We start from the raw sequence: 112,533 nt of genomic DNA on the forward strand, positions 1-112,533 counted from the left end.
AATGGCTGGCTGCAGGCCATGGCGCCCGACGCGCATTTCGTCGATCCATGGGAGTTCGCGCCGCCGGACGCGGTTTATCCCGACATCCTGCATTTCGACCGGCTGGTCTATTGCCATGCGGCCGCTCACATCGCGGAGTTGATCGAAACCCAGCTCAGCCCCGTATGATCTTGCTCCTGCCGTTACGCTTCATTAAGGGCAACCGCCATGGCACAGCATTATTTCACCGTCACCTGGGACCAGCTACACCGTGACGCCAAGGCGCTTTCCTGGCGTTTGCATGCGGCGGGGCCGTGGAAGGGCATTGTGGCGGTCACGCGCGGCGGGCTGATCCCGGCCGCGATCATCGCCCGCGAACTGGATTGCCGGCTGATCGAATGTATCTGCGTCGTCACCTATGACGACGAGACTCGCGGCGAGCCGCATGTCACCAAGCCGGCCCCGGCGGCGGGCGATGGCGAGGGCTGGCTGATCATCGACGATCTGGTCGATAGCGGCACCACCGCCCGGCATGTGCGCGCGCTGCTGCCCAAGGCGCATTTCGCCACGGTCTATGCCAAGCCCGCCGGCAAGCCGACGGTGGATACGTTCATCACCGAGGTCAGCCAGGATACCTGGATTTTGTTTCCGTGGGATACCGAGCCGCAATTCGTCGCGCCTTTGGCGCGCAAGAGCTAAAGCTAAAGATTGCAAAAGTTTTTTGGGGCCGCTTTTTCAAAAAAGCGGCGAAAATGTTCGGGGTGGGGGCAATGAGGTTGTTACCGCTCCGGACATTTCTCGGCGCCTGTCGCCGCAAACCGTGCTAACGGGCTGGCATGACCGGGCCTGAAAGCCAAGCCGCGCTCTGGCCGGTCCTGCGCGGGGCGATCGGCTGGGAAGCGCGGCTTGGCGATGACATGGCCACGCGCGGGCCAGTTGCCCGGTTCGCGTATGAATTTCTACGCTTTGGCATCAAGCAGGGCTGGGCCTGCCTGTTCGGCGGGCTGCTGCTGGCGCTGGCGATCCTCACCCGGTTTCTGTATCCCACCCACGCGCTGCTTACCCGGCTGGATTTTCTCTTCCTCGCCGCCCTGGCCATCCAGGCCGGAATGCTGCGCTTCCGGCTGGAAAGCTGGGCCGAGGCGCGGGTGATTCTGGTGTTTCACATCACCGGCATGGTCATGGAAATCTTCAAAACCGCCATCGGCGCCTGGACCTATCCCGAGCCGACGCATTTCCACCTGGGCGGCGTGCCGCTGTTCACCGGCTTCATGTATGCCGCCATCGGGTCTTATCTGTTCCGGACCTGGCGGCTGCTCAGCCTTCGTTTCACCCATCACCCGAATCTGCCCGCCTTATGCGCCCTGGCGCTGGCTATCTATGTGAATTTTTTCACCGATCATGATCTGCCGGATGCTCGCTATCTGCTGCTGCTCGCCGCCATTCTGCTGTTCGGCCGCACCCGGGTTTATTACCGGCCCTGGCGGCGTGAGCGCTGGATGCCGCTGCTGCTGGGCTTCTTTCTGGTCGCGTTGTTCATCTGGTTCGCGGAGAATATCGGCACCTTCACCGAGATCTGGCGTTACCCGGACCAGAGGGCGGCCTGGCACATGGTTTCCTTCACGAAGCTGCTCTCCTGGTTCCTGTTGATGCTGGTCTCCTACACGCTGGTGGCACTGGCCCAAAGGCGGGCGGTGAGGGGGCAAGCTAGCCTTGCCGGGTAAAACCGGCTAGACAACCGCAGCCGTGCCATGGTGGCGCGGCGTTTTCTGCGGCCGTTCGGGGCAAAAACGCCATCGGGATGATCCGCGCCGTCGCCGGTTTTGAAACCTTGCGGCGTTTCCGGCCACATGGTCCGTGGTTGCGGGTTTCTTGCCCCAGCCAGACCCATGCCGCCCGAGGCGCCGCCCCGAAAACCCGGCTGTCTGCGTATGATTCCCCTTGGGCTCTGCTCCGCACGCCGCGACGGAGTCCGTGTATGTTCGATAAATTCTTCCGCAAAGAGATGGAGTGGGGTGGCAAGACCCTGATTCTGGAGACCGGCAAGGTTGCCCGCCAGGCTGATGGCGCTGTCGTCGCCTCCTATGGCGACACTGTTGTGCTCGCCACCGTGGTCGGCGCCAAATCCGCCAAGCCGGGGCAGGATTTCTTCCCGCTGACCGTGAACTACCAGGAGAAATTCTACGCTGCCGGCCGCATTCCCGGTGGCTTCTTCAAGCGCGAAGGCCGCCCGACCGAGAAGGAGACGCTGGTCTCCCGCCTGATCGACCGCCCGATCCGCCCGCTCTTCCCCGAAGGCTTCCGCAATGAAGTGCAGGTTGTGGTGAACGTGCTGAGCCATGATCTGGACAATGATCCGGACGTGGTCGGCCTGGTGGCGGCCTCCGCCGCGCTGACCCTCTCCGGCATTCCGTTCTTCGGCCCGGTGGGTGCGGCCCGCGTTGGCTACATCAACGGCGCGTATGTGCTGAACCCGACCACCAGCGAGCGCGAAGAGAGCAAGCTGGACCTGGTGCTCGCCGGCACCACCGAAGGCGTGCTGATGGTCGAGTCCGAGGCCTCCGAGCTCTCCGAAGAGGTGATGCTGGGCGCGGTCACCTTCGGCCATCAGAGCTTCCAGCCGGTGATCCAGGCGATCATCGAGCTGGCCGAATCCGCCGCCAAGGAGCCGTGGGATCTGCCGGAGGAATCCGAGGAGACCAAGACCCTGAAGGCGCGCGTGGATGCGCTGGCCCGCGCCGCCATCACCGAGGCCTACAAGGAGACGCAGAAGCAGGTCCGTTACGAGAAGCTGGCCGCCGCCAAGAAAGAGGCCGCCGCCAAGCTGACCGAGGAAGGGCTGAACGCCGAGGCCGCCAAGGGGCTGTTCAAGGCGCTGGAAGCGGATATCGTCCGTAACGCCATCCTGGATACCGGCCTGCGCATCGATGGCCGCGACACCAAGACCGTCCGCCCGATCCTCTCCGAGGTTGGTGTGCTGCCGCGCACCCATGGTTCGGCGCTGTTCACCCGTGGCGAGACCCAGGCGCTGGTCGTGGCCACGCTGGGCACCGCTCAGGACGAGCAGGTGGTGGATGCCATCGAGGGCGAGTTCAAGGAGCATTTCATGCTCCATTACAACTTCCCTCCGTTCTCCGTCGGTGAGACCGGCCGCATGGGCTCACCCGGCCGCCGCGAAATCGGCCATGGCAAGCTGGCCTGGCGCGCGGTTCACCCGCTGCTGCCGACCAAGGAAGCCTTCCCCTACACGCTGCGCGTTGTCTCCGAGATCACCGAGTCCAACGGCTCCTCCTCCATGGCCACCGTCTGCGGCACCTCGCTGTCGCTGATGGATGCCGGCGTGCCGCTGAAATCCCCGGTGGCGGGCATCGCCATGGGCCTGATCAAGGAAGATAAGGGCTTCGCGGTTCTGTCCGACATTCTGGGCGACGAGGATCACCTCGGCGACATGGATTTCAAGGTGGCCGGCACCGAAGAGGGCATCACCGCCCTGCAGATGGACATCAAGATCACCTCGATCACCCCGGAGATCATGAAGATCGCTCTGGAGCAGGCCAAGGGTGGGCGCCTGCACATCCTCGGCGAGATGGCCAAGGCGATCACCGGCAATCGCGACGGCGTCTCCGCCAACGCGCCGAAGATCGTCACCACCTCCGTGCCGAAGGACAAGATCCGCGACGTGATCGGCACCGGCGGCAAGGTGATCCGCGACATCGTCGAGAAGACCGGCGCCAAGGTGGATATCGGCGATGACGGCACGGTGAAGATCGCCGCTTCCGACGACAAGAAGATCCAGGCGGCCCTCGACATGATCAAGGGCATCGTGGCGGAGCCGGAAGTCGGCGTGATCTATAATGGCAAGGTCGTGAAGACCGCCGATTTCGGCGCCTTCGTGAACTTCCTCGGCGCCAAGGACGGCCTCGTCCATATCTCCGAGCTGGCCCAGGGCCGGGTTGCCAAGACCACCGATGTGGTCAAGCAGGGCGATGCGGTGAAGGTGAAGGTCATCGGCTTCGATGATCGCGGCAAGGTGAAGCTCTCCATGCGCGTGGTCGACCAGGAGACCGGCGCGGACATCTCCGACCAGGTTGGCTCCACCAAGGGCAAGCGCGAGCAGGCCGAAGGTTAAAAAAGTTTTTGGGGTGCAGCCCTTTTTTCAAAAAGGGCTGCAAAACGTTCGGGGCGGTGGCACCGGCGTTGCCAAAACCCCAAACGTTCTTCGCCGCTTTTTTGAAAAAAAGCGGCCCCTCCGGCGGCCTTCCACCGCCGCATAGCGGCGGCGGAACCTTCGCCGCCTTCGCCCAAAAACTTTTGCGCGGCGCCCTCTGGGCGCCGTTTTGCGTTGCGGCGGCGCGCTTGCCATAATCGCCTGAACCAGCAGGGGATGTGGGTGAATGACACAACAAGGGCGCGTGTCGCGGGCCAGACTGATCGCCGCCGCTTCGGCCGGCAATGCGCTCGAATTCTACGATTTCATGGTCTATGGCTATTTCGCCCTGGCGATCGGCCAGAGCTTCTTTCCCGCCCATAGCCAAACCGCCCGGCTGCTGCTCACCTTCGGCACCTTTGGCGTCTCCTTCTTCGCGCGGCCGATCGGCGCCATCATCCTCGGGCGGCTGGCCGATGTGAAAGGCCGCGCCTTCTGCATGATCCTCTGCGTGGCGATGATGAGCCTCGCCTCCTTGTTCATGGCCATTCTGCCCGGCCATGCGCAGATCGGGCTGTGGGCGCCGTTCGGCATCCTGGCCGCGCGCTTGCTGCAGGGGCTCGCCCTGGGCGGCGAATTCGGCAGCTCCACGGCGCTGATGATCGAGCATTCCGAAGGAGCGGAGACGCATGCGGCCAGCTTCCAGGGCATCAGCCAGAACATTTCCGGGCTGCTGGCGGTGGGGGTGGCCTGGCTGCTCTCGCTGCATCCGCAAGGGTTTTTCGGGCTGCAGAATTTCCGCATCGCCTTTTTGCTGGGGGCGATTGGCGGTGTGGTCGTGCTGATCCTGCGCAGGCGGCTGGAGGATGCGCCTTCCTTCAAGCGCCAGCAGGCGGAAAACCCGGGCCGGCACCCGATCCTGCCCGGCGCGATCATCATCGCCGGCGGCCTGGTGGCGATCGGCACGGCGCAGACCTATCTGGGGCTCTACCTGCCCACCTACGCCACCACGCAGCTGCATATGCAGCCGCACAAGGCGCTCTCCGCGATATTCATCCTGTATCTGATCCTGATGCTGATCATCCCGCTGCGGCTATTCCTGGCGCGGCTGTTCGACCGGACCGGCAATGTCGGGCTGATGATCGGCTCCTGCATCGGCATGGCGGTGGTGGCCTATCCGGCTTTCACCCTGCTGCAGCATTATCCCACCGAGGCGGCTTTGTTCTGCATGCCGATCCTCTTCAATCTGGTGGCGCTGCCCTATAACGCGCCGCTGAACGGGTTCATGGGGCTGGTGTTCCCGATCCAGGGCCGCGGGATCGGTCTTTCCACCGGCTATTCCATCGGTATCGCTCTGTTTGGCGGTTCGGCGCCGTTCATCTTCACCTGGCTGATCGCGCAAACCGGCAGCCCGCGCAGCCCGGCCCTGTATCTGGTGGTGACGGCCTTGATCACGCTGGCGGCGATCTGGGCGGCGCAGCGGCGGATGAGATTATATAGATAATCGTTTTTGGGGCCGCTCTTTGTCGCAACGCGCCATCCCAAAAACATTGGGGCTGTCCCAGATAAGTTTCAGGCTTATATCTTCAACGTCTTGAAGGATCAGCATTATTTCGATCATTGCAGGGTTTCGCCTTTTGCCCGTGGCGTCAAGGGCAAAAGGCGAAGAGACTCGGGATCGACATAATGGCCAGATGAATGAAGATCTGGAACAGAACCAAAACATTTATGGTTTAGGCGAGATAGGTTTACACCCACTCACTCTATTGATGTTTTGGCGAGCCATTTCACGTGTTTAAGATGACGCTGGCGCGTCAACCTGAACCCATATTGCGCTAATTTTCCAAACTCAGCGTCGCGGTCAGCCGCGCCGCCAGCAGCTGCGCCGGCCCGGCATCCGGCGGCAGACGTGAATCAATCGCCAGGCTCGCCAGCCCATGCACCAGGCACCAGCACGCCATCGTCTTGTCGGTCGCGCGGCCCGGTGCCGCCTGCTTGGCCACCCGCGCCGCCAGCACCCCATAGGCCGCCGCCAGCGCACTCTCCAGCTCCGGATAATGGCTGAGCCGCTCCGGCCCGAAAATCAGCCGGTACAAAGCCGGATTGGCCACCGCGAAACGTATATAGGCACAAGCCTGGTCCTGGAGCTTGTCCACCCCAAGCCTGTCGGCGGCTTCGAGATCCGCTGTGAGTTCCCATACCCCCGAAGTCGCAATCGCCGCGAGCAAATGCTCCCGGTCCGCGAAATATCGGTAGGCGGCGGTGGGGACACCCCGGCCTGGCGTGTCACCGCCCGCAGCGACAGCCCGGCCAGCCCCGCCTCTGCCAGCAGTTGCCGGCCGGCGGTGATCAACGCTGCCCGCAATTCGCGTTTCTCCGGAGAATTGGTTGACACTGATAACTCCATCATGGAAAAACAGTTGACACTGTCAACATAATCGAGGTCGCTATGGCTTCCAAGCGCGTTTCGGTTGATTTATCGACGATTCCTGAGCTGGTGGTGGTGTATCTCGGCATGCGGGTGAGAAGCCTGCGCGGGGTTGCCACGCTGGCGCGGCTCGGTCCGCAAATCCAGCGCGCCGTCGCCGCCCAGCCGGATGGGCTGCTGGCGCATGAATTCATGCTGTTCGGGGCGCTGCATGTCGGCATGCGGCAATATTGGCGGGATATGGACAGTCTGGAAGCCTTCACCCGCACCGGCGCGCATGCCGGATGGTGGCGCGATTTCATCAAGGACCCCGCCGGCACCGGCTTCTGGCACGAGGCCTATCGCAAGAGCGGCGGCATGGAGGGGATCTATCTGGATATGCCGGCCCCGCTGGGCTTGCAGAAAATCGCCCCGCCGCAGGCTGTTGAAGGCGCCTATAAGAGCAGCCGTGGCCGGATGGGGTGATCAGCCCAGCATCTGCACCAGCAGCACGATATTCAGCCCCAATATGAACGCCGCCCCGGCGACGGCCAGCCCGTTCAGCAGCCGGGAATTGGCGAAGCGGCCCATGATATCCACCCGGCGGGTGAAGGCGACGAGGGCGATCATCGGCACCGGCAGCGCGAAGGAGAGCACCACCTGGCTCAGCACCAGCGCGCGCGTCGCATCCACCCCCAGCCCGACCACGGCGAAGGCCGGCAGCATGGTGATCAGCCGGCGCAGCCAGAGCGGGATGGAGAAGGTGACAAAGCCCTGCATGATCGACTGCCCGGCCATCGTCGCCACCGCCGAGGAGGAGAGGCCCGAGGCCATCAGCGCCACCAGGAACACGCCGGCCGCGGCGGGGCCGAGCAGCGGGGTGAGGGTGTGGTAGGCGGTTTCGATATCCGCCACATCCGGATGCCCGGCATGGAAGGCGGCGGCGGCGGTCACCACCATCGCCATATTCACCAGCCCCGCCAGGCTCAGCGCGATCACCACCTCGCGGTTGGAAAAGCGCAGCAGCGTCCGGCGCTCGCTATCGTCGCGCGGGGTGACGCGGTGCTGGGTGAGGCTGGAATGCAGATAGAGCGCGTGCGGCATCACGGTGGCGCCGATGATCCCCACCGCGATGGTCAGCGCATTCGCATCCGGCAGCATCGGCAGCACAGCGCCGCGCGCCGCCTGCCCCATTGCACCGGGGAGATGAATAATTCCGCCAGATAGCAGGCCGCGATCACCAGGATCAGCCCGCCGATCATCAGCTCCATCGGCCGGAAGCCGCGCCCGCCGAGAACCAGAAACACGTAAGTGAGCACCGCCGTGATCCCCATGCCCGCGAGCAGCGGCAGATGGCACAGCAATGCCAGCCCGATGGCGCCGCCGAGGAACTCGGCGAGGTCGGTCGCCATCGCCGCCACCTCGCTGACCACCCACATGAAATAGATCAGCTTGCGCGGCAGATGCTCGCGGCAGGTCTCGGCAAGATTGCGCCCGGTCACCAGCCCCAGCTTGGCGGAGAGTGCCTGAAACAGCATGGCGATGACATTGGCCAGCAGCACCACCCAGAGCAGCCGGTAGCCATAGAAGGAGCCGGCCTGGATGTTGGTGGCGATATTGCCTGGGTCCATATAGGCGATGGAGGCGATCAGCGCCGGGCCGGCGAACAGCAAGGCGGTGCGCAGCCCAAGCCGGCGCCCCGCCAGAACGGCGTGGATCTCGGCCTCGGTCCGGCGGCTCAGCCCGGTATCTGTCTCGGCATCCATTCTGCCTGGTCACTCCTAGCGCATGAAATTGCGCGCTGAATTTAAAGCTGGATACTCATGCTTGAGGATCCAGCGCGCCGCGATGCACGCGTGAAAAATGTAACCTTGGCTACAAATTTTACAAGGGCATGTCTGCGCCGCTGTCTTTTGGGATTCGGAGGCTAATCCATTGAAAAGGCGCGCCGTTCATTGCTGAACGCCGCGCCTTGCCGATCATTATGAAATTTTCAGATCAGCCTGATCGGTTTCAGACCATCTGCAGATGCCCGGTCTCGACATTGAAATGCAGCCCGGCCAGGGTCAGGCGGCCATCCAGCACCCGTTCCTTGATCCAGGGGAAGCTCAGCAGATTGGCCAGCGAGACGCGGATCGCCTCATGCTCGCAGGCGGCGCACTGGCTGTCGAAATCCGCGCCCTGGCTTTCCGGCGCATCGCAGACGCGCTGGCGCGCGGTGGTGGCGATCTGCATCCAGCTATCCACGAAGTCCCGGCTGCCTTCACCCGAGCCCTGCATCAGCGCGCGAATGCCGCCGCAGCGGCTATGGCCGAGCACGACGATGGAACGCACATTCAGCGAGTTCACCGCGAATTCCAGGGCGGCGGAGGTGCCGTGCTGCTTGTCATCCGGCGCGTAGGGCGGTACCAGGGCGCTGACATTGCGCACCACGAAAATCTCGCCCGGGGCGCAGTCGAAAATCGCTTCCGGGGCCACGCGGCTATCCGAACAGGCGATCACCATCGCCGGCGGGGACTGCCCATCGCGCGCCAGGGTGGTGTAGCGGTCCTTGTGCTCCTGCCAATAATTGCTGCGGAACCGGTCATACCCTTCGAGCAGTGTCTTCATAACCCTCCTGTTTCGCCGTGACCCAAAATCTCTCCATCTCCTCCAACGTCGAGTCGCGCGGGGTTTTGCCGGACTGTGCCAGCAATGTTTCGACCCGCGAAAACCGCCGGATGAATTTCTCATTCGCCCCTTCCAGACAAGCCTCGGCATCCTGGCCGAGCTTGCGGGCGAGATTGACCAGCACGAACAGCAGATCCCCCAGCTCATCGGCAATGCGCGCGGGCTTGGCCTCGGCCAGCTCCGCCTTCAGCTCGGCGATCTCCTCGTCCAGCTTCTCCAGCACGGCGTTCGCATCCGGCCAGTCGAACTTCACCCGCGCGGCGCGGCTGGTGAGCTTCTGGGCACGTTTGAGCGCGGGCAGGGCCGTCGCCACCCCGTCCAGCGCGCCATGCTGGGCGACGCTGGCGCGCTCGGCTTCTTTCTGGCTCTCCCAGGCGGCGGTCTGCGCGGCGGCGGAGCGGCTGGCCTCCTCGCCGAACACATGCGGATGGCGGCGGATCATTTTCGCGGTGATCCCGGCGGCGACATCGTCGAAACTGAACCAGCCGCGCTCGGCCGCCATTTGCGCGTGATAGACCACCTGGAACAGCAGATCCCCCAGCTCATCCTGCAGCTGTGCGGGGTCGCCCGCCGCGATGGCGGCGCGGACCTCGTAGGCTTCCTCGATCGTATAGGGCGCGATGGTGGCGAAATCCTGCTCCTTGTCCCAGGGACAGCCGGTCTCGGGATCGCGCAGCGCCGCCATCACGTTGATGAGGGCCTGAATCGGTGCTTCATTCGACATGACCGGGTTTTTAGATAGCAGGACGCAAAATGGCCAGCGCTCATGAGTTTTCATTCAGCACGCTGAGGGGCGAACCCTATCCGCTGGCGGCCTTGAAGGGGCGCGTGGTGCTGGTGGCCAACACCGCCAGCAAATGCGGTTTCACCCCTCAATATGAGGGCTTGCAGGCGCTCTGGGCGGAATATGGGCTGCGCGGGCTGACGGTGATCGGCGTGCCCTGCAATGATTTCGGCGGCCAGGAGCCGGGCGCGGCGGAGGAAATTGGCCAGTTCTGCCAGGCCAATTACGGCGTGGATTTCCCGATGATGGCGAAAGAGCATGCCATCGGGGAGGCGGCGCATCCCTTCTTCAGCTGGGTGGTGGCGCAGAAAGGCTTCCTGGCGAAACCGCGCTGGAATTTCTACAAATATCTGATCGGCCCGGATGGGCAGCTGCTGGATTTCTTCATCTCCGCCACCAAGCCCGACGCACCGAAGGTGAAACGCGCCATCGCCCGCGCGCTCTTGCCCGGATAAATCGCCACGGCCTATGGTCCGCGCGATCAAGAAAGGGTCTGAGCATGAGTTCTGCGCGTTTTGCCTTCATCAAGGCCTCCTGGCATGCCGATATTGTCGATCAGGCGCTGAAGGGCTTTCAGGAGCTGATCCCGGCCGCGCAGGTGGATGTGTTCAGCGTGCCCGGCGCCTTCGAGATGCCGCTGCTGGCGCGCGATCTGGCACAGACCGGCCGCTACGCGGCGGTGGTGGCGGCGGCCTTCGTGGTGGATGGCGGCATCTACCGGCATGATTTCGTCGCCCAGGCGGTGGTGGATGGGCTGATGCGCGCCGGGCTGGATAGCGGCGTGCCGGTGCTCTCGGTCTCGCTCACCCCGCATCACTACCAGGAAACCGACCACCATAACGCGATCTACCGGGCGCATTTCGTCACCAAGGGCCAGGAAGCCGCGAAAGCGGCGTTGGCGATCACCGAGACGCGGGCAAGCCTAAAGTCCTAAACGTTTTTGAGGGCGGAGGCGCCCAAGCTTCCATCGTCGTGCAGCGGCGATGGAAAGGCGCCGCAGGGTCGGGAACTTTTTTCAAAAAGTTTCCGAAAACGTTGGGGGTGTTCGCAACACCGTTAAACCAACCTTAACGCCGCCTCAATGATCCGCCGCGCCTCGCTCCAAAGCCCGTAACGGTCAAACTCATCGCGCGTCGCCCAGGCGACTTCCAGCACATCATCCTGCGCCTTCGCCTCGCCGCCCGCATAGCGGGCCGCGAAATCCAAAATCGTATAGTGAAACTCAATCGCTCCCGCCGCGTCACGATGGATCGAATCCACATGCCCGGCCAGCACCAGAGTCCCACAGCGCAGGCCGGTTTCCTCGAACAGCTCGCGCCGCGCCGTCTGCTCCGCCGTCTCGCCCAGCTCCTGCTTGCCGCCGGGCAGGGACCAGAGCCCGGCCCCTGGCGGTTTACCGCGTTTGACGAGCAGCACCTCATCGCCTTTGATGAGAACGATGCCGATGCCGATTTTCGGCGCGCTGGGATATTGGCTCATATTCTAGATCATCTAGGGCCATTGCGGCATCCAGCCAAATGCGAGGAGTTTTAAGATGACCCGACCCGCTTGCATCCGCCATTGGCGTGACCTGGAAGATGCGGATGATGCCGCCTATCCGGGCGATACGGAGCTGATGAGCATTGGCGCGCCGCTTGCCCGCAAAATGGGGCTGACGCGGATCGCCATTCACCATGAAAGGCTGCCGCCCGGGCGGCGCACCTCCTACCCGCATGCGGAAAGTGCGCAGGAAGAATTCGTGTATGTGCTGGAGGGCACGCCGGATGTGTGGCTTGACGGGCATCTGCACCGACTCGCCCCCGGCGATGCCGTGTCCTTCCCGCCCGGCACCGGCATCTGCCACAGTTTTCTCAATAATACCGGCGAGGAGGTGCGGCTCCTGGTGATCGGCGAGCCGAACTTCCCGCAAAACCGCATCGCCTACCCAAAAAACCCAGCTTACCAAGCCTCGATCGGCGAGCGTGGCTGGACGGACTGGCCGGCGCGCGAGATGGGGCCGCATGACGGGAAGGCGAGGTGAGCAGAACAGGCTCTCGCTTTTTGTTTGAGCGAGCAAGTTTATCCGATCAAACGAATCCGTTTGATCGGATGTTGTTCTAACCCGCCTTCACCGTCTCGATCGCCTCGCGCTGATCGAACAGATTGAGCAAAATCCGCAAGGCCTGCCCGCGTTCGCTCTCCAGCCTTGGGTCGCGCTGCAGGGTCATCACCGCATCCTGCCGGGCCATGGTCAGCAGATCGCCATTCTCCTCCGGGTCCGCCAGCAGATAGCCGGGCAGGCCGGACTGGCGGGTGCCGAGATACTCGCCGGCCCCGCGCAGGCGGAAATCCTCATCCGAAATCAGAAATCCATCCTCGGTGTCGCGCAGGATGGAGAGCCGCTTGCGGGCCGTTTGGCCGATCTTGTTGTCATGCAGCAGCAGGCAGAAACTCTTCGCCGCGCCGCGCCCGACCCGCCCGCGCAGCTGATGCAGCTGCGCCAGCCCGAAGCGCTCCGCATGCTCGATCACCATCACATTCGCCTCCGGCACATCCACCCCGACCTCGATGACCGTGGTGGCGACCAGGATGGTCTTCCGCCCGGCGGCGAAATCCGCGAGTGCGGCGTCGCGCTGCTCGGCCGGCATCTGCCCATGCGCCATCGCCACCGCCGCGCCGAACACGCTCTGCAGTTCGGCGAAGCGGATTTCGGTGGCGGTGATGTCCAGCGCCTCGGATTCCGAGACCAGCGGGCAGACCCAATAGACCCGCCCACCCGCGCCGATTGCCCTGGCGATGGCGTCGCGCAGCTTCGGCAGCTCCGAGAGCCGGTGCATGGTGGTGGTGATCGGCGCCCGGCCCTTGGGTTTTTCGGTGATGCGCGAAACATCCATCTCCGCCCAATGGGTCAGCAGCAGCGTGCGCGGGATCGGGGTGGCGGTCATCACCAGCAGATCCGCCGCTTCGCCCTTGGCGCCCAGCGCCAGGCGTTGATCCACGCCGAAGCGATGCTGCTCGTCGATCACCGCCAGGCCGAGATCGTGAAATTCCACGCTCTTCTGGAAAATCGCATGGGTGCCGATGATGATCTTCAGCGTGCCATCCGCCAGATCCTGCAAAATCGCCCGGCGTGCCGCCGCCTTCACGCTGCCGGTGAGCAGCGCCACCGGCACCGGGGAGAGGCGCTTGAAGGTCGCGAAATGCTGCTTGGCCAAAATCTCCGTCGGCGCCATCAACGCCGCCTGCGCCCCGGCCTCCACCGCCCCCAGGCAGGCCAGCAGCGCCACCAGCGTCTTGCCGGAGCCGACATCGCCCTGCAGCAGCCTTCGCATCCGGTGCGGGGCCGCCATGTCCGCGTCGATCTCGCGCAGCGCCTGCAACTGCCCGGCGGTGGGAGGAAAGCCGAATTTCGCCAAGGCGGCCGCCCGCAGCCGGTTATCGCCAGCCAGCACGCGCCCGCTCTCGCGCCGCCGGCGGGCCCGCACCAGCGCAAAGGCGATCTGGCGGGCCAGCAGCTCGTCATAGGCCAGGCGCTCACGCGGCGCCTTGCCGGGCACTTCCGCCGGCGCATGCAGTGCGCGCAACGCCGCGCCAAAACCTGGCCAGCCGCGCCTGGCCAGAATGCTCGGATCGTGCCATTCGGGAAACTCCGGAAGCATTTCCAGCGCCCCCAGCACCGCCCGGCGCATCGTGCGCGGTGTAATTCCCGCCGCGAGTGGCCAGACCGGCTCGATCCAGGGAAACTCCGCCTCGCGGAACTGATGCGTCACCTGGTCCGGATGCGCCATCACCAGCCGGTCCTGAAACCGCTCCAGCTTGCCAGCGACAATCAGCTTCGCCCCCACCGGAAATTGCGACAGCCGGGCAGCATGAAACAGCACGATCTCGCCAAAACCGGTGCCATCGCCCATCACCACCCGCCAGGGCTGGCCCTTGCGCCCGGCGGCTCGTGGCTGACGATCTCCACCCGCAGCGTCGCCACCTGCCCAGGCTGGGCCTGCGCCAGGCTCGGCGTCGCCCGCCGGTCCACATACTCCACCGGCAGATGGAACAGCACATCGCGCACGCTCTCCCCGCCCACTAGCTTCGCCATCAATCCAGAAAGCCGGGCGCCCAGACCCGGCAGCGTGGCCAGCGAAGCGCGCAGAGGCAGCAAAAATTCCATCGTCACGGGCTTAACTCTTGGCCAAACCAACCCTATACCGCAAGCTGTCATGACCGAAGATGAACACGCGTCCCTGGACACACGCCGCAAACGGCTGCTCTACCGCGCCAATCACCGCGGCACCTATGAGAACGACCTGATGATCGGCGGCTTCGTGAAAGCCCGAATCGCCGGCATGTCCGAGTCCGAACTCGACGAAATTGAAGCCGTCATGGAATTCCCCGACGCCGAACTCGCCGACTGGCTCACCGGCCGCAAACCCATCCCCGCCCACGCCGACAGCCCCATGCTCCGGCGCATCCGCGAAGCCGCCCTGAACGGGATATGAGGGGTATTGTCTCGGTCAGTGCAGGGGGGCGCCGCCCCCTGCACCCCCGCTAAGGACTCAGTCCCTTAGGATCCCATCAATTCGGGTCTGTGGAAGGGAGGGCCCGGCTGGTGCCTTTCCACCCGCTGTTGCGTGAATGGCCCTCCCTTCCACAGACCCGGACGGGTTCCAAGGGCGAGCCCTTGGCGGGGGCCCAGGGGCGGAGCCCCCTGGGCTGACGGAGACATTACCCTCATGATCCCGGTTTACGGCGCCCCGGAGGGCGTGGATGCGTTGGTGCTGGTGCGTCGGCTGGGCGAGCATGACGGGCCGGTTTTGCATGTGGCGCGCGATGATGCGCGCTTGGCGGCGCTGGCGGAGGAGATCGGGTTTTTCGGGCCTGAGATCGAGGTGATATCGCTGCCGGCCTGGGATTGTCTGCCCTATGACCGGGTTTCACCGAATGGCGGGATTGTCGCGGAGCGGATTTCGGCGTTGAGCCGGTTGCAGGCGGAACCGGGCAAGAAGCGGATTGTGCTGACGACGGTGAACGCCGCCTTGCAGAAGGTGGCGCCGCGCAGCGCGCTGGCGGGGGCGGGGCTGAGCCTGGCCAAGGGCGAGCAGGTTTCGCTGAGCGATGTGGCGAGCTTCCTGGAGGCTGACGGCTATCGGCGCACCGGGATGGTGATGGAGGCCGGCGAGTTCAGCCTGCGCGGCGGCATTCTGGATGTGTTTCCGGCCGGGGCTTCGCAGCCGGTGCGGATCGACATGTTCGGAGACGAGATCGAGAGCCTGCGGCATTTCGATACCGAGACCCAGCGCTCGGGTGAATCGCTGCTGCGGCTGGATTTCCACCCGGCCTCGGAATTGCCGCTGGATAGCGCCTCGGTGGCGCGGTTTCGCACCAATTGGCGGGAGCTGTTTGGGCCGAAGGCGGTGGAGGATGCGCTTTACGTCTCCATCTCTGAGGGGCGGCGCCATCCTGGGGCGGAGCATTATCTGCCGTTGTTTACCGAGGCGATGGAGACGATCTTTGATTATCTCCCGAACGCCTCCGTCAGCCTGGACCATCAGGCCGAGGCGGCGGTGGCGGCGCGGTTTGAGCTGATCGCCGACCATTATGCCGAGCGCCGGCTGCCACCGCGCCCGGGCGAGCCAATTTTCCGGCCGATCCCGCCAGGGATGCTGTATCTTGACCGTGAGGCCTGGGAGGCAGCGCTCGGCAAAGGCCCGTGCTTCGCCTTCTCGCCCTTCACCAAGCCGGATGGCGGGGCGGCGGGCATCGAGATCGGCGGCCGCCCGGCGCCGATTCTCACCGGCCAGCAGGTTCCGGCCTTCGAGGCGCTGGGTGAGCTGAAAACCAAATGGGCGGAGAGCGGGCGGACCATTCTGCTCGCCGCCTGGAGTTTCGGCTCGCGCGAGCGCCTCACGCTGATGCTCAAGGAGCACGGGGTTGGTCCCGTGCGGCCTGTGGTTTCGGCGGACGAGGCCCGCGCTTTGCCGCCGGGGACCATCGCGCTCGCCGTGCTGCCGCTGGAGCGTGGCTTTCTCACGGATCGTCTGGCGGTGGTGGCGGAGCAGGATCTGCTCGGCAGCCGCATCGCCCGCCCGCCAAAGCGCAAGCGCCGGGCGGATCAGTTCATCGCCGATGCGACCGAGATCGAGGCCGGGGATCTGGTGGTGCATCAGGATCACGGCATTGGCCGCTATGAGGGGCTGGAGACCGTCACCGTCAACGGCGCGGCGCATGACTGCCTGAAGCTGATCTATGATGGCGGGGACAAGCTGTTCCTGCCGGTTGAGAATATCGATCTGCTCTCGCGCTTCGGCCAGGAAGGTGACGGTGTCACGCTGGACAAATTGGGTGGGGCCTCCTGGCAGGCGCGCAAGGCGAAGGCGAAGAACCGCATCCAGGATATGGCGGCCGGGCTGATCCGGCTCGCGGCGGAGCGCAAGATGCGCGAGGCGCCGTTGCTGGCCGCCGATGACGGCGCCTTCGCGGAATTCTGTGCGCGTTTCCCTTATACCGAGACCGAGGACCAGGCGAAGGCGATCGCCGATGTGATGGAGGATTTCGCCACCGGCCGGCCGATGGACCGGCTGATCTGCGGCGATGTCGGCTTCGGCAAGACCGAGGTGGCGCTGCGGGCCGCCTTCATCGCGGCGATGGCGGGCTCCCAGGTGGCGGTGGTGGTGCCGACCACGCTGCTGGCGCGCCAGCATTTCCGCTCCTTCTCCGCGCGTTTCGAGGGCTTGCCGATCAAGGTGGCGCAGCTCTCAAGGCTGGTGACGGCCAAGGAAGCGGCGCAGGTGAAAGCCGGGCTGGCTTCGGGCGAGATTTCCATTGTCGTCGGCACCCATGCGGTGATGGCGCAGGGGATTTCCTTCTCGGATCTCGGCCTGCTGATCGTCGATGAGGAGCAGCATTTCGGGGTGAAGCACAAAGAACGGCTGAAGGAGCTGAAGGCCGATGTGCATGTGCTGACGCTGACCGCCACGCCGATCCCGCGCACGCTGCAGCTGGCGCTGACCGGGGTGCGCGACCTATCTCTGATCACCACCCCGCCGGTGGACCGGCTGGCGGTGCGCACTTTCATCATGCCCTTTGATTCACTGGTGATCAAAGAAGCCATCGCCCGCGAGAAATTCCGCGGCGGGCAGATTTTCTGCGTGGTGCCTCGGATCGAGGACCTGGAGCCGATGGCGGCGCGGCTGCGCGAGATCGTGCCGGATCTGCGCACGGTGATGGCGCATGGAAGGCTGGCGCCGACCGAGCTGGAACGGGTGATGACCGAGTTCGGTGAAGGCAAGTACGATGTGCTGCTGGCCACCAACATCGTGGAATCCGGCCTCGACATGCCGGCGGTGAACACGCTGATCATTTACCGGGCGGATATGTTCGGGCTGGCCGGGCTGTATCAGCTGCGCGGCCGCGTCGGGCGTGGCAAGCAGCGTGGCTATGCCTATCTCACCTGGCCGCCGCATCACCGGCTCTCGGCCGCCTCCGAGAAGCGGCTGGAGGTGATGCAGACGCTGGACACGCTGGGGGCGGGCTTCACCCTGGCGTCGCATGACCTGGATCTGCGCGGGGCGGGCAATCTGCTCGGCAATGAGCAATCCGGCCATATCCGCGAGGTCGGTATTGAGCTGTATCAGCAGATGCTGGAGGATGCGGTGAATGATCTGCGCGCCCAGCATAAGGATGCGCAGAAGATCGAGCGGGATTGGACGCCGAACATCAATCTCGGCCTGCCGGTGCTGATCCCGGAAACCTATGTGGCGGATCTGCCGATCCGGCTCGGGCTGTACCGGCGCATTGGCGGGCTTGCCTCGGATGCCGAGAGTGAGGCGCTGGCGGCGGAGCTGGTGGACCGGTTCGGGCCGATCCCGGCGGAGGTGGAAAACCTACTCTCGGTGGTGGCGCTGAAGCGCGCCTGCCGTGAGGCGAATGTGGAGAAGCTGGATGCCGGGCCGAAAGGCATGGTGGTCAGCTTCCGCAAGAATGATTTTTCCAACCCCGCCGGGCTGATCCGCTGGATCGGCACCAAAGGCGGTCTGGTGAAGCTGCGCCCGGACCAGAAGCTGGCGATGGTGCGCGATATGGATGTAACGGCCCGCATGGCCTACGCCCGCGATTTGCTGACCAATCTGGTCAAGCTGGTGAAAACCCCCGAGGCCTGAAATCGCGAAAGTTTTTAGGGGTTTGGGGGATTTTTTCAAAAATCCCCCAAGAGTCTTCGCTTACAGCGTCTTCCAATAGGCGGCCGCACAGCTCACCACGCTCGGCGTATTCGGATGCTCCGCCGCCTGCTTCTGCTGCTCACCCTCGCCGGTGGCGAAGCTCTGGCCAACGGAATTGATGATATTATGCACCGGCCCGTTGGACGTGCCGGTGATGTTCTGGGCCGTCTGGCTGACATTATGCTTCTCCAGCGCCTGACAGACATTGGTGCTGCCGCCGGCGGCCATCGGCACGCCGAAGAAAATCACCAATAAAACCACGATGACCCCGATAATCCCAATCCCTGCTTTCACGTATCATTCTCCTGAATATTTAAGAAGATGCGCCAAGTCTTTGACGCGCCTTAAGCTTCAGGGATTTGGGGAGCAGGGCGGAGGAGGCAATTAAAAATGTTCTGACAATGGTGTTAACCAGGGGCGTTAACCAGGGGGCGTTGGCTGTGTTCAGCGCACCGCCATCTTCGAGAACAGATTGATCACCAGCACGCCCGCCATGATCAGCGCCATGCCAGCCACACCCGGCCAGTCCACCGGCTGGCGGTAATAGAAAAACCCCACCCCGGCGATGAGGATGATGCCGAAGCCGCACCAGAGCGCGTAGGCGTAGCCGAGCGGGATCACCTTCACCACCTGCGAGAGCATGAAGAAGCTGATGCAATAGCCGACCAGCACGAGGACGGATGGCCCCAGCCGGGTAAAACCGGCACAGGCTTTCAGCGCCGAGGTGGCGGTGACCTCAGAGAGGATGGCAATCGTCAGAAAGAGATAGGCCAAGGCTCAGAAATCCGAGCAGCGGCCATTCTTCTCCCAGTCGCCATAACGGGTCGGCTCCGGCCCGGTGGGGCCGCCGATCTCTTTCGGCAGTTTCGGAGCCTCGGGCTTTTTCGGGGGCTGCGCCGCGGGGGCGGGTTTGGTGTCTTCCATGCCCAGTAATTTAGGCGATCCGCCGGGGAAGGGAAGGGTATTGCGGCTACTGGCCGGGTTGCACCCCGGCCTGCATGATCCGCTGCTGATCGAGCTGGCGCCAGGTGGCGTTGGCCGGGGCGCTGGCGAGCGATTGCTTGAACAGCCCCAAGGCTTCCGGGGTGATGGCGCCGGCCTGCTCGCTCAGCGCCTCCGCAAGATAAGCCTCGCCCTGGCTGGCATCCGCGGTGCCGGGCTGCACGCTGGCCAGATGCGCGCGTAGCAGCGCGATCAGCTGGGCCAGCTTCGCCTGCGCCGATTCCTGCTGGGCGAGCCACTTCGCATGCGGCTCGGAGGGCACATTCCAGGTGGCGTCTGGCAGATAGAGCGAGAACGCCCCCAGCGGCAGCGCCAGCGTGGCGACAATCAGCAGCATTTTGGCGCTGCCGCCTTTCGCGGTGGCGGGAAGGCATCCGCCGCCAGCACCCGGCGTTCGATTTCCAGCCGCGCGCCATCATGCTCGGCACGGCTGATGCGGCCATCGGCCAGGTCGCGCTCAAGCTCGACCAGCTGGGCACGGTGCAGCGCCAGGGCCGCGTCGCGCCGCTCCGGCAGATTGCGCGGGGCGCGCAGGCACAGCAGCAGCGGCAAGGAGAAAGCCAGCGCCAGCAGCGCCATATAGATCAGGATCATTTCAGCAATTCATCCAGCCTGGCCTGCTCGGCCTGGCTCAGCGGGGCGGTGGCGGGCTGGCGGGCGCGCCGGCCGAACCAGACCGCGAAAAAACCCAGAATCAGCGCGATAAAGGGCGAGGCGTAGAGCAGCCAGGTCAGCGGCGAGATCGGCGGTTTCAGCAGCACGAAAATGCCGTAGCGCTGGACCATGTAGTTCATGATCTGCTTGTTCGGCACGCCCTGCACGACCTGCTGGCGGATGATCACCCGCAGCTGATGCGCCAGCTTGGCGGAGGAGGCCTCGATGCTCTCATTCTGGCAGACCAGGCAGCGCAGCTGGTCGCCCACCGCCTCGGCCCGCTTTTCCTGGGCCGGGGTGAGGGTGACGCCGTCGCGCACCACCATATCCTGCCCCAGCGCCAGACCGGGCAGCAGCAGCAAGGCCAGAAGCAGCCGGCGCGCGCTCATGAATATTTCCGGAACAGCGGCATCAGCTGGCTGTCCACCACCTGCTGGGTCAACGCGCCGGGATAGCGCCAGCGCACGATGCCGGTCTTGTCGATGAAATAGGTCTCCGGCACGCCGTAAACCCCCCAGTTGATCGCGGTGAGCCCGGAGGCGTCGGCGGCGATGCGCTGATACGGATTGCCGAACCGGGCCAGATAATCGGCGGTGGCGTCCGGGTGGTCCTGATAGGCGATGCCCCAGATGGTGATGCCGCTGGCCGCGAGCTTCGCCAGCATCGGCGTCTCTTGCTGGCAGGGCAGGCACCAGCTGGCGAACCAGTTGACCAGCATCGGCTTGGCCGGGGCCTCGATATCCGTGTTGGCAAAGCCCTGGGCGCCATCGGTGCCGGGCAGGGTGAAAGCCGGGGGGCGCTTGCCGATCAAGGGTGAGGGCAGGGCGTGCGGGTCGTAATCATCCTGCTTCATGCGGCGCAGGATGGTGTAGAACCCGGCCCCGCCCGCCACCACGACGGCAAGCGGCACCCCGAACAGCAGACGCCGACGCAAAGGCGACATCAGGCCGCCGCCCCTTTCGGCAGGCGCTTGCGGTTGGGCGCGCCGACGCGCAGCCGCCGGTCAGAGAGCGAGCAGAACCCGCCAAGCGCCATGATCAACCCGCCAAACCAGATCAGCGGCGCGCCGGGATGCCAGTTCAGCCGCAGCTCCGCGCCGCCATTCTGCTCATCGGCGAACACCACGTAGATATCCTGCAGCCCGTTGGTGTGGATGGCGGCATCGTTGGTGGTCGTGCCCTGGGCGGTGAAGATGCGCCGCGCCGGATGCAGGGTGAGGAAGGTGTGGCCGCCTTCGCCGATGCTGACATCCGCGACGCGCTGGGAATAATTCGGCCCCGGCGCATCATGAATATCATTTAGCGTCCAGCTGTACCCGCCAAGCTCGGTCGATTGGCCGGGCTTGAGCACGACGACGCTCTGCTGGGCCAGCGTCATACCGGCGATGCCAAGCACGGACACGCCAAAGCCTATATGCCCCAAAGCGGCGCCGATGGCCGCGCGCGGCAGGCTGAACAGCCGCCCCAGCGCCTGGCCCAGCGGGACGCGGAACAGCCGGATGCGGTCCGCGAGGTCGGTCAGCCCGGCCATCACCACCCAGGCCCCGCCCGCCAACCCGAGGGCGGCGATCAGATGCTTGGTCGCGGTGAGGATGATCAGCACCAGCAGCGCGATGCCGCCGGCCAGCCAGAGCCGCTGCAGCACCGGCAGCATGTCCGCGCGTTTCCAGCGCAAAAGCGGCCCCACCCCCATCGCCAGAATGATCGGCCCGGCCAAGGGCAGCACCGTCTGGTTGAAGAACGGCGCGCCGACGGAGAGCTGAATGCCGAACAGCAGATTGGCGAACGGCGGGTAGAGCGTGCCGGTGAACACCACCGCCGCGATCGCGCAGAGGAAGATATTGTTGAGCACCAGCGCGCTCTCCCGGCTGATCGGCGCATAGATGCCGGCCCCGGCCAGAATGGGCGCGCGGATGGCAAAGAGCAACAGCGAACCGCCAATGGTGATGCCGAGCAAAGCCAGGATGAACAGCCCCTGATCAGGTGCCGCCGCGAAGCTGTGCACGGAATTCAGAATGCCCGAGCGCACCAGGAAGGTGCCGGAGAGCGAGAGCGAGAAAGTGGCGATGGCCAGCAGCACCGTCCAGGCCTTCAGCGCCTCGCGCTTTTCCACCACGATGGCGCAATGCAGCAACGCCGTGCCGGTGAGCCAGGGCAGCAGCGCCGCGTTTTCCACCGGGTCCCAGAACCAGTAACCGCCCCAGCCCAGCGTGTAATAGGACCACCAGCTGCCCAGCGTGATGCCGGCGGTGAGGAAACACCAGGAGATCAGCGCCCAGGGGCGCACCCAGCGGCCCCAGGCGGCGTCGATGCGTCCTTCCAGCAGCGCCCCGATGGCAAAGGCGAAGGCGACCGAAAAGCCGACATAGCCGGTATAGAGAACTGGCGGATGGAAGGCCAAGCCGGGGTCTTGCAGGATCGGGTTCATGCCTGCCCCCTCCAGCGGCGGCGGCCAGATGCGGGTGAACGGGTCCGAGACCGACAAGGTGAAGAGCAGGAAACCGCAGGAGACCAGACCCAGCACGCCGAGCACGCGGGCGCGCAAGGTGGCGGGTAGCTGCCGCCCGCCCAGTGCCACGGCGGCACCGCAGAGCGACAGGATCAGGCACCAGAGCAGGATCGAGCCGTCATGATTCCCCCAGACCCCGGTGATGCGATACATCAGCGGCACGATCGAGGAGGAGAAATCCGCGATATTCTCGACCGTGAAATCCGAGACCACGCCGGCCCAGACCAAGGCGAGGAAAGATAAGGCGATGGCGGTGAAATGCAGCAGCGTCAGCAGCGGCGCCGCCGCCAGGGCGCGCGGGTCCTTCAGCGTCGGGCCGATGATGCCGATGATGCCCTGCACGCAGGCCAGCACCACCGCCATCGCCAGGAGAAAATGGCCGAGTTCGGGGATCATGTGCCGCTGCCTTTCACTTTCATGTCGTTCCAGGCGCTGGCATTGGGCGGCGGGCCGAAGCGCGGGTCCCATTCGCCGCTCTTTTTCAGCTCCTCCTCGACATCCTTGGGCATGTAATCGGCGCCGTGCTTGGCCAGCACCTCATCGGCGACGAAAACACCGTGCGGGCCCATGGCGCCGATCGTCACCACCCCCTGGCCCTCGCGGAACAGGTCCGGCAGCACCCCGGTGAAGGTCACGGGCACTGCGGCGCGGCCATCGGTGATGGCGAAGCTGGTGGTCGGCTTGTCGCCGGAGAGGGTGGTCTTCACGCTGCCCATCTCGACGATGCCGCCCAGCCTGAAATTCTGCCCCGGCGCCGGGGCCTTGGCCACCACCTGGCGGGGCGAGAGGAAATAGGTGAGGGAGGAGGAGAAGGCCGCCAAGCTCAACGCCATCGCGCCGCCCAGGCAGACAAGACTGGCCAAGACGAGATAAAGCCGCCGCTTTTTCGGAGCCCGCATGGTTAGAGCTGTTCAGCCTGGGCCAGACGCGCCCGCGCCCGGCGCAGCCGCGCCAGCGTCAGCCAGGCGGCGCCGATCAGGAACAGCACCGTAACCCCATAGGCCCCGTTGATGAAGGGCCAGACATTGATGCTTTGAATTGCGGCCGGGTTCATGGCGTGCGCTCCGCGGCGGCGCGCAGCAGGGCGGTGGTCTTGCGTTCCGAGATCGCCGCCGACATCCGCGCCACCACCATGGTGATGAAAGTAAGATAGAATCCCACCGAGGCGATCAGCAGCGGGTAGAGCATGGTGATATAGATCTTCGAGCCACCGGAGATGGAAATGGTGTTGCCCTGGTGCAGCGTGTTCCACCATTGCACCGAGAACACGATGATCGGCAGGTTGACCGCCCCGGCCAGCGCCAGAATGGCGGCGGCGCGATAGGCATGGGCCTTGTTATCGAAGGCGCGGATCAGCGCGATATGGCCGAGATACAGGAAGAACAGGATCAGCACTGAGGTCAGCCGCGCATCCCAGACCCAGTAGGCCCCCCACATCGGCTTGCCCCAGAGCGAGCCGGACACCAGGCAGACAGCGGTAAATCCCGCCCCCACCGGGCCGATCTCCTCCGCCGCGATATCCGCCAGCGGATGCCGCCAGACCAGCGAGAGGAAGGAGCAGAAAGCCAGCGCCGCATAGCCCGCCATCGCCACCCAGGCGGCGGGAACATGCACATACATGATCCGCGCCGCATCGCCCTGCTGCCAGTCCGCCGGGGCGAACTGATAGCCCCAGACGATGCCGGTGACGGTCAGGATCAATGAAAAAACCGCAAGCCACGGCAAGGTCGGCCGCGCAATGCGCTGAAAGCGCCCAGGATTGGCGAGATAGTGAAACCAGCCGCCGCTGCGGGCGGGGCTGGCCGTCGAGAGGGCGCTTTCCTTCATGTGGAAGTACTTACGACTTGTTCAGGTGAATTTGAAGCGTTGTGAAAATTGGTTACACTCGCGCCCATGCAGTATTGGCTTGTGAAATCTGAACCGGACGCGTTTTCCTGGGCGCAGCAGGTGGAAAACGGCATCGAACCCTGGACCGGGGTGCGCAACCACCTGGCCAAACGGCATCTGAAAGAGATGCGCAAGGGCGATCTCGCCTTCTTCTACCATTCCAATATCGGCCGCGAGATCGTCGGCATCGTGAAAGTCGCGCGCGAGGCCTATCCGGATCCGAGCGCTGAGAGCGGCGACTGGGTCTGTGTCGATATGCAGGCGGTGAAGCCCCTGAAAACCCCCGTCACCCTTGCGGCGATCAAGGCCGACCCCAGATTCCATGATCTGGCTCTGCTGAAATATTCGCGGCTGTCGGTCGCCCCGGTGGGGCCGAACATTGGGCCATGCTGTGTGAGATGGGAGGGGTGAAATGAGTGCTTACGCGGTTCTGGCCGGTGGCTGTTTCTGGTGCCTGGAAGCGGCCTATGATTCGCTGGCGGGGTGGGCAAGGTGCAGTCCGGCTATGCCGGCGGGCATGTGGAGCATCCAAGTTACAAGCAGGTCTGCAGCGGCACCACCGGCCATGCCGAGGTGGTGCGGGTGGAATATGATCCTTCGGTGATTTCCTATGAGGATCTGCTGCGGGTGTTTTTCACCATCCACGACCCGACGACGCTGAACCGTCAGGGCAACGATATCGGCACGCAATATCGCTCGGCGATCTATTATGTGGATGCCGCACAGAAGGCCGCAGCGGAGGCGGCGATCGCGGAATTCACCCCGGTCTGGGGCAGGATTGTCACCGAGGTGACGGAGCTTGGCAAATTCTGGCCCGCCGAGGCGGAGCATGAGGATTATTTCGAGCGTAATCCCGGTTCGGGCTATTGCCAGGCGGTGGTGGCGCCGAAGATCGCCAAGCTGCGCAAAAGCTTCCGCGACCGCCTGAAGAAACCAGACTAAGCCGCAAAAAAATTCAGGGGTGGGGAGCAGGAGCCCCCCACCCTTTTGCAATCAGAGCTGCGCCGCGGCGTATTCGTAATTCGCCAGCTTGTTCAGATAATTGGTGATGTAGTCCGGACGGCGGTTGCGGAAGTCCAGATAGTAGGAGTGCTCCCACACATCCAGGCCCAGCAGCACCTTGCCTTCGCCGGTGGCGAGCGGGTTGGAGCCGTTCGGGGTCTTGGTGACCTTCAGCTTGCCGTCGGAGGCCAGCACCAGCCAGGCCCAGCCGGAGCCGAACTGGCCGACACCGGCGGCCTTGAAGGCCTCCTTGAAGGCGTCGACGGAGCCGAAATCCTCGACCAGCTTGGTCTCCAGCTTGCCGGGATCTTGCCGCCATTCGGCGCCAGATTTTCCCAGAACAGGATATGGTTCCAGTGCTGGCCGGCATTGTTGAAGACCGGCGCCATGTCCGGCTTGTTGTAGGAGAGCTTGACGATCTCTTCCAGGGACTTGCCCTGCAGGTCGGCGTTCTTCTCGACGAAGCCGTTCAGCGCCGTCACATAGGCCTGGTGATGCTTGCCGTGATGCAGCTCCAGGGTTTCCTGGCACATGCCGGCTTCGGCCAGCGCATTGGTGGAATAAGGGAGGGAAGGCAGTTCAAACGCCATTGTGGATTACTCCAATTTGTTTCGCCGCGTCGATTAGCTATGGAGTGATCATGCCTGCGTCAAGCGATGAAAGCCTTTTATCCCGCCTGCGCCGGGCCGATCCGGACCGGCATTTCGCAACCCTCTTTGCCCCGCCTGAGATGCGGAGAGGCTTTGTCTTTTATATCTTTTCAACCATGAGCTGGCCCGCGCCAGGGAGGTGGCCAGCAATGCGATGCTGGCGCTGATCCGGCTGCAATGGTGGCGGGAGGTAGTGGAGGGCAGTGCCAAGAAACATGAGCTGGCGACACCGCTGCTCGCGGCGGTCGAGGCCGGGCTGCTGCCCCGAGACGGGTTGCTGGCGCTGGTGAGCGCGCGCGAGAGCGATGCGGATGACGAAATCCCGGATCTGCCGGCGTTTCTGGCCTATGCGCGCAACACGGGCGGGCGGCTGGCGCGGGGGGCGGGGCAAGTTCTGGGGCAGGATAGTGCCGCGATCGAGGATCTCGGCACCGCCTATGCGATTTCGGGGATTTTGCGGGCGGCGCCGTTTCTGGCCCGCCAGGAGCGTTCGCTGCTGCCGGCGGATGGCACGCCGGTTGCGCGTCTGCGTCAGGAGGCGCTGGGGCTGCTGGCGGCACGGCCGCCACGGGGGGCGTTCGCGGCCTGGGCGCCGGCGGCCTTTGTAAGGCGGGATCTCGGGCGCGATTATGCGCCGCGCGATATCTGGGACCGGCTGGCGGTGCTGCAGGCGCGGGTACGGGGCGCTGCCTGAAGTTTGCAAAAGTTTTTTGGTGTCGCTTTTTTTCAAAAAAGCGGCGAAAGACGTGGGGAGTTTTGGAAAAAAGCCCCACACCCCAAAAAACTTCTGTTTTTTAAGACGCGGGGCGCAGCGCCTCGCCGGTCAGCCTCTCGGCAATCTCCCAGAGCCGGCGGCCGGCTTCCGGGTCCAACGCCTGCGGCTCGGATTTCGCCGGGCCGGGCGGGCCCTTGCATTCAAACAGATGGCGCGGCCCATAATAATTCCCCTCACGGGCATAGGGGTCGATGCAGGCCAGGATCAGCGGCCAGGCCCCGGCCTCGCCGGATTGCTGGATGAAGGGGGCGGCGAGTTTCTGCAGCCAGGCGATGCGGCTGCCCGGGCCCGGCCCGTTGGCGACCAGCTCCGTCGCCGCGATACCCGGATGGGCCGCGAGCGAGAGCGCCCCCCAACCCCGGCGGCGGCGCGCCGGCCCAGCTCATGCGCGAAGATCAGGCAGGCGAGCTTGCTCTGCCGGTAGGCGTTCCAGGGATGGTAGTTGGTTTCGGATTGCAGATCGTCCCAGGCCATCCTGCCCTGGCGATGGGCGATGGAGGACACCTGGATGATGCGCGGGGCGCGCGCCGCCAAAATCGGCTCCAGCAGCAAGGCTGTGAGCAGATAATGGCCGAGGAAATTCACCCCGAATTGCAGCTCGAACCCTTGCGCGGTGGTCTGGCGGGTGGGCGGGGCCATCACCCCGGCATTATTGAGCAGGATATCCAGGCTGCCATGGCGTTCCTTCACCCGCGCGGCGAAATCCCGCACCGCGGCGAAATCCGAGAGGTCCAGCAGCTCCAGCCGGGCGCGGCCGGGGGCGATGGCCTCGATTTGCGCCAGCGCCGCCGCCCCGCGCGCAGGGCTGCGGCAGGCGAGGATCACATTCGCCCCGGCCCCGGCCAGCTCAAGGGCGGCATAATAGCCGATGCCGCTATTCGCCCCGGTGACGATGGCCAACCGGTCGTTCAGCTTCGGCATATGGGCGCCGGGCCACAGGCTCATTGATCCCTCCGTTCGGTTAGCCGTGCAGGAGCTTCGCCGCCTGCACCGCATGGTAGGTGAGGATACCGGAACAGCCGGCGCGCTTGAAGCACATCAGCGCCTCCATCATCGCCTTGTCATGGTCGATCCAGCCATTGCGGGCGGCGGCCTCGATCATCGCGTACTCGCCGGAGACCTGATAGGCGAACACCGGCACGCCGAACGCGTCCTTCACCCGGCGGATGATGTCGAGATACGGCATGCCGGGCTTGACCATCACCATATCCGCCCCCTCGGCGATGTCCATCGCCACTTCGCGCAGCGCCTCGTCCGAATTGGCGGGTTCATCTGGTAGGTTTTCTTGTCGCCCTGCAGCGCGCCCTGGTTGCCCAGCGCGTCGCGGAACGGGCCGTAGAAGGCCGAGGCGTATTTGGCGGCGTAGCTCATGATCCGGGTATGGATGTGGCCGGCGCCATCCAGCGCCTCGCGCAGCGCCTTGATGCGGCCATCCATCATGTCCGAGGGGGCGATGAAATCGATCCCGGCATTGGCCTGGTTCACCGCCTGTTTGGCGAGGATTTCCACGCTCTCGTCATTCACCACATAGCCATCGCGCAGCAGCCCGTCATGGGCGTGGTCGGTATAGGGGTCGAGCGCGACATCGCCGACCAGGGCGAAATCCGGAAACTCCTTTTTCAATAGCATGGCGGCCCGGCAGATCAGGTTTTCCGGGTTCAGCGCCTCGCGGCCCTCGGGGGTTTTCAGCTCAGCCGGGGTGACGGGGAACAGTGCAAGGGCGGGGATGCCCAGCTTCGCCGCCTGCTCCACATGCCTGGCCAGGCCATCCAGCCCGACGCGGAACTGCCCCGGCATCGCCTGCACCTCGACCGGATCGCCGCCGCCCTCGCGGATGAAGATCGGCCAGATCAGATCATCGACGCTGAGACTGTGCTCGGCCACCAGCCGGCGGGTGGCGGCATCGAAACGGTTGCGGCGCAGCCGCGTCAGGGGGAAATTTTGTCCAAGCATGACAGGTTTGTAGCCCAAAGCGGCGCGGCAGGCGACGGCTGATCGCGCTCATGGCTGGGCTGCGGGCGATGCCAGCACACAAGGCGATCTGTGGAAAAACGGAGATGCGAAACGGTTTGTTAAAGTTTATGATACGAGTCGTCAGATAAAGCGGATTGTACGGTTCGCGTAAGGGTTGAGTCGACGAGGGTTTGGCGGGCGGGGGTTGGCGAAGGCGGAATGTCGGACAGCATGATGCAGTATCGCGGGCCGGAGGAGGTGCTGGCCGCTTTGTTCGCCCAGGCCTTCGCAGGCGGCGCCGCGAAATTGCCGGCCGGGCTGAGCCGCGCGGATCTGCGCGCGGCATTGGCGCTGGAACCCGCCGCCCAGGCGCGGATTTACGAACAGATCAGGCAGCATTTCCGCACCGCGCCGGCGCCTCGGGCGGCGGTTGTGGCGAGGCCGCGCGGCGCCTTCGGGCAGAGGCTGGCGGGCCTGGGCGCGGCGTTGGTCACCGCCTGTCTGGTGCTGGCGACGATCGCGCATCGCCAGCCTGTGACTGCGCCGGTGCTGCACCCCGCGCCGGTGGTGGCGGTGATGCCGACGCGGCTCGCCCCGTTGCCGCCCCCGCCGCCCGTGGCGGTGCCGGTTGAATCCGTGGCCAGTCTGCTGGCGCAGGCGGGGCAGAATGGCGCGGCGCTGGCGCTTCTGCAAAGCCGGGCGGCGACCGGCGAGCAGGACGCCGCCTTCGCGCTGGCCAGCTTGCTGGACCAACGCAAGACCCAGGACGAGATCACCTTGCCGAAGGACGATAAGGCCGCCTTTGGCCTCTATTTACAGGCGGCGCAGGCGGGCAATGTCCAGGCCGAATATGACGCGGGGCGCTTCTATGAAAGCGGGCGCGGCGGCGTGCGGGATGCGGTTTTGGCCACCGCCTGGTACCGCGCCGCGGCGCTGAGCGGCTACGCCCCGGCGCAAACCAGCCTCGGCCTCGCTTACCAGACCGGCCTTGGCATCGCGCGGGACAATGCCCAGGCGGCACACTGGTTCGCCCAGGCCGCGGCGAAGAATGACCCAGCGGCGCAGACCGATCTCGGTTATCTTTACCTGTACGGCCAGGGTGTGGCGAAGGATCCGCAACGGGCGGTAAACTTGTTCGGCCAGGCGGCGAGCGCGCAATATGGCCCGGCGTTTCTGGCGCTGGGTTACTGCGCCGCGCAGGGGCTGGGCATGGCCCAGGATGTGCCGCAGGCGGCGCGGGATTTCCTGCTCGCCGAGCAGGAGGGCGTGCCCCAGGCCAAGGCCGCCATCGCCATGATCACGCCGTCCAGAAATTGAACCGCCGGGCCGTTGCGGCAGGCATGAAAAAGCAACGGTTTCAACAGCGCGGCGCGCATGGTAAGGGGGCGCCATGACTCGGTCTTTGACAGTGGCGCTCGGCGCCGATCATGGTGGGGTAACCCTGAAGAACCGTCTTGCCGCCGTGCTGATCGAAGCCGGGCACGAGGTGCAGGATTATGGCACGGACGGCCCGGCCTCCGTCGATTATCCGGATTTCGCCCAGGCGGTCTGCGGCGCGGTTACCGAAAAACGTGCCGATTTCGGCATTCTGGTCTGCGGCACCGGCATCGGCATGTCGATCGCGGCCAACCGCTATGCCGGCATTCGCTGCGGGCTGGTGCATGATGTCACCACCGCCCGCCTGACCCGCGCCCATAACGACGCCAATGTGCTGGCGCTGGGCGCGCGCATCATTGGCGAGGAAGTGGCGCTGGATATTCTCGGCGCCTTCCTCTCCACCCCTTATGAAGGCGGGCGGCACCAGCGCCGGCTCGACAAACTCAACCAGACGACGGAATCCACGCCATGAACGATCAGAGCCTCGCCCCGCGTTTGCAGCGCTTCTTCAATGCCCCGCTTGCCGAAGTCGACCCGGATGTGGCGGCGATCATCGGCCGCGAGCTGGCGCGTGAGCAGGATGGCATCGAGCTGATCGCCTCCGAGAATATCGTGTCCGCCGCGGTGCTGGCCGCCCAGGGCTCGGTCTTCACCAACAAATATGCCGAAGGCTACCCCGGCAAGCGCTATTATGGTGGCTGCGGCCCCTCCGATGAGGTCGAGACGCTGGCGATCGAGCGCGCCAAGAAGCTGTTCGGCTGCGGCTTTGCCAATGTGCAGGCCAATTCCGGCAGCCAGGCCAACCAGTCCGTGCTGCTGGCGCTGGTGAAGCCGGGTGACACCATTCTGGGCATGTCCCTGGCCGCCGGCGGGCATCTCACCCATGGCGCCGCCCCCAACCTGTCGGGCAAATGGTTCAACGCCGTGCAGTACGGCGTGCGCCGCGAGGACGGGCTGCTGGATTATGAGGAGCTGGAGCGCCTGGCCCGCGAGCATAAGCCCAAGCTGATCATTGCCGGCGGCTCCGCCTATCCGCGTTTCATCGATTTCGCCCGCATCCGCGCCGTGGCGGATGAGGTCGGCGCCTTCTTCATGGTCGATATGGCGCATTTCGCCGGCCTGGTCGCCGCCGGGATCTATCCGAGCCCGATCCCGCACGCCCATGTCGTCACCACCACCACCCACAAGACCCTGCGCGGTCCGCGTGGCGGCATGGTGCTGACCAATGACGAGGATATCTCCAAGAAGATCAATTCCGCGACCTTCCCCGGCCTGCAGGGCGGCCCGCTGATGCATGTGATCGCCGCCAAGGCGGTGGCTTTCGGCGAGGCGCTGACCCCGGATTTCGTTGCCTACCAGAAGCAGGTTGCGGCGAATGCCAAGGTTCTGGCGGAAACGCTGGTGGAGCAGGGGCTGGCGATCGTCTCCGGCGGCACGGACAGCCATTTGCTGCTGGTCGATCTGCGGCCGAAGAACACCACCGGCAAGGCGGCCGAGGCGAGCCTGGAGCGCGCCCATATCACCGCCAACAAGAACGCCATCCCGTTCGACCCGGCGAAGCCTGCCATCACCTCCGGCATTCGCCTCGGCACCCCGGCGGCGACCACGCGCGGCTTCGGCACCGAGGAGTTCAAGCAGATCGGCATCATGATCGGCGAGGTGCTGGATGGTCTGGCGAAGTCCAATGACGGCAGCAACGACGCGGCGGAAGCGGCGGTGGGCGCGCGGGTGAAGGCGCTCTGCGCGCGCTTCCCGATCTATCGCTAAGCCGCCGCGATGCGCTGCCCGTTCTGCGGCGATGCCGACACCCAGGTGAAGGATAGCCGCCCGACAGATGATAACAGCGCCATCCGGCGCCGGCGTTTCTGTGCGGGATGCGGGCAGCGTTTCACCACCGTGGAGCGCGTGCAGCTGCGCGAGCTCACCGTGGTGAAGGCCGATGGCAAGCGCGTCGCCTTCGACCGCGACAAGCTCGCCCGTTCCATCCGCGTGGCGTTGAACAAGCGCCCGGTGGATGAGGAGCGCCAGGAGCGTATCGTCAACGGCATCGTCCGCAAGCTGGAAGCCAGCGGCGAGGGCGAGGTGAAGAGCGAGGCGATTGGCGAGGCGGTGATGGAAGCGCTGAAGGCGATCGACGCGGTGGCCTATGTGCGCTTCGCGTCGGTTTACAGAGATTTCCGCGAAGCCCGTGATTTTGAAGCATTTCTAGGCGGTATGGACGGTGCGCCTTTGGCTCAGCCGGACCAGGAATGAGCGACCAGGATTTCATGCGTGCCGCGCTGGCCATGGCCCGGCGCGGATTGGGGCAGACCGCGCCCAACCCGTCGGTTGGTTGCATCATCGTCAATCAGGACCGGGTGGTCGGGCGGGGCTTTACCTCAGCTGGCGGGCGGCCGCATGCCGAGGTGAACGCGCTGGCCCAGGCCGGCAATGCGGCCCGTGGCGGCACCGCCTATGTCACGCTGGAACCTTGCAACTTTACCGGAAAATCAGGTCCTTGCACGGAGGCGTTGATCCAAGCTGGGATCTCCCGCGTGGTGCTCGGCGCGCAGGATCCGCATCCGAAGGTGAACGGCGCTGGCATCGTCCGGCTGCGCGCGGCTGGCATCAGCGTCTCCGAGGGCGTGCTGGCGGCGGAATGCGAGGCCTCGATCGCCGGTTTCGCCATGGTGCAGCGCCAGGGGCGGCCGCTGCTGCGCCTCAAGCTGGCCAGCTCGCTGGACGGGCGCATCGCCACCGCCAAGGGGGAGTCGAAATGGATCACCGGCGAGCCGGCCCGGCAGGCGGCGCATATGCTGCGCGGCACCCATGACGCGATCATGGTCGGCGTCGGCACCGTGCTGGAGGATGATCCCGAGCTGACCTGCAGGATTGAGGGCTATCGCTGCACGGATCTGGTCCGGGTGGTGGTGGACAGCCATTTGCGCACCCCCTTGCTCTCCAAACTGGTGCGCGGCGCGGCGCGGCATCCGCTCTGGATCTTGCACCGGAACGGCGCGGATAAATTGCGCGCCAAGGCGCTGGTCCAGGCCGGGGTGAAGCTGATCGAATTGCCGGCGGCCAGCATCGGGGTCGATCTGGTCGCGGCGATGAAGGCGCTGGCGCAGAACGGCCTTACCAGCGTGCTGGCCGAGGGCGGCGGCACCTTGGCGGCGGCCTTGCTGCGGGCCAATCTGGTCGATCGTCTCTCCTGGTTTCACGCCCCTTGCGTCATCGGCGGCGACGGGCTGCCCGCCGCCCAGGCCTTCGGCATCGCCAGCCTTGCGCAGATGCCGCGCTTCACCCAGATCTCATCGCGCCGCCTCGGCGCGGATATGCTGACGGATTTCATCCGCCAGCCCGTTTAAGGACCAGATTATGTTCACCGGATTGATCACTGGCGTCGGGCGCATCCGCGCCGTCAGCGCCATCGGCAACGGGCAGGATGCCCGCTTCACCATCGAAACCCCGCCAACGAGGTCTGGAGCGGGGCGCAGAAGAAGCTCGGCGCCTCCATCGCCTGTTCCGGCGTCTGCCTGACCGTGATCGAGGCCGGGGATGACTGGTTCAGCGTCGAGGTCTCGGCCGAGACGCTCTCCAAGACCAATCTCGCCGGCTGGCGCGAAGGCACCTTGGTCAATCTCGAAGGCTCGCTGCGGTTGGGCGATGAGCTGGGCGGGCATCTGGTCTCCGGCCATGTCGACGGGCTGGCCGAGGTGATCTCCGCCACCCCGGAAAACGGCTCGGTGCGCTGGCTGTTCGAGCTGCCGGCGGCGCTGGGGCCGTTCGTCGCGGCCAAGGGCAGCATCGCCATCAATGGCGTTTCGCTGACCGTTAACGAGGTCGAGGGACTGCGCTTTGGCGTCAACATCATCCCGCACACCGCCGCGCACACGAATTTCTCTGCCCTGCGCCCTGGTGATAAGGTGAATGTGGAAATCGACATGCTGGCGCGCTATCTCGCCCGTCAGCTAAGCTTTAAGACGAACTAGGCTATATCCGCCGGCCCGCGGACCGGTGCGAAAGGATTGCGTATCATGGACGGCTTGAAGACCCTCTCCAGCTCCGGGCTGCATGACTATATCTCCCCGCCGGCGGAGATCATCGAGGAAGCCCGCGCCGGGCGCATCTTCATCCTGGTCGATGACGAGGACCGCGAGAATGAGGGCGATCTGGTCATCCCCGCACAGTTCGCCACCCCGGATGCGATCAATTTCATGATCAAGCATGCGCGCGGCCTGGTCTGCCTGGCGATGACCAAGTCGCGCTGCGACACGCTGGGCCTGCCCTTGATGACACAGGCCAATGGCAGCCGGCACGAGACCGCCTTCACCATCTCGATCGAGGCGCGCGAAGGCATTTCCACCGGCATTTCCGCCGCCGACCGTGCGCGCACCGTGGCGGTAGCGATCAACCCGGAGCTGGGCCGCGAGGACATCGTCTCGCCCGGCCATATCTTCCCGCTGATGGCCCGCGATGGCGGCACGCTGGTGCGCGCCGGCCATACCGAGGCGGCGGTGGATATCGCCCGCCTCGCCGGGCTGATCCCGGCCGGGGTGATCTGCGAGATCATCAATGATGACGGCACCATGGCCCGGCTGCCGGAGCTCGTGGCCTTCGCCCAGCGCCACAACATCAAGCTCGGCACCATCGCCGACCTGATCGCTTACCGGCGTACCAATGAGCGTCTGGTCAAGCGCGTCGAGCAGGGCAATGTCACTGCCCGCGATGGCGGCGCCTGGAAGATGATCGCCTTCGAGAGCAAGGTGGATGGGGTGGAGCATCTGGCACTGGTGAAGGGTGATCTCTCCGGCGAAGATCCGGTGCTGGTGCGCATGCACGGCATGGAGCTGATCGGCGATGTGCTGGGCAACGGCCATATGGCGGCCTTGCATGAATCGATGCAGGAGATCGGCAAGGCAGGGCGCGGCGTCGTCGTCATCGTCCGCGATGCGCGGCAGAAGGCGATGTCCACCGGCCTGCGGGCGCTGATCGAGGGCACGCATGGCGGGCGCGATCTGCGCGATTACGGCATCGGCGCGCAGATCCTGCTGGATCTCGGGGTCAAGAACATGATCCTGCTCTCCAACCATAAGCGCAACATCATCGGGTTGGAGGGGTACGGGCTCAACGTGGTTGAGCAGCGCGGCCTCGCCGATTGCGATAACAAGTAATATTTTCAAAGAGTTCAAAGTAGAAATTCATGAGCACAGCCGACGCACCCTTGCCGGTGGCCCCGCAGATTGGCGGCCCGGCACCCCGCATCCTCGTCATCAGCGCGCCTTATTATCGCGATGTGGTGGAGGGCATGCTGCACGCCGCCCAGGAGATTTTCGCCCAGGTGAAGGCCGAAGTGGAAATCATCGAAATCGCCGGCGCCTATGAGCTGCCGCAGGCACTCGCCATCGCCGCCGGCGGCAAGGATGGATTTGACGGCTATGTCACGCTCGGCTGCGTGGTGCGTGGCGAGACCGACCATTATGAGTTCGTCTGCGATGCCGCGATGACCGGGATGATCAACGTCGCGGTGAGCCAGCGCCTGGCGCTGGGCACCGGGCTGCTGACGGTGGATACGCTGGCCCAGGCCCATGCCCGCTCGCGCGAGACCGGCGCCAATAAGGGCGCCGAAGCCGCCGTGGCCTGCCTGAAGCAGATCGCGCTGAAGCGCCGGTTCGCCGCATGAGCCGCCCCCGCACCCTCTCGCGCGTCGCCGCCGTGCAGGCGTTGTATCAGTCCGAACATGCCCAGGTGAGTTCGGAGACGGTGATCGACCAGTTCGTGCGCCATCGCCTCGGCAGCCTGCCCTGGCAGGGCGGGCTGGAGGATGGCAAGATGCCGGAGGCGGATGTGCCGCTCTTCACCCGCATCGTGCGCACGGCCACCGAGCAGCAGGATGTGGTGGACGGCATGATCACCCAGGCGCTGCCGGAGAGCTGGCCGATGACCCGGCTGGACCCGGTGCTGCGCGCCGCGCTGCGCGCCGGTGGCGCGGAATTGTGGATGAGCGACGGGCCGCCGGCGAAAGTGGTGATGAACGAATATCTCGACGTCGCCCACGGCTTCTTCTCCGGCGATGAGCCGCGCATGCTCAACGGCGTGCTGGACCGCCTGGCGCATCTGCTGCGCCCGGCCGAGTTCAAGTCCAACGCTGGCTGATGGACGAATTCAGCCGGATCGAGACCTTCTTTGCCCCGCTCGCCGCCGAGGCGGGGCTGAACCTGAAAGATGACGCCGCCGTTCTCGCCCCGCCGCCGGGGCGGGAATTGGTGTTCACCGTCGACCAGATGCTGGAGGCGGTGCATTTCTTCTCCGATGACGATCCGGCTTTGATCGCCCGCAAGCTGTTGCGGCGGAATTTGTCCGATCTGGCGGCGATGGGCGCGGTGCCTTTGGGCTATCTGCTGACCACCGCCCTGCCGAAGCGGGTAGATGAAGCCTGGCTGGAAGCCTTCGCCAAAGGGCTGGGGCAGGATCAGGCGGAATTCGGCATCGGGCTGCTGGGGGGCGATTCCTCCTCCGCACGCACCGATATCGCGCTGAGCGCTACCTTGATCGGCCATGTCGCGCCCGGCCAGGCGCTGCGGCGCAGCGGGGCCAGGGCTGGGGACGGGATCTTCGTCACCGGCACCATTGGCGATGCCGTGCTCGGGCTGGAGGTCCGGCGCGGCAAGCTGGCGGACCCGACCGGGTTTCTGCGCCGGCGCTCGGAATTGCCGGCGCCGCGCGTGGGGCTGGCGCTGGCGGGGATCGTGAATGCCGCCATCGATATATCGGACGGTCTGGTGCAGGATCTCGGGCATCTCTGCCGGGCGGCCGGGCTCCAGGCGACGATCAATGCGCAGCAGGTGCCGGCCTCGGCTGAGGCGGCGGCTTTGGGCGATGCGGTTCTGGAGCAGCGGCTGACCGGCGGCGATGATTATGAGCTGCTGCTGGCGGTGGCACCGGAGAATGAGGCGGCGCTGCGTGCGGCGTGCGGCGCTGTGCCGGTCACGCGCATCGGCAGCTTCCAGCCGGGTGAGGGCGTGGTGGTGCTGGATGCCGATGGTGAGCCCATGGCCTTGTCCGGGGCCGGCTGGAAACATTTCTAAAAGTTTTTGGGGGTGTGGGGACTTTTTTCAAAAAGTCCCCACAAACGTCTGGGGTGGTGGCGCCGGCGTTGCAAAAGCCCCAACGTTTTGCAGCCCTTTTTGAAAAAAGGGCTGCACCCCAAAAACTTTTTAAACCATTCCCACATTGAGCGGCGGCGTCACCGGCACATGCGGCGGTGGCATCGGCGGTGCGTCGGCAGGGGGCTCGTCCACCGGCGGCGGCTCGTCACCATCGGGCGGCGGCTCGTCCCGCTCGGGTGGCGTCTGCGGCAGGATGATCCCCGCCGGCATCGGCCCGGCCGCCGTGGCGCTGCCGCCCACATGCCCATGCACCAGCTCATGGATGAAGCCGAGCTTGCGGATCACCGCTTCGGAAATCACAAACGGGTAGAGATCCTGCTGCCCCATCGAGCGGTTCAGCGAATTCATCGCGAAGGTCAGCGGCAGCCAGGCCTCGATCAGCTGCTCGACGCTCTCCGCCCGGTGCGGGTCGAAATCAATATCCGCATGCAGCAGCTCATTCTCCGTCCGGCGCGGATGGATGCGCAGCCCGAAAGCGGTGGCGGTCTCCAGCGTGTCGACGATATGCAGGTAATGCGCCCAGCTCTCCGCGAAATCCTCCCAGGGATGCATGGTGGCGTAGGCGGAGATGTAGCTCTGCGCCCAGTTGGCGGGCGCGCCCTGTTCGTAATGGGCCTGCAGCGCCTGGCCGTAATCGATGCTGTCATCGCCGAACACCGCGCGGCATTCATTTAAGCGCCCGGCATCGCGCACCAGTACGTTCCAGTAATAATGCCCGATTTCATGGCGGAAATGGCCGAGCAAAGTGCGGTAGGGCTCGCCCATCTCGGCACGGAATCTCTCGCGCATCGCGTCATCCGCCTCTTTCAGGTTGATGGTGATCAAGCCTTCATCATGGCCGGTGAGGATGCGCGGGCCGCTCGGCGGGTCGGCCAGGAAATCGAACGCCAAGCCGCTTTGCGGGGCCTCGGCGATGCTCTGCAGGGGCAGGCCCAGGCGCATCAACGTGTAGAACAGCCGGTGCTTGGCGATTTCCATCTTCCGCCAGTCGGCCAGATTTTCCGGCACGGAGAGGTCGGGGATGGTGCGGTTATGCCGGCAGGCGGCGCAGAGGCCATCCTCGGCGTTGTCGCGCACCAGCCAGTTGCAGGCGCGGTACTGGGCATTCTCGCAATAGCGATAGCGAGTCCGGTGGCCCAGCGGGCGCAGCGCGTCATCGTCTGGCGCCAATGTCAGCAGGGTCAGGGTCTCTGAATCGAATCCCAACTGGTGCGCGCAACGCTCGCAGGAGATGTTCTCGAAGAACACCGTCTGGGCGCAGGATTTGCAGGAAAATAGACGCACGAAAATACCCCTCTAACCTTGTTGGGTTCGAAGGGTATTTAGGTGAAGCGGGCGGGATTTCGTGTGAAATCTCCGCCATATCCAAATTATCTGGCAGCCGCGTGGGCTAAGCCAACCCCGGGCGATCGCCTGGGGCGAAGATCACTTGATCTTCGCTTCCTTGAACTTCACGTGCTTACGCCCGCGAAGATTACTTAATCTTCGCTTCCTTGAACTTCACGTGCTTACGCACGACGGGGTCATACTTGTTCATCTCAAGCTTCTGAGTCTGCGCACGGGCATTCTTCTTCGTCACGTAGAAGTAGCCGGTGTCGGCGGTGGAAACGAGCTTGATTTGAACGACGTTTGATTTGGCCATGTTAAGAATCTCCAGAGCGGGCCGTATGGCCCAGCTTTGCACGCGTCGTCAAGCGCTTCCGTTCAATGCAGCAGTGCGGCCTGGTACATTTCCGGGTTGCTGAGCAGGGCGATGGCCGCCTGCTCGTCCAGCCCGCCGCCAATATCGGCCGGGCAGGCGCTGCGCAGGGCCAGAATCCGGTCGATGCTGACCGGGGCGCGCACCGCACGTGCTTGCGCCAGCACCGGCGATTGCAGGTTGCGGCCCTGCGCCAGCGCCGCGAGCTGCTGGTTCAGCGCCTGCGGGCCGTTGCTGGTGCAGATCTGCGGCATCACCCCCATGCCCTGCAGCGGCCAGCCGCGCGGCGCCAGCACCCGGCTCCAGGTCACGTACAGCTCGCCGCCATCCGGCAGGGCGGTCACGGTCTGCACCAGCCCCTTGCCCAGCGTTTCGGAGCCGATCACCACCGCCCGGCCATCATCGGCCAAGGCGGAGGAGAGGATTTCGGCGGCACTCGCGGTCTGCCCATCGACCAGCACGGCCAGACGGGCGCCGTCGGTGAGGTCCGCCCCCTCGGCCTTGAAAGCCTGGTCGGCATCCGGGTCGCGCCCGTTGGTCTCGGCGATCGGGCCGGATTGCAGCAGCGAATCGGCGACCAGCACCGCCTGGCGCAGCACCCCGCCGCGATTGCCGCGCAAATCCAGCACCAGGGCCGAGGGCGGCGGCGTCTGCGCCATCACCCCGGCCAGCGCCTGGGCGAACTGGTCGCCCGTGCCCTTGTTGAAGCCGCTGATTTTCAGCATCGCGATGCCCGGGCCAGATCCGGTTCGGTGAACACCGTCTGCGGCGGGATGAAGCCGCGGGTGAGGGTGAGGGCTTGCGCCTCCTGGCCGGACTCGGCCACCGAGAGGCTGAGCTTGCTGCCGGGCAGGCCCGGCATGGCGTTGTTCAGCGCCTCGACCATCGAGGGATAGGCGGCGCGACCGTTCACCTGTGTCACCAGCATGCCCGGCTGCAGCCCGATATCCGCCGCCGGGCTGTCGGCGGCCACCGCGCCGATCACCACCCGGCCGCCCTTCGCCGCCAGGGTCAGGCCGGTGCCGCCCAGCCCGGTGATCATCAGCTGGTCCTGCGCCGCCTGCACCGGGCTTTCATAGCGCGAATAAGGGTCGAAATGGTTGAACAGCTCGTCGAAGAAATTGCCGATGATGCCTTGTGTGCCGGCCATGCGCAGGGCCGGGGAGGCGTTATAGGCGGCCAGCGCCACCTGGGCCGCCACCCGGCCCCAGCCGGCGGCGTCGGTCGGTTGCGGGGCGGGCAGGGCGGCCAGCAGCCGGTCTGGCCCGTACAGGCGGACCTCGCCATCCTGCAGGGCGGTATTCAGATTGGGGTCCAGCGCCGCCAGCCCGTTCAGCCCCCACATGGTCATTTGCGGGATGGTGACGGGGTTGAGCGCGCGCGGGGCAATGTAAGTGAGGGCGGCGGACCACACGCTGGCGGCCGCGGCGCTGTCGAACGTCGCGGTGGCGGCGGCAGCGTCAGCCGTGCGGCACCACAGCCCCGGCGGCAGCAGCAGGCAAATCAGCAAGAACAGCCCAGCGCGCTTCACTTGCGCCGCTTCTGCTTCGCTTTTGTGGGTTTCATCGGGGTCACGCGCCCGCCGGCACGCCGGCGCACTGGCCCGGCCGCCCCTTCCGGCAGCCCGGCCAGCCCCAGCAGCAAGCCGCCAGTCACGGGCTTTGCCTCGTTCAGCCTCACCTCGATCTCCTGCGCCAGGGAAAACACCGCCCGGCTGCGGCGGCCGGACAGGGTTTGGGTGCGCTCGTCGAACATCCAGAAATCGTCCGGCAGACTAGCCATACTCAAGAACCCGCTCGCACCACTTTCCGTTAAAGTGGCGAAGAGACCGAACTTCGTCACCCCCGAAATCCGGGCGGCGAACAACTCTCCGACGCGGTGTTGCAAATACAGCGCAAGATAACGGTCGGAGGAATCGCGCTCGGCCATGGTGGCGCGGCGTTCGGTCGCGGTGATGTGCTCGGCGATGTCGGCAAAGCCTGCGATTTCATCGTCTTGCAACCCATCGCGGCCGAGCTTCAGCCCCTTGATGAGGGCGCGGTGCACCAGCAGATCCGCATAGCGGCGGATCGGCGATGTGAAATGCGCATAACGGCCCAGGGCGAGGCCGAAATGGCCGATATTGTCCGGCGCGTATTCCGCCTGGCTCTGGGCGCGCAGCATGGTCTCATTCACCATGGTGGCGGCGGGCGTGCCGGCGACGAGGCGCAGAATCCCGTCCAGGTCGCGCGGATGCAGCTGGTCACCGGGTTTCAGCGAAATATCCAGCGTGGAAAGGAAGCTGCGCAGATTATCCAGCTTCTCCGGGCTCGGCGGGGCGTGCACGCGGTACATGCAGGGCAGTTTCAGCCGTTCCAGCTCCTCCGCCGCGCAGACATTGGCGAGGATCATGAATTCCTCGATCAGTCTGTGGCTGGCCAGGCGCGGGCGCGGCGCCACGCTCTGCACCTGCCCATCCGCGCCCAAACTCACCTTGCGCTCCGGCAGATCGAGATCCAGCGTGCCGCGCCGCTCCCGCGCCTCGCTCAGCGCGTGATAGGCGGCGTAGAGATGGGCGTGGTTTTCGGGATTATCCTCGAACTCCTCTTGCACCTGCTCATAGGTCTTGCGCGCCGCCGAGCGCATCAGCCCGCGCCCGAAGGCGTGGCGGATCTTGTTGCCATGCACGTCGATATGCATCTCGACGAACAGGCAGCCCCGCTCCTCGTCGGGCTTCAGCGAACAGAGCCCGTTGGAGAGCGCCTCGGGCAGCATCGGCACCACGCGGTCGGGGAAATAGCAGCTATTGCCGCGCTCTTTGGCATCCTTGTCCAGCGCGCTGCCGGGCTTCACATAATGCGCGACATCAGCGATGGCGACGATCAGCCGGTAGCCATGCGGCTCCGGGGCGGCGAACACGGCATCGTCGAAATCCCTTGCATCGGCGCCGTCGATGGTGATCAGCGGCAGGTCGCGCAGATCCGTGCGCTTGCCCAGCGCCACGTTCTTCGCCCGCTTCGCCTCCTTCAGCGCGGCTTCGGAAAATTCCATCGGGATGCCGTGCTGGGCGATGGCGATGAGGCTGACATTGCGGGCATCGCTGGCATTGCCCAGCCGCTCGGTAATGCGCGCCGGCTTCGGGCCGAAGGGCTTGCCGGGCAGCGGCTCGGCGCGGACGATCTCGCCTTCCTCCGCCTCCATCGTCTCCCCGCCGGGGACCACCCATTCGCCCTTCTGGCGTTTCTCAGTGGGCTCAATACGCCCGCCATAAGGGGTTTTATGGAACAGCCCGACAATGCTGCCGCTCTGGCCCTCGACACGCTTGAGCGTGCGGCCCTCATATTTGTCGGGGCCGATCTGGCGCAGCCTGGCCATCACCTTCGCACCCGGCGCCAGAGCGGCGGCGCCGGCGCGCTCGGGCTGCATGAAAATCACCGGCGGGCGGCCCGGCCCGTCCCAGAGCACCGGCTTGGCGATGGCCTCGCCATCGCGGTCGATGCCGGTGACCTCGACCATCGCGTTTTCCGGCAGCCGGCCCGCCTCGGTGAAGCGCTTGCGCCCGGCGCGCTCGGCATGGCCCTCGACCTCCAGCGATTTCAGGATGCCGCGCAGCCCTTTGCGGTTCTCCGGGGTGACGGAAAAGGCGCGCACCACGTCGCGAAAATGCGGCGGGCTGGCGGCCTCGGCCAGGAAGCGCTTCACCGAGTCGCGGCTGGGCAGCGCGGTTTGCGGCTTGTCCCGTTGCGGTTTGGGGGCTTTCGGCTCGGTCTGCTTCGTCCTGGTCTTCATGACTCCTAGTATGGGGCCGGGAGCGGTTTCCGGCCATGTCTGTTTGCGGGCAAATTGAGGGTTGATTGCGATACCGAATCATGTAACCTGGAGTTGTGAGCGGCATCATCAGCATCAAGGTTCCCGCGACGATCACGGCCATCGAGGGACAGCCCACGCTCTCCTCCCTGGCCGGGCTGCCCTATGGCCTGGCGGTGAACGATCCCAATGCGGGCGCGAATATCACGCTCAAGCTGGTCGCGGCGAACGCGGCGGCGGCGATGAGTGCCAGCGCCACCAGCGGCGCCACGGTGTCGGCCAACAGCAACACGCTGGTGATTTCAGGCGCGCAGGCGCAGGTGAATGCGGCCCTCTCCAGCCTGCAGATCAGCGAGGCGGCCGGGACAAGCTCTGACCTGATCTCGCTGCTCGCCGCCGATAATTATGGCAGCCTGGCCAGCAGCACGCTGGCGCTGACGCTGGTGCCGCAGAGCCCTCCGGCCTTTGTCGACCCGACCTTGCTGGTGACGATCGCGCCCAACCAGCCGCAGCTCCTGCCCGATCTGCTGCTCGCCGACCCCGCCGCCAGCGCCCTGGCGGCGATGGGGCTGGGGGCGCAGGAGACGCTGCAGCTCACTTTGTCCGTGTCCGAGGGCGTGCTGATGCTGCCCGGCTATTCCACCCTCTCGGGGATCGAGGCCAGCGGCATCGGCAGCGGCACCATCGAGCTGACCCTGGCGGCGAACGAGATCGGCGCGCTCAACACGCTGCTGACTTCGCTGGAATTCGCCGGGCCGACCATCTCCGGCGGTCAGCATCTTGAGTATGAGCTGTGGAACCTCAGCGGCGTGCTGCCGCAGGAGGTCACCTACGGCAATCTATTCCTGTATAATGTCGGCCTCGCCCCGGCGAGTGCGAGCTATACGCTGGGTGGGCAAACGCTGGTGACCGGGGGGGAAAGCCTGGCCGGCACGCTGGCCGTCACCGGGCTGACCGCGCTGATGGGCAATCTCACCGCCGGCGGGCTGTCGATCGCCGCCGGGGGCGTGCTGGAGGTGGCGGCCAATTCGCTGCTGCTCAGCGGCACCGCCTATGATTTCGGGGGGCTGGCGGCGCAATCGGTGATCGAGAGCGGGCAGCTGCTCATCGGCAATGCGGCAAGCTTGCAGGGCGAGCTGGTGCTGGGGACCAACGCGGTGGCGAATTTCGCCAACGGGCTGGTGGTAGGCGCCGGGGCGGCAAATGACTATCAGGAAGGGATCAGCCTGGCCGCCGGGGCGATCCTGGAGGGCAGCGGCACGCTCAGCGTCGGGGATTTTTCCCAGTCTGGGATGATCGATGGCAGCGGCACGCTGCTGGCGCTGGGCGGCAGCACGCTGGAAATCGATGCCGGGCTGGTCGCGACGGGCGTGCATCTGGATGTCGCCGGTGGCGGGGTCATGGTGCTCGGCCCGCAAACCCCGCTCTTCGGAATTTTCAACACCACCCCGCTGACCATCGCCAGCGGGGTGACGCTAGAGTTTGGCGGGCCGGGTGTGGCGACGATCGGCGGCGGCTTTGCCGGCACGCTGGGCGGCAGCGGCGGCGCCTTCGTAATCACCGGGCCGCAGGATTTCTCTGGCACCGTCACCGGCTTCGCGGTGGGCGACGCCTTGATCTTCCCTGGCCTCACCGGGCTGACGGTGAAGGATGTGAACACCCTCGCCGGCACCTCCAGCTTCGTCGTCACCGGGGTGGACAGCAACGGCGTCACCGACAGCTATACGATTGCCGCCAATATCCCCGCCGGGCTGTTCCCCGCCACCAGCTTCGATTCCGCCGGGGACCCGGAGGTGGTGCTGCATTCCAGCCTGGCGACGATCAGCAATGGCGGGCTGTTCGCCGCCAGCGCCGGGGTGAGCCAGCCATTGCTCGGGCTCAGCCTGGCCTTGGCGGCACCGACGACCCAGGCGCTCTCCCTGACCCTGACCACCGCCCATGGCAGCCTCAGCGTCGGGGACAGCGTGGGCAGCGCGCTGACGCTGAGCGCGATCAATCTGGCGCTGATGAACGCGCAGCTGGCCTCCCTGCTTTATACCGGCACCGGGGCGTTGGATGTGCTTACCATCAGCAGCGGGTCGGGCATCCTCTCCGGGCTGATCGATTATGAAGGGATTGGCAAAGGCAGCACCGGCACCGTGGATGGCTATTCCGGCCTGGGGCTGACCACCGGCGAATTCGTCTCCTTCGGCAATAGTGGCGGGCTCTATACCGATCATGTGGCGCACGCGCTGGGCGGGGCGCTGATCACCGGCGCGGTGGATTTCGAGGACCCGTTCCAGGCCAGCGGCTATTCCGGCACCGCGCTGGAGATCGACCATAACGGCCTGGCCATATTCGGCGCCGCCGCGCAGGTGGCGATGGCCGGCAATGCCACGCTCGGCGATGCCGGCGGGGCAGGGGCGCTGGAGGTGCTGAGCCAGGCGGTCAGCCTGGCCGGCACGCTGACCATGGCCGCCTCCGGCGCCGGGGCAGGCAGCGTGGCCGTGCTGGGGACGATGAGCATTGGCGGCGCGGCGCTGGTGGGCGTCGCGGGCAACGCCACTCTCTACGCCTCCGGCGATCTGGCGGCGGGCAGCCTGACTCTGGGCAGCGGCGGCGTGCTGGAGGCCACCGGTGCGGCGACCTTGTCCCTGGGCAGCCTCAGCAATCGCGGCGGTGTCACCCTGGCCGGCGGCGCGCTGCTGGATGCGGCGAATTATGCCGGTGCGGGCGGGCTGACACTGGGCGGCACGGCGGTAATGAATATCGCCGGCACCGCCAGTCTCAGCGGCGGCCTTGTCAGCCTGGGGGTGGGCACCAGCCTGCAGGCGGCCAGCCTGGTGGAAAGCGCCGGCCAGCTCAGCCTCGCCGGGACGCTTGCCGCCACCGGGGCGATGAGCCTGTCCAATGCGCAGCTCAATGATGGCTGGGTGCAGGCGGGCACGCTCAGCCTCGCCGGCACGCTGGCGGGTTATGGCATCATCGATGCCGGCACCCTCATCGATACCGGCACGCTCGCTGTCCAGGGCGGCGACCTGCTGCTGGCCGGGGCAGCCTGATCGGCGGCGGCGTGGTCGAGATCGGCAGCCAGGCAACGCTGGAGCTGAACAGCACCGATCTCTCCACTACGCCAATCAGCTTCACCGGCACCTCCAGCCTGCTTGTCCTGGATAATGTCGCCGCCGGGATGCCGGGCATCGCCAACATGTCCAGCTTCGATGCGGTGGATCTGGTCGGCGTCGCCCCGTCTCTGGTCGGGCTGGCGGGCAACACCATCGATGTCCGCAACGCCCAAGGCAGCCTCACTGCCGCCTTCACGCTGGGCACCGCCGCCGGGGCGCTGCCGGCGGTGAGCGTGATCGCGGATGGCAGCGGCGGGGCGTTGCTTACGCTGGGCGGCGAGCTGCCCTGCTTCGCCCGCGGCACCGGCATCCTCACCCCGCACGGCTATCGCCCGATCGAGGCGCTGCGTCCTGGCGATCCGGTGATCACCGCCCGTGGCGAGCGAAGGCCGGTGCGCTGGCTGGGCTGGAGCGTGCTGGACCTGAATTATGGCCCCGGCCAGGAGGCGCGCCCGGTGCTGATCCGCCCCGGCGCCTTCGGCCCTGGCAAGCCGGCCCGGCCGGTGCGGCTCTCGCCCTCGCATGGCGTCCATGTCGAGGGGGTGCTGGTGCCGGCCGCATGTCTGGTCAACGGCGCCACCATCCTGCGCGATACGGCGATGCCGGCCATCACCTATTACCATCTGGAGCTGGACCGCCATGACGCGCTGCTGGCCGAGGGGCTGCCCTGCGAATCCTATTTCTGCGACGGCAACCGGGACTGGCTGAGCCATGAGCTGGGGCGGCGCAGCCCGGCGCGCCGCCCCTTCGCCGCCACCGTGAGCGGCGGGCCGCGTCTGGCCGCCATCCGCCGGATGCTGCACGAGCAGGCGCTGCATTCCGGCTTCACCCCCGGCTTCCTGCCCCGGCTGCGCGCCATGGCGGCGGGGCAGGATGTGCTGCCCCGCTTCTCCGGCCCCGATGGCTGGCGCCAGGCCCGGTTCAGCCTGGCGCAGCCGGCGCGCGAGCTGATCCTGCTCGCCCCCGCCTGCGCCGCGGCGGAGACCGACCCGGATTCGGAGGATCGGCGCGCGCTCGGGCTTTGCTTGGGGGATACGCCAGGGCTGCGGCTGGGCGCGGGCTGGCTGGCGCGCGCGCCGGGTGATATCGGGGACTGGATGGGTAGCCGCGCCACCTTGCTCAGCCCCCGGCCGCGCCGGCACTGGGCGCTGGCTATCGCCGCGTTGCCGCAAAGCTGGCAGCGCGCGCAGGGCAGCCCTCCAGGATTTTGGCCGTCCCCAGCCATTGACGCCCCCGGCGCAACAGGATAGACGCGCGCCTCGTTGCCGGGAACGTGGACGAGCGGTGGTCGCTCGCGCCCGCTCTCTGTTTTGCCCACAGGATATTGTGGCTGAACGGAAGAGACTACTGGCGGTTTTAACAAGAAGGGTACCTGCGCCATGACCAAGCGCACTGAAAGCAAATATAAAATCAATCGCCGTCTCGGCGTGAATCTGTGGGGCCGTGCGAAGTCCCCGGTGAACAAGCGCGAATACGGCCCGGGCCAGCATGGCCAGCGCCGCAAGAAGCCGTCCGATTTCGGCGTGCAGCTGATGGCCAAGCAGAAGCTCAAGGGCTATTACGGCAACATCTCCGAGAAGACCTTCTACAAGTACTATGAAGAGGCCGTGCGCCGTAAGGGCGACACCTCCGAGAACCTGATCGAGCTGCTGGAGCGCCGCCTGGATGCGGTCATCTACCGCCTCAAATTCGCGATCACCCCGTTCGCGGCCCGTCAGTTCGTCTCCCATGGTCACGTCACCGTCAATGGCCAGCGCGTCAACATCCCCTCCTACCAGGTGAAGGATGAGGACGTGATCGAGGTCCGCGAAAAGTCCAAGCAGCTGGCCGTGGTGCTCGATGCCGCGCAGAGCGGCGAGCGCGACGTGCCGGAATATGTCGAGGTGGATCACCGCGCCATGAAGGGCCGCTTCCTGCGCGCCCCGAAGCTGGCCGATGTGCCCTTCCCGGTGCAGATGGAACCGCATCTGGTGGTCGAGTTCTACTCCCGCTAAGATCTGGATATTCCAGGAAAACGGCGCCTTCGGGCGCCGTTTTTTTTGGTCACAAGGACGAGATGCGGCTGTTACACGCTGGCCTTAGAAAGAGCGCATCGACAGTTTTCCATGGAGTATCCGATGCGTCGTATTCTTTTTGCCTCTTTGCTGGCGCTGGCACCTGGCCTCGCTTTCGCGCAAGCCGCCGATAACGGCGCCAACCCGCCGCCGCCCCGCCGGGGATGGGGATGGGATGGGGGTATGGGCCCCGGCCCGATGGGCCCGCATAACGGCCCCTGGCACCATCACGGGATGGGCCCGCAGCGTTTCCTGACGGATTTCTATGCGGCCAATACCAGCCATGACGGCCATCTGACCCTGGCCCAGGCCAAGGCCGCCAATTTCAAGCCGGTGGTCGATCATTTCAGCCAGATCGACACCGCCAAGCGCGGCTATGTCACCTTCTACGACATCGAAGCCTGGCACATGGATGAGATGGCCAAGCATCTGCAGGACGACGCGGCCAAGCTGCGCGCCCGGGATAGCTAGAGGTAATTTGAAGGTAAGTATCTGAAAAAGTTATAAAAATTTTTTTGGATGTGGGGGCTTTTTACAAAAAGCCCCCACATCGCTTCGCCGTCTTTTTAAAAGAGCTGCCCCCAAAACATTTTTCTCAACAGCAAGGAATTGCGGGCCGAGACAAAAGCCCGATGCTCTATTGGTTCAGCTGGCCGGCATGCTGCCCGGCGCGTCCGGTGGCAAAGCGCGGCTCTGCTTCCTGCGCCGGATCGCCAGTGACGAACATTTCGTGCGCGATCTGGCCCCATGTCGGTTCTGGCCGCGCCTGCGAAACGGGTGCCGCCTCCGGGCCGCCGCCGACGGGTTTTGCGCCGCCCGTCTTGGTGCTGCCATCCGGCAGGATTTGAGAGCCGATGGAACCCGGGCCGAACAGATGCACGGTGATTCCCGAAGGTGGTGGGTTGGGCAGCGGGCGCGCCAGGGCCGGGCAGGCGGCGAGGCAGGCCAGAAGGGCGGTGGGCAGAATTTTCAACTGAGCGGGCTCCGTGGTCGTAGCCCCATCATCGCGCCAGGCTTGCAGGGCGGCAAGCCGATTTGCGCGCAGCTGGAACGCGCGCCAGTCTTGTTGCCAGTCTTGTTGCCAGTCTTGGTGCCCACCCTGTTGCCTGTCCGCGGCTCGTCCTGCCTGGGCGTTCGGTCTGGGTAGGCGCCTAATCGCTCTGCCAGACCCGCCAGAGCGGCGGGCTGGGAGCGCCGGGCGCGGGGGCGTCTTCATTCTGCAGCTGGCGCAGCATCATGGCCGCATGTTCCATCACGGTTTCCGCATCCTCGCCTCTGCCGGGCCAGCGCGGCACCACCCCCACATTCAGCAACGTCCGCTCCGGCAGCAAAGCCGGCAAGGTCGTGCAGAATTTCGCCGCCCGTTCGCCGCCGGTGAGATGGTCCATCCCATCGCACCACAGCCCGATGACCAGGTCCTCCACCCGGCCCAGCAGGTCTGTCGGGCGCATGATGTCGCGCAGCTCCTCGGCGAGACGCAACGCCACCGCCGGCCGCAGCTTCGCATTCAACGGGCCGAAGCCGATATAAAGCAGCGTGCCCGGTTGCTCCTCGACATCGAGCCGGTCCAGCCGCCGGGTGATTTCGGTGGCGAAGGTGGCGCGGCTCCACAGCCCGGTTTCCACATCCAGCATCGTGCCCGGACTGAAGCCGGGGCGCGCGGCGCGTTCGGCATGGCGGTCCGGCAACACCAGGTCGGGCGTTTCCAGATCGAACAGCAGCCCGTAAGTGCCGGCGATCTCGCTGCCCTCCCGGCGCGGCGCCAGCGAGAGCCGGTAGAGCCGCAGGGCGCCGTCCGGTCCGGCCAGGCGCAGCCGCCCATGCCAGGCGACACATTCCACGCAGATGGTGGTGATGATCGAGCGTAGCTCGTTGGCGCTCACCGCCGCCTCTTCCTGGTTGCCGCCAGCCAGCAATATGGTGAATTCCTGCCCCATCAGCGCCGCCGTGGGGCGGCCCAAGGCGCGGCCGGGGCCAAAGGCGGTGAAGCGGCCCAGCGGATCTGTCTCGAAGGCGAAATCCGCGAGCGTGGCGCCGACGGCAAGCCAGGAGGTCGGCGCCAGACGCGCGCCGGCGGGAGGAAAAAACGGCGAACGGGTCATAAGAAGCTCTTAAGACCCGACGCTTAACAGCGTTTTAAGCTCACCCGCCGGGCGGTTTAGAGCAACATGACCCTGACTGGCATCAGTCAGGGTCATAAAGTTGCGCGCCAAAACAAAGAGCTAGAGCAACATCCGATCAAACGGACTCGTTTGATCGGATAAAGTTGCTCGCTCGAACAAAAAGCTAGAGCGTATTCCGTACACCAACGTGAACGGAATACGCGCTAGATCGGGCTGACCGTCTACGGTCAGTGCGCTCTAGCGTCCCGTCTGGCCGCGATGGCGCAGCAGATGGTCGGCCAGCACGCAGGCCAGCATCGCCTCACCCACCGGTACGGCGCGGATGCCCACGCAGGGGTCGTGCCGGCCCTTGGTCATCACCTCCACCTCCTCGCCATCGGCACTCACCGAGCGCTTGGGGATCAGGATGGAGCTGGTCGGCTTCACCGCGAATCGGGCGAGAATCGGCTGCCCGGTGGCGATGCCGCCGAGGATGCCGCCGGCATGGTTGGAGAGGAACTCAATCTCCCCCTCCTTCATCCGCATCTCATCGGCATTCTCTTCGCCGCGCAGGGCGGCGGCGGCGAAGCCATCGCCGATCTCCACCCCCTTCACCGCGTTGATGCTCATCAGCGCCGCGGCGATGTCCGCATCCAGCTTGCCGTAAAGCGGCGCGCCCAGGCCCGGCTTCACGCCCTCGGCGACAATCTCCAGCACCGCGCCGATGGAGGAACCGGCCTTGCGCACCGCATCCAGCTCGGCTTCCCAGGCCTGCGCGGCGGTCGCATCCGGGCAGAAGAACGGGTTCTGCTCCACCTGCGCCCAATCCCAGTTGGCGCGGTTGATGCCATGCGCGCCCATCGCCACCATCGCGCCGCGGATCACCACGCCCGCGCCCAGCACCTTGCGGGCAATGGCGCCGGCGGCCACCCGCATCGCGGTTTCGCGGGCGGAGGAGCGGCCGCCGCCGCGCGGGTCGCGATGGCCGTATTTCATGTCATAGGCCACATCCGCATGGCCGGGCCGGTAGCGCGCCGTGATATTCGCGTAATCCTTCGAGCGTTGATCGGTATTCTCGATCACCAGCGAAATCGGCGTGCCGGTGGTTTTGCCCTCATGCACGCCGGAGAGGATTTTCACCTGGTCCGGCTCCTGGCGCTGGGTGGTGAAGCGCGAGGTGCCGGGGCGGCGGCGATCCAGAAAAGGCTGGATATCCGCTTCCGAAAGCTCGATCCCCGGCGGGCAGCCATCCACCACCGCGCCGATCGACGGCCCATGGCTCTCGCCCCAGGTGGTGACGCGAAACAGCTGCCCGAATGTGTTGAAGGACATGGTTACTCGCTGGCGATGGTGAAGTCCGGCGCGTCCGGGTGCTTCATGCCGACGACATGATAGCCGCAATCGACATGATGGGTCTCGCCGGTCACGCCGCGCCCGAGATCAGAGAGCAGATACAGGCCGGACATGCCAACCTCCTCCAACTCCACATTACGCTGCAGCGGCGCGTTATATTTGTTCCATTTCAGAATATAGCTGAAATCGCCGATGCCCGACGCCGCCAGCGTCTTGATCGGCCCGGCGGAGATGGCGTTGACGCGGATCTTATCCTTGCCGAGATCCGCCGCCATGTAGCGCACGGAGGCCTCAAGGGCGGCCTTGGCCACGCCCATCACGTTGTAATGCGGCATCCAGCGCTCACCGCCGAGATAGGTGAGGGTGAGCAGCGAACCGCCATCGGGCATCATCGCGGCGGCGCGCTGGGAGACGGCGGCGAAGGAATAGGCGGAGATATCGAGCGCCTGCTGGAACACCGCGCGGGGGTGTCCACATAGCGCCCGCGCAGAAAATTCTTGTCCGCGAAGCCGATGGCATGCACCAGGAAGTCGATCTTGCCCCATTTCGTCTTCAAGGTCTCGAAGGCGGCATCGATGGCGGCATCGTCACCGACATCGCAGGGGATCAGGATATCGGAGCCGACGGAGGCGGCCAGCGGGCGCACCCGCTTCTCCAGCGCCTCGCCCATATAGGTGAAAGCCAGCTCGCCGCCCTGGGCGGCAACAGCGCGGGCGATGGCCCAGGCGATGGAGCGGTTATTCGCCACGCCCATGATCAGGCCGCGCTTGCCCTGCATCAACGTGCCCTGGGGCAGGGCGGATTCGGTATCGGTGTCGGCCATCGCGGCTCATCTCCGTGCTGCTATCGTCTGAGGGTCCGGTTGGTGGCATAGAGGACAGCGCCAATCAAGGCTCACAAGACGCGCAGGAGCATAAGTGACGATGAGCGAGGATCCTTTCCGCCAGTTCGGTCTCTGGTTCGCGGAGGCGCAACGCACCGAACCGAACGATCCGAACGCGATGACCGTGGCGACGGTCTCCCCCGAAGGCCGCCCGGCGGCGCGGATTCTGCTGCTGAAAGCCTGGGATGAGCGCGGCTTCGTGTTCTATGGCAATCTCGGGTCACGCAAGGCCCAGCATATGGCGGGCAATCCGCATGTGGCGCTGCTGTTCCATTGGAAGAGCCTGCAGCGGCAGATCCGCATAGAAGGTGCGATCGCGCCGGTCGAGCCGGCCCAGGCCGATGAGTATTTCGCCACCCGCCCGCGCGGCTCGCAGCTGGGCGCCTGGGCCTCCGAGCAATCCCGCCCGCTGGCCTCGCGCAGCCTGTTCGAAAGCCGCTTGCAGGAGATGGAAGCGCGCTTCGCCGGCCAGAGCGTGCCGCGCCCGGACTTCTGGTCCGGCTGGCGGCTGAGCCCGGATTATTTCGAGTTCTGGCAAGGGATCGATTTCCGCCTGCATGACCGGCTGATCTTCAGCAAGGCGGAAGATGGCTGGAGCAGCGGCCGGCTCTACCCGTAAGAGCAACGCGCAGGGGGGCTAATCCTCCCCCTGCGCCATCTCCAGAGCACGCTTATAGACCTGTTTTTTCGGCAGCCCGGTGGCGGCGGCCACGGCGGCGGCGGCGTCCTTCACGCTGAGGCTCTTTAGCGCCGCGCGCAGCGCCTGATCCAACGACTCCGCCCCGGTCTCCTCCGCTGGCGCCGGGCCGACCACCACGACGATCTCGCCGCGCGCCGCGTGCTCGGCGTAATGCGCCGCCAGGGCCGGCAGCGTGTCGCGGCGCACCTCCTCATAATGTTTGGTCAGCTCCCGGCACACCGCGGCCGGGCGCTCCCCGAATGCAGAGGCGGCATCGGCCAGGAATTCCGCCAGCCGGTGCGGCGCCTCGTAGAAAATATGGGTGGCGCTGAGCCCGGCCAGCTCGGCGCCGCGCAGCCCGGCGAAGGCGGCCCGGCGCGGCCCGGCCTTGGGCGGCAGGAAGCCGGTGAACAGAAAAGGCTGCGGCGGCAGTCCGGAGAGGGTGAGGGCCAGCACCGCCGCATTCGCGCCCGGCACGCCGGAGACCGGCAGCCCCGCCTCGATGACCGCGCGCACCAGCCGGTAGCCGGGGTCCGAGACCAAAGGCGTGCCGGCATCCGAGATCAAGGCGTAACGCTCGCCCTGTTGCATCGCCGCCACAAGCCGGGGAATCGCGGCGGATTCATTATGTTCGTGCAAGGCGATGCATTTGGCGCTGATTCCGTGGGCGCGCAGCAGCACCGCGCTGGTTCTCGTATCTTCACACAGGATCGTGTTCACCCCAGATAAAGTCGACCTGGCCCTGTCCGATAAATCTTGAAGGTTGCCGATTGGCGTCGAAACCATCACAAGAGCGGGCAGGGACGCCCCGGCCATCGCCGTGGGCGGGGCTTGCGTTGGAGGATCAATCATTGCGCCTGGTGCCGTCTCTTCGCTCATCTCTACTCCTTGGCGGCATGCTGGCGCTTGCCAGCTGCGCGGGGCAAGCCCCTCAGATCAACGGCAGCGGGCCTTTGCCCGCGGCGCTGACGCCGAATGCCGGCACCCCGAATAACACAGGCAAGACATCCGGCAATGTCATGCTGCTGGTGCCGCTGAGCGGGCCGTTGGCCCCGGTGGGCCAGGCCCTGGCCAATGCCGCCAAGATCGCCTTCCCCGCCGGCAGCACCCCGGCCCTGGATATTCGCGACACCGGCGGCACCGCCGCCGGGGCGGTGAGCGCCGCGCAGGCCGGGCTCGCGGCGGGGATGGCATCATCCTCGGGCCGCTGACCGCCGCCGAGACCCAGGCGGTCGCCCCCATCGCCAAGCAGGCCGGGGTGAATGTCCTGGCCTTCACTAATGATGGCACGGTGGCGCAGCCGGGCGTGTGGCCGCTGGGCATCTCGCCCGGGCAGCAGGTCCGCCGCGTCGTGCAGGCCGCCTCCGATGCCGGCCATACCCAGCTCGCCGGGCTGCTGCCGGATACGGATTTCGGCCATCGCCTCGGCCAAGCGCTGCAGCAGGAAGCCGCCAAGCTGAGCGAGCCGGCGCCGCAGATCCAGTTCTACGAGCCAGGCTTTTCCAGCCTGAACAACGCCGTGCGCACGCTGTCGGACTGGAGCGGCCGCGGTGAGGCGCTGATGGCGCAGATCAAGGCGGCGAAGGACAGCAACACGCCGGAGGGGTTGGCCAAGGCCCGCGAGCTGCGCCGCCAGCAGGTGGCGCCGCCCAGCTTCAACGCCCTCTTCATCGGCGCCACCGATGGCAATACCCTGGCCGAGCTGGCGAATTTCCTGCCTTATTACGATGTTTCGGCGCCGCAGGTGCTGCTGATGGGCCCCTCGCTCTGGGCGCCCTTGGCCAGCGCCATGGCCGGGCAGAGCGCGCTGCGCGGCGCCATCTATGCCGCGCCGGACCCCGCCGCCGCCGCGTCCTTCGATGCCAAATACACCGCCGCCTATGGCAGCGCGCCGCCGGCGATCGCGGATGTCGCCTTCGATGCCGCCGCCCTGGCCAAGCTGGCCGCGTCCAATGGCGGCTATACGGTACAGACGCTGAGCGCCCCCGCCGGCTTCACCGGCACTGACGGGCTGCTGGTGCTGGAGCCGGATGGCACGGTGAAGCGTGGCCTGGCGGTGTTCTCGATCACGCCGGGGCAGCCGACCATCACCTCCCCAGCCCCCGCCAGCCTCAACAACCCCTGACCCCGCCGATGGCTCCCCCCGAAGGCACCAGCTGGGACAAGGCCGGCCCCGCCGCGCTCGCCTTGTTTTTCGGGCTGGGGCTGACGCCCAGCCTGGTCTTTGCCTTGCTCGCGGCGCTGGGGATCTGCGGCCGCTGCTGGCTTTCGCCGCCTGGGCGGTCTGCACGCTGGTGGCGTTGCTGTTCGCGCTGTTGCTGGGGCGGGATGTGGTGGCGATGACGCGGCTGGTGCGCGCCTTGCGCACCGCCCCGGAATCGCTGCCGACCGACCGGCATCTGCTGATGCCCGGGATGAGCGATCTCGGGGCCGAGGCGCTGCGGCTGATCCATGCGGAGCGGCTGCTGCGCAGCCGCCACGTGGCCAGCGCGGCGGAAGACCGCGCCCTGGTTGAACGCCTGCCAGACCCGCTGCTGAAACTCGACGCGGACGGCGCCATGCTCTGGCGCAATGACAGCGCGATCACCGCCTTCGGCACCGAGACCGCGGCCCTGCTGCGCCACCCGGATGTGCGCGACGCCCTGGCCGAAGTGCTGGCCAGCGCCGCGCCGGTGCGCCGCGAGGTCGTGCTGGCCGCGCCGGTGAAGCGGGATCTGGAAGTGACGATGATCCCGGTCGGCGGGCCGGTCTATATGCTGGTCAGCGACCGCACCCGCGAGCGCGCGCTGGAGAAGATGCGCGCCGATTTCGTCGCCAATTCCAGCCATGAGCTGCGCACGCCTCTGGCCAGCCTGATCGGCTTCATCGAAACGCTGCGCGGCCCGGCCGCCGATGACCGCGAGGCGCAGGAAACCTTCCTCGGCATCATGGCCGAACAGGCGGCGCGGATGCAGCGCGTGATCGGCGATCTGCTCTCCCTCTCCAAGATCGAGATTTCCGAACATTCGCCACCGAAGGAGCTGCTGCATCTGCCGCCACTGCTGGAGCGCATCGTCGCCGGGCTGGAGCCGATGGTCAGGGCACAGGCAATCACCCTGGTGGTGGAGGTGCCGGCGGATCTGCCACGGGTGGCCGCCGATGCCGATCAGCTCACCCAGGTTTTCACCAATCTGCTTGAAAACGCCTTGAAATACGGCAAGCCGGGCGGGCGGGTGACGCTCTCGGCCGGCATCGCCCAGGATGAGCGTTTTCCGGCGGGCGGGGTGCTGGTTTCGGTGGCCGATGAAGGTGCGGGATCCCGCGCGAGCATATTCCGCGGCTGACCGAGCGTTTCTACCGCGTCGATAAAGGCCGGTCGCGCCATATTGGCGGCACCGGGCTGGGGCTGGCCATCGTCAAACATGTGGTCTCGCGCCATCGCGGCCGGCTGGTGATCGAAAGCGAGCTTGGCCAGGGCAGCTGCTTCTCCGTCTGGCTCCCCGGCCCCGCGCGCTAAAAAATTTGCAAAAGTTTTTGGGGGTGTGGGGACTTTTTTCAAAAAATCCCCACCTCTTTCTTCACTTCGCTCCCCAAGACATTGCCCGCCTTCTCCGTTAATGAAACCAACAGCAGGAGAGGGGACCCCCGCATGACCATCTTGGCCGTCATCGTCGTTTTGATCAGTCTCGGTCTGGTCGCGCTATATATCCATGACAAGCTTCAGACCCGGCACACGGTGCTGCGCAATTTCCCCATCATCGGGCATTTCCGTTATTTCGCGGAAACCTGGGGTACCTATATGCGCCAGTACCAATATCTGTCGGACTGGGTGGAGCGGCCGTTCAACCGGCTGGAGCGCAGCTGGGTCTATCGCTCCGCCAAGGGGGTTTCCAATTTCATCAGCTTCGGCTCTGAGGCTGTGCCCAGCTTCGTGTTCCGCAACGCGGCTTTTCCGGTGCTGGATGAGGATAAGCGGGCTTACAGCGGCAAGCTGATCGGCATCGCCAACGGCCCCGGCGCCTGTGAGCAGCCTTATCCGGCGGCGAGCTTCTTCAATATCTCCGGCATGTCCTATGGCGCGCTCAGCAACAACGCCGTCACCGCGCTCTCGCGCGGGGCGAAGCTGGCGGGGATCTGGATGAGCACCGGGGAGGGCGGTCTCAGCCGCTATCATCTGGAGGGCGGGGCGGACATCGTCATGCAGATCGGCACCGCGAAATATGGCGTGCGTGATGCGCAGGGCAATCTCTCCGAAGCCCGGCTGCGCGAGCTGGCGGCACACCCGCAGGTGAAGATGTTCGAGGTGAAGCTGGCGCAAGGGGCCAAGCCCGGCAAAGGCGGCATTCTGCCCGGCGCGAAAGTGACGCAGGAGATCGCCGAGATCCGCGGCATCACCCCGGGGCAGGACAGCATCTCCCCCAACCGCCACCGCGATATCGGCAGCGTCACCGAGCTGGGCGAATTCGTGCATCGGGTGCGCAGCATCACCGGCAAGCCGGTGGGGGTGAAATTCGTGCTGGGCGACCCGGCCTTCCTGGATGAATGGTTCGGCGATTGCGCCGACAACCCGGAGCATTGCCCGGATTATATCCAGATCGATGGCGGCGAGGGCGGCACCGGCGCGGCGCCGGAATCGCTGGCCGATTATGTCGGCCTGCCGATCACCCAGGCGCTGCCTTATGTCGCGGCGCTGCGTTACGAGCATGGGCTGCAGCACCGCATCCGCATCGTCGCCTCGGGCAAGCTGATCACCCCGGACAAGGTGGCCTGGGCGTTGTGCATGGGGGCGGATTTCGTCTCCTCCGCGCGCGGCTTCATGTTCGCGCTGGGCTGCATCCAGGCGATGAAATGCGGCTCCGGCCATTGCCCTACCGGGGTCACCGCCGCCGACAAAAGGCTGATCGCCGGGCTGGATCCGACCGACAAGGCGGTGCGCGTCTCGCGCTATGCGCTGAAGATGCGCGATGAGGTCGAGATCATCGCCCATAGCTGCGGCGTCACCGATGCCAGCAAATTCGCGCCCAAGCATGTCACCGCGCTGGAGAGCGGCGTGGCGGGGTTCCGGGCGCAGTCCAATTGATCTACGGCCTGCTGTTTCTGCTCAGCGCCGGGCTGAATATCCTGCTCGGCCTGCATCAATGGCCGAGCGTGCTGGCGGGCAGCCTGCAGGACCCGGATTCCTATATGCGGCTGCTGCGAATCGAGCAGGGTGTGCATCTCGGCCATCTGGTCACGACTGTCGCGCGCGATGATTCCGGCGCCGGGGTGATGGTGGAATGGTCGCGGCTGCTGGATATCATCTTGTGGCTGATGGCCGCCCCGCTGAGTCTGGTGATCGGCTGGCATAAGGCGCTGTTCGCCGCCGGGGTGGCGCTGGGGCCGCTGGGGGTGGGGGCGCTGGGGCGGCCTGCGCCTGGGCGGTGGAGCCGCTGGCGCTGCGCCGGCATCTCTGGGCCGCCGCCGCTGCCGCCGCCGTCCTGCCCGCTTTGGCCGCGATCGCGCTGCCCGGCGTGGTGCATTATCACATCGCCCTGCTGGTCTTTATCGCGCTCACCGTTGGCTTCGTGCTGCGCGCCCTGCGCGGGGATGTCGGGCTCGGCTTCATGGCCGGTCTGGCCGGGGGCTTTGGCATCTGGATGACGCCGGAGACGATGCCCTTCGTGCTGATGGCCTATGCCGGGCTGGCTCTGCGCTGGCTCTATGCACGCAACGCCACCACCATCCTGGCCACCGCGGCCGGGTGTTTCGACGTGATCGGCATCGCCTTCTTCATCGACCCGCCGGCCGGCGGCTATGGCGATCCGGAGATCGACCGGCTGTCCATCGTCTATTTCAGCATGGCTTTGGTGCTGCTGGTGAGCGCGGCGGTACTGACACGGGTGCAGGCCCGTGCCCCGGCACGGCTGCGCGGGCCGCTCGGGCTGGCGGTGCTGGGAGTGCCGCTGGCGGCCTGGATCGCGACCTATCCCGTCGTCATCGAAGGCCCGTCCGGGCTGTTGCCGCCGGATCAGCTGAAGGCGATGTTCGGGGTAATCACCGAACAGCTGCCCCCGCGCGGGCGTGAACTGATCGTGTTCCTGCTCCCTGGCCTCTGGGCCGTGCTCTATGCGGCGCAGCGCGCCTGGGCGGAGCGGCGCCCGGGGCTGGCGGACCTCGCCGCGCCGGAGCTGCTGGGCGCGCCGCGCCGCGCGCCTTTGGGCTGGGCTTATGTCGCGCTCTGCGCGCTGGTGGCGCTGGGGCTGGGGTATTTCTATCTGCTCTTCACCTGTTTCTCGGCTCTGTTCGCCGCCTGCCTGCTGCCGGTGGCGTTGAGCGGGATGGAGGGGGCGCTGGCCGGGGTGAAGCGGATCGGCCTGCTGGCGTTGATCCTGCTGGTGCCGTTCCTGGCGGCGCGGGCCGGTGCGGCGCCGAAGCCGGTGCCGGGCGGGCGGTCCTATCCCTCCTGCAGCCTGCGCCATATCGGCCCGCTGCTGGCCCCGGCGGCCGGGCAGGTGGTGCTGGCCCGCGCCGAGGACACGCCCGAGCTGCTCTATCGCAGCCAGATCGAAACCGTCGGCTCGCTCTATGAACATGGCGTGCCCGCCTTCATGCGTGACCGCGCGGCCTGGCGCGCGGTCCCCGGCACCAGCGAACCGCAAGCTGTGGTGGATACCGGCGCCAAATATGTGCTGTTCTGCCCGATGCCCGGCCGCTATCTGCTGGTCGCCGACCTGCCGCCGGACACGCTCTGGGATGCGCTGAACAAAGGCGCGGTGCCGCCCTGGCTGCGCGCCGTCGGCAGCGATGCGGCGGGCTGGACGCTCTACAAGATCGTCCCGTAAATCTGGCCGCCGGTCTGCGGGGCGCGCACTCCGGTGGTGCTGGGGAGCGAAAGCGGCAGGCCGCGCAGCGTGCGCACCGCGAGGAAGCCGAAACATTGCGCCTCCAGCGCATCGCCATTCCAGCCCACCGCCTCCACCGGGCGCACCGGCACCGCGAAGCGCGCGGCGAGGCCCGCCATCAGCGTGGCATTATGCCGGCCGCCGCCGGTGATCAGCACCTGTTGCGGCGGGGCGGGAAATTTGGTTTCGGCGATCGCGGCGCAGATGAAGGCGGCCAGCGTGGCGGCGGCGTCGGCCGGGTCGAGGCCCTGGGTGGCCTGGGCGATGAGGCTGGAGAAACTCAGCCGGTCGAGCGATTTCGGTGCCGGTTGCGCGAAGAAAGGATGCGCGAGCAGCTGTTGCAGCCGCTGATGGTCGACCTGCCCGCCAGCGGCCAGCGCGCCGTCCTTGTCATAGGGTTGGCCGAGATGAGCCTGCGCCAGATCATCCAGCGGCCCATTCCCGGGCCCGGTATCGCAGGCGATGATCTCGCCCGAAGCGCCCAGCCAGGTGGCATTTGCCACCCCGCCGATATTCACGATCAGCAACGGCTTTGCCAGCTCCCGCGCCAGCGCCGCATGAAACAGCGGCACCAAAGGCGCGCCCTCGCCGCCGGCGGCGACATCGGCGGCGCGGAAATCAAACGCCACCGGCAGCCTGGTGATGTGGGAGAGCAGCGCCGCATCGCCGATCTGCCAGGTCCGCCCGGCTTTCGGGGCGTGCAGGATGGTCTGGCCGTGAAACCCGACAATATCGGCCGAGCGCCCCAGCAACGCCACCGCCAGCGCATGCTCGCGGGTCAGCCGGGCGGTGGCGTCCAGCACGGCCGGAGCATCCGCTGAGAGGCCCGGCGCCCGGTCGAGCAGGCCGCGCAGCTGCGCGCGCAGCGCCTCATCATACAACAACGTCGCCGCCGGCCCGAAGCCGCTGACATGCTCGCCATCGGTCTCGATCCAGGCGGCATCCACCCCATCCAGCGAGGTGCCGGACATCAGCCCGATGGCGCGGTAGGTACGGGCGGCGGCATTGGCTGTCATGAGGTTTGTGCTAAGCGAGAGAGGCGGAGCAGGGCAAGAGGCGGCATGGATGTGAGACGGGGCCTGACGTGGTTCGGAAAAAGTTGGACCGCGCTGCTATGGGTCGTTTTGGGCTATTTCTGGTTATTGTGGACGAAAGTCGCCCTTGACCACATGCTGCCGCGACTGGCTTATTTGTTTGGCAAATCGGTGAATATCGATCCACCGTGCCAGACGCCAGAATGTGATTTCACCGCCTTCTGGCCGGCTGGGCTTCTCGCCCGGCATGGCGCTTTCAACCAGATTTACGATCCCGCGCGATTTCACGCATTCCAGCAGCATCTATTCAATCTTCAGCTTGGTGTCGATGCATTCTTCTACCCGCCCCCCATGCTGCTTCCCAGCGCGCTGGCGGCTTATTTGCCGTTCGAGGCAAGCTTTTTTGCCTGGAGCGCGGCGCTGTTGCTTTCGGCCATTCTTTTGTTGCGCTGGGCTGGGCTTTCATGGCTGGTGATTCTGGCTGGTTGCCTGAGCCCTGCAGCAGTTTGGTGTCTTGAGCTTGGCCAGATCGGCATCGTCGGAGGTGCCATTTTCGTGGCCGGACTGATGCGCGCCCTCGACCAACCGGGGATGGCGGGGGTGTTGCTGGGATTTTTGTCGCTCAAGCCACAGCTTGGGCTATTGGCGCCTTCTGTTGCCTTCGCACGGCGAAATCTGCGCAGTGCCCTGGGCTTTATTGTTTGCGTGATTGCCTTGGTCGGGTTGACGACGCTGTTTTTCGGCAAATCTGTCTGGGGCGCATATTTCACCTATGGAGTTCAGGAAACCAGAGCCGTCCTCAACCGACCTTTCAACCCGCATATCTATATGGGCGGTGGGATTTCGGTTTTTTGGATGCTGCGCAGTTTCCATGTTGGCTTCGCTTTTGCCAATTGGGTGCAGATTGTGGTGACGGGTTTCGCCGCGCTGACGGCGATCTGGATATGGCGGTGGTCCGACGCACCAACCCTTGACCGCACCGCCGCCACCGTTTTGCTGACGCTGCTGGCAACGCCTTACGGTTATATTAGCGATATGGTGGCGGGCGCTTGGGTCTTGGCGGCCCTGGCCGCGCGCCGCGGTTGGAAGATCGGCATCACAGATTTGCTGTTCTGGCTGTGGCCGCCCTTTTGCCCACTTATTGCAATCCAAACCGGCCATCTGTTTTCACCGCTAATCATTATGGCGAGCCTGCTGCGTCTTATGTTTGAGACCGCCCAGAGGAAGCGCCAATATCCATGACCAAGCGCCTCCGTGCCTATCTCCGCTTCATCGACCGCTTCGGCGGGATCGCGCTGTTGCTGGCCTTCTGGGCCATCCTGGTGGTGACCTTCATCAAGCGTGTGGCGCCGCGGCTGAGCTATTTCACCGGCCGGCCGATCGCGGTGGACCCGCCCTGCCAGGCCCCGCAATGTGACTTTGCCGTATTCTGGTCCGCCGGGCGGCTGGCGCGGCAGGGATCGTTCGATCTGCTGTACGATCATCAACGCTTCAACATCGCCGCCCAGGCGCTGCTCGGCGTGCATGGCTATATCGAGCATTTTCTCTATCCCCCGCCGTTTTTGCCGGTCCTCGGACATTGTCCTTTCTGCCCTTCGAATGCGCTGCCCTGGTCTGGGCGGTCGGGTTCTGGGCTCTGGCCGCTTGGATGCTGCGCCGGGCCGGCTATAGCTGGCTGGTGATCCTGATCACGCTGCTCAGCCCGGCGGCCTTGTTCAGCCTACAGATCGGTCAGGTCGGCATCATCGGCGATGCGCTGCTGGTCTCAGGCCTGACCCTCGCCGCAACAGCGCCGGCCCGGGGCGGCGCGCTGCTGGGCATTCTGGCGGTGAAACCTCAGGTCGGGATTTTGGTGCCCTTCGCCTTGCTGGCGCAAAAACGCTGGCGCGCGCTGGTCGCCTTCGCGGTCGTGGTGGTGGCGCTGTCGCTGCTCTCCCTTGCCTGGTTCGGGACCGGGCCATGGTACAGCTTCCTGGCGCAAGACCCGCGGGAAGCGCGCTCGATGATCGCCCCGGCGTTTGATCCGCACAGCTTTCCCGGGCTTGGCGTGTCGCTGTTCTGGATGGCGCGCAGTTTTGGCGCCGGGTTCGGCTTGGCCCAGGCAATGCAGGCGCTGCTGGCGGTTGCCTGCGTCCTCGCCCTCTTCCTTTGGCGCCGGCGGCTCGATTTTGTCGGCCGCGTGGTCCTGCTCTCGCTGCTCGCCTCGCCTTATGATTTCGTCTACGGCATGGTCGGCTACTCGCTGATCCTCGCCCAATCCGCGCAAAACCGTCACTGGCGCATCGGCATCCTGGACGCGCTGCTCTTTCTCTGGCCCGGCCTGTGCCTGGTCATCTCCATCGCCACCGGGCATGAACTCACCCCGCTCATCGTCCTCGCTGCCTTGTGGCGCACGGCTTTGCCCCGGCCTGCGCCTGTGCTACCCGCGCCGGCACAGGAGTAGAACCATGGCGAACAGCGCATTTCTGGCCGAGGCGAAAGCCCGCGGCTTCATCTTCCAATGCACCGACGAGGCGGCCCTCGACGCGGCCTGCGCGAACGGTTCCATCGCCGGCTATGCCGGGTTCGACCTCACCGCCGACAGCCTGCATGTCGGCCACATGATCCCGATCATGCTGCTGCGCCTGTTCCAGCGCCATGGCCACCGCCCGGTGGCGCTGATGGGGGCGGCACCACCCGCATCGGTGATCCGTCTTTCCGCGAGGAAGCCCGCCAGCTGCTGGGTGATGAGCAGATCGCCACCAACCTCATCGGCATCCGCAGAAACCTGGAAGCCTTCATCAATTTCGGCGACGGCCCGAACGACGCCATTCTGGTCAACAATGCCGACTGGCTGGACAAGCTCTCTTACATCGGGCTGCTGCGCGAGGTCGGCGTGCATTTCTCTGTCAACCGCATGCTCTCCTTTGATTCCGTGAAGAGCCGGCTGGACCGCGAGCAGGGCCTCACCTTCCTGGAATTCAACTACTCCATCCTGCAGAGCTATGATTTCCGCGAGCTCAACCGCCGCAATAACGTCGTGCTGCAGATGGGCGGCTCCGACCAATGGGGCAATATCGTCTCCGGCATCGAGCTGGTGCGCCGCACCGACCAGAAGAGCGTCTTCGGCCTCACCACCCCGCTGATCACCACGGCGTCGGGCCAGAAGATGGGCAAGAGCGCGGCGGGCGCGGTCTGGCTCTCGGCCGAAAAGCTGAGCCCCTACCAATACTGGCAATTCTGGCGCAACACCGAGGACGCCGATGTCGGCCGCTTCCTGCGCCTGTTCACCGATCTGCCGCTGGACGAAATCGCCCGCCTCGAAGCCCTGGGCGGGGCCGAGATCAACAGCGCCAAGATCATCCTGGCGACCGAGGCGACGACGCTGGCCCATGGCCGCACCGCCGCGGAGGACGCCGCCGAGACCGCGCGCAAGCTCTTCACCGAAGGTGTTGCCGCCGGCAGCCTGCCGTCGATCTCCCTCACCGCCGCCGAATTTGGCGCGGGTCTGCCGGCCTTCGCGCTGCTGGTGAAGGCCGGGTTGGCCGCTTCCAATGGCGAGGCGCGGCGGCTCATTCGCGGTGGCGGGGCGAAGCTGGATGATGTTGCCATCACCGATGAGGCGCAGATGATCGCGCCCAAGGCTGAGCAGAAGCTTTCTGTGGGTAAGAAGCAGCACGTTCTCATCAAACGAGAAGGGTGAACCTCAAGGGGGATTTTTGAAAAAATCCCCCTTGGACCCCTAAAAACTTTTGCGCCTTCAGGTCAGTGCCGCTTTCCATGCGGCTGCCTCTTCCGAGCTTAAATCCACGTAGCTTTTGGCGCCTTCGGCGAAGCCGGCGCGCACGTCGCGCCACAGCCTCGGCGCCAGCCCGATGAAATTTTCCATATGCCCTGCCAGCGCCGCCTCCGGCACATGCCGCGTCGCCTTGGCCGCCGCCGTCGCCGCGCGTTTGCGCCAGGGCAGGGCCGATACCAGCCCCTGATGCACGAACCCTGGCCAGGGTGAACCCGCAAACGCCGCGCCAAACACCTTCACATCCGCCTTACCGTACAATGTCGCCCATTCAGGATCCCGCCAGGGTTTCAGCACGTTCAGATAATGCCGCACCCTTGGTGCTACCACGCCCTCCAGCCCCAACCCCATATAATGCGTGCAAAAATTCCAGCGCGGTGAAAGCTCCAGGATTCGCCCACCCAGCACATTCAGCGCATCCTGGTCCATGAACCGCAATTGCGCCCCCCGCGCCGCGATGAAGGTCGCCGCCTGCGCCCACAGCGCCTCCGCCCGCCAGCGCGCCGCATTCATCAAAATCACCCCGCTGTTGAAATAAGGGGCGTCGAGCCGCAAGCCGGTGCGGGTCCGGTACTCATCCCAATCTTCCCGCCCGCCGGCAGCGCCCAGATAGCGCCCGCAATCCTCCACCATCGCCGCCAGCGCCTCGCCCATCTCCAGGGCGAACAAAGGCGAAAGATCGCCGCTCACCCTGATATCCGAATCCAGATAAAGCAGCTTGTCATAATCGCTGAGCCAGATGGCAGGGGCGGCCAGCCTGGCATAGGCGAAGGGCGACATATGCGCCGGCCCCGCCACATGCGCCAACACCTCCGGCAGGCGCACCCGCAACACCCGCACACCCGGCGGCGGCGTGGCCGCGACATCCTCGGGCAAGAGCAGGCAGACATCGAAATCCCGGCCGGGTTGCGCCGCCACATCCCGCGCCGCCACCCAGGCCAGCGGCAGATAGGCCGCATCCGCCGCGAAAAACACTGCCTTGCGCTCGCCCATACCCGTGCGCCCCCACACGCCTTTTGCCGCCAAAATCAGCAGCTTGCCCGATTCATGTTCGCACCCCGCCCGGCTGCTGACAAACACGCCACTGTCATGCGTGCTTTCCCCTCTGGTTGCTATTGCGTTGCGAAACAGCCCTGCGCATGCTGGGCTGAAAGCGTATCCAAGGAGCCTGCATGTCGATCCACGCCGCCATCACTCATCGCACCTCCTATAAATACGACCGCCCGGTGTCGCTGGGGCCGCAGACCATCCGGCTGCGTCCCGCCCCTTATGCGCGTACCCCGATCATCTCCTATTCGCTGCGGATCGCGCCGAAGCCGCATTTCCTCAACTGGCAGCAGGACCCGCAAGGCAATTTCCTCGCCCGTGTCGTCTTCCCCGAGCGCGTCACCAGCTTCGAGGTGATCGTCGATCTCGTCGCTGACATGGCGACGATCAACCCGTTCGATTTCTTCCTGGAACCGGACGCAGAAACCTTCCCCTTCGCCTATGACCCCGTGCTGGCCGAGGAGCTGGCGCCTTTCCGGCTGCTGAGCAAGCCCGGCCCGCTGCTGGCGGCGCTGATCGCCGAGGTGAAGGCGAAATTCAAGGACCAGGAGCCGCGCACCACCGACATGCTGGTCGAGATCAACCGCATGGTGAGTGAGCGCATCTCCTACGTGGTGCGCATGGAACCGGGCGTGTTCACGCCCGAGGAAACGCTGAAACTCTGCAAGGGCTCCTGCCGGGATTCAGGCTGGCTGCTGGTCAATCTGCTCCGCCATCTCGGCTTCGCCGCGCGCTTCGTCTCCGGCTATCTGATCCAGCTCACCGCCGACCAGAAGCCTGTGGATGGCGGTGCCGCCGGCCCGGAGGCGGATTTCACCGATCTGCACGCCTGGGCCGAGGTCTATCTGCCCGGTGCCGGCTGGGTGGGGCTGGACGCCACCTCCGGCCTGCTCACCGGTGAGGGCCATATCCCGCTCGCCGCCACCCCATCCCCGCAATCCGCCGCCGCCATCTCCGGCGGCTTCATCGCCGAGGATGGCACCGAGACGGAGTTCGACTTCCACATGGAGGTGAAGCGGGTGAAGGAAACCCCGCGCGTCACCAAGCCTTATACTGACAAGCAATGGCAGGACATTCTCGCCCGTGGCGCGCGCGTCGACCATGCGCTGCTGCGCAACGATGTGCGCCTGACCATGGGCGGCGAGCCCACCTTCGTCTCCGCCACCGACCATGAGGGCGCGGAATGGAATATCGACGCGCTGGGGCCGACCAAGCGCGCTTATGCCGGCCGGCTGATCCGCAAGCTCACCCCGCTCTGGGGCAAGGGGGCGGCGCTGACCTACAATATGGGCAAGCATTATCCCGGCGAGCAGCTGCCGCGCTGGGCCATCCACGCCCATTGGCGCGCGGATGGCGAGCCGGTCTGGAAAGACCCGTCCCTGCTCGCTTCCGATGACGATACCGACAACGCCAATGCCGACGACACGGCGATCTTCGCCCGCGCGCTGGCGGAGCGCCTGCAAGTCGATCCCGATTTGGTCAACGCCGCCCATGAGGACATTCATTACTATCTCTGGCGCGAAAAACGCCTGCCGGCGAATGTCGTCACCGAGGATGCCAAGCTGCGCGACCCGCTGGAACGCGCGCGTCTGGCCAAGGTCTTTGGCCAAGGGCTGGCCTCGAATGTCGGCTCGGTGCTGCCTTTGCGCCGGGTGATCATGGATGGCCAGCGCCGCTGGCAATCCGGCCCTTGGTTCTTCAAGGACGATGTGATGTTCCTGATCCCCGGCGACAGCCCGATCGGCTTGCGTCTGCCGCTGGACAGCCTGCCCTGGGCGGATGATGCGAGCATCGAGCAGGAATACGAAACCGACCCGTTCGCCCCGAAAGCTCCGCTGCCGAGCCGCGATGCCTTGCAGTTCGCCCGCTACCGGCCGCGCGCCGCCGAAGGGCAGGGGGCCATCGAGAATTTCCGCCCGGTGCCGCAAAGCCTGCCGGTGGTGGGGCGCGAGGAGCCGGGCGTGGTGCGCACCGCGCTATGCGTCGAGGCGCGGGACGGCAAGCTCCACATCTTCTACCCGCCGCTTTACGATGTCGAGGATTGGCTGGAACTCACCGCGGCCATCGAGGCCACCGCCGCCGAATTCGGCCGCAAGGTGGTGCTGGAAGGCTATCTGCCGCCCGAGGATGAGCGCGTGGTGAATTTCTCCGTCACCCCGGACCCCGGCGTGATCGAGGCCAACATCCCCGCCTCCACCAGCTGGGCCGAGCTGACCACCCGCAACGCCCAGCTTTATGAGGCGGCGCGCGAGGTCGGGCTGGCAGCGGAGAAATTCATGCTGGATGGCCGCCATGTCGGCACCGGCGGCGGCAATCATGTGGTGATGGGGGCGAAATCCCCCACTGACAGCCCCTTTCTGCGCCGGCCGGATCTGCTGAAATCCATGCTCGGCTTCTGGCACAACCATCCCAGCCTCAGCTTCCTGTTCTCCGGCCTGTTCATCGGCCCCTCCTCGCAGCATCCGCGTATCGACGAGGCGCGGGAGGACAGCATCAACGAGCTGGAAATTGCCTTCCGCCAGGTCGGACGGCAGAGCCAGACCCCGCCCTGGCTGGTGGACCGGCTGTTCCGCAACATCCTCTGCGACATGACCGGCAATGGCCACCGCACGGAATTCTGCATCGACAAGATGTATTCGCCGGACGGCGCCTCCGGCCGGCGCGGGCTGGTGGAATTCCGCGCCTTCGAGATGCCGCCGCATGAGCAGATGTCCGCGGCGCAGATTTTGCTGATGCGCTCCGCCGTCGCCGCCTTCTGGGAGCGGCCTTATGAGCGCCGGCTGGTGCGCTGGGGCACGCGCCTGCACGATGAATTCCTGCTTCCCCACTATGCCGAGCAGGATTTCAAGGACGCTCTGGAAGAGTTGGCCGGGCTCGGCTTCCCGCTCGATCCGGACTGGTTCGCCCCGCATCTGGAATTCCGCTTTCCCAAGCTGGGCGATGTGACGGTGCGCGACATGCAGCTGGAGCTGCGCCACGCGCTGGAGCCCTGGCACGTGCTGGGCGAGGAGCAGAGCAGCGGCGGCACCGCGCGCTATGTGGACAGCTCCGCCGAACGGCTGCAGGTGAAGGTGAATGGCTGGGTGGATGAGCGCTATATCCTCTCCTGCAATGGCGCGGCGATGCCGATGCAGCGGACCCAGACACAGGGCGAATATGTCGCCGGGGTGCGCTTCAAGGCCTGGGCGCCGTACTCGGCCTTGCACCCGACCATCGGCGTGCAGACGCCCTTGGTGTTCGACGTGTATGACAGCTGGTCCGGCCGCTCGATCGGCGGGATGACGCATCACGCCGTGCATCCGGGCGGGCGCGCTTATGAGGATTTCCCGATCAACTCCAACGCGGCCGAGGCCAGGCGGCGCTCGCGCTTCTGGGCCTTTGGCCATACGCCGGGGCCAGCGCCGTTGCCGCTGCCGGCGGAGGGGCCGGAATTCCCCCGCTGCCTGGATCTGCGCCGCCATGCTTAAGGCCCAGCTTAAGCGCCTGCGTCAGTTCATGGCCGCCGACGTGACGGCGGCGCAGGACCGCATGGCGGCGGAGTTGGCGGTGCTGCGCGAGGAGCTGGCGGCGCTGCGGGCCGAGCTGGCGGCGGCGCAGGCGAAGGATAACGAGCTGGCGAAGCAGATGGAGGGCGCCTTGCTCACCATCGCATTGGCCAACCGCGAGCCGGCCTAGAGCAATAGGTCTTTAGGTTGACGCGCCAGTGTCAATCTAAACACATGAAATTGCTCGCTAAAACAAAATTTAGAGCATCAAGCTAAAAGCTTGACGCTCTAGACAAAGCGGGGAAACGCCGGGGCGGTTTCCAAAATCGCCGCTCCTGCCTTGAGGGATCACCATGTTTCGATCACAGAGAAAATACGAGGAGACTCGGGATCGAAACATTTGACGGGTCCATGTTGATCCCGGTTTGTTGGGTGTTGCAGCTAGGTCGCTCAGAGAATCATCTCCAGCAACCGCACCGCATAAGCCTGCATGTCATGCGCGGCGCAGTAAGCGGCCCGCATCACCTCATCGGGCCCAGGCGCCGCCAAGGCCCGCGCCAGCGCCCCGGCAATCTCCGCCGGGTCAGGCATATCCGCCACCCGCAGCACGTAATCGGGTGCATTGATCGTCTCCGCCAGATCCCGGCTCGCCACCATGTTCAGCCCGGCGCCGATGCCATCCTGCAACGCCGCCGAAACTCCGCCCGCCTGGCCGATGCGCAGCTGCAGCCCCGCATCCGCCGCCGCCGCCCAGGCGCGATACGCCTCCGGGCTGACAAAGCCGGTGCCCAGCGTCACCCCCAACGAAGCCGCCTCGTCGCGCAGCGCGGCGAGATCCATCGCCACCTCGCCGACAAAGACCAGCCGCGCCGCCGGGCGCTCGCGTTTCAGCACAGCGAAAGCCGCCAGCGCCGCGCCGATGGCTTTCGCCGGCACCAGAAACCCGAAAGAGACGATGAGCTGTTCCGCCGGACCGATGCCCAGACCCGCCCGTGCCGCCTCGCGCTCTTCGGGCGTAACAGGCGCGTGCGGGCGCATCATCGGGAAGGGCAGGGCCTGCGCCTGCACGTCGAAGCGTTCCTGGCAAAGCCGCACCGGCTGCGGTGCGTGGAAGATCAGCGGTCGCGCCGCGCGCGCCAGCCTCCCCAGAAAACTCGCCTCGCGTTGGCGCTCATCGGCCGCCCAGGCGGCGATCTCGTCCTCGCTGACCACCCGCCCCAGCTCCTCGCTAGCCAGCACGGCGGCGGGGGCGAGGCCGTTTGTGGTCGCCAACCCCAGCAGCCGCGCATCATGGCACAGGCAGGCAGCGCCATAACGCAGGCAGAGCTGATAAATCTCCTCATGCAGCGGCGCATTGCCGAGCACGCAGAGCACCGCGTCATAGCCCCCATCCTGCACCGCCAGCCGCGAATAGGGGCCGCAAAACGCATCGACTTGCGCCAGCTTGCGCAAGGCGGCGAGCAAGGCCGCGGAATGGTCCGCCACGCCGCTGCGGGTCGGCGGCAGCGGCGAGAGCAAGGCGATGCGTGGCCGCCGCGATGCTGGTGGCACGGGGCGGGCAGGGCGGCAAACAGCTTTGCCGCCACCGCGTCTTCGGCAAAGGGCGCCGCCAGCCCGGCTTGCGCGGCGATCACCGCCTCGCGGGCCCGCAGCGTCTCCTCCAGCAGCACGGCCAGCCCCTCCACGTCATCCGGCCCGAACAGGAAGCGCGTCGGCAGCAGCGCCCGGTGCGCGGGAATGTCCGAGGCGAGGGAGGGCACGCCCATCCGGCACGCCTCCACCACCGGCATCGAAAACCCTTCGGCCCTGGACGGCGTGACCACCACCAGAGCCCCGGCATAGAGCTGAGCCAGCGTGGGGTCGCTCACCCGCCCCGGCAACGCCACCGGCGGATCGCGCGCAGCCGGGCGGCGGTGGCCTCGTCATATCCGCCGGTGATCACCAGCTCGACCTCGCTCAGGCGGAGCCTGGACGCCATAGCGCGCAGCAGCAGCTCCGGGTTCTTGCGCGGATCATCCCCGCCCACCATCAGCACATGGCGCGGCACCGCCGGCGACAGCGCCTGCAGAAAAGGCGGCAGCCCGACGCCGGTGACCACGCTTTCCACCGCGCCGAACAGCTCACGCAACCGCGCCTCGGTGGGCACCGAAATGGGAAAATACAGATCATATCGCCGCAGCCAGGCCAGCGCGGCGTAATAGTCCAGCCGCGCCCCAGCCGTGCGCAGATAGCGGCCCGGCTCGTCGAACGGGATGAAATCATACACGCAAACCGCCTTGCGCACCCGCGCATCGGTCAGCAGCCTGGCGCAGAATTCCTGGTTCGGCGTAAAGGGCGAGGGGTTGAGGAACAAAGTCGCCCCCGGCACGTAGCCATGCGGCGAGAGCCGCCCCGCCTGCGCCGCCACCGCCTCCGGCAAGGCGGGCAGTACCGGATCATACACCCCCACCCAGCCCGGCGGCGCATGGCGGATGAGATTGCGGGCATGATTGCCAATGCCCCGCTCCCGGTAGGCCGGGTCCTGCAGGCAGCGCAGATCGATGACCAGGCTCACCCCCGCCCGCCCACGCAAAGCCCAAGCTCTGGCCAGTGAAATTTTGTCATGCGGCCTCCGGATTATTGCCTATCCGAAACCCAGATCCGCATCCCGGTCAACCATCGCGGCGCCAAACCGTGCCGGTCTCTGCCCAGCACCCGCGCTTTGCGCTTCATCCACACGCTTCTCCACAGGCTTATCAAGAGCGCTGTGGATAAAATCCGCGCCGGGACGATTGGCGGATGCGCCGCGCCGGGTTAGACGCCACATCTGCCATGGCCCCGACATCCTTCCCCTCCCGCCGCCTCACCGAATTACGCCTGCCGATCGACCATGAGCCGCACGCGCTCATCGCCGCCATCGCTGAAGGGTTCGGCGTGCCGGAGAGTGCCATTCTCTCCTGGCAGGTGCACAGGCGGGCCTGGGATGCCCGCAAAAAATCCCAGGTGATGCTGGTCTATACGGTCGATGCCGTGCTGGACCGGGCGGTTGAAACCGGCATGCCGACCCCGGATATGGGCTATCAATTCCCCGCCATCGCCCAGGCGCGCCCGGCGAAACGCCCGGTGATCATCGGCACCGGCCCTTGCGGCATCCTGGCGGCGCTGATCCTCGCCGAGGCCGGATTCTGCCCGCTGGTGCTGGAGCGCGGCAAGCTGGTCCGCCAGCGCACCAAGGATACCTGGGGCCTGTGGCGGCGCGGCGAGCTCAACGTCGCCTCCAACGTGCAGTTCGGCGAGGGCGGGGCCGGCACCTTCTCGGACGGCAAGCTCTATTCCCAGATCAAGGACCCCCGCTTCCTCGGCCGCAAGGTGATGGAGGAATTCGTCGAGGCCGGGGCGCCGGAGGAAATCCTCTATATCGCCAAGCCGCATATCGGCACCTTCCGGCTGGTCTCCATGGTCGAGGCGATCCGCGCGAAAGTCACCGCCCTGGGCGGCGAATACCGGTTCGACACGCGGGTGGATGATTTCGAGATCCAGGACGGCCAGATCCGCGCCGTGCTGCTGGAGAGCGGCGAGCGGATCGAGACCGACCATGTCATCCTCGCCATCGGCCATTCAGCGCGCGACACCTTCGCCCGGCTGCATCAGCGCGGCGTGTTCATGGAGGCCAAGCCCTTCTCCATCGGCTTTCGCATCGAGCATCCGCAAGGCATGATCGACCGCCACCGCTTCGGCCCCTTCGCTGGCCACCCGATCCTGGGCGCGGCTGACTACAAGCTGGTGCACCACGCCAGGAATGGCCGCGCGGTCTATAGTTTCTGCATGTGTCCGGGTGGCACAGTGGTCGCCGCCACCTCCGAGGCCGGGCAGGTGGTGACCAACGGCATGAGCCAATACTCCCGCGCCGAGCGCAACGCCAATGCCGGCATCGTCGTCGGCATCAGCCCGGCGGATTATCCGGGGATGTGCTCGCCGGGGTGGAATTCCAGCGGGTCTGGGAGCGCGCCGCCTATGTCGCGGGCGGCGGCGCCTACCAGGCGCCGGGCCAACTGGTGGGCGACTTCATCGCCGGCACGCCTTCCAAATCGTTCGGCGAGGTGCTGCCCAGCTACAAGCCCGGCGTGCACCTCACCGATCTGGCGCCGACCTTGCCGGATTACGCCATCGAAGCCATCCGCGAGGCGCTGCCGGCCTTCGGCAAGCAGATCAAAGGCTTCGACCGTCCGGACGCGGTGCTGACCGGGGTGGAAACCCGCACCTCCTCGCCGCTGCGCATCACCCGGGCAAGGATTTCTGCTCGCTCAACACGCGCGGGCTGTATCCGGCCGGGGAAGGGGCCGGCTATGCGGGTGGCATTCTCTCCGCCGGGGTGGATGGCATCAAGGTCGCGGAAGCGGTGATCAAGAGCCTGGCCGGTCTCTGACGCCTACCGAATTCCTTGTTTTTCTATCGGAAATTCCGCAATATGTTCGCTGGGATATTTTCTACGCGCCCTATGTCTTGTAGATGAATATGTCAGATCAAAAGGAGCCGGGAGAAGGGTCATGCTGTCGCAGAAATGCAAATATGCCTTGCAGGCCCTGATGGTGCTGGCGCGTGAGAAGGACGACAAGCTGTTGCTGGTCTCCGAAATCGCCGAGCGCGAGAATCTGCCGAAGAAATTCCTCGAAGCCATCCTGCTGGAGCTGAACCGCAACGGGCTGGTGCGCTCGCGCCGGGGCCGTGGCGGCGGCTACGCTTTGGCCAAGCCCGCGGATCTGATCACCTTCGGCCAGGTGGTGCGCATCATGGATGGCCCGCTGGCGCCGCTCGCCTGCGTCTCGGTGAATTATTACCGCCGCTGCGACGAATGCCGCGACGAGCAGGCCTGCGAGATCCGCAAGGTGATGCGCCGGGTGCGCGATGCCATCGCCAATGAGCTGGACGGCACCTCGCTGGCCAAGGCGCTGGCGGACGGTAAACTGCCCGCCGACCTCACCGCCTGAGCCTCAGGCCGCACTCGCCCCCGGATAGGAAAAGAAATTCGCCCGCGGCGAGGTGCGGGCGATGAAAGCGCGCAGCGGCGGATGCTGCCAGCCCTCCGGCCCGATGATCGCCTCCATCGGCGCGAAAAACTCATGCGCATGCGGAATCTGGCTGGTGACGAAGCCGGTATATTGGCGCGGGCGCAGCGCATACATCACCCGCATATCGCGCACCGGCAGCACCAGCGGCCCGGTCGGCGTGCGCCGCAGCAAGCCGGTATAGCGCCAGCGCGGCATCGGGTTGTTGGGCGAGACCGGCTGCATCAGCCATTCCTCCGAACACACCGCCAGCCAGGAATGCATCGAGGGGGCAAAGCGCGAGCGCTTATCCAGCAAATTCTGGTAGCAGCCGCAGGCCTCGATGGCGAAAAGATCGACATACGGGTCCGCCTCGGTGCCGCCGAAACACAGCCACAACCCATCCGGATGGGTGCGCAGCCGGTTGGCGCCGGGCAGCTTCAGGAAAGGCTGGTCGCGTTCCTGCGGCGGCCCCGGCCTCGCCCGCAGCCATGACCCGGACGCCCCCATATCGTGATCCGCGAGACCCGGCGGATGCTGCGGCCATGTCCGCAGCTTGTCACGAACGATCACGTCCAAAGAAGTGAAACCAGCCATTTCGTTATCTCCCTTTTTGGGCACTTCAACCTTAAGTGGATTTAACCTGCAAAAACGACTCGGACGCAAGGGTTTTTTTCGATATTTTAACGATCTTAGCGATTTTGATGAGAACCGCGTTGCGCAAGCTCAATCAAAGATTTGGCTTTTCAACAGTTTCGCTGCGATGGCGGCGGCGCCACCCGGCACAATTCCCCTGTTTTTCAAGATGTGCGCGGGTTTTCCGCCGTATAGCTGCCAGCTTGGTTTAAGAGTGGTATGAAACCTGTCCTATGTGCAACAAGACGGCAATTTCATCGGCCGGTTGATTCTGCCCAGGGCGAGGCTTGCCCGGACAGGCCCGGCCATGGTTGTTTTGGCGACCGCCGCGGGCGCGGCACAGGGAGTTTGAAGATCGTGACATCCATGCATTTGCGCCGTGGCCTTACCGGCTCCGCCCTGTCGCTCGGGCTGCTGGCCGCCTTGTCGGGCTGCATGCTCGGGCCGAATTACCAGGCGCCCCACGCCAACGCGCCCACCGCCTTCCTCAACGATGCCCCGGCCAGCAGCGCCCCTTACGTCTCCGGCGGCGCGGTGGACCCGCAATGGTGGAACAGTTTCAACGACCCGGTGCTGACCGCGCTGGAAACCCGCGCCGTGCAGCAGAATCTGGATCTGCAGATCGCCACCCAGCGCCTGTTCGAAGCGCAGGCCCAGGCGCAGATCCAGGGCGCCGCGCTCTATCCCAATCTCGGCGCCAACGCCTCCTATAGCCGCAACGTGGTCAGCCCGAACAGCCCGCTCGGCCAGTTCAGCCAGTTCGGCAAAGACTTCGCCGCCGTCACCCAGCCCTATAATCTCTACCAGTACGGGCTGCAGACGATGTTCGACCTCGATCTCTGGGGCAAGAACAAGCGCCTGGTCGAAGCCGCCGTGGCCAAGGCCCGCGCCTCCGAGGAAGCCCGCCGCGCCGCCCTGCTGAATGTGGAAGCGCAGGTGGCCAGCAATTATATCCAACTGCGCGGCACCGAGGCGGTGCTCGGCATCACCCAGAAGAACCTGGACTTCGCCAACCAGCTGGTGAAACTCACCGCCGAGCGCCAGCAGGCGGGGCTGACCACCTCGCTCGATGTCGCCAATGCCCGCGCCACCGCGGCGCAGATTTCCGCGCAGATCCCGACCTTGATCGCCCAGCGCGACGGGCTGATCAACCAGATCGGCCTGTTGCTGGGCCAGACCCCGGACGGGCTGCCGCAGGATCTGCTCACCCCCGCCCCTGTGCCGCTCACCCCGCCCAGCGTGCCGGTGGGCCTGCCGGCCGAGCTGCTGACCCGCCGGCCGGATATGCGCGAAGCCGCCGATACGCTGCACGCCGCCACCGCCCAGATCGGCGCCGCCAAGGCCGCCTTCTTCCCCGACATTTCGCTCACCGCCTCCGCCTCGTTGGAAGGGATGACGCTGAATGCCATGGATAGCTGGAAATCGCTCACCTACGGCTTCGGCCCGACGGTGACGCTGCCGCTGTTCGAGGGCGGCCAGCTGCGCGGCGCGCTGAAGCTGAGCGAGGCCAAGCAGAAGGAAGCCGCCATCGCCTACGCCAAAACCGCGCTCACCGCCTTCACCCAGGTGAATACCGCCCTGGTGAATTACGAACAGGAACACGCCACCCAGCAGGCGCTGCAGGAAGACGTGCACCAGAGCCAGATCGCGCTCAGCCTGGCGGAAGAGCAGTACAAGGAAGGGCTGGTGGACTACCTGACCGTGCTGACCACCCAGCAAACCAACCTCGCCGCCCAGCAGAACCAGGCCGTGTCACTGCAGAAGCTGGGCACGGATCTGGTGACGCTGTATCAGGCGCTTGGCGGGGGCTGGGAGGGGATGTATCCTGCGGCGTCCGGATCATAATGTGGCTGACGTTTGACCGAAGATCGTAGGGGTTGAGGAATGGAGCTGAACAGAAACGTTCTTTGTGGTTACAACTGGCATTTCGGGCCCGAGAATCACTCAGTTACGTCTCGTCACTTCAGGTTCAACCCTGATGGTAGCATCAGCGGTTACGAACATTTCAATGAAGCGTTTTGGGCGATCACAGACCAACGGCTGAAAATATTCAACGCCAATCGTGAATTGACCTGGATATTTGAACATCTTCCGTCCGAACTGGAAGTATTATTTATCGGCGTTTATCAGCCTGACCCAAGTCACCCGACAAGGCAGATACTGAGCCGCCCGGCCCAAGCTCCGAAAATCTTCCGTGTCGCTAATCTTGCCGAAATCGCGTCTCATTTAGGTGAGGATCGAGTGCGCTGTGTCGAGAACGGCGCTGCCACACGTTATGTTTCCAAGTCTTGTTTAAACGATCTGAAATTGAGGAAGACGCACGACATTCCTGCGGATCAAAGAAACATAAACGATCTCTTGGAATTGCCTGGGCATCAAGTTTGGTGCCTGAAAGACGCGGTCGTCTTTACTAGGCACGGCTTGGTTTTGGTTGATGATTTTCTTGTTAGTGAATCCACCAATCAGTTTCCGTTTCATTTGTATGAAAATTTGCTTTTTGATGGCGAGACACTTTCAGTATACGAGGAAGGTGCTTCGGCGAGTATTTCCGTAGCCTATCATTTGACAAACGGAAATCTTGAGAATTATTTTCATTATTTAGTAGAAACAATAGCAAAGCTGTCGTTGCAATTTTTCATGAATATAAACTCCCAAAGCGGTGTTCATGTCATCTTGCCGACGTTAAAAGAAACTTACCAGCTTCAAATTCTAGAGCTAGTTATAAGCGATTTAGCTAATTTCAATCCCATGACCCTATCCGCTCAGGAAAAGGTACGATGCGACAATTTGTACTATGCTCACTTATATCCTGCTGGTAGCCTCTATCCTAATGAGGTAATTTTATCTTTTTCAAAAATGTTGAAGGCTGCTTGGAAAAAGCATCCGTTCAATTCAGGCACATTTGAAAGCAATCGGAAAATCTATATCTCGAGGCGAGATTCGACCAATCGTATCCTCGAAAATGAGCGCCTTGTTGAGGAAGCCTTGAAGGGTAGGGGCTTTGAAATTTTCACGCTGACTGAATTAACTGTCGCTGAGCAAATATCGCTCTTCCAGTCGGCAGAAACTATTGTAGCACCACATGGCGCTGGTTTGACAAACATTATTTTTTGCAACGAAGGCACAAAAATATTAGAAATTCATATGGAGGGGAATACAAACTGGGTATATCGACGGCTGGCAGATACACTTGGCCTCAAATACCAGTTTGTTCTGGGACAGGTTAGTAAGAATGAGGCAGAGAGTGTAGATGCTCGAAACTACTGCATTCATGCGGCTGACTTAATGCACTCGCTTGATAGTCTGGAATAATACTAGCCGCTTAGTTCCTGTTTTTTGATCTGACCACGACAGATTTGGTGTCATAAATTGTCGCATTCAATAAGTCTGTCTAGCATCGCTCGCAAATGACCCGGCTCGATATATAAGTCTCTGTCCCAAGGCAGGGGGCCCCGATTAGGTCCAACTTCCTGTGTCCGAATCTCGTGATAGTTTATCTTCTTGCCTTCTGCTATCTGCCAAAAAAAATACTCATGGGCGGTAGCTGGCATGAATAACAGCCAGCTAGTGTCGGGCTGGCAAAAAATAGCATTTGTAAATGCAGCGCCCATAGGACCGGCAATCCGCCGTGCAGCTTTGAAAGCACTTACCTGTTCAGAGAAAGACAGGTTCGCACAAACTACTTCCCTATAACCGTAATTCGTAAATAGTGCTTGGATTTCGGCTTCATTTTCAAAACAGCGGTTTGTCGAGGGGCGGCGGCTTATATATAGGCGCTCTAATGAACCGGCAGGAACACTACCCGAAATTGTTTCCATGCATTCGAACACTGGCGTTGACATGAATACGGAGTGTACTGTCAAGCCGTCGATCAATATCAATTCTTTAAAGTGGCAAGGCTCTGAATTGGTGAAGATGATATTGTTCGTCGGATAGTTTATGAGTTCAAGCGATTCGCGAACAACAGCGTTCATCTTCTCGCTAGAGGAGTGAACAATAGCCGGCCAGGCCTCACCTAGCGCAAGCTGACGCTGAGCGAGAAACGCCTTAGGTAACATCTCGACAAGCCAGTGGCCGTAATTCTCAGCGCCACGCTTCTTGCACAATATGCCACGCTCGTGCGCTTGAACACTTTCCTGTGTTGTCGCCAAAAGTCGAAGCTTCTCCGCGGCTCGGACGATTTCTTCCTGGCCATGATTCGTAATAGATTGAACAATGACCTTTCCATCTTCGGTGAAAACAAGTCCCTGCTCAGAAACGTAAACATTTTTGAGAAGATAAGATCGTATCGGAGGAAGAACGAAACGTTTCTGGTCCCAGCGAAGTCGGCATTGGGCCAATAATTCTGCTGGAACCAAATGCTCCTGATGCAGCTTCGGCTTTGCCATATAAATAGGAGATGGAACGAACTCGCCGACTTTCTCAAATATTTCTACTGAACAAGTTTCGTAAGGCGGCATGACCACTCCAGGCTTCGACGTAAAGAAGAGAAGGGAGCGCAACAAAGTTGCGCTCCCAGAAGCAACCTTACTTCATCGCCACTTTCAAATTCGCATCCAGCTTATCCAGGAAATCCTGGGTCGTCAGCCAGGGCGCGTTCTTGTCGATCAGCAGCGCAAGATCCTTCGTCATGTGCCCGGCTTCCACCGTCTCGATGCACACGCGCTCCAGGGTCTCGGCGAAATCCACCACATCCTGGGTGCCATCGAAGCGGCCGCGATAGATCAGCCCGCGGGTCCAGGCGAAGATGCTGGCGATCGGGTTGGTCGAGGTCGGGCGGCCCTTCTGGTGCTCGCGGAAATGCCGGGTCACGGTGCCGTGCGCGGCCTCGGACTCAACCACCGTCCCATCCGGATTCAGCAGCACCGAGGTCATCAGCCCCAGCGAGCCAAAGCCCTGCGCCACGATGTCGGACTGCACGTCGCCGTCATAGTTCTTGCAGGCCCACACATAGCCGCCGCTCCATTTCAGGGCGCAGGCCACCATGTCGTCGATCAGCCGGTGCTCATAGGTCAGCCCGGCCTTCTCGAACTGCGCCTTGAACTCGGCTTCGAAGATGCGCTCGAACGTGTCCTTGAAGAAGCCGTCATAGCCCTTCAGGATGGTGTTCTTGGTGGAGAGATAAACCGGGTAGTTGCGGGCCAGGCCGTAATTGAAGCTGGCGCGGGCGAAACCCTCGATGGATTTCAGCGTGTTGAACATGCCCATGGCCACACCGGGGCCGGTGAAGTCGTGCACATCCATCACCACCGGCTCGCCGCCCTCCGGGGTGAAGCTCAGCTGCAGCTTGCCGGGGCCGGGCACCTTATAGTCGGTGGCGCGGTAGATATCGCCATAGGCATGGCGCCCCACCACGATCGGCTGCGTCCAGTGCGGCACCAGCCGGGGGACGTTCTTGCAGATGATCGGCTCACGGAAAATGGTGCCGTCCACGATGTTGCGGATGGTGCCGTTCGGGCTCTTCCACATCTTCTTGAGGTTGAATTCCTTCACCCGCGCCTCGTCCGGGTGATGGTGGCGCATTTCACCGCCACGCCATACTGCTTGGTGGCATTGGCCGCGTCCACGGTCACCTGATCATCGGTCTGGTCGCGATACTCGATGCCCAGATCGTAATATTTCAGGTCGATGTCGAGATAGGGCAGGATCAGCTTCTCTTTGATGAAGCCCCAGATGATCCGGGTCATCTCGTCGCCGTCCATCTCCACGACCGGGGTTTTTACCTTGATTTTGGCCATTTCTACTCTCTCTACTCCATGCTGGCATCATCAAATACCACTCCCGCCGCGCCGCACAACCCTGGCCCCGCCCCGCCAAAACGCATGGACGGGCTGCAAGCGAGCGGCTAGGAGGGGGCGGTTTGACCGCGTTGAACGGAGTTTAAGGATATGAGTGGGCGGATTGCCGCGAAAATCGACTGGGCGAGCGACTGGGACCGGGATGCTGCCCTGACCACGGCGAAGCTGCTGCTGGAGATCAAGGCGGTGAATTTCCGCCCCGAGGAGCCCTATACCCTCACCTCCGGCTGGAAATCCCCGGTCTATATCGATTGCCGCAAGATCATCTATTTCCCCGCGCCCGCGCCAAAATCTGCGATCTGGCGGTGGAGAAGATCTACCGCCATGTCGGCCATGAGACCATCCAGGCCGTGGCCGGCGGCGAGACCGCGGGCATTCCCTTCGCCGCCTGGATCTCCGAGCGCATGCACGCGCCGATGGCCTATGTCCGCAAGAAGCCGAAGGGCTTTGGCAAGAACGCGCTGATCGAGGGCGACGTGCCGGAAGGGCTGAACACGCTGCTGGTCGAGGATCTGACCACCGATGGCGGCTCCAAGATCCAGTTCGCCAACGCGCTGCGCGAAGCCGGGCGCTCTGCAACCATACGTTCGTGGTGTTCTTCTACGGCGTCTTCCCCGGCTCCTTCGAGACGCTGGAGAGCATGGACATCAAGCTGCATCATCTCTGCACCTGGTGGGATGTGCTGGAAGCCGCCAAGAGCCACGCTTATTTCTCGGATGCCGCCCTGGCCGGGGTGCGCAAATTCCTGGAAAACCCGATGGCCTGGTCGGCCGCGCATGGCGGTGTCGCCACGGCGGAAGAGGCGTTGGAATATAAGCTGGGCAAGAAGGGCTAAAGTAACTCTTTGAATAAGTTATAAAAGTTTTTTGGTGCCGCTTTTTTTCAAAAAAGCGGCGAAGACGTTCGGGGTGGTGGCACCGCAGTTGCCACCACCCCGAACCTTCGTGGGACTTTTTGAAAAAAGTCCCCACACCCCAAAAACTTTTGCTAATTTTTCCAGGCTTTTAACGGGGCCGGGTTGATGCCAGAAAGGCGGGGATGACAGTCTCGTCCCCGCATCTTCTCATTTTCGGCCTCGGCTATGCCGGCCGCGCCATCGCCAAAGAGGCGGTGGCGGCGGGCTGGCAGGTGAGCGCCACCTATCGCAGCGAGGCCAGGCCGGAGCCCGGCGTCACGCTGCTGCCCTTCGCGCAGGCGCAGCCGGCCATCGCCCAGGCCAGCCACATCCTCACCAGCGCCGCGCCGGATGAGCAGGGTGACCCCGTCCTGGCCCGCTACGGCACCGCCTTGGGCGCCGCCCCAGCGATCTGGCTGGGCTATCTTTCCACCACCGGCATCTATGGCGACGCGCAAGGCGGCTGGGTGGATGAAACCACCCCGCCCAATCCCGGTTCCGCCCGCGCCCGCCGGCGCATCGCCGCCGAGCAGGGCTGGGCGGATTTGGGCAAGCCCCTGGCCATCTTCCGCCTCGCCGGCATTTACGGCCCCGGCCGCTCCATGCTGGACGATCTGCGGGCCGGGCAGGGGCGGCATGTGATCAAGCCCGGCCATATGTTCGGGCGCATCCACCGGGAGGATATCGGGCTGGGCGTTGCCGCCGCCATCCGCCAGGGCGCCACCGGCATTTTCAACTTCGCCGATGACGAGCCCGCCGCGCCGACGGACGTGGTCCAGGAAGCGGCCCGCCTGCTCGGCATCGCCCCGCCGCCGCCCGTGCCGTTTGAGGAGGCGGTGAAAACCATGTCCCCATGGCGCGCAGCTTCTGGCGGAGAACCGCAAGGTGCGGGCCGAAGCCACCAAATCCGGCCTCAACCTCGCCTGGCGCTACCCTACCTACCGCGAGGGCCTAGCCGCCATCCTGGCCGAGGAGCGCGCCCACGGTCTGCTCTAGCAACGCCAGATCTTCCGGCGTGGAAAGCCGATGGTCGCCGGCCTTGATGAAGCTCGCCCGCACATCCGAGCCGGTCAGATTTTGCACGAGCTTCAGCGACAATTCCCAGGGCACCGCGTCATCGCGCATCCCGTGCAAAATCCGCACCGGCGCGGTGATGGCGATGGGCTTGGTCATCACATAATGCGCCGCGCTGCGCTCGATCAGCGCCAGCGAGAAGGGCATCGGGTCGCCATACTCGGAAGGCTTATAGATCACGCCTTGCTTGCGGATCGCCTCTTGCTGTTCGGGCGGCAGCTCCACCTCCAGCATCCGGGCGGTGAAATCCGGGGCAGGGGCCAGCAGCACCAGCCCCGCCAGCCGCGCGCCCAAAGCCTGCCCCAGGATCAGCGAAATCCAGCCGCCCATCGAGGAGCCGACCAGCAGCACCTCGCGCCCCTGCGCCACCTGCTCCAGCACATAGGCCGCATCCGCCGCCCAGTCGCCGATGCCGTTTTCCAGAAACACCCCGCCGGAGGCGCCATGCCCGGCATAGTCGAAGCGCAGCATCGCCCGGCCCCGCGCCTTGCACCAGGCTTCCAGCGCCAGCGCCTTGGTGCCCTGCATGTCCGAGGCATAGCCGGGGCAGAACATCACCAGCGGCCCGCGCCCATCCAGAACCTCATAGGCCAGGTCGATTCCCGGCAGGCGTGACACAAACGGCATAGTCATAACCCTCCAACCCTGGTAGCGCGCAGCCATGATTGACCGCCCGCGCACGATTCTCCAGCTGCTCCCCAAGCTCGATGCCGGCGGCGCGGAGCGGGTGGCCATCGAAATCGCCCAGGCGGTGCATCTCTGCGGCCATCGCTCGATCATTGTGGCCGAGGATGGGCCGCTTTCCAACCTCGCCCTGCGCGCCGGTGCGGAGCTGATCCATCTGCCGGTCGCGTCCAAAAATCCTTTAAAGATATGGCGCAACGGGCGAAAGCTGCGCGCCGTGATGCGGGAAAACCATGTCGATCTCGTGCATGCCCATTCCCGCGCCCCGGCCTGGGCGGCCTTCCGCGCGGCGCGGGCGCTCGATATCCCCTTCGTCACCACCTATCACGGCTCCTATGGCGAAAAGAGCAAGCTGAAGAAGCGCTACAACCAGGTGATGGCGTCCGGGGCCCGGGTGGTGGCGGTGAGTGAGTTCATCTCGGATCTCATTAAATCCCGCTACAAGATTGATCCTGCAAAACTCCGTGTCATCCATAACGGTGTCGATCTGCAGAAATTCGACCCCGCCGCGGTGCGTGGGGACCGCGCCGTCCGCCTCGCCAAGGAATGGCGGATCGAGAACGGCCAGCCCGCCATCTTGCTCCCCGGCCGGCTCACCGGCTGGAAGGGCCAGCGTCTGTTCATCCGCGCCCTGGCGAAGATGCAGCACCAGGAGGCGGTGGGCATTCTCATCGGCTCGGATCAGGGCCGGCATAAATACACCCAGGAGCTGCTGGATCTCGCCAACCGGCTCGGCGTCGGCGGCCGGCTGCGTTTGGCCGGGCATGTGGAAGACATGCCCGCCGCGCTGAAACTGGCCGATATCGTGGTGAATTGCTCCACCGAGCCGGAAGCCTTCGGCCGCACCATCATCGAGGCGCAGGCGATGGGCAAAATCGTCGTCGCCGCCGGCCATGGCGGCGCGCATGAGACGATCGAGCCCGATGTCACCGGCTTCCTCTTCCCGCCCGGCGACGACACCGCCCTGGCCGCCTTGTTCGACGCGATCCTGGAGGGCGATGCGGAGCTGCGCCTCGCCTTCGGCCAGCGCGCCCGCGAGGCGGTGGGGCAGCGTTTCTCGCTGGAAGCGATGCAGACGCGCTATCTCCATCTCTATGCCGAGCTGCTGGGATGAGCCGCATCCTCGTCATCCGCCATGGCGCCTTTGGCGATATCGTGCTGAGTTTCGCCGCCTTCGCCGCCATCCGTGCCCGCCATGCGGGCGATGAGATCACCCTGCTCACCACCAGGCCCTATGCCGGGCTGCTCGGCGCCAGCCCCTGGTTCGACAAGATCGAGATCGACGCCAAGCCGGATTGGTGGCAGCTCCCCGCCTTGCTGCGGCTCAAACGCCAGCTCGCCGGGTTCGACATGGTCTATGACCTGCAAACCTCCGGCCGCTCCACCCGTTATTTCGCCCTGGCCGGCCGCCCTTCCTGGTCCGGCATCGCACGCGGCTGCGCTTTTCCGGATGCCGCCAACCGTGAAACCCTGCATAGCCGCGAGCGGCTGGAGCAGCAGCTCGGCCTGGCCGGCATCCCGCCCCCTTTGCCGGCCCCGGATTTGTCATGGCTGACCGGTGACATCTCTGGCTTCGATCTGCCGCCGGACTACGTGGTGCTGGTGCCGGGCGCCGCCCCGCACCGCCCGGAAAAACGCTTCCCGGCGGAGAAATTCCGCGAGCTCGCCGCCGCTTTGCCGTCCCCGTGCGTCATCGTCGGCACCGCCGGCGAAAAACCCCTGGCCCAGACCATTGGCGGCATCGACCTCACCGGCCGCACGGATTTCTTCCAGCTCGCTGCGGTGTTCCGGCGCGCCAGCTTGGCCATCGGCAACGATACCGGGCCGATGCATCTCGCCGCCGCGCTCGGCACGCCGTGCCTCTCGCTCTTCTCCGCCGCCTCCGCGCCCGCCCGCACCGCGCCGCGCTATCCTGATGGCGGCTGGCCCGCCATTGCCCGCGCCCCCTCCCTGCAAGAGCTGCCGGTTGCGCAAGTGCTGGCCCTGCTGCCATAACCCGCCGCGACGTTTCATTATATTTAGGAAGACGCCTATGCCTGCCATCACCCTGCCCGACGGTTCCGTTCGTTCCTTCGACGGCGCGGTGACCGGCACCAATATCGCCGCCGCCATCGGCCCGGGCCTGGCCCGCGCTGCGCTGGCGATGGAGGTGAACGGCAAGCAGATGGACCTCTCCCGCGAGATCGCCGAGGACAGCGCGGTGAAATTCATCACCCGCAAGGATGAGGCGGCTTTGGAGATGATCCGCCACGATGCCGCCCATGTGCTGGCCGAAGCGGTGCAGGAGCTGTTTCCTGGCACCCAGGTCACCATCGGCCCCTCCATCGAAAACGGCTTCTATTACGATTTCTACCGCAACGAGCCCTTCACCCCGGCCGATTTGCCGGCGATCGAGGCCAAGATGCGCGAGATCATCGGCCGCAATGCTGGCTTTGTGCGCGAGGAATGGGACCGCGACGAGGCGATCAAATTCTTCGAGGCCCGTGGCGAGCGCTTCAAGGCCGAGCTGATCCGCGACCTGCCGGAGAGCGAGACCATCACGATCTACCGCCAGGGCGAATGGCTGGACCTTTGCCGTGGTCCGCATATGCGCTCCACCGGCGATATCGGCAGCGGCTTCAAGCTGATGAAGACCGCCGGCGCCTATTGGCGCGGTGATTCCAAAAACCCGATGCTGAGCCGCATCTACGGCACCGCCTGGCGCGACAATAAGGAGCTGGACGCCTACCTCACCCAGCTCGAAGAGGCGGAAAAGCGCGACCACCGCAAGATCGGCCGCGAGATGGATCTGTTCCATATCCAGGAAGAGGCCACCGGCTCCATCTTCTGGCACCCGAAAGGCTGGAAGCTCTACCGCACGGTGGAGGCCTATATCCGCCGCCGCCAGGAAGCGGGGGCTATGAGGAAGTGCGAACGCCGCAGCTGGTCGACCGCAAGCTGTGGGAGCTTTCCGGCCATTGGGACAAATACCGCAAGAACATGTTCATCGCGGAAGTGGCGGAGGAGGACACCACCCTCGCGCTGAAGCCGATGAACTGCCCCTGCCATGTGCAGATCTTCAACCAGGGCCTGCGCTCTTACAAGGAGCTGCCGATCCGCATGGCCGAATTCGGCGCCTGCCATCGCTACGAGCCCTCGGGCGCGCTGCACGGCATCATGCGCGTGCGCGCCTTCACCCAGGACGATGCGCATATCTTCTGCATGGAAGACCAGATCGCCGACGAGACGGTGAAATTCGTCGCCCTGCTGGAGAGCGTCTACAAGGATTTCGGCTTCGAGAGCTTCACGGTCAAATTCTCCGACCGCCCGGAGGTTCGCGCCGGCGCCGACGATGTCTGGGACCGTGCCGAAGGCGCGCTGAAGGCCGCCTGCGAAAAGGCCGGGGTGGAATACACGCTGAACCCCGGCGAGGGCGCCTTCTACGGGCCGAAGCTGGAATTCGTGCTGCGCGATGCGATCGGGCGGGACTGGCAATGCGGCACCATCCAGGTGGATTTCGTGCTGCCCGAGCGGCTGGACGCGGAATATGTCACCTCCGAGAGCAGCCGCGCCCGCCCGGTGATGCTGCATCGCGCGATCATCGGCAGCTTTGAGCGGTTTCTCGGCATCCTGATCGAGCAATATGCCGGGCGCTTCCCGCTCTGGCTGGCCCCGACCCAGGCCGTCGTCGCCACCATCGTCTCCGATGCGGATGACTATGCCGCCGAAGTCGCGCAGGCGCTGCGCGCCGCTGGGCTTTCGGTGGAGCTGGATACCAGCAACCAGAAGATCCAGGCGAAAATCCGCGACCATTCGCTGCACCATGTGCCCAACATTCTGGTGGTCGGGCGCAAGGAGGCGGAGGAGCGCAAGGTGGCGCTGCGCCGCCTCGGCGGTGCCGCGCAGGAAATCCTGGGGCTCGATGAAGCGGTGGCCCTGTTGAAAGCCGAAGCCACCGCCCCGGATCTTCGCTCATGAGCTTCAAAATCGGTATCATCCCCGTCACCGCCTTTCAGCAGAATTGCGCCCTGGCCTGGGATGACGAAACCAAGATCGGCGCGGTGATCGACCCGGGCGGGATGTGCCCTACATCACCGAACAGATCACCAAGCTCGGCCTCTCCATCACCGAGATTTTCCTCACCCATGGCCATATCGACCATGCGGGCGGGGCGATGGAGCTGGCGGAAAAGCTGGATGTGCGCATCATCGGCCCCGGCATCGAGGATAAATTCCTGCTCGATGGCCTGGCCGAGCAGGGGGCGCGCTACGGCATCAAGGCGCGGGACTGCACGCCGGATCGCTGGCTGCGGGCGGGGGATGTGATCAAGCTCGGCGGCGCGGATTTCGAGGTCCGTCACTGCCCCGGCCATACGCCCGGCCATATGGTGTTCCTGAACAAGGCGCTGCAATTCGGCATTCTCGGCGATGTGTTGTTCAAGGGCTCGGTCGGGCGCACGGATTTCGGTGATTACGGCGACCATGCGCAGCTGATCGCCTCGATCAAGCGCGAGCTTTTGGTGCTGCCGGACAGTTTCGGGTTTCTGTGCGGCCACGGCCCTGGTTCGACGATTGGCGCCGAACGTGAAACCAATCCCTACTTAAACGAATAAAAGTTTTTGGGTTTGGCCCTTTTTTCAAAAAGGGCCAAGAGACGTTTGGGTGTTGGCACCAGCGGTGCATACACCCCGGCGTTTTTCGCCGCTTTTTTGAGTTGCGCTGGGCGGGCCGATTCAGAGACAGCAGCAAAGCTGCTTCCTCATCGGCGCGCCGGCGGCACCAAAAAACTCTTATTTTTTTGCGATCGTGCTGATCTGGCCGTTGCGCTCCAGCATCGCCGTTTCCAGCGCCCCCAACCCCTCATGCCCGGCACAACGCGCCGCCTCCTCGATATCATGCGGCGTCACCGCGCTGGCCCGCATATTCCCACCGCGCATCCTGCCATTCTCGATCAGCGGGATCGGCCTGCCTTTCACCACCCGGCCCAAAACCGGCCAACGCGCCGCCAGATGGTCCAACGCCCAGTAGAGCAGCAGAAACACCGTCGTCGCCACCAGCGTGTCGATCAGCTTGGCATTGCCGGTTAGGGCGCGGCTGAGGCTGGAGCCGATGACGATGGCGATGACGATATCCAGCGGACTCTGCCGCCCAAAGGCGCGCCGCCCCAGCAGCCGGATCGCCGCCAGCCCATAGACCAGCACGATCACCGCGCGCAAACTCATCTGCCACCAGAGAATCCGCGTCGCCCCGTCACCCACCAGCGCGTGCCATGCCTGCATCCGCCCGCATCCTTTCGGTGAAGATGTCGGGCGCGGCGCCAGCGGTTCAAGCCCGCCTCTGCGCCGCCGAGGGCCGGCTCAGGGCAGGGGGTCGATATCCATCCAGGAGAGATGCCCGCCTTTGCCCGCCCCGGTATCCAGAAACACCGCCATGCCGCCCTTGCGCCCGTGGCGGATATAAGGCCGCCCGTCGGTCGAGCGCTGGTCGTGCCCGACATAGGCGGTGATGCCCGCGGGCAGATCATCCACCCAGCGCAGCAGCCGCTCCGGCTTGCCGCCGCTGCTCACCCGGCCGCTGGTCTGGCCATAGAGAGCGCGCGCCCAGAGCGGCTCCGGCCGGCCGGGCGGGAAGGGGCCGGGGGCTGCTCCAGCATCGCCGGATGAAACCCGCCATGCACGAAAAACAGCTTTCCCGATTGCAGCCAGACCGGCGCGCGCAAAATCTCCTCGCGCGTGCGCTCCCGCAGCTCGTCCGGCAGAATGGCCATGGTCTTTGCCGTCGGCTCGCCGCGCACCCGATCCCCCCGCAGCGCCCGCCCGAGCTTGAAATCATGATTGCCGAGCAGGAACAGCCCACGCTTCTCGTCCAAAATCTCGAACATGATCCGCAGCGCGCCGGGGGTATCCGGCCCGTCATCGACGAGATCGCCGAGCTGGATGATGAACCGATCCGTCTGCGCCGCCGCCGCGAAGGCGCGGGAATCGCCATGCACATCGCCGACAATGCGCAGTCCGCGTCCGTTGGGGATCATCGCATGGACCAGCAACGCGTTGAAATAAAAGGTAACATTACAACTCAAAGATGGGTTGTTCCGCGACCTCTGGCAAGGGCTTACGCTGGCCTCCCGCCTTTCAACCTCGCATAGGCGGCCAGCGCCTTATCCCGCCCCTCCGCCGGCTTCACCAGCGGCTGCGGATAATTACTCCCCAGCTTCACCCCGCACGCCGCCAAAATCTCAGGCGGCGCCTCCCAGGGGGCGTGGATATATTTGTCCGGCAACCGCTTCAGCGCCGGCAGGAAGCGGCGCACATAGGCGCCGTCGCCATCGAATTTCTGCCCCTGCAGCACCGGGTTGAAGACCCGGAAATAAGGCGCGGCATCCGCCCCGCACCCCGCCACCCATTGCCAGGAGGCGCCATTCGCCGCCTCATCCGCCTCGCATAGCGTATCCCAGAACCAGGCCTCGCCGGCCTGCCAGGGGATCAGCAGATGCTTCACCAGATAGGAGGCGCAGATCATCCGCACCCGGTTATGCATCCAGCCGGTGATCCAGAGCTCGCGCATCCCGGCATCGACGATGGGAATCCCGGTCTTGCCCGTCTGCCAGGCGGTCAGCCTGTCGCGGTTGGTCTCCCAGGGGAAATCCTTGAACTCCCTGCGGATCGGCTCGCGGCGCAGGTCCGGATGCTGCCAGAGCAGATTGATCGAGAATTCCCGCCAGAGCAGCTCCTTCAGGAAGGTCTCCACCCCCTCGCCAGCACCCGCCGCGCGCGCCCGGTGCCAGACATAACGTGGCGAGATCTCGCCAAAATGCGCATGCGGGGAGAGTTTCGAGGTGCCATGGCGGCCGGGTATGTCGCGGGCGGTGGCGTAATCCTGCACCGGCCCGGCCAGAAACGCCTCCAGCCGCGCCTTCGCCCCCGCTTCGCCGGGCGTCCATTCCGCCCGCATCCCGCCAGCCCAGTCCGGCCTGATCGGCAGCAGCCCCCAATCGGCCAGATCCTCGCTTTCGATCTTCGGCCCGAGCAGGGCGCTGGGCACCGGCAGCAGCGTCTCCGGCACCCCGGCCTCCTGGCAGGCTTTCGAGAAAGGCGTGTAGACGCCGTACATCCCGCCGGCCTTGGTGGTGATCCGCTCCGGGTGAAACAGCGAGGTGGAAAGATGCCGGTGCAGCCCGCAATCCAGCCTTTTCAGCGCCGCATCCAGCGCCCGGTCCGCTTCGCGCCAAGCCGGCTCATAGGCGCGCGCCACATGCACCGCCGCAACCTTGTGCGCCTTCACCAGCCCCGTGATGATCTCCGTTGCATCGCCCCGGCGCAGCACCAGCCGCCCGCCGCGCGCGGCGATCTCCGCCCCCAGCGCGCTCAGTGAATGATGCAGCCACCAGCGGCTCGCCCCGCCGGCGCGCTCATCGAGGATATAGAGCAGAATGACATCGCCGGCCGCGGCGGCGGCGTGCAGGGCCGGGTTATCGGCAAGGCGCAGATCGTTACGGAACCAGACAAGATTGGTCATGCGGGTGAATATAGGCGCGTGAGGCGTTTACGCCACCTCGGCGAGCCGCCCCAGCTGCTCCAGCGCGAAAGAATAAAGCTGCTCCTGGCCCAGCATGAACACCCGCAAGCCGCGCGGGAACAGCCGGGCAATCGGCGCCTCGCGCACATCCAGCCCGCCGGTGAGCGCACCGAAGGCCGGCAGGATCAGCCTGGTGCTGCCATCGGAGACGAAGCAGGGCCGCGAGACCCGCTTGGCCCGCGACTCGATGCTGGCTTTCGGGTGGAAATGCCCGGAAAGCTCGATCTCCCGCAACCCCAGCAGGGGCTGCGCCTGGTGGCGGAACACGAACGGGCCTTCCCGATGCTCGGCCACGCATTGCCCCGGCAGATCATGCGGGGTGGCATCGTGATTACCGGCGATCCAGATGATCTGCGCCTCCCGGCCGATCGCCTCCAGCCGCGTGCGGTCATCCTTGGAGAGCCGGGCATGGCCCTGCGTGTCATGGAAGCTGTCCCCCAGCGCGATCAGCCGGGAGGGGCGGTAGAGCCGCACCAGCCTGGTCAGCCGCTCCAATGTGGCGCGCGTATCGAAAGGCGGCAGCAGCGCCCCGCGGGCGGCCAGCGAGGAGGATTTCTCGAAATGCAGGTCGGCGACGATCAGCACCCGCTTGGCGGGCCAGAAAGCGGCACCGGAGGGGTCGAGCATCAAACGTTCGTTGCGGAAATGAATCGGTGCGGCGGTCATGTATGGTCAAAGAGCATATTCTGTCCTTTCGGACCATGGATAAAATTTCCATGAACATTCTCATCCTCACCAGCTTCGGCGATCAGCGCCTGCGCCTCGGCCAGCAGCAGTTCCTCGGCCTCGCCCTGCACATGTTCGCGGCCAATCTCCAGCAGCACCGGCACCGCCAAGGGCGAGACTCGGGAGAGCGCCATATGGGTGATCCGCCCCTTCGCCCGCGCCAGCAGGGCGGCGATGCGGGAGAGATCGATCAGCCCATGCGCCGCATCCGCCCGGGTGGCGCGCAGCAGAATATGGTCAGGCTGGTGGCGGCGCAGCACGTCATAGATCAGGTCTGAATTCACCGTCACCTGGCGGCGGTTCTTCTCAACCCCTGGGAGCTGGCGCGGGATCAACCCGGCAATCACCGCCACTTGCCGGAAGGCGCGGCGCAGCAGCGAGCTGGTCTCCATCCATTCCTCCAGATCATCGCCCAGCAGATCCTCATGAAACAGCTGCTCGATCTTTTCCGGGCGATAAGCGGACCAGATCGCCAGCACATAATCGGACGCGACAAAGCCGATCGGCGCGAAGCCGGCGCGCTCCATCCGCTTGGTCAGCAACAGGCCCAAAGTCTGGTGCGCGTTGCGCCCCTCGAAGGCATAGACCACCATGAACCAGCGCCCGGCGCGCGGGAATGTCTCCACCAGCAACCCGTTCGGCCCGGGCAGGCGGGAGCGGCGCCTCTGCAGCGCCAGCCAGTCCCGCACCTGTTCCGGAAAGGCACCCCAGCAGCCCGGGTCATGCAGCATCGCCCTTACCCGCGCCGCGAGATTGGTGGTGAGCGGCAGCCTGGCCCCGGCATAAGCCGGCACTTTCGGCTCCTTGCCAGGGGCTTCCACCACCTCCGCCGCGTTTTCCCGCAGGCGGATGAATTTCAACACCCGCCCGGCAAACATGAAGCTGTCGCCAGGGACGAGCTGATTGACGAAATATTCCTCCACCTCGCCCAAGGCCGCGCCAAAGCCCCCGCCACGCCGCCCCAGCAGCCGGATCTTGATCAGCGGCGCCTCGACGATGGTGCCGATATTCATCCGGAATTGCTGCACCACTTTGGCGTTGGCCGGATAGACAAACCCCTCTGAATCCCGGAACAATTTGCGATAGCGCTCATAGGCGGCGAGCGCGTAGCCGCCATCCTCGACGAAGCCCAGCACCGCATCGAAGTCCGGCCGGGATAAATCCTCATAGGGCGCGGCAGAGACCACCTCGCGATAGAGATCATCCGGGTGAAATTTCCCCGCGCAGGCCATGCCCAGAACATGCTGGGCCAGCACATCCAGCCCGCCAGGGCGGGCGGATCGCCATCCAGAGCCGCTTCGGCCACGCCGGCCATCGCCGCCTCGCATTCCAGCACCTCGAACCGGTTGGCCGGCACCAGCACGGCGCGGGAGGGTTCGTCCAGCCGGTGATTGGCCCGGCCCAGGCGCTGCAGCAGCCGCGATACCCCCTTCGGCGCGCCGATCTGCAGCACCTGATCCACCCCGCCCCAATCGATGCCGAGATCCAGCGAGGAGGTGGCGATGACACCGCGCAACTTCCCCTCCGCCATCGCCGCCTCCACCTTGCGGCGCTGGGCGATGTCCAGACTGCCATGATGGATGGCGATCGGCAGGTTTTCCTCATTATGCCGCCAGATTTCCGCAAACAGCAGCTCCGCCTGGGCGCGGGTATTGACGAAGACGATGCTCATCTTCGCCTGGGCGATTTTCCGCAGCACCAGCTCTGCCGATTTCAGCCCCATATGGCCCGACCAGGGGATTTCGGTCTCGGGCAGCGCTAACGTGATCTCGGGCGCCGCCCCCTCCTTGGCCTGTACCAGCCGCGCTTCCGGCCCACGAACCGGCGCATCGCCTCAGGATGCGCCACCGTGGCCGAAAGCCCGACGATTCGCGTGGCCGAGAGGGCGCGCAGCCGTGAGAGACACAAAGCCAGCTGATCCCCCCGCTTGGTCCCGGCCAGGGCATGGATCTCATCTACCACCACGCAGGCCAGACCCTTGAAATACACCCCGCTATTTTCCTGCGAGAGCAGCAGCAGCAGCGATTCCGGGGTGGTCAGCAGAATATTCGGCGCCATCTCCTTCTGCCGGGCGCGGCGATTGGCCGGGGTGTCGCCGCTGCGGGTCTCGATGGAGACGGACAAGCCCATCTCCGCCACCGGGATTTGCAGATTGCGGGCAATATCCGTGCCCAGCGCCTTCAGCGGGCTGACATAGAGCGTGTGCAGCCCCTCACGCGGCCGCGCCGCCAGCGCAACCAGGCTGGGCAGAAACCCGGCCAGCGTCTTGCCAGCCCCGGTGGGGGCGATCAGCAGCGCATCCGCGCCCTCCTGGGCCGCGTCCAGCATCTCGGCCTGGTGGGCGCGCAGGCGCCAGCCCTTGGCGGCGAACCATTTTTCAAATCGCTCTGGCAGAGAGGCCATAAGCCACCATATGGTGTTTTCATGCTTTGTTCCAACACCCCACATCCGGAACGCTGGCTGAAGCCGACCCCGGCCGGGCTCTATTGCCTGCCGGGCGATTTTTATATCGACCCGCTACGGGCGGTGCCGCGGGCCATCGTCACCCATGGCCATTCGGACCATGCCCGCCCCGGCCACGACCATGTACTGGCCACGCCCGAGACACTCGCCATCATGCGCACCCGGATGGGCGCGGAGCGGGCAGGAGCCACGCAACAGGCTCTGCCCTATGGCGAGACGCTCCAAATTAACGATGTTAACATAAAACTGGTTCCGGCGGGACATGTGTTAGGCTCGGCGCAGATCGTGCTCGACCATGCCGGTAGCCGCGCCGTCGTCTCCGGCGATTATAAGCGCCAGCCGGACCCGACCTGCGCGCCCTTCGAGCCGGTGCGCTGCGATGTCTTCGTCACCGAAGCCACGTTCGGCCTGCCGGTCTTCCGCCATCCGGACCCGGCCAAGGAGATCGAGAAACTCCTGCGCTCGCATGCGCTTTTCCCTGATCGCACGCATGTCATCGGCGCTTATTCGCTCGGCAAATCCCAGCGCCTGATCGCCATGCTGCGCCAGCAGGGGTTCGATGCGCCGATCTATCTGCACGGGGCGCATGCCAATCTCTGCGCGCTTTATGAGAGCCTCGGCGTACCGTTGGGCGATCTGCGCCCGGCGACAATGGCGCAAAAGGCGCAGCTGAAAGGCGCGATGGTGCTGGCCCCGCCCTCGGCGGTCGGCGAGCGCTGGGGGCGGCGGCTGGAAGACCCGGTGGTGGCCCAGGCCTCGGGCTGGATGCGGGTGCGCCAGCGCGCCAAGGCGTCCGGCATCGAACTGCCGCTGATCATCTCCGACCATGCCGATTGGGACGATCTGCTGGCCACCATCGCCGAGGTGCAGGCCCCGGAAATCTGGGTGACCCATGGCGCCGAGGAGGCGCTGATCCGCGCCTGCGCCCTGCGCCAGATCCGCGCCCGGGCGCTGTCGCTGGTGGGCTATGGGGAAGAAGAGGGCGAATGAAGGCGTTTGCCGAGCTGCTGGAGCGGCTGCTCTTCGCCCCCGGCCGCAACACCAAGATCGCCCTGCTGCGCGCCTATTTCGCCAGCCGGCCGGACCCGGAGCGCGGCTATGCGCTCGCCGCCATCGCCGGCGCGCTGGATTTCCCCGGTGCGAAATCCGCGACGCTGAAGGAGCTGGCCGCCACCCGCACCGATGCCGAGCTGTTTTCGCTATCCTACGATTTCGTCGGCGATCTGGCCGAGACCATCGCGCTGATCTGGCCCGCCCAGGGCGACGACGCGCCCGATCTGCCCGCTGTTATCGAAGCGCTACGAAACGCCAAGCGCACTGAAATCCCCGGCCTCATCGAAGGCTGGCTGGACCGCTGCGATCCCTCCACACGGCTGGCCCTCATCAAACTGCTCACCGGCGGGCTGCGCGTCGGCGCCTCCTTGCGGCTGGCCAAGCTCGCCTTGGCGGAGATGGGGCTGGTGGATGTGAATGAGATCGAGGAGATCTGGCACGGCCTCGCCCCGCCATATACCAGCCTGTTCGCCTGGCTGGAGGGCAGGGGCCGCGCCCCACGCCCGGTGAGGCCCCGGTCTTCCGCCCGGTGATGCTGGCGCATCCGGTGGAGGCAGAGGACATCGCCCGCACCGACTGGCGGGAATTCCGCGCCGAGCAGAAATATGACGGCATCCGGGTGCAGATCGTCGCCACCCCGACCGGCAAGCGGCTCTATTCGCGCGCCGCCGAGGATATTTCGGCGTCCTTCCCGGAACTGCTGGAGGCGCTTGATTTCCATGCGGTGCTGGATGGCGAGCTGCTGGTGATCCGGGACGGCGAAATCGCGCCCTTCTCAGACCTGCAGCAACGCCTCAACCGCAAAACCACCACACCCGCCTTGCAGCAAAAATTCCCGGTCGGGATCATGCTCTATGATCTGCTGTTCGAGGCCACCGAGGATCTGCGCGCGCTGCCCTTCGATGCCCGCCGCGCCCGGCTGGAGGCCTGGTTCGCCGCCACCAGACCCGCCGCGATGCGGCTCTCACCCTTGATCCCCTTCACCAGCATCGACGAGCTGGCGACACTGCGCGACGCCGCCCGGGACGAGGCCAGCGAGGGGCTGATGCTCAAGCGCGGCGATGCGCCCTACCTCGCCGGGCGGCCCAAGGGGCTGTGGTGGAAATGGAAGCGCGCCCCGCTGAGCCTGGATGCGGTGCTGATGTATGCCCAGCGCGGCCACGGCAAACGCTCCTCTTTCTATTCGGACTACACATTCGGTGTCTGGACCGAGGCGGGCGAGCTGGTGCCGGTGGCGAAAGCCTATTCCGGCTATACGGACGAGGAGCTGAATTTCATCGATAAATGGATCCGCGCCCATACCATCGCCCGCTTCGGCCCGGTGCGGGAGGTGGAGAAAAAGCTGGTCTTCGAGCTGGGGTTCGACGCCGCCCAGCTCTCCACCCGGCATAAATCCGGCATCGCGCTGCGCTTCCCGCGCATATTGCGCCTGCGCACGGACAAGCCGGCCGAGGAGGCGGACCGGCTGGAGAGCCTGCGCAAGCTGATCTAGAGCGTATTCCGTTCCCGTTGGTGCACGGAACACGCTCTAGCTTTTTTTTCGAGCGAGCAACTTTATCCGATCAAACGAGTCCGTTTGATCGGATGTTGCTCTAGCCATTTGGCGGGCTCATATATTGTCATCAGCCCAGCCCGCGCCCAGATCCGTAAGGCTCTACTCGACCGCCAGCGGGATGTGATGATAAATCCGGGGAATAAGACAAACCGCGTGCGGTTGGAAATTTGGCCGCTACAGGCTCTGAATTTCTTCATGGCCGACATGCAGGCCGGAATCGGGCCATTCCTGAGCGTGTTCCTGCTCGCGCATCATTGGACAAGCGGGCCGATCGGCACGGTGATGACATTTGGCGGTCTCGCGGGGATGGTGATGACGGCGCCGGCTGGTGCGTTGGTCGATGCGACGCACCGCAAGAGACTCTTGATCGTCCTCACCGGCATCTGCACCGTTGCCGCTTCCAGCCTCATCCTTCTCTCGCAGGAATTTTGGATGATTGCCGCCTCGCAGGTGGCAACGGCGATCGCCGGGGCGGCGATTGGCCCGGCGGTCACCGGGCTCACCCTCGGCATCGTGCACCAAACCGGCTTTCCTCACCAAAATGCCCGCAACCAGGCATTCAATCATGCGGGGAACATGGTCGGCGCGGGCCTGTCTGGTTTGCTGGGCTGGCTCTATGGGTTTCCCGCCGTTCTCGCTTTGGCGGGCGCATTTGGCGTATTGTCGATCATTTCGGTGTTGATGATTCCCGCCAGGGCGATCGACCATGAGGCCGCCCGGGGGCTGACCAGCGCAACAGGCCACGACGGCCACGCAAGTGGTCTGCAAGTTCTGTTGCGGACGAAGCCGCTCTTGATCCTGGCGGCCTCGCTCGCCTGCTTCCATTTGGGCAACGCCGCGATGTTGCCGCTTTACGGGCTTGCGGTGGTGGGCGCCAGGCAGGGAAACCCGACGATCTTCGTGGCGCAGACGGTTGTCGTCGCCCAGGCTGTGATGATCCTCGCGTCGATTTTCGCCATGCGGCTGGTGGATAAACGCGGCTATTGGCTTTTGCTGCTTCTCTCATTTGTCTCTTTGCCCATCCGGGGGATCGTCGCCGCGCACCTCATCGTCGCCTGGGGCGTTTATCCGGTGCAGATGCTGGATGGCATCGGCGCCGGCTTGCAAAGCGTCGCGGTCCCTGGCCTGGTGGCGCGCATCCTCAATGGCACCGGCCGGGTGAATGTCGGCCAGGGGGCGGTGATGACGGTTCAAGGCATCGGCGCCGCCTTAAGCCCGGCGATCGGCGGATGGATCGCCGAGGCTCTGGGATATCCCACGATGTTTACAATATTAGGGGGGTTCGCGTTGGTCTCGCTGGCGCTCTGGATCGGCTTCGCCCGCCAGCTAAGGCCTGCTTGCGACCACAGCTTTGACCCCTGAGCGCGAGGCCTCCTCCATAATCGCGACCGACGATCGCCCATTTTTCGCCATTTGCTGGTTTGATTGTGAGGTGGCGTCGGAGTGGTCCGGCGCGAATTCACGGAGTCTGTCTTGAAGCGTCTCATTTTCGTAGTCCCCCTTCTCGCCATCATCGGGTCCTCACCGGCCTTCGCCGCCGGATGCGTGTCCGGCGCGGCCGTGGGGGCCGTTGCCGGGCATTATGCCGGCCATCATGCCGTGCTTGGGGCTGTCGGCGGCTGCATCGCGGGTCATGAGCTGAAAAAGCGCCAGAAGAGGCAGGCGCACGAGCAGCAAATGCAGCGCCAGCAGCAAGGCAATTTTTGAACGGCGCCGCAGTGGCGGCACCTGAATTTGGAGCCGCCCGCGGGCGATTATGATGTGACGATTATGATGTGACCAGGGGCCTGAAAACATATAAGCTGGAGCCAAAGCCTGGAGGACACCATGCAAGGCGCGCCCACGCACGAGGTGCTGAACCAGCCCCCGCCCTTGGAGGATTTCAACGCCTGGACAAATGATGAGGCGCTGCGCGACGCCGTGAAAACCTATGGCGGCGGCTGGGCGGCGCCACGGCTTTGCGCCTGCGGCTGGCATGTGGGGGCGGCCCGGGTGCTGGAGCTGGCCCGGCAGGCCAACCGCTTCACGCCGGAATTGCGGACCCATGACCGTTACGGGCACCGGATTGACCAGGTGGCCTTCCACCCGGCCTGGCATGAGCTGATGGGCATGGTCCGCGCGGATGAGGTGCATGCGCTGGGCTGGACCGACCAGCGCCCCGGCGCCCATGTGGCGCGCGCGGCGCTGTCTTATCTCTGGGCGCAGGGCGAGGCCGGGGTCGGGTGCCCGGCGGCGATGACATTCGCCTCCCTGGCTGCCTTGCGCCATGCCCCGGCGCTGCTGGCGCGGTTCCAGCCGGGCATCTTGTCTCCCGGCTACGATCCCCGCCCCCTGCCGCCGGCGCAGAAGGCGGCGCTGACCGTGGCCATGGCGATGACGGAGAAACAAGGCGGCTCCGATCTGCGCCAGGTGCAGACCCAGGCCACCCATCAGGGCGGGGATATGTACGAGCTCACCGGGCATAAATGGTTCTTCTCCGTGCCGGTGGCGGATCTGTTCCTCACCCTGGCGCGCACCCCGGCCGGGCCGACCTGCTTTCTGGCCCAAGGCTGGCGCGATGCGGGCGGGCGCAATTTCCTGGCCTTGCAAAGATTGAAGGATAAATGCGGCAACCGCTCCAACGCCTCGGCGGAGGTCGAGTTCCGGGGGCTGGAGGCCAGGATTGTCGGGGTGGAGGGGCGCGGCATCGCGACCATTCTGGAGATGGCGCATCTGACCCGGCTGGAATGCGCGCTGGGCAGCGCCGGGCAGATGCGCCAGGCGGTGCGGCTGGCGGCGCACCACGCCGCGCATCGCAGCGCCTTTGGGGCTGATCTCGCCGCCCAGCCGGCGATGGCGAATGTGCTGGCGGATCTGGCGCTGGAGGCCGAGGCGGCAATGTGGCTGGCGATGCGGGCGGCGGCGGCTCTGGATGCCGCCAGCCGGGACGAAAGCGAGCAGATATTGGTCCGGTGCCTGGCGCCGATCGCCAAATATTTTATCTGTAAACGCGCCCCCATGGTGGTGGCCGAGGCGCTGGAATGCCATGGCGGCAATGGCTTTATCGAAGAGCATGACATCGCCCGGCTCTACCGGGACGCGCCGCTGAACGGGCTGTGGGAGGGCTCCGGCAATGTCATCTGCCTGGATGTGTTGCGCGCGCTCTCCCGCCAACCGGAGGGGCTGGCGCTGCTGCGCGACGAAATCGGCAAGGCCAAGGGCGCCAACAAGGCGCTGGATGCCTGGCTCGCCACCCCGCTGCCGGCCTTTGAGGCGCGCCACGCCCGGCGCTTGACCGAGCAGCTTGCCCTGGCCCTGGCCGCCAGCCTGCTGCTGCGCCACGCCCCCGGCTTCGTGGCCGACGCCTATTGCGCGACGAGGCTGGGCGGGGATGGCGGGCAGGCGCTCGGCACCTTGCCGGCCGGGGTCGATTTCACCCCGATCATGCGGCGCATGTCGGGGTGAGGGGAGCCTTCAGGTCACGTCCGCGAGGGCGAAGCTGCCGCCCTGGAAGCGCCAGCCCGGATCATGTCCGCGCAAAATCGCCTCGGCATAATCCTCGGCATTCTGCTTCGGCGCATAGCCCAGCGCGGCGGCTTCGGCATTGTCCCACCAGGACCGGGTATTGGCGGAAACACCCCAGACCGTGAGGCAGCCGACATCCGGCACCGTGGCGGCGCGCCAGACCAGATCCTCCAGATCGTCATAGCCCAGCCAGGTGGAGAGATGGCGCGGCTCGATCGGCCGCTCGATGGCGCTGCCGATCCGCAGCGAGACCGTCTCGATCCCGAACTTGTCGAAATAAAGCTGCCCCATCGCCTCGCCCCAGACCTTGGAGAGGCCATAATTGCCGTCCGGGCGGACCTTGTCGGCCAGGGTCAAGCGCTGCCCGGCCGGGTACATGCCGATCGTATGGTTGGAGGAGGCGAAGACGATCCGCTTCACCTGGTGCCGCCGCGCCCCCTCATAGAGGCGCTGCAGCGCGACCAGATTATTCTGGATGATCTCCGCCAGCGGCTTCTCGACCGAGCTGCCGGCGAGATGGATCACCGCGTCAGCCCCGGCCAGCGCCGCATCCACCACCGCATCCTCGCGCAGATCGCCACCCAGCACCCGCTCCTCGGGCGAGACAGGGGCCGGCAGGCGATGCCCGGCGGCGGTGAGCACCGCCCCCGGGCGATCAGGCGCGGGCGCAGCACCAGGCCCAGCGCGCCGCCGGCCCCGGTGAGGGTGAGTTTGGGCCCGGCCATCAATGCGCCGCCGATTTCTTGGAGCGCCCGACGATCTGGGTGGGATCGACGAAGCGCAGCGCGATGATCAGGCAGACCAGGCTGGTGACCATATAGATCACCGCCATCGCGTCGATCGTCTGGTTGGCGCGCATGCCGGCCGCGAACACCGAGTAATAGAGCGCCACAACCAGCGTCTGGTTGCCCGGCCCGGCGGTGAGGAAGGTGAGCTCGAACAGGCCGATGGTGCGCACCAGCACCAGCACCAGGGCCGCCAGGATGCCGGGCAGCAGCAGCGGCACCATCACCGTGCGGAACAAGGCCCAGGTGCCGGCGCCGAAGACCCGCGCCGCCGCCTCCACCCTGGGGTCGATCTGCTCGATGAACGGCACCAGGATGAAGATCACGAAGGGCACGCTCGGCATCAGGTTGGCGAGAATGACGCCGGTGAGGGTGCCGCCGAGGCCGAACTGATACAGCACCGAGGCGAGCGGAATGCCGTAGGTGAAGGGCGGGATGATCAGCGGCAGCACGAACAGCAGCATCACCAGCTTCTTGCCGGGGAAATCCCGCCGCGCCAGCGCGTAGGCCGCCGGCACGCCGAGCAGGGCGGAGCCGATCAGCACCGCGCCGGCCACTTCCAGCGTCACCACCAGCACGCCGCCGAGCTGGAAGCTGCTCCAGGATTCGCTGTACCAGCTGGTGGTGAAGCCGTTTGGCAGCCAGGTGGCGAACCAGGAGGTGCCGAGACTATCCACCACCACGCTGAGAATGATGCCGGTCAGGTTGATGATGAAGAAGCCCACCAGCGCCCAGATGGCGATGCGCCAGAGCTTGCCCGCGATTTCGCTTTCGATTTTCATGTGTTTCACCCTTTGCCGCCCGCTGCCGGGCCGCGATAGAGGGCCGCACTGGCCTTCATCACGATGGCGACGACGATGATCTGCACCAGTCCCATGATGATGGCGATGGCCGAGCCCATCGAATAATCATATTGTTCATAGGCCGCGTGATAGGCGGCGATGGCGATGACGCGGGTGGGGCCGGAGGGCGAGCCCACCAGCACCGCCGAGGGAAACACCGAGAAGGCCTGCACGAAGGCAAGGCAGAAGGTGATCGCCAGCCCAGCCCCAGCAGCGGCAGCAGAATATGCCGGAAGCGCGCCGCCGGCCCGGCGCCGAGCATCGACGCCGCCTGTTCCAGCGACGGATCGATGCCGCTGACATAAGACAGGATCAGCATGAAGCAGAAGGGAAAGCCGCTGACGATCTGCGAGAGGAACACGCCGGTGAAATTATGCACCAGCCGCACCGGCGCATCGATGACATGCAGGGTCATCAGAATCCGGTTGAACCAGCCGAGCGGCCCGTAGAAATTCAGCATCCCCTGCGCGGTGAGCACCGTGCCCAGCGTCACCGGAATGATGAGGATGGTGGTCAGCAGCCGCTGCTTGCGCAGATGCCGCACCCGCAAGGCGATCGGCACGGAAAGCGCGATATTCACCAGCGTCACCGGCACCGCCAGCTCCAGCGTGGTGAAGATGGTGCCATAGACGTAACGGTCGCTGAAAAAGACGATGTAGTTGCCAAAGCCGAACACGCCATTGGCGTTCATCGGGTGCAGGGAGAGCCAGAAACCATAGAGCGCCGGATAGACGAACAGCGCCAGCACGAACAAAAGCGCTGGCATCAGCAGCAGCGTCGTCACATCCAGTCCGCGGCGGGCCAGACGCTGGGACAGGCTCACATGGTCGGGCGCGGCGGGGGCGGTGAGGGGGGCGCGTTCCATGGCCGCACTCATGCCGCCCTCGCGGGATAGACCAGCACACGCTCGGCCGGCGCGCCCAGGCGCAGCGCCTCGCCCGGCTGCACCGGGATATCGGAGCGGAACCAAAGCTCCATGCCATCCTGGGTGCGGGCCAGGCCGTAGAAATCCCGGCCGCGATATTCGGCGGAGATCACCGAGGCGGCGATCGGCCCGTCAGTGGAGGGGGTCAGATCCTCCGGGCGCAGCGCGGCGATCACATCGCGGCCATTGCCGGGCTCGACCGCCAGACCGGCGATGCGCGCATCCCCCACGCGCATGCTGAGCCGGCCATTTTCTTCAGCCTCCGCCTCGGCCTTCAGCAGATTGCGATAGCCCATGAACTCCGCCACATCGGCATGGGCCGGGCGGGCGTAAAGTTCCTGCGGCGTGCCGACCTGACGCACCTCGCCATCGCGCAGCACCACGATGCGGTCCGCGAGCGACAGCGCCTCGTCCTGGTCGTGCGTTACGTAGATGGTGGAGCAGCCGATCATGTTATGGATGCGCCGGATTTCCGCGCGCATTTCCAGACGCAGCTTGGCATCGAGATTGGACAGCGGCTCATCCATCAGCACCAGCGGCGGTTCGACGACGATGGCGCGGGCGATCGCGACGCGCTGCTGCTGGCCGCCCGAAATCTGGCCGGGCAGCTTGTCCGCCTGCTTGGTCAAACGCACCAGCGCCAGCGCCTCCTCGACCTTGGCGTCGATCACCGCTTGCGGCTGCTTCTGCATGCGCAGGCCAAAGCCGATATTCTTGCGCAGCGACATATGCGGAAACAGCGCATAATTCTGAAACACCATGCCAAAACCGCGATCTTCCGGCTTCAGATGGTCGATGCGGTTATCATCCACCCAGATGCTGCCGCCGGTGAGCGGCAGCAATCCGGCGAGGCAGTTCAGGGCCGTCGACTTGCCGCACCCGGAAGGCCCCAGCAAGGCGATGAACTCGCCCCGCTTGATGGTGAGGGAAATATCCTTGAGCGCGTTCAGCCCGCCAAAGTCGCGGCGCATGCGCTCAAGCCTCAGTTCCCGGAAATTCTTCGCGGAAATCGTCATAACCCTTGAACTCCTCGTTGGTCTTTTATCAGGACGCGGTGATCACGCCGATCTGCTGGTCCCAGCGGCCGAGCGCATAGACGAGATCATCCGCGTTCAGCGGCATGTAGGTGGGGGCGCTGGCGATCATCTGGTCGTACCAGGGACGGCCGAATTTCGCGATCACATCCTGGCTCTTCTGCGGCGCCATCGACAGCGGCACATTCTTCACCGCCGGGCCGGGATAGAAATAGCCCTCGTCATAGGTCACCGCCTGCTGCGCCGGCTGCAGCATGAAATTCATCAGATCCAGGATCACGGCCAGCTTTTCTGGTTTGATGCCCTTCGGCACCGCCATGTACTGGGCATCGCAGACGATGATCTGGTTGTCGAACTTCGCGACCTCGACCGAGGCCGGAACCACGCCCAGGGCGCGCGGGTTGATGTCCCAGCCGGTCTGGGTCGGCGTCATCGCGCGCAGGCCCGAGCCCAGCTCCTGCATCACGGTGCCGGTGCCGGAGGGGTAATATTCGATGGTCTTGCCCAGCTCCGCCATGAAGGCCCAGGTCTTGTCCCAGCCCTTGCGCGGGTCACGCGGGTTGGAATCGCCTAGCAGATAGGGCAGGCCCATCATGAAGATGCGCGCCGGGCCGGAATTCTCGGGCCGGGCATAGATGAATTTCTTCGGATTCGCCTTGGCCCAGGCGAGCATATCGGCGGTCGTCGTCGGCACCTGCTTGACCATCGCCGGGTTATATTCGATCAGCGGCCCGGCGGGGCAGAACACCACTTCCAGCGCATGGTCCTGGGCGAAATTCTGCATCTGCAGCGCATGCGGCTGATAGATCGCGGACGGGTTGGGCAGGGCGCTGGCGTAATTGGGGAAAAGCGGCATCCAGATGCCCTGCTTCAGGCCGGCGGAGAGCGCGTCGATCCCGGTCAGCACCATGTCGATATCCAGCCGCCCGGCCTGCTGCTCGGCATGCAGCTTGCCCGGCAATTCCGGCGCCGGCGCCTTGCTGTATTCGATGTGCGACACCAGATGCGGCTTCTGCTTCAGATAAGCGTCGAAAGCCGGGCGGGTGAGGGCCAGCGTGCCGGCCACGTCGACGATGCTGAGGCTCACCGGCGAGGACGGCAGGGCCGGCGCCGCGGCGCGCGCCACGCCGCTCAACCCAGCCGCCGCCATGCCACCCAAAACCGTTCTGCGCGAGACTTTTTCTGATATCATGTTCCGTTTCCCTTTTGCCCAGTTGCATGGGCTTATTGCGACTCCGCCACGCGGCGCGCGGCCGTGGCGCATAAAAGGACAGCGCCGAAAATATGTCAACTCATTTTACGACTAAACAAATTTCGGCGCGCCGCCAAAAATGCTTTTAAAAACTAAAGAATACGAGACACGGAAAAAAGCCTGTAAACTAAGAGATAATTATATTTGACATATTTTGTCGGGCTTTGTACGTCATCGGAGCGCGAATTCCGCGTGAAAGCAAAAACAATGCTGGGAGCATGTTCATGATTGCCCAAGATTTGTCATACAAATTTACCAAATTACGAGCTGTGTTGCTGGGGGGCTCGGCCTTGCCGCGATTTCAGCCGGCGCCGCCCAGGCCTATACATGGCAGGACTGGATGAACCAGAAAACCATGACCGGGAACTGGAATGGCGGGCGCACCCGGCTTGCCGCGGACGGGATCGATTTCACCGCAGGTTATGTTGGCGAGCTGGCGAGCAGCGCCTCCGGCGGCAAGCGCCAGGGCAGCGATCTCGCCTCGCAATTTTATTACGGGTTCAAGGCGGATCTCGGCAAGCTCGCCGGGCTGAACGGCACCACGCTGACGGTCGGTTTCAACAGCCGCGTCGGGCGCAACACCTCGGCCGATTATACCGGCAACAAGCTGGCGGTGCAGGAAGTTTACGGCGCCGGCGAGACGACCCGGGTGGTCGAAATCAGCCTCACCCAGAAGCTGTTCCATGACCAGGTCGAGCTCAAAGGCGGCTTCTACCCGATGGGCAATGATTTCGCCGGCATCGCCTATGGCTGCGACTTCCAGAATGTCGGCTTCTGCGCCCACCCGCAGAATCTGCCGAATTCCTCTGGCTGGTCCGATAACCCGACCGGAAAATGGGGCGGCCGCGTCAAGCTGAACTTCACCCCGGACGCCTATCTCGAAGCCGGTGTCTATGACGTCAATCCAACCTACGGCAATCCGGGCAATGGGTTGAAAATGTCCACCTCCGGCTCCACCGGGGCGCTGATCCCCGTCGAGGCGGCCTACAAGACGCATTTCGGCGGCCTGCCCGGCGAATATAAGGTTGGCGCCTATTACGATACCAGCAACGCCGCCTCCGTCACCAACGCCTCGGACCTCCAGAACGGGCGCTATGGGTTTTACGCGATCGGCGACCAGATGCTGATGAGCTTTGGCGGGCCCAAGCGCGGGCTGATCGCCATCGCCATGGTCTCCTATTCCGACCCCAGCACCGCTTTGTTCCAGGGCTCGGTTCTTGGCGGGCTGGAAGCGCGCGGTCCCTTCGCGGCGCGGCCGAACGATTACATCAATGTCGGCTATGTGCGGGCCATCATCAATCACCGCGCGATCGACGCGAAGGAAGCCGCCTCGCATGGGACGCTGACGGATCTGTCCACAGGCGAGGGCGTGATCGAAGCCGGTTACGGGTTCCAGGCGGCGCCGTGGTGGATCATCCATCCCAACGTGCAATATGTGATGGATCCCGGCACCTTCTCCTACAAGCATTACGCCAATGCCTGGGTGTTTGGGCTGGAGACCAAGCTGACCTTCTGACCTGACGCGACGATACCGCCTTCAGGGCAATATCTGTGTAGGCTGACGCGCCAGCGCCACGATCAACAGATGAGATTGCTCGCGACGACCAAAGCTAGAGCGTCCCGCGTTCCCATGGGCACGCGGAGCACTCTGGCTTTTTCTTTGCGGGAGATTTCAAGCAGCTGATCTAGATCGCCAGATAAACCGCCTCCAGACCGGCGCCAACCAGCACCGCCAGCGTCAACAGCGCGCCGGCCGCGCGGCTTTTATTCGGGGCGGGCAATTGCATGCCGACCACATGCGCCACCCGTGCCGCCACCAGCACCCAGCCGGCCTTCACCACCAGCCCGGCCGGCGCCCCGCCATAGAGATCTCCGGCCAGCAGCAGCAAGCACAGCGGCACATATTCGGCGAAATTCGCATGGGTGCGCACGGCCACCAGCAAAGCCTGATGCTCCGGCCCGCCAGTCCCCAGCTTCACGCCCGCCTTGAAGCGCTGGGAAAACACATTCGCGGTGAGCAGCGCGAACAGCCCGCCCAGCACGCCAGCGCTTGCCAAGAGCCCGTGAAATCCGTTCATCCTTACCTCCGAGTCTGCAAAAACCTTATAAAATTACGCGAAATTCCGCCACATCGGCGCCGGCAATGGCTATATTGACCTTATTGCTGAGGAGGACGCGACATGGCGAAGCTCGACCCGCACACCCCATCCGGCCCCGCCTTCATGGGCGCCAATTTCGATCCTGAGGCCGCGATGCGGCAATTCCAGGCCCGCACGGCCAATCTGCTGCAGGCACAGGAGCGTCTGTTCCAGGGGCTGGGGCGGCGATGCGCGCGCAGATGCGCTTCAGCCAGGAATATCTGGCCAGCCGGATGACGCTGATGCAGTGGAACCAGCTCGACCCCACCCATGTCTCGGACCTGGTGCAGCGCGATATCGAACAGGCTCAGGCGCTGGCGAAGGAAATCTCCGACGAGCTGCGCGAGAGCTTCACCGAGGCCAGCACCTTGCTGCGCACCATCCCGGCCCCGCGCAAAGCCGCCGAGCCGACCTCGCCGGAGCCGGCGCGGGAGGTGCATGAGACCTCAACGTCCAAGGCCCGGACCGCCGAGTTGGCGACAACCGCGCCGAAAACCCAAATCAACAAGCCCGTTGCGGCAACGCCGGTGCCTCAGGATGAGGAAGCGCCCGCCCCGGTGGCGAAAGCCCGCCCCGCGCCACGCCCCGTCAGCCGGGCACGCTCCAAGCCGAGCGCCTGACCCGGTTTAGCCGGCCGTTTTCGCGGCCGGCTTCTTGGCTGCCGGCTTTTTGGCAGGCGCGGCCTTCGCGGCCGGTTTCTTCGCAGCGGGCTTTTTCGCAGGCGCCTTGGCGGCCGTGCTCTTTGCCGTGTCCTTGGCGGGTGCGGCCTTCTTCGCAGCCGGCGCCTTCTTCGCTGGCGCCTTCGCCCCCTTCTTGCCGCGCGGCGCCAGCGTCTTGCCCTTCTCGGCCAGCAGCGCCACCGCCTCATCCAGCGTCACCGCCGTCATCTCCACCCCACGCGGCAGGTTGGCGACGACATTGCCCCATTGCGCATACGGCCCGAAGCGGCCCTTGCGCACCAGCACCTCCGCCCCGTCCTTCGGATGCGCGCCGATGCTCTTGATGCTGTCCTGCTTTTTGGCGATCAGCTCCATCGCCCGGTTCAGCCCCATATGCAGAACGCTGTCATCGCGGTCCATGGAAGCGAAGAGCGCGCCCATTTTCACATAAGGCCCAAAGCGGCCGATATTCGCCTCGATCTTCTGCCCGCTCTCCGGGTGCAGCCCGATCAGTCGCGGCAGGGAGAGCAGCCCCAGCGCCTCTTCCAGCGTCAGCGTCGCCCCTTCCATGCCACGCGCCAGCGAAGCGCGCTTGGGCTTGGCCTTCTTATCCTCCGGGTCCGGCTCGCCCTGCTGCACATAGAGCCCGTAAGGACCACGGCGCAAAGTGATATCCTCGCCCGTATCCGGATGCTGGCCGAGCAGGCGCATGCCATCCTTCAGCGCATCACTCTCGTCATCCCCGCCCTCGACAGCGAGTTTGCGGGTATATTGGCAGGTCGGATAATTCGAGCAGCCGATGAAGCTGCCAAACCGCCCGAGCTTCAGCCCCAGCCGGCCCTCGCCGCAGGCGGGGCAGAGGCGCGGATCGGTCCCATCCTCACGGGTGGGGAAGAAATGCGGGCCGAGATCGGCGTCCAGCGCGTCGATCACGTCCGAGATTTTCAGATCCTTGGTCTGCGCCACGGCGGCCGAGAAATCGTCCCAGAAGGCGCGCAGCACCGCCCGCCAATCCTCATTGCCCTCGGCGATCTGGTCGAGCTGCTCCTCGAGATTGGCGGTGAAGCCGGTATCGACATAGCGCGCGAAGAAAGAGGTGAGGAAGGCGGTGACCAGCCGGCCACGATCCTCAGGGATGAAGCGCCGCGCTTCCAGCTTCACATAATTGCGGTCGCGCAGCACCGAGAGGATGGAGGCGTAGGTGGAGGGCCGGCCGATGCCCAGCTCTTCCATCTTCTTCACCAGGCTGGCCTCGGAGAAACGCGGTGGCGGCTGGGTGAAATGCTGGCTGGCGGTGACGTCCCGGGTCTTGGCCGGGTCGCCCTTGGCGATCGGCGGCAGGATGCGGCTATCTTCATCCTGCTGATCGGAGGGGTCGTCCTGGTCCTCGCGGTAGAGCTTCAGGAAGCCATCGAAGGCCAGCACGGAGCCGGTGGCGCGCAGGGTCTGGCCCTTGCCGTCGGTGAGGTCCACCGCCGTCTGGTCCAGCTCGGCGGCCGACATCTGGCAGGCCAGAGCGCGCTTATAGATCAGCTCATAGAGCTTCGCCTGCTCGGCATTGAGCATGCGCGCCACCTTTTCGGGCTTCAGCGCGATGTCGGTCGGGCGGATCGCCTCATGCGCTTCCTGGGCGTTCTTGGCCTTGCTCTGATAGATACGCGGGGCCACCGGCACATAGGCATCGCCGAATTCGGCCTGGATCTGCTTGCGCATGGAGGACACCGCCTCCTGCGCCAGCTGCACGCCGTCGGTTCGCATATAGGTGATCAGACCCACCGTATCGCCGCCGATCTCGACACCCTCATAAAGCTGCTGGGCCAGGCGCATGGTCTGCTGGGAGGAGAAGCCGAGCTTGCGGCTGGCCTCCTGCTGCAAGGTGGAGGTGATGAAAGGCGGCGGCGGCGAGCGGCGGGTGCGCTTTTTCTCGACATTCGCGACGTTGAACGTCCCGGCCTTCACCGCCGCCTCGGCGGCGCGGGCGGAGACCTCGTTATTGAGGTCGAACTGTTCCAGCTTCTTGCCCTGGTAATGGGTCAGCCGGGCAGGGTAGGGCGCGCCGGTCGGGGTGAGCATGGCGGCTTCCACCGTCCAATATTCGCGCGCCTTGAACACTTCGATCTCGGCTTCGCGCTCGCAGATCAGCCGCAGCGCCACCGATTGCACCCGCCCGGCCGAGCGGCTGCCCGGCAGCTTGCGCCAGAGCACCGGCGAGAGGGTGAAGCCGACCAGATAATCCAGCGCCCGGCGGGCCAGATAGGCCTCGATCAGCGGGGTATCGAGATCACGCGGATGCGCCATCGCGTGTTTGACCGCGCTTTTGGTGATCTCGTTGAAGGTCACCCGGCGAACCTTCACGCCCTTCAGCGCGTTGCGCTCGGCCAGGGCCGTCTGCACATGCCAGGAAATCGCCTCGCCTTCGCGATCCGGGTCAGTCGCCAGATAGAGCGTCCCCGCCCCTTCAGCGCCTTGGCGATTTCGGAGAGCTGCTTGGCGCCGCGGTCATCGGCCTGCCAGTCCATGGCGAAATCCTCGTCCGGGCGGACGGAGCCATCCTTCGGCGGCAGGTCGCGCACATGCCCGAAACTCGCCAGAACCTTATAGGAATCGCCCAGATATTTATTGATCGTCTTGGCTTTGGAGGGAGATTCGACGACGACGATATCAGTCAACTGGCCGTTCCATTCATTCGTCTTGCCGCTGCGAGGGCAGCGTCTTTAAGGGTCTTCCAGGCCGATGATCCTGTCGCCCGGCAGGCTTTCCGCCCGCCCGGCCAGCTCCAATTCCAGGATCACCGCCCTTATTGCTGGGATCGACAGTTGGCAGCGCCGGGCTATCTCGTCAACTCTGGCCCCTCGCGGCTCAGCAATGGCGGGATGGCGGCGCGGGCGCGGGCCAGCTCCTGCGGGTCCGGTGTGGCGATGATCGGCGGCGGCTTTGGAGCGGCGAACCCGGCCGGGGACGGCGTGGCGCGCAGATTGGCGAGCACATCCTGCGCGGTTTCGGTGAGATGCGCGCCCTGGCGCAGCAGGTCATTGCCGCCGGCGGAGCGCGGGTCCAAAGGCGAGCCGGGCACGGCGAAAATCTCCCGCCCGGCCTCGGCGGCAAGGCGCGCGGTGAGCAGCGTGCCCGAGCGCGCCGCCGCCTCGATCACCACCAGCCCCTGGCAGAGCCCGGCGATGATGCGGTTGCGCTTGGGAAAATGCCGGCCGAGCGGGGCGGTGCCGAGCGGCGCCTCGGCCACCACCGCGCCGCCCTGGGCGATGCGGCGTTGCAGATCGGCGTTCTCGGGCGGGTAGGGCACATCCAGCCCGCCGGCGATGACGGCGATGGTTCTGCCCGCCCGCAGCGCGCCCTGATGCGCGGCGCTGTCAATGCCGCGCGCCAGGCCGGAGATGATGGGCAGATGCACCGCCAGCTCCGCCGCCAGCAGCTCCGCCAGCCGCATCCCGTTCAGCGAGGCGTTGCGGGCGCCGACAATGCCGATGCCGGCATCGCTGAGCAGGGCCACATCGCCCAGCACGGCGAGGGCGGCGGGGGCGTCCGGCAATTCCGCCAAGGCCCGCGGGTAGCCGGGCTGGCCGAGAAAGAGAAACCGGCCGCCAATTTTTCGTAGCGCTGCGATTTCGCGCTCGATTTCGGCGATGGGCGGGATGCGCGAAGGGGTGGCTCGGCCGCCGGCAAGCGCCAGGCCGGGTAGGGCGTCCAGCGCCGCCGCCGGATCATCGAAGCGCTGCAAAAGCCGGCGATAAGTGATCGGCCCGACGCTCTCGGTGCGGGCCAGACGCAAAAACCCGAGAGCAGACTCAGCCATTCGCCTTCAGGATGGCGACCAGCTCCGGCAGCTTGGCGGGCGGGACGATCCAGGCGCCGACCGGCGTACCCTCATGGTAAAAGCCGGCGATGACGCCGCAGCCGGGGGATTGCGCGGCCAGCACCGCCTCGGACTGGCCAGGGCCGTTGCCGGAGACCAGCGCGCCGATCTGGTCGAACCCCGGCGCGGTGACATTGACGAAGCCGGGGCGGCCATGCCGGTGCCGATCGTGATCCAGAGCGGGCCGGTGGGGCGGCACAGCTGCCGGCATTGAAGATATGAATGCGGTCGGCCTGGAAATGACTGATCGCCAAGGCGGGCGCCGCCGCCAGCAGCCAGAGCGCGAAGGGAAAAGCGCGTTTCATGCGGTTGCCTTTCCGCCGATCCGCGGCTCCTCGCCACGCAACAGGCGCTGGATGTTGGGCTTATGCTTCCAGAACACCAGGGCCGAGATGATCAGCACCGCCTCGGCCGCCAAAGGCCCGTCCAGGAGCAAGGCCGCAATCGGCGCCACGGCGTAGGCGATGAGAGCGGAGAGCGAGGAATAGCGGAGCGTGAACGCGACCAGCAGCCAGATGGCGCAGCAGATGACGCCCAGCGGCCAGATCATGCCATAGAACACGCCCAAGCCGGTGGCGACCCCCTTGCCGCCCTTGAAGCGCAGCCAGACCGGAAACAGATGCCCCAGCACCGCCGCGATGCCGGTGACCAGCACGCCATGATGCCAGGCGAGCTTCACCACCATCACCGCGACGAAGCCTTTCAGCGCGTCCAGCAGCAAGGTCGCCGCCGCCAGCTTCTTGTTGCCGGTGCGCAGCACGTTGGTGGCGCCGATATTGCCCGAGCCGATGGACCGGATATCGCCCAGCCCGGCCAGCCGGGTGAGCAGCAGCCCGTAAGGCACGCTGCCCATCAGATAGCCGAAAATCGCAACGCCAAGATAAGACAGAATCACCCGTACACCCTCCGCCCGGCCTTCCAGGTGCCCAGCACCACGCCTTCCAGGGCCCGGCCATCGAAGGGCGTGTTCTGCGCCTTGCCCGGAAGTTTACCGGCCTGAACCTGCCAGGATTTTTCGGGATCGAAAAGACAGAGATCGGCGGGCAGGCCCTTGGCGATGCGCCCG

99 protein-coding genes and 19 pseudogenes (3 of these 118 only partly in view) are annotated in these 112,533 nt (G+C 65.1%); 60 read left to right on the top strand and 58 right to left on the bottom strand.

Annotation, left to right across the window (positions count from 1 at the left end):
• A protein-coding gene (locus GT370_RS03760) for a hypothetical protein (protein WP_270183913.1) crosses the window boundary here: on the top strand, position 1 shows a 1-nt sliver of it. 584 nt of this gene lie to the left of the window's left edge; only 1 of the gene's 585 nt is visible here; the start codon falls outside the window, past its left edge; only part of the stop codon is in view: it crosses the left edge, with 1 base visible at position 1.
• On the top strand, positions 1 to 168 hold the 3' portion of the coding sequence (locus GT370_RS03765) for a hypothetical protein (protein ID WP_270183914.1). 3 nt of this gene lie to the left of the window's left edge; only the last 168 of its 171 coding nucleotides appear in the window; its start codon lies off the left edge, out of view; the stop codon is at positions 166 to 168. Before GT370_RS03760 ends, GT370_RS03765 begins: the two co-directional genes overlap by 4 nt.
• Positions 169 to 207: 39 nt before the next feature.
• Entirely contained in the window at positions 208 to 678 is a 471-nt protein-coding gene (gene gpt / locus GT370_RS03770; RefSeq protein ID WP_008493133.1) for a xanthine phosphoribosyltransferase, read from the top strand.
• A gap of 137 nt (positions 679 to 815) precedes the next feature.
• Complete coding sequence (locus GT370_RS03775) at positions 816 to 1,703, top strand: DUF817 domain-containing protein (RefSeq protein WP_008493132.1); 888 nt, start codon at positions 816 to 818, stop codon at positions 1,701 to 1,703.
• 254 nt (positions 1,704 to 1,957) lie between these two features.
• Positions 1,958 to 4,108: a polyribonucleotide nucleotidyltransferase gene (pnp, locus tag GT370_RS03780; RefSeq protein WP_008493131.1), complete on the top strand. Its 2,151-nt coding sequence runs from the start codon at positions 1,958 to 1,960 to the stop codon at positions 4,106 to 4,108.
• A gap of 283 nt (positions 4,109 to 4,391) precedes the next feature.
• Entirely contained in the window at positions 4,392 to 5,630 is a 1,239-nt protein-coding gene (locus tag GT370_RS03785) for an MFS transporter (protein WP_051060193.1), read from the top strand.
• 331 nt (positions 5,631 to 5,961) lie between these two features.
• On the opposite strand, the gene GT370_RS03790 is transcribed toward GT370_RS03785, so the two are convergent.
• On the bottom strand, positions 5,962 to 6,282 hold the full coding sequence (locus tag GT370_RS03790) for a TetR-like C-terminal domain-containing protein (RefSeq protein WP_270183915.1): 321 nt from the start codon (positions 6,280 to 6,282) through the stop codon (positions 5,962 to 5,964).
• Between the two features lie 293 nt (positions 6,283 to 6,575).
• Here GT370_RS03790 and GT370_RS03795 point away from each other — a divergent pair, with 293 nt between their 5' ends.
• Positions 6,576 to 7,019, top strand: coding sequence for a monooxygenase family protein (locus tag GT370_RS03795; protein WP_008493127.1), 444 nt, complete (start codon positions 6,576 to 6,578; stop codon positions 7,017 to 7,019).
• Here GT370_RS03795 and GT370_RS21205 read toward each other — a convergent pair.
• The 3 genes and pseudogenes from GT370_RS21205 to mazG all read right to left on the bottom strand — a co-directional run bounded on the left by GT370_RS21205 (position 7,020) and on the right by mazG (position 9,927).
• Positions 7,020 to 8,299 (bottom strand): annotated as a pseudogene (locus tag GT370_RS21205) (Nramp family divalent metal transporter).
• Between the two features lie 247 nt (positions 8,300 to 8,546).
• On the bottom strand, positions 8,547 to 9,143 hold the full coding sequence (locus GT370_RS03810; protein ID WP_008493125.1) for a carbonic anhydrase: 597 nt from the start codon (positions 9,141 to 9,143) through the stop codon (positions 8,547 to 8,549).
• Entirely contained in the window at positions 9,118 to 9,927 is an 810-nt protein-coding gene (mazG, locus tag GT370_RS03815; RefSeq protein ID WP_270183917.1) for a nucleoside triphosphate pyrophosphohydrolase, read from the bottom strand. Before mazG ends, GT370_RS03810 begins: the two co-directional genes overlap by 26 nt.
• Positions 9,928 to 9,956: 29 nt before the next feature.
• On the opposite strand from mazG, the gene GT370_RS03820 reads away from it, so the two are divergent.
• Together GT370_RS03820 and GT370_RS03825 are read left to right on the top strand one after the other, a co-directional pair.
• Positions 9,957 to 10,442, top strand: coding sequence for a glutathione peroxidase (locus GT370_RS03820; RefSeq protein WP_008493123.1), 486 nt, complete (start codon positions 9,957 to 9,959; stop codon positions 10,440 to 10,442).
• A gap of 44 nt (positions 10,443 to 10,486) precedes the next feature.
• A complete protein-coding gene (locus GT370_RS03825; protein WP_008493122.1) occupies positions 10,487 to 10,921 on the top strand; it encodes a 6,7-dimethyl-8-ribityllumazine synthase in 435 nt (144 codons plus the stop codon).
• A 122-nt stretch (positions 10,922 to 11,043) separates the two neighbouring features.
• On the opposite strand, the gene GT370_RS03830 is transcribed toward GT370_RS03825, so the two are convergent.
• Positions 11,044 to 11,466 carry an NUDIX hydrolase gene (locus GT370_RS03830; RefSeq protein WP_008493121.1) on the bottom strand — a complete coding sequence of 141 codons (423 nt, stop codon included), beginning with the start codon at positions 11,464 to 11,466 and terminating at the stop codon, positions 11,044 to 11,046.
• Positions 11,467 to 11,521: 55 nt separating this feature from the next.
• Between GT370_RS03830 and GT370_RS03835 the strand changes: the two genes are divergently transcribed.
• On the top strand, positions 11,522 to 12,007 hold the full coding sequence (locus GT370_RS03835; RefSeq protein WP_008493119.1) for a cupin domain-containing protein: 486 nt from the start codon (positions 11,522 to 11,524) through the stop codon (positions 12,005 to 12,007).
• A 76-nt stretch (positions 12,008 to 12,083) separates the two neighbouring features.
• On the opposite strand, the pseudogene recG reads toward GT370_RS03835, so the two are convergent.
• A pseudogene (gene recG, locus GT370_RS03840) lies at positions 12,084 to 14,131 on the bottom strand (ATP-dependent DNA helicase RecG).
• Positions 14,132 to 14,180: 49 nt separating this feature from the next.
• On the opposite strand from recG, the gene GT370_RS03845 reads away from it, so the two are divergent.
• Positions 14,181 to 14,459, top strand: a complete 279-nt coding sequence (locus GT370_RS03845) for an FAD assembly factor SdhE (RefSeq protein WP_008493117.1) — start codon at positions 14,181 to 14,183, stop codon at positions 14,457 to 14,459.
• A gap of 234 nt (positions 14,460 to 14,693) precedes the next feature.
• Positions 14,694 to 18,119: a transcription-repair coupling factor gene (gene mfd, locus GT370_RS03850; protein ID WP_008493116.1), complete on the top strand. Its 3,426-nt coding sequence runs from the start codon at positions 14,694 to 14,696 to the stop codon at positions 18,117 to 18,119.
• A 60-nt stretch (positions 18,120 to 18,179) separates the two neighbouring features.
• Here mfd and GT370_RS03855 read toward each other — a convergent pair whose 3' ends face one another.
• The 11 genes from GT370_RS03855 to ccmC all read right to left on the bottom strand — a co-directional run bounded on the left by GT370_RS03855 (position 18,180) and on the right by ccmC (position 24,170).
• The gene (locus GT370_RS03855; protein WP_008493115.1) at positions 18,180 to 18,473 is read right to left on the bottom strand and encodes a hypothetical protein; all 294 of its coding nucleotides are present in this window, start codon (positions 18,471 to 18,473) and stop codon (positions 18,180 to 18,182) included.
• A 150-nt stretch (positions 18,474 to 18,623) separates the two neighbouring features.
• Positions 18,624 to 18,953: a DMT family transporter gene (locus tag GT370_RS03860; RefSeq protein ID WP_008493114.1), complete on the bottom strand. Its 330-nt coding sequence runs from the start codon at positions 18,951 to 18,953 to the stop codon at positions 18,624 to 18,626.
• Between the two features lie 3 nt (positions 18,954 to 18,956).
• On the bottom strand, positions 18,957 to 19,103 hold the full coding sequence (locus GT370_RS03865; protein WP_008493113.1) for a DUF1674 domain-containing protein: 147 nt from the start codon (positions 19,101 to 19,103) through the stop codon (positions 18,957 to 18,959).
• A 46-nt stretch (positions 19,104 to 19,149) separates the two neighbouring features.
• The gene (locus tag GT370_RS03870; RefSeq protein WP_270183918.1) at positions 19,150 to 19,518 is read right to left on the bottom strand and encodes a hypothetical protein; all 369 of its coding nucleotides are present in this window, start codon (positions 19,516 to 19,518) and stop codon (positions 19,150 to 19,152) included.
• Positions 19,509 to 19,775 carry a c-type cytochrome biogenesis protein CcmI gene (gene ccmI, locus GT370_RS03875; RefSeq protein ID WP_270183919.1) on the bottom strand — a complete coding sequence of 89 codons (267 nt, stop codon included), beginning with the start codon at positions 19,773 to 19,775 and terminating at the stop codon, positions 19,509 to 19,511. The genes GT370_RS03870 and ccmI overlap by 10 nt, the downstream gene beginning before the upstream one ends.
• Positions 19,772 to 20,224, bottom strand: a complete 453-nt coding sequence (locus tag GT370_RS03880) for a cytochrome c-type biogenesis protein (RefSeq protein WP_008493110.1) — start codon at positions 20,222 to 20,224, stop codon at positions 19,772 to 19,774. The genes ccmI and GT370_RS03880 overlap by 4 nt, the downstream gene beginning before the upstream one ends.
• Positions 20,221 to 20,778: a DsbE family thiol:disulfide interchange protein gene (locus GT370_RS03885; RefSeq protein WP_008493109.1), complete on the bottom strand. Its 558-nt coding sequence runs from the start codon at positions 20,776 to 20,778 to the stop codon at positions 20,221 to 20,223. Before GT370_RS03885 ends, GT370_RS03880 begins: the two co-directional genes overlap by 4 nt.
• On the bottom strand, positions 20,778 to 22,739 hold the full coding sequence (locus GT370_RS03890; RefSeq protein WP_008493108.1) for a heme lyase CcmF/NrfE family subunit: 1,962 nt from the start codon (positions 22,737 to 22,739) through the stop codon (positions 20,778 to 20,780). The genes GT370_RS03885 and GT370_RS03890 overlap by 1 nt, the downstream gene beginning before the upstream one ends.
• On the bottom strand, positions 22,736 to 23,242 hold the full coding sequence (gene ccmE, locus GT370_RS03895) for a cytochrome c maturation protein CcmE (protein WP_008493107.1): 507 nt from the start codon (positions 23,240 to 23,242) through the stop codon (positions 22,736 to 22,738). The genes GT370_RS03890 and ccmE overlap by 4 nt, the downstream gene beginning before the upstream one ends.
• A gap of 2 nt (positions 23,243 to 23,244) precedes the next feature.
• Positions 23,245 to 23,397, bottom strand: coding sequence for a heme exporter protein CcmD (gene ccmD, locus GT370_RS03900; RefSeq protein WP_144052657.1), 153 nt, complete (start codon positions 23,395 to 23,397; stop codon positions 23,245 to 23,247).
• Complete coding sequence (gene ccmC, locus GT370_RS03905; RefSeq protein ID WP_008493106.1) at positions 23,394 to 24,170, bottom strand: heme ABC transporter permease CcmC; 777 nt, start codon at positions 24,168 to 24,170, stop codon at positions 23,394 to 23,396. Before ccmC ends, ccmD begins: the two co-directional genes overlap by 4 nt.
• Positions 24,171 to 24,236: 66 nt before the next feature.
• On the opposite strand from ccmC, the pseudogene GT370_RS03910 reads away from it, so the two are divergent.
• Both GT370_RS03910 and msrA read left to right on the top strand, forming a co-directional pair.
• A pseudogene (locus GT370_RS03910) lies at positions 24,237 to 24,646 on the top strand (EVE domain-containing protein).
• Positions 24,643 to 25,172 (top strand): annotated as a pseudogene (msrA, locus tag GT370_RS03915) (peptide-methionine (S)-S-oxide reductase MsrA). Before GT370_RS03910 ends, msrA begins: the two co-directional pseudogenes overlap by 4 nt.
• 51 nt (positions 25,173 to 25,223) lie before the next feature.
• On the opposite strand, the pseudogene GT370_RS03920 reads toward msrA, so the two are convergent.
• Positions 25,224 to 25,822, bottom strand: a pseudogene (locus tag GT370_RS03920) (superoxide dismutase).
• Positions 25,823 to 26,021: 199 nt separating this feature from the next.
• On the opposite strand from GT370_RS03920, the gene GT370_RS03925 reads away from it, so the two are divergent.
• The gene (locus GT370_RS03925; protein ID WP_270183920.1) at positions 26,022 to 26,576 is read left to right on the top strand and encodes a squalene/phytoene synthase family protein; all 555 of its coding nucleotides are present in this window, start codon (positions 26,022 to 26,024) and stop codon (positions 26,574 to 26,576) included.
• A 285-nt stretch (positions 26,577 to 26,861) separates the two neighbouring features.
• On the opposite strand, the gene GT370_RS03930 is transcribed toward GT370_RS03925, so the two are convergent.
• Positions 26,862 to 27,602, bottom strand: a complete 741-nt coding sequence (locus GT370_RS03930) for an SDR family NAD(P)-dependent oxidoreductase (protein WP_270183921.1) — start codon at positions 27,600 to 27,602, stop codon at positions 26,862 to 26,864.
• A gap of 16 nt (positions 27,603 to 27,618) precedes the next feature.
• Positions 27,619 to 28,610 (bottom strand): annotated as a pseudogene (hemB, locus tag GT370_RS03935) (porphobilinogen synthase).
• 219 nt (positions 28,611 to 28,829) lie between these two features.
• Here hemB and GT370_RS03940 point away from each other — a divergent pair.
• From GT370_RS03940 to thiL, 11 genes are all read left to right on the top strand, one after another.
• Positions 28,830 to 29,927 carry a tetratricopeptide repeat protein gene (locus GT370_RS03940; RefSeq protein ID WP_008493098.1) on the top strand — a complete coding sequence of 366 codons (1,098 nt, stop codon included), beginning with the start codon at positions 28,830 to 28,832 and terminating at the stop codon, positions 29,925 to 29,927.
• A 73-nt stretch (positions 29,928 to 30,000) separates the two neighbouring features.
• The gene (gene rpiB, locus GT370_RS03945; protein WP_039884745.1) at positions 30,001 to 30,459 is read left to right on the top strand and encodes a ribose 5-phosphate isomerase B; all 459 of its coding nucleotides are present in this window, start codon (positions 30,001 to 30,003) and stop codon (positions 30,457 to 30,459) included.
• Positions 30,456 to 31,754, top strand: coding sequence for a serine hydroxymethyltransferase (glyA, locus tag GT370_RS03950; RefSeq protein ID WP_008493094.1), 1,299 nt, complete (start codon positions 30,456 to 30,458; stop codon positions 31,752 to 31,754). The genes rpiB and glyA overlap by 4 nt, the downstream gene beginning before the upstream one ends.
• Positions 31,755 to 31,763: 9 nt before the next feature.
• Positions 31,764 to 32,240 (top strand): transcriptional regulator NrdR, encoded by a 477-nt coding sequence (gene nrdR / locus GT370_RS03955; protein ID WP_008493093.1) that lies wholly within the window; start codon positions 31,764 to 31,766, stop codon positions 32,238 to 32,240.
• A complete protein-coding gene (gene ribD / locus GT370_RS03960) occupies positions 32,237 to 33,334 on the top strand; it encodes a bifunctional diaminohydroxyphosphoribosylaminopyrimidine deaminase/5-amino-6-(5-phosphoribosylamino)uracil reductase RibD (protein WP_008493092.1) in 1,098 nt (365 codons plus the stop codon). The genes nrdR and ribD overlap by 4 nt, the downstream gene beginning before the upstream one ends.
• Before the next feature lie 10 nt (positions 33,335 to 33,344).
• A complete protein-coding gene (locus tag GT370_RS21210) occupies positions 33,345 to 33,506 on the top strand; it encodes a hypothetical protein (RefSeq protein WP_442865484.1) in 162 nt (53 codons plus the stop codon).
• A gap of 2 nt (positions 33,507 to 33,508) precedes the next feature.
• A complete protein-coding gene (locus tag GT370_RS03965; RefSeq protein WP_442865485.1) occupies positions 33,509 to 33,958 on the top strand; it encodes a riboflavin synthase in 450 nt (149 codons plus the stop codon).
• Between the two features lie 45 nt (positions 33,959 to 34,003).
• Positions 34,004 to 35,140, top strand: coding sequence for a 3,4-dihydroxy-2-butanone-4-phosphate synthase (gene ribB, locus GT370_RS03970; RefSeq protein WP_008493090.1), 1,137 nt, complete (start codon positions 34,004 to 34,006; stop codon positions 35,138 to 35,140).
• Between the two features lie 29 nt (positions 35,141 to 35,169).
• Entirely contained in the window at positions 35,170 to 35,649 is a 480-nt protein-coding gene (ribH, locus tag GT370_RS03975; protein ID WP_008493089.1) for a 6,7-dimethyl-8-ribityllumazine synthase, read from the top strand.
• Positions 35,646 to 36,122 (top strand): transcription antitermination factor NusB, encoded by a 477-nt coding sequence (gene nusB, locus GT370_RS03980; RefSeq protein WP_008493088.1) that lies wholly within the window; start codon positions 35,646 to 35,648, stop codon positions 36,120 to 36,122. Before ribH ends, nusB begins: the two co-directional genes overlap by 4 nt.
• Positions 36,122 to 37,054 (top strand): thiamine-phosphate kinase, encoded by a 933-nt coding sequence (thiL, locus tag GT370_RS03985; RefSeq protein ID WP_008493087.1) that lies wholly within the window; start codon positions 36,122 to 36,124, stop codon positions 37,052 to 37,054. Before nusB ends, thiL begins: the two co-directional genes overlap by 1 nt.
• A gap of 129 nt (positions 37,055 to 37,183) precedes the next feature.
• On the opposite strand, the gene GT370_RS03990 is transcribed toward thiL, so the two are convergent.
• From GT370_RS03990 to rnr, 5 genes are all read right to left on the bottom strand, one after another.
• Positions 37,184 to 38,419 carry a zinc-binding metallopeptidase family protein gene (locus GT370_RS03990; RefSeq protein ID WP_008493086.1) on the bottom strand — a complete coding sequence of 412 codons (1,236 nt, stop codon included), beginning with the start codon at positions 38,417 to 38,419 and terminating at the stop codon, positions 37,184 to 37,186.
• A gap of 190 nt (positions 38,420 to 38,609) precedes the next feature.
• On the bottom strand, positions 38,610 to 38,777 hold the full coding sequence (gene rpmG / locus GT370_RS03995; RefSeq protein ID WP_008493085.1) for a 50S ribosomal protein L33: 168 nt from the start codon (positions 38,775 to 38,777) through the stop codon (positions 38,610 to 38,612).
• A 62-nt stretch (positions 38,778 to 38,839) separates the two neighbouring features.
• Entirely contained in the window at positions 38,840 to 39,559 is a 720-nt protein-coding gene (locus GT370_RS04000; RefSeq protein WP_270183922.1) for a S41 family peptidase, read from the bottom strand.
• Positions 39,553 to 40,365, bottom strand: a complete 813-nt coding sequence (locus GT370_RS04005) for a hypothetical protein (protein ID WP_270183923.1) — start codon at positions 40,363 to 40,365, stop codon at positions 39,553 to 39,555. The genes GT370_RS04000 and GT370_RS04005 overlap by 7 nt, the downstream gene beginning before the upstream one ends.
• Positions 40,362 to 42,602, bottom strand: coding sequence for a ribonuclease R (gene rnr, locus GT370_RS04010; RefSeq protein WP_008493082.1), 2,241 nt, complete (start codon positions 42,600 to 42,602; stop codon positions 40,362 to 40,364). The genes GT370_RS04005 and rnr overlap by 4 nt, the downstream gene beginning before the upstream one ends.
• A gap of 95 nt (positions 42,603 to 42,697) precedes the next feature.
• Here rnr and GT370_RS04015 point away from each other — a divergent pair, with 95 nt between their 5' ends.
• The 4 genes from GT370_RS04015 to GT370_RS04030 all read left to right on the top strand — a co-directional run bounded on the left by GT370_RS04015 (position 42,698) and on the right by GT370_RS04030 (position 48,249).
• Positions 42,698 to 45,661 carry a beta strand repeat-containing protein gene (locus tag GT370_RS04015; protein ID WP_270183924.1) on the top strand — a complete coding sequence of 988 codons (2,964 nt, stop codon included), beginning with the start codon at positions 42,698 to 42,700 and terminating at the stop codon, positions 45,659 to 45,661.
• An 11-nt stretch (positions 45,662 to 45,672) separates the two neighbouring features.
• Entirely contained in the window at positions 45,673 to 46,974 is a 1,302-nt protein-coding gene (locus tag GT370_RS04020; RefSeq protein WP_270183925.1) for a Hint domain-containing protein, read from the top strand.
• A gap of 129 nt (positions 46,975 to 47,103) precedes the next feature.
• A complete protein-coding gene (gene rpsD, locus GT370_RS04025) occupies positions 47,104 to 47,718 on the top strand; it encodes a 30S ribosomal protein S4 (protein WP_008493079.1) in 615 nt (204 codons plus the stop codon).
• A 123-nt stretch (positions 47,719 to 47,841) separates the two neighbouring features.
• Positions 47,842 to 48,249: a hypothetical protein gene (locus tag GT370_RS04030; RefSeq protein WP_270183926.1), complete on the top strand. Its 408-nt coding sequence runs from the start codon at positions 47,842 to 47,844 to the stop codon at positions 48,247 to 48,249.
• A 166-nt stretch (positions 48,250 to 48,415) separates the two neighbouring features.
• On the opposite strand, the gene GT370_RS04035 is transcribed toward GT370_RS04030, so the two are convergent.
• From GT370_RS04035 to fabI, 4 genes and pseudogenes are all read right to left on the bottom strand, one after another.
• Positions 48,416 to 48,751, bottom strand: coding sequence for a hypothetical protein (locus tag GT370_RS04035; protein WP_008493076.1), 336 nt, complete (start codon positions 48,749 to 48,751; stop codon positions 48,416 to 48,418).
• Positions 48,752 to 48,929: 178 nt separating this feature from the next.
• Positions 48,930 to 49,880 (bottom strand): GGDEF domain-containing protein, encoded by a 951-nt coding sequence (locus GT370_RS04040; protein ID WP_008493074.1) that lies wholly within the window; start codon positions 49,878 to 49,880, stop codon positions 48,930 to 48,932.
• A gap of 258 nt (positions 49,881 to 50,138) precedes the next feature.
• Entirely contained in the window at positions 50,139 to 51,212 is a 1,074-nt protein-coding gene (aroC, locus tag GT370_RS04045) for a chorismate synthase (protein WP_008493073.1), read from the bottom strand.
• 2 nt (positions 51,213 to 51,214) lie between these two features.
• A pseudogene (gene fabI / locus GT370_RS04050) lies at positions 51,215 to 52,056 on the bottom strand (enoyl-ACP reductase FabI).
• 100 nt (positions 52,057 to 52,156) lie between these two features.
• Between fabI and pdxH the strand changes: the two are divergent.
• A complete protein-coding gene (gene pdxH, locus GT370_RS04055) occupies positions 52,157 to 52,735 on the top strand; it encodes a pyridoxamine 5'-phosphate oxidase (RefSeq protein ID WP_008493071.1) in 579 nt (192 codons plus the stop codon).
• 18 nt (positions 52,736 to 52,753) lie between these two features.
• Here pdxH and rsmI read toward each other — a convergent pair whose 3' ends face one another.
• Positions 52,754 to 53,647 (bottom strand): 16S rRNA (cytidine(1402)-2'-O)-methyltransferase, encoded by an 894-nt coding sequence (gene rsmI, locus GT370_RS04060; protein WP_270184351.1) that lies wholly within the window; start codon positions 53,645 to 53,647, stop codon positions 52,754 to 52,756.
• Positions 53,648 to 53,691: 44 nt separating this feature from the next.
• Here rsmI and GT370_RS04065 point away from each other — a divergent pair, with 44 nt between their 5' ends.
• From GT370_RS04065 to GT370_RS04090, 6 genes and pseudogenes are all read left to right on the top strand, one after another.
• On the top strand, positions 53,692 to 54,006 hold the full coding sequence (locus tag GT370_RS04065) for a hypothetical protein (RefSeq protein ID WP_270183927.1): 315 nt from the start codon (positions 53,692 to 53,694) through the stop codon (positions 54,004 to 54,006).
• Positions 54,007 to 54,053: 47 nt separating this feature from the next.
• Entirely contained in the window at positions 54,054 to 54,920 is an 867-nt protein-coding gene (locus tag GT370_RS04070; protein WP_270183928.1) for a penicillin-binding protein activator, read from the top strand.
• Positions 54,921 to 54,928: 8 nt separating this feature from the next.
• A complete protein-coding gene (locus tag GT370_RS04075; protein ID WP_270183929.1) occupies positions 54,929 to 55,138 on the top strand; it encodes a hypothetical protein in 210 nt (69 codons plus the stop codon).
• Positions 55,139 to 55,590: 452 nt separating this feature from the next.
• Positions 55,591 to 56,291 (top strand): annotated as a pseudogene (locus tag GT370_RS21215) (sensor histidine kinase).
• 132 nt (positions 56,292 to 56,423) lie between these two features.
• On the top strand, positions 56,424 to 57,854 hold the full coding sequence (locus GT370_RS04085; protein ID WP_008493067.1) for an FMN-binding glutamate synthase family protein: 1,431 nt from the start codon (positions 56,424 to 56,426) through the stop codon (positions 57,852 to 57,854).
• Between the two features lie 340 nt (positions 57,855 to 58,194).
• On the top strand, positions 58,195 to 59,595 hold the full coding sequence (locus tag GT370_RS04090) for a hypothetical protein (protein ID WP_270183931.1): 1,401 nt from the start codon (positions 58,195 to 58,197) through the stop codon (positions 59,593 to 59,595).
• Here the strand turns inward: GT370_RS04090 and GT370_RS04095 are convergent.
• Positions 59,577 to 60,671 carry an anhydro-N-acetylmuramic acid kinase gene (locus tag GT370_RS04095; RefSeq protein ID WP_008493063.1) on the bottom strand — a complete coding sequence of 365 codons (1,095 nt, stop codon included), beginning with the start codon at positions 60,669 to 60,671 and terminating at the stop codon, positions 59,577 to 59,579. The two genes, GT370_RS04090 and GT370_RS04095, sit on opposite strands and share 19 nt — an antisense overlap.
• 45 nt (positions 60,672 to 60,716) lie before the next feature.
• Here GT370_RS04095 and GT370_RS04100 point away from each other — a divergent pair, with 45 nt between their 5' ends.
• From GT370_RS04100 to tyrS, 4 genes and pseudogenes are all read left to right on the top strand, one after another.
• Positions 60,717 to 61,931, top strand: coding sequence for a glycosyltransferase family 87 protein (locus GT370_RS04100; RefSeq protein ID WP_168118391.1), 1,215 nt, complete (start codon positions 60,717 to 60,719; stop codon positions 61,929 to 61,931).
• Positions 61,928 to 62,371: a hypothetical protein gene (locus GT370_RS04105; RefSeq protein ID WP_270183932.1), complete on the top strand. Its 444-nt coding sequence runs from the start codon at positions 61,928 to 61,930 to the stop codon at positions 62,369 to 62,371. The genes GT370_RS04100 and GT370_RS04105 overlap by 4 nt, the downstream gene beginning before the upstream one ends.
• Positions 62,269 to 63,132: a glycosyltransferase family 87 protein gene (locus GT370_RS04110; RefSeq protein WP_270183933.1), complete on the top strand. Its 864-nt coding sequence runs from the start codon at positions 62,269 to 62,271 to the stop codon at positions 63,130 to 63,132. The genes GT370_RS04105 and GT370_RS04110 overlap by 103 nt, the downstream gene beginning before the upstream one ends.
• A gap of 4 nt (positions 63,133 to 63,136) precedes the next feature.
• Positions 63,137 to 64,371 (top strand): annotated as a pseudogene (gene tyrS, locus GT370_RS04115) (tyrosine--tRNA ligase).
• Between the two features lie 57 nt (positions 64,372 to 64,428).
• On the opposite strand, the gene GT370_RS04120 reads toward tyrS, so the two are convergent.
• The gene (locus GT370_RS04120; RefSeq protein WP_008493058.1) at positions 64,429 to 65,544 is read right to left on the bottom strand and encodes a glycosyltransferase family 8 protein; all 1,116 of its coding nucleotides are present in this window, start codon (positions 65,542 to 65,544) and stop codon (positions 64,429 to 64,431) included.
• 92 nt (positions 65,545 to 65,636) lie between these two features.
• On the opposite strand from GT370_RS04120, the gene GT370_RS04125 reads away from it, so the two are divergent.
• Both GT370_RS04125 and GT370_RS04130 read left to right on the top strand, forming a co-directional pair.
• Positions 65,637 to 68,978, top strand: a complete 3,342-nt coding sequence (locus GT370_RS04125) for a transglutaminase family protein (RefSeq protein ID WP_008493057.1) — start codon at positions 65,637 to 65,639, stop codon at positions 68,976 to 68,978.
• Positions 68,971 to 69,186, top strand: a complete 216-nt coding sequence (locus GT370_RS04130; protein WP_026438749.1) for a hypothetical protein — start codon at positions 68,971 to 68,973, stop codon at positions 69,184 to 69,186. The genes GT370_RS04125 and GT370_RS04130 overlap by 8 nt, the downstream gene beginning before the upstream one ends.
• A gap of 260 nt (positions 69,187 to 69,446) precedes the next feature.
• Here GT370_RS04130 and GT370_RS04135 read toward each other — a convergent pair whose 3' ends face one another.
• The 3 genes and pseudogenes from GT370_RS04135 to GT370_RS04145 form a co-directional block, all read right to left on the bottom strand.
• A complete protein-coding gene (locus tag GT370_RS04135) occupies positions 69,447 to 70,481 on the bottom strand; it encodes a hypothetical protein (protein WP_270183934.1) in 1,035 nt (344 codons plus the stop codon).
• Positions 70,482 to 70,699: 218 nt separating this feature from the next.
• Positions 70,700 to 70,882 (bottom strand): annotated as a pseudogene (locus tag GT370_RS21220) (glycosyltransferase); the annotation flags it as partial.
• The gene (locus GT370_RS04145; RefSeq protein WP_270183936.1) at positions 70,861 to 71,550 is read right to left on the bottom strand and encodes a hypothetical protein; all 690 of its coding nucleotides are present in this window, start codon (positions 71,548 to 71,550) and stop codon (positions 70,861 to 70,863) included. The pseudogene GT370_RS21220 and the gene GT370_RS04145, both read right to left, overlap by 22 nt.
• A 257-nt stretch (positions 71,551 to 71,807) precedes the next feature.
• On the opposite strand from GT370_RS04145, the pseudogene GT370_RS04150 reads away from it, so the two are divergent.
• Together GT370_RS04150 and GT370_RS04155 are read left to right on the top strand one after the other, a co-directional pair.
• Positions 71,808 to 73,401 (top strand): annotated as a pseudogene (locus GT370_RS04150) (NAD(P)/FAD-dependent oxidoreductase).
• A 121-nt stretch (positions 73,402 to 73,522) separates the two neighbouring features.
• Positions 73,523 to 73,963: an RrF2 family transcriptional regulator gene (locus GT370_RS04155; protein ID WP_008493054.1), complete on the top strand. Its 441-nt coding sequence runs from the start codon at positions 73,523 to 73,525 to the stop codon at positions 73,961 to 73,963.
• A 3-nt stretch (positions 73,964 to 73,966) separates the two neighbouring features.
• Here GT370_RS04155 and GT370_RS04160 read toward each other — a convergent pair whose 3' ends face one another.
• Complete coding sequence (locus GT370_RS04160; RefSeq protein WP_008493052.1) at positions 73,967 to 74,617, bottom strand: hypothetical protein; 651 nt, start codon at positions 74,615 to 74,617, stop codon at positions 73,967 to 73,969.
• Between the two features lie 405 nt (positions 74,618 to 75,022).
• Between GT370_RS04160 and GT370_RS04165 the strand changes: the two genes are divergently transcribed.
• Positions 75,023 to 76,501, top strand: a complete 1,479-nt coding sequence (locus GT370_RS04165) for an efflux transporter outer membrane subunit (protein ID WP_008493050.1) — start codon at positions 75,023 to 75,025, stop codon at positions 76,499 to 76,501.
• 39 nt (positions 76,502 to 76,540) lie between these two features.
• Positions 76,541 to 77,968 (top strand): glycosyltransferase family 61 protein, encoded by a 1,428-nt coding sequence (locus tag GT370_RS04170; protein ID WP_083878482.1) that lies wholly within the window; start codon positions 76,541 to 76,543, stop codon positions 77,966 to 77,968.
• Between the two features lie 50 nt (positions 77,969 to 78,018).
• Here GT370_RS04170 and GT370_RS04175 read toward each other — a convergent pair whose 3' ends face one another.
• Both GT370_RS04175 and GT370_RS04180 read right to left on the bottom strand, forming a co-directional pair.
• Positions 78,019 to 79,116, bottom strand: coding sequence for a glycosyltransferase family 61 protein (locus tag GT370_RS04175; protein ID WP_144052653.1), 1,098 nt, complete (start codon positions 79,114 to 79,116; stop codon positions 78,019 to 78,021).
• Positions 79,117 to 79,183: 67 nt separating this feature from the next.
• Positions 79,184 to 80,394, bottom strand: a pseudogene (locus GT370_RS04180) (NADP-dependent isocitrate dehydrogenase).
• Positions 80,395 to 80,544: 150 nt separating this feature from the next.
• Here GT370_RS04180 and GT370_RS04185 point away from each other — a divergent pair.
• Together GT370_RS04185 and GT370_RS04190 are read left to right on the top strand one after the other, a co-directional pair.
• Positions 80,545 to 81,289, top strand: a pseudogene (locus GT370_RS04185) (orotate phosphoribosyltransferase).
• Positions 81,290 to 81,492: 203 nt separating this feature from the next.
• Positions 81,493 to 82,392: an SDR family NAD(P)-dependent oxidoreductase gene (locus tag GT370_RS04190; RefSeq protein WP_270183937.1), complete on the top strand. Its 900-nt coding sequence runs from the start codon at positions 81,493 to 81,495 to the stop codon at positions 82,390 to 82,392.
• Here GT370_RS04190 and GT370_RS04195 read toward each other — a convergent pair.
• Complete coding sequence (locus tag GT370_RS04195) at positions 82,301 to 83,050, bottom strand: alpha/beta hydrolase (RefSeq protein WP_008493043.1); 750 nt, start codon at positions 83,048 to 83,050, stop codon at positions 82,301 to 82,303. The genes GT370_RS04190 and GT370_RS04195 overlap by 92 nt on opposite strands.
• A gap of 34 nt (positions 83,051 to 83,084) precedes the next feature.
• Here GT370_RS04195 and GT370_RS04200 point away from each other — a divergent pair, with 34 nt between their 5' ends.
• The 4 genes and pseudogenes from GT370_RS04200 to GT370_RS04215 all read left to right on the top strand — a co-directional run bounded on the left by GT370_RS04200 (position 83,085) and on the right by GT370_RS04215 (position 87,698).
• Positions 83,085 to 84,221 (top strand): glycosyltransferase family 4 protein, encoded by a 1,137-nt coding sequence (locus tag GT370_RS04200; RefSeq protein WP_008493042.1) that lies wholly within the window; start codon positions 83,085 to 83,087, stop codon positions 84,219 to 84,221.
• A complete protein-coding gene (locus GT370_RS04205) occupies positions 84,218 to 85,102 on the top strand; it encodes a glycosyltransferase family 9 protein (protein ID WP_008493041.1) in 885 nt (294 codons plus the stop codon). Before GT370_RS04200 ends, GT370_RS04205 begins: the two co-directional genes overlap by 4 nt.
• A 37-nt stretch (positions 85,103 to 85,139) precedes the next feature.
• Positions 85,140 to 87,064: pseudogene (gene thrS / locus GT370_RS04210) on the top strand (threonine--tRNA ligase).
• A 103-nt stretch (positions 87,065 to 87,167) separates the two neighbouring features.
• Positions 87,168 to 87,698: an MBL fold metallo-hydrolase gene (locus GT370_RS04215; RefSeq protein ID WP_333490016.1), complete on the top strand. Its 531-nt coding sequence runs from the start codon at positions 87,168 to 87,170 to the stop codon at positions 87,696 to 87,698.
• Between the two features lie 177 nt (positions 87,699 to 87,875).
• Here the strand turns inward: GT370_RS04215 and GT370_RS04220 are convergent, their stop codons facing one another.
• The 7 genes and pseudogenes from GT370_RS04220 to GT370_RS21235 all read right to left on the bottom strand — a co-directional run bounded on the left by GT370_RS04220 (position 87,876) and on the right by GT370_RS21235 (position 93,789).
• Positions 87,876 to 88,364 (bottom strand): DUF421 domain-containing protein, encoded by a 489-nt coding sequence (locus tag GT370_RS04220; RefSeq protein WP_008493038.1) that lies wholly within the window; start codon positions 88,362 to 88,364, stop codon positions 87,876 to 87,878.
• A gap of 78 nt (positions 88,365 to 88,442) precedes the next feature.
• Positions 88,443 to 89,116: pseudogene (locus GT370_RS04225) on the bottom strand (metallophosphoesterase).
• A gap of 80 nt (positions 89,117 to 89,196) precedes the next feature.
• On the bottom strand, positions 89,197 to 90,600 hold the full coding sequence (locus tag GT370_RS04230) for a cryptochrome/photolyase family protein (protein ID WP_008493034.1): 1,404 nt from the start codon (positions 90,598 to 90,600) through the stop codon (positions 89,197 to 89,199).
• 27 nt (positions 90,601 to 90,627) lie between these two features.
• On the bottom strand, positions 90,628 to 91,326 hold the full coding sequence (pdeM, locus tag GT370_RS04235; RefSeq protein ID WP_008493033.1) for a ligase-associated DNA damage response endonuclease PdeM: 699 nt from the start codon (positions 91,324 to 91,326) through the stop codon (positions 90,628 to 90,630).
• Complete coding sequence (locus tag GT370_RS21225) at positions 91,323 to 92,714, bottom strand: hypothetical protein (RefSeq protein WP_442865486.1); 1,392 nt, start codon at positions 92,712 to 92,714, stop codon at positions 91,323 to 91,325. The genes pdeM and GT370_RS21225 overlap by 4 nt, the downstream gene beginning before the upstream one ends.
• 125 nt (positions 92,715 to 92,839) lie before the next feature.
• Positions 92,840 to 93,109, bottom strand: a pseudogene (locus GT370_RS21230) (helicase-related protein); the annotation flags it as partial.
• A gap of 35 nt (positions 93,110 to 93,144) precedes the next feature.
• Positions 93,145 to 93,789, bottom strand: a complete 645-nt coding sequence (locus GT370_RS21235) for a DEAD/DEAH box helicase (RefSeq protein ID WP_442865487.1) — start codon at positions 93,787 to 93,789, stop codon at positions 93,145 to 93,147.
• 21 nt (positions 93,790 to 93,810) lie between these two features.
• Here GT370_RS21235 and GT370_RS04245 point away from each other — a divergent pair, with 21 nt between their 5' ends.
• From GT370_RS04245 to GT370_RS04255, 3 genes and pseudogenes are all read left to right on the top strand, one after another.
• On the top strand, positions 93,811 to 94,839 hold the full coding sequence (locus tag GT370_RS04245; RefSeq protein WP_008493031.1) for a ligase-associated DNA damage response exonuclease: 1,029 nt from the start codon (positions 93,811 to 93,813) through the stop codon (positions 94,837 to 94,839).
• Positions 94,836 to 96,394: pseudogene (locus tag GT370_RS04250) on the top strand (cisplatin damage response ATP-dependent DNA ligase). Before GT370_RS04245 ends, GT370_RS04250 begins: the two are co-directional and overlap by 4 nt.
• Positions 96,395 to 96,580: 186 nt before the next feature.
• Positions 96,581 to 97,819 carry an MFS transporter gene (locus tag GT370_RS04255; RefSeq protein WP_039885005.1) on the top strand — a complete coding sequence of 413 codons (1,239 nt, stop codon included), beginning with the start codon at positions 96,581 to 96,583 and terminating at the stop codon, positions 97,817 to 97,819.
• A 159-nt stretch (positions 97,820 to 97,978) separates the two neighbouring features.
• On the opposite strand, the gene GT370_RS04260 is transcribed toward GT370_RS04255, so the two are convergent.
• Complete coding sequence (locus GT370_RS04260; protein WP_168118390.1) at positions 97,979 to 98,254, bottom strand: hypothetical protein; 276 nt, start codon at positions 98,252 to 98,254, stop codon at positions 97,979 to 97,981.
• Between the two features lie 30 nt (positions 98,255 to 98,284).
• Here GT370_RS04260 and GT370_RS04265 point away from each other — a divergent pair, with 30 nt between their 5' ends.
• Positions 98,285 to 99,901, top strand: coding sequence for an acyl-CoA dehydrogenase family protein (locus GT370_RS04265; protein WP_008493027.1), 1,617 nt, complete (start codon positions 98,285 to 98,287; stop codon positions 99,899 to 99,901).
• A gap of 9 nt (positions 99,902 to 99,910) precedes the next feature.
• Here GT370_RS04265 and GT370_RS04270 read toward each other — a convergent pair whose 3' ends face one another.
• The 5 genes from GT370_RS04270 to GT370_RS04290 form a co-directional block, all read right to left on the bottom strand.
• A complete protein-coding gene (locus tag GT370_RS04270; protein ID WP_270183938.1) occupies positions 99,911 to 100,603 on the bottom strand; it encodes an NAD-dependent epimerase/dehydratase family protein in 693 nt (230 codons plus the stop codon).
• Positions 100,604 to 100,685: 82 nt separating this feature from the next.
• Positions 100,686 to 101,528, bottom strand: a complete 843-nt coding sequence (locus tag GT370_RS04275; protein WP_008493025.1) for an ABC transporter permease — start codon at positions 101,526 to 101,528, stop codon at positions 100,686 to 100,688.
• A 58-nt stretch (positions 101,529 to 101,586) separates the two neighbouring features.
• Entirely contained in the window at positions 101,587 to 102,453 is an 867-nt protein-coding gene (locus GT370_RS04280; protein ID WP_270183939.1) for an ABC transporter permease, read from the bottom strand.
• Between the two features lie 8 nt (positions 102,454 to 102,461).
• On the bottom strand, positions 102,462 to 103,529 hold the full coding sequence (locus GT370_RS04285) for an ABC transporter ATP-binding protein (RefSeq protein WP_234730645.1): 1,068 nt from the start codon (positions 103,527 to 103,529) through the stop codon (positions 102,462 to 102,464).
• A 28-nt stretch (positions 103,530 to 103,557) separates the two neighbouring features.
• Entirely contained in the window at positions 103,558 to 104,739 is a 1,182-nt protein-coding gene (locus GT370_RS04290) for an extracellular solute-binding protein (protein WP_051060189.1), read from the bottom strand.
• A gap of 400 nt (positions 104,740 to 105,139) precedes the next feature.
• Between GT370_RS04290 and GT370_RS04295 the strand changes: the two genes are divergently transcribed.
• Positions 105,140 to 106,315, top strand: a complete 1,176-nt coding sequence (locus GT370_RS04295) for a carbohydrate porin (protein WP_144052705.1) — start codon at positions 105,140 to 105,142, stop codon at positions 106,313 to 106,315.
• A 169-nt stretch (positions 106,316 to 106,484) separates the two neighbouring features.
• Here the strand turns inward: GT370_RS04295 and GT370_RS04300 are convergent, their stop codons facing one another.
• Entirely contained in the window at positions 106,485 to 106,877 is a 393-nt protein-coding gene (locus tag GT370_RS04300) for an MAPEG family protein (RefSeq protein WP_039884739.1), read from the bottom strand.
• Between the two features lie 102 nt (positions 106,878 to 106,979).
• Here GT370_RS04300 and GT370_RS04305 point away from each other — a divergent pair, with 102 nt between their 5' ends.
• Together GT370_RS04305 and GT370_RS04310 are read left to right on the top strand one after the other, a co-directional pair.
• A complete protein-coding gene (locus GT370_RS04305) occupies positions 106,980 to 107,174 on the top strand; it encodes a hypothetical protein (protein WP_270183940.1) in 195 nt (64 codons plus the stop codon).
• Positions 107,126 to 107,557 carry a hypothetical protein gene (locus GT370_RS04310; RefSeq protein WP_270183941.1) on the top strand — a complete coding sequence of 144 codons (432 nt, stop codon included), beginning with the start codon at positions 107,126 to 107,128 and terminating at the stop codon, positions 107,555 to 107,557. The genes GT370_RS04305 and GT370_RS04310 overlap by 49 nt, the downstream gene beginning before the upstream one ends.
• Positions 107,558 to 107,563: 6 nt before the next feature.
• Here GT370_RS04310 and topA read toward each other — a convergent pair.
• The 5 genes and pseudogenes from topA to GT370_RS04335 all read right to left on the bottom strand — a co-directional run.
• Positions 107,564 to 110,265, bottom strand: a pseudogene (gene topA / locus GT370_RS04315) (type I DNA topoisomerase).
• A 45-nt stretch (positions 110,266 to 110,310) separates the two neighbouring features.
• Positions 110,311 to 111,407: pseudogene (gene dprA, locus GT370_RS04320) on the bottom strand (DNA-processing protein DprA).
• Positions 111,400 to 111,678 carry a hypothetical protein gene (locus GT370_RS04325; RefSeq protein ID WP_270183942.1) on the bottom strand — a complete coding sequence of 93 codons (279 nt, stop codon included), beginning with the start codon at positions 111,676 to 111,678 and terminating at the stop codon, positions 111,400 to 111,402. The pseudogene dprA and the gene GT370_RS04325 overlap by 8 nt, the downstream one beginning before the upstream one ends.
• Before the next feature lie 90 nt (positions 111,679 to 111,768).
• Positions 111,769 to 112,362, bottom strand: a complete 594-nt coding sequence (plsY, locus tag GT370_RS04330; RefSeq protein WP_008493012.1) for a glycerol-3-phosphate 1-O-acyltransferase PlsY — start codon at positions 112,360 to 112,362, stop codon at positions 111,769 to 111,771.
• Positions 112,359 to 112,533, bottom strand: the final stretch of a protein-coding gene (locus GT370_RS04335) for a dihydroorotase (RefSeq protein WP_008493011.1). It continues 1,067 nt past the right edge of the window; only the last 175 of its 1,242 coding nucleotides appear in the window; its start codon lies beyond the right edge, outside the window — the gene reads right to left on this strand; the stop codon is at positions 112,359 to 112,361. Before GT370_RS04335 ends, plsY begins: the two co-directional genes overlap by 4 nt.

Origin of the sequence: Acidocella sp. MX-AZ03, from assembly GCF_027626035.1 — a bacterium.
Lineage (GTDB): Bacteria > Pseudomonadota > Alphaproteobacteria > Acetobacterales > Acetobacteraceae > Acidocella > Acidocella facilis.

What these genes read in the sequence shown, in the direction of transcription:
- GT370_RS04100 (WP_168118391.1), top strand. Translation starts at nt 60,717, where the DNA reads ATGGATGTGAGACGGGGCCTGACGTGGTTCGGAAAAAGTTGGACCGCG.
- GT370_RS04280 (WP_270183939.1), bottom strand. Translation starts at nt 102,453, where the DNA reads ATGGAACGCGCCCCCCTCACCGCCCCCGCCGCGCCCGACCATGTGAGC.
- GT370_RS04030 (WP_270183926.1), top strand. Translation starts at nt 47,842, where the DNA reads ATGCGTCGTATTCTTTTTGCCTCTTTGCTGGCGCTGGCACCTGGCCTC.
- GT370_RS04255 (WP_039885005.1), top strand. Translation starts at nt 96,581, where the DNA reads ATGATAAATCCGGGGAATAAGACAAACCGCGTGCGGTTGGAAATTTGG.
- GT370_RS04305 (WP_270183940.1), top strand. Translation starts at nt 106,980, where the DNA reads ATGGCGAAGCTCGACCCGCACACCCCATCCGGCCCCGCCTTCATGGGC.
- rsmI (WP_270184351.1), bottom strand. Translation starts at nt 53,647, where the DNA reads ATGATTGATCCTCCAACGCAAGCCCCGCCCACGGCGATGGCCGGGGCG.
- rnr (WP_008493082.1), bottom strand. Translation starts at nt 42,602, where the DNA reads ATGAAGACCAGGACGAAGCAGACCGAGCCGAAAGCCCCCAAACCGCAA.
- GT370_RS03835 (WP_008493119.1), top strand. Translation starts at nt 11,522, where the DNA reads ATGACCCGACCCGCTTGCATCCGCCATTGGCGTGACCTGGAAGATGCG.
- pnp (WP_008493131.1), top strand. Translation starts at nt 1,958, where the DNA reads ATGTTCGATAAATTCTTCCGCAAAGAGATGGAGTGGGGTGGCAAGACC.
- nusB (WP_008493088.1), top strand. Translation starts at nt 35,646, where the DNA reads ATGAGCCGCCCCCGCACCCTCTCGCGCGTCGCCGCCGTGCAGGCGTTG.
- GT370_RS04165 (WP_008493050.1), top strand. Translation starts at nt 75,023, where the DNA reads ATGCATTTGCGCCGTGGCCTTACCGGCTCCGCCCTGTCGCTCGGGCTG.
- ccmC (WP_008493106.1), bottom strand. Translation starts at nt 24,170, where the DNA reads ATGAAGGAAAGCGCCCTCTCGACGGCCAGCCCCGCCCGCAGCGGCGGC.
- aroC (WP_008493073.1), bottom strand. Translation starts at nt 51,212, where the DNA reads ATGTCCTTCAACACATTCGGGCAGCTGTTTCGCGTCACCACCTGGGGC.
- gpt (WP_008493133.1), top strand. Translation starts at nt 208, where the DNA reads ATGGCACAGCATTATTTCACCGTCACCTGGGACCAGCTACACCGTGAC.
- GT370_RS04075 (WP_270183929.1), top strand. Translation starts at nt 54,929, where the DNA reads ATGGCTCCCCCCGAAGGCACCAGCTGGGACAAGGCCGGCCCCGCCGCG.
- GT370_RS04130 (WP_026438749.1), top strand. Translation starts at nt 68,971, where the DNA reads ATGCTTAAGGCCCAGCTTAAGCGCCTGCGTCAGTTCATGGCCGCCGAC.
- GT370_RS03825 (WP_008493122.1), top strand. Translation starts at nt 10,487, where the DNA reads ATGAGTTCTGCGCGTTTTGCCTTCATCAAGGCCTCCTGGCATGCCGAT.
- GT370_RS04275 (WP_008493025.1), bottom strand. Translation starts at nt 101,528, where the DNA reads ATGAAAATCGAAAGCGAAATCGCGGGCAAGCTCTGGCGCATCGCCATC.
- GT370_RS04040 (WP_008493074.1), bottom strand. Translation starts at nt 49,880, where the DNA reads ATGACCCGTTCGCCGTTTTTTCCTCCCGCCGGCGCGCGTCTGGCGCCG.
- GT370_RS04325 (WP_270183942.1), bottom strand. Translation starts at nt 111,678, where the DNA reads ATGCCGGCAGCTGTGCCGCCCCACCGGCCCGCTCTGGATCACGATCGG.
- GT370_RS03870 (WP_270183918.1), bottom strand. Translation starts at nt 19,518, where the DNA reads ATGCTGCTGATTGTCGCCACGCTGGCGCTGCCGCTGGGGGCGTTCTCG.
- rpsD (WP_008493079.1), top strand. Translation starts at nt 47,104, where the DNA reads ATGACCAAGCGCACTGAAAGCAAATATAAAATCAATCGCCGTCTCGGC.
- GT370_RS03885 (WP_008493109.1), bottom strand. Translation starts at nt 20,778, where the DNA reads ATGTCGCCTTTGCGTCGGCGTCTGCTGTTCGGGGTGCCGCTTGCCGTC.
- GT370_RS04265 (WP_008493027.1), top strand. Translation starts at nt 98,285, where the DNA reads ATGCAAGGCGCGCCCACGCACGAGGTGCTGAACCAGCCCCCGCCCTTG.
- GT370_RS03845 (WP_008493117.1), top strand. Translation starts at nt 14,181, where the DNA reads ATGACCGAAGATGAACACGCGTCCCTGGACACACGCCGCAAACGGCTG.
- GT370_RS03775 (WP_008493132.1), top strand. Translation starts at nt 816, where the DNA reads ATGACCGGGCCTGAAAGCCAAGCCGCGCTCTGGCCGGTCCTGCGCGGG.
- rpiB (WP_039884745.1), top strand. Translation starts at nt 30,001, where the DNA reads ATGACTCGGTCTTTGACAGTGGCGCTCGGCGCCGATCATGGTGGGGTA.
- GT370_RS04000 (WP_270183922.1), bottom strand. Translation starts at nt 39,559, where the DNA reads ATGCTGAAAATCAGCGGCTTCAACAAGGGCACGGGCGACCAGTTCGCC.
- GT370_RS03795 (WP_008493127.1), top strand. Translation starts at nt 6,576, where the DNA reads ATGGCTTCCAAGCGCGTTTCGGTTGATTTATCGACGATTCCTGAGCTG.
- GT370_RS04245 (WP_008493031.1), top strand. Translation starts at nt 93,811, where the DNA reads ATGCTTTGTTCCAACACCCCACATCCGGAACGCTGGCTGAAGCCGACC.
- GT370_RS03820 (WP_008493123.1), top strand. Translation starts at nt 9,957, where the DNA reads ATGGCCAGCGCTCATGAGTTTTCATTCAGCACGCTGAGGGGCGAACCC.
- GT370_RS21225 (WP_442865486.1), bottom strand. Translation starts at nt 92,714, where the DNA reads ATGCGAGGCGGCGATGGCCGGCGTGGCCGAAGCGGCTCTGGATGGCGA.
- GT370_RS04295 (WP_144052705.1), top strand. Translation starts at nt 105,140, where the DNA reads ATGAACCAGAAAACCATGACCGGGAACTGGAATGGCGGGCGCACCCGG.
- GT370_RS04095 (WP_008493063.1), bottom strand. Translation starts at nt 60,671, where the DNA reads ATGACAGCCAATGCCGCCGCCCGTACCTACCGCGCCATCGGGCTGATG.
- GT370_RS04160 (WP_008493052.1), bottom strand. Translation starts at nt 74,617, where the DNA reads ATGGCTGGTTTCACTTCTTTGGACGTGATCGTTCGTGACAAGCTGCGG.
- GT370_RS04125 (WP_008493057.1), top strand. Translation starts at nt 65,637, where the DNA reads ATGTCGATCCACGCCGCCATCACTCATCGCACCTCCTATAAATACGAC.
- ribH (WP_008493089.1), top strand. Translation starts at nt 35,170, where the DNA reads ATGAGCACAGCCGACGCACCCTTGCCGGTGGCCCCGCAGATTGGCGGC.
- GT370_RS04300 (WP_039884739.1), bottom strand. Translation starts at nt 106,877, where the DNA reads ATGAACGGATTTCACGGGCTCTTGGCAAGCGCTGGCGTGCTGGGCGGG.
- GT370_RS21235 (WP_442865487.1), bottom strand. Translation starts at nt 93,789, where the DNA reads ATGGCCTCTCTGCCAGAGCGATTTGAAAAATGGTTCGCCGCCAAGGGC.
- GT370_RS04155 (WP_008493054.1), top strand. Translation starts at nt 73,523, where the DNA reads ATGCTGTCGCAGAAATGCAAATATGCCTTGCAGGCCCTGATGGTGCTG.
- GT370_RS03890 (WP_008493108.1), bottom strand. Translation starts at nt 22,739, where the DNA reads ATGATCCCCGAACTCGGCCATTTTCTCCTGGCGATGGCGGTGGTGCTG.
- rpmG (WP_008493085.1), bottom strand. Translation starts at nt 38,777, where the DNA reads ATGGCCAAATCAAACGTCGTTCAAATCAAGCTCGTTTCCACCGCCGAC.
- mazG (WP_270183917.1), bottom strand. Translation starts at nt 9,927, where the DNA reads ATGTCGAATGAAGCACCGATTCAGGCCCTCATCAACGTGATGGCGGCG.
- mfd (WP_008493116.1), top strand. Translation starts at nt 14,694, where the DNA reads ATGATCCCGGTTTACGGCGCCCCGGAGGGCGTGGATGCGTTGGTGCTG.
- GT370_RS04200 (WP_008493042.1), top strand. Translation starts at nt 83,085, where the DNA reads ATGATTGACCGCCCGCGCACGATTCTCCAGCTGCTCCCCAAGCTCGAT.
- GT370_RS03865 (WP_008493113.1), bottom strand. Translation starts at nt 19,103, where the DNA reads ATGGAAGACACCAAACCCGCCCCCGCGGCGCAGCCCCCGAAAAAGCCC.
- GT370_RS03810 (WP_008493125.1), bottom strand. Translation starts at nt 9,143, where the DNA reads ATGAAGACACTGCTCGAAGGGTATGACCGGTTCCGCAGCAATTATTGG.
- GT370_RS04105 (WP_270183932.1), top strand. Translation starts at nt 61,928, where the DNA reads ATGACCAAGCGCCTCCGTGCCTATCTCCGCTTCATCGACCGCTTCGGC.
- GT370_RS04290 (WP_051060189.1), bottom strand. Translation starts at nt 104,739, where the DNA reads ATGATATCAGAAAAAGTCTCGCGCAGAACGGTTTTGGGTGGCATGGCG.
- thiL (WP_008493087.1), top strand. Translation starts at nt 36,122, where the DNA reads ATGGACGAATTCAGCCGGATCGAGACCTTCTTTGCCCCGCTCGCCGCC.
- GT370_RS04230 (WP_008493034.1), bottom strand. Translation starts at nt 90,600, where the DNA reads ATGACCAATCTTGTCTGGTTCCGTAACGATCTGCGCCTTGCCGATAAC.
- GT370_RS04195 (WP_008493043.1), bottom strand. Translation starts at nt 83,050, where the DNA reads ATGCCGTTTGTGTCACGCCTGCCGGGAATCGACCTGGCCTATGAGGTT.
- GT370_RS04175 (WP_144052653.1), bottom strand. Translation starts at nt 79,116, where the DNA reads ATGCCGCCTTACGAAACTTGTTCAGTAGAAATATTTGAGAAAGTCGGC.
- ccmD (WP_144052657.1), bottom strand. Translation starts at nt 23,397, where the DNA reads ATGAACCCGGCCGCAATTCAAAGCATCAATGTCTGGCCCTTCATCAAC.
- GT370_RS04260 (WP_168118390.1), bottom strand. Translation starts at nt 98,254, where the DNA reads ATGTTTTCAGGCCCCTGGTCACATCATAATCGTCACATCATAATCGCC.
- GT370_RS04170 (WP_083878482.1), top strand. Translation starts at nt 76,541, where the DNA reads ATGGAGCTGAACAGAAACGTTCTTTGTGGTTACAACTGGCATTTCGGG.
- GT370_RS04285 (WP_234730645.1), bottom strand. Translation starts at nt 103,529, where the DNA reads ATGACGATTTCCGCGAAGAATTTCCGGGAACTGAGGCTTGAGCGCATG.
- GT370_RS03880 (WP_008493110.1), bottom strand. Translation starts at nt 20,224, where the DNA reads ATGAGCGCGCGCCGGCTGCTTCTGGCCTTGCTGCTGCTGCCCGGTCTG.
- GT370_RS04065 (WP_270183927.1), top strand. Translation starts at nt 53,692, where the DNA reads ATGCTGGCGCTTGCCAGCTGCGCGGGGCAAGCCCCTCAGATCAACGGC.
- GT370_RS03930 (WP_270183921.1), bottom strand. Translation starts at nt 27,602, where the DNA reads ATGAGCCTGTGGCCCGGCGCCCATATGCCGAAGCTGAACGACCGGTTG.
- GT370_RS04085 (WP_008493067.1), top strand. Translation starts at nt 56,424, where the DNA reads ATGACCATCTTGGCCGTCATCGTCGTTTTGATCAGTCTCGGTCTGGTC.
- GT370_RS04310 (WP_270183941.1), top strand. Translation starts at nt 107,126, where the DNA reads ATGCGCGCGCAGATGCGCTTCAGCCAGGAATATCTGGCCAGCCGGATG.
- ccmI (WP_270183919.1), bottom strand. Translation starts at nt 19,775, where the DNA reads ATGATCCTGATCTATATGGCGCTGCTGGCGCTGGCTTTCTCCTTGCCG.
- GT370_RS04220 (WP_008493038.1), bottom strand. Translation starts at nt 88,364, where the DNA reads ATGCAGGCATGGCACGCGCTGGTGGGTGACGGGGCGACGCGGATTCTC.
- GT370_RS03830 (WP_008493121.1), bottom strand. Translation starts at nt 11,466, where the DNA reads ATGAGCCAATATCCCAGCGCGCCGAAAATCGGCATCGGCATCGTTCTC.
- GT370_RS03940 (WP_008493098.1), top strand. Translation starts at nt 28,830, where the DNA reads ATGTCGGACAGCATGATGCAGTATCGCGGGCCGGAGGAGGTGCTGGCC.
- pdxH (WP_008493071.1), top strand. Translation starts at nt 52,157, where the DNA reads ATGAGCGAGGATCCTTTCCGCCAGTTCGGTCTCTGGTTCGCGGAGGCG.
- nrdR (WP_008493093.1), top strand. Translation starts at nt 31,764, where the DNA reads ATGCGCTGCCCGTTCTGCGGCGATGCCGACACCCAGGTGAAGGATAGC.
- GT370_RS21210 (WP_442865484.1), top strand. Translation starts at nt 33,345, where the DNA reads ATGTTCACCGGATTGATCACTGGCGTCGGGCGCATCCGCGCCGTCAGC.
- ribB (WP_008493090.1), top strand. Translation starts at nt 34,004, where the DNA reads ATGGACGGCTTGAAGACCCTCTCCAGCTCCGGGCTGCATGACTATATC.
- GT370_RS04190 (WP_270183937.1), top strand. Translation starts at nt 81,493, where the DNA reads ATGACAGTCTCGTCCCCGCATCTTCTCATTTTCGGCCTCGGCTATGCC.
- ccmE (WP_008493107.1), bottom strand. Translation starts at nt 23,242, where the DNA reads ATGCGGGCTCCGAAAAAGCGGCGGCTTTATCTCGTCTTGGCCAGTCTT.
- GT370_RS04205 (WP_008493041.1), top strand. Translation starts at nt 84,218, where the DNA reads ATGAGCCGCATCCTCGTCATCCGCCATGGCGCCTTTGGCGATATCGTG.
- glyA (WP_008493094.1), top strand. Translation starts at nt 30,456, where the DNA reads ATGAACGATCAGAGCCTCGCCCCGCGTTTGCAGCGCTTCTTCAATGCC.
- pdeM (WP_008493033.1), bottom strand. Translation starts at nt 91,326, where the DNA reads ATGACCGCCGCACCGATTCATTTCCGCAACGAACGTTTGATGCTCGAC.
- ribD (WP_008493092.1), top strand. Translation starts at nt 32,237, where the DNA reads ATGAGCGACCAGGATTTCATGCGTGCCGCGCTGGCCATGGCCCGGCGC.